Annotated in this window: 115 protein-coding genes and 4 tRNA genes (1 of these 119 cut by a window edge); 38 read left to right on the top strand and 81 right to left on the bottom strand. The window is 58.6% G+C overall.

Features of this window, described 5'->3' with window-relative positions:
- The 5 genes from B5D32_RS03690 to B5D32_RS03670 all read right to left on the bottom strand — a co-directional run.
- Window positions 1–110 carry the beginning of an ABC transporter substrate-binding protein gene (locus B5D32_RS03690; RefSeq protein WP_078783741.1) on the bottom strand. It extends 1132 nt beyond the left edge of the window, so only the first 110 of its 1242 coding nucleotides appear in the window; its start codon is at window positions 108–110; its stop codon lies beyond the left edge, outside the window.
- A 2-nt stretch (window positions 111–112) separates the two neighbouring features.
- A complete protein-coding gene (locus tag B5D32_RS03685) occupies window positions 113–964 on the bottom strand; it encodes an ABC transporter permease (protein ID WP_078783740.1) in 852 nt (283 codons plus the stop codon).
- 1 nt (window position 965) lies between these two features.
- Window positions 966–1787, bottom strand: a complete 822-nt coding sequence (locus tag B5D32_RS03680) for an ABC transporter permease (protein WP_078783739.1) — start codon at window positions 1785–1787, stop codon at window positions 966–968.
- Window positions 1788–1790: 3 nt separating this feature from the next.
- On the bottom strand, window positions 1791–2837 hold the full coding sequence (potA, locus tag B5D32_RS03675) for a spermidine/putrescine ABC transporter ATP-binding protein (RefSeq protein WP_078783738.1): 1047 nt from the start codon (window positions 2835–2837) through the stop codon (window positions 1791–1793).
- Window positions 2838–3121: 284 nt separating this feature from the next.
- On the bottom strand, window positions 3122–3346 hold the full coding sequence (locus B5D32_RS03670) for a hypothetical protein (protein ID WP_078783737.1): 225 nt from the start codon (window positions 3344–3346) through the stop codon (window positions 3122–3124).
- 197 nt (window positions 3347–3543) lie between these two features.
- Between B5D32_RS03670 and B5D32_RS03665 the strand changes: the two genes are divergently transcribed.
- On the top strand, window positions 3544–4392 hold the full coding sequence (locus B5D32_RS03665; RefSeq protein WP_078783736.1) for a patatin-like phospholipase family protein: 849 nt from the start codon (window positions 3544–3546) through the stop codon (window positions 4390–4392).
- 63 nt (window positions 4393–4455) lie between these two features.
- Here the strand turns inward: B5D32_RS03665 and B5D32_RS03660 are convergent, their stop codons facing one another.
- The 5 genes from B5D32_RS03660 to B5D32_RS03640 all read right to left on the bottom strand — a co-directional run bounded on the left by B5D32_RS03660 (window position 4456) and on the right by B5D32_RS03640 (window position 8672).
- Window positions 4456–5262 carry a hypothetical protein gene (locus tag B5D32_RS03660; RefSeq protein WP_078783735.1) on the bottom strand — a complete coding sequence of 269 codons (807 nt, stop codon included), beginning with the start codon at window positions 5260–5262 and terminating at the stop codon, window positions 4456–4458.
- Window positions 5256–5954, bottom strand: a complete 699-nt coding sequence (locus tag B5D32_RS03655) for an ABC transporter ATP-binding protein (RefSeq protein ID WP_078783734.1) — start codon at window positions 5952–5954, stop codon at window positions 5256–5258. Before B5D32_RS03655 ends, B5D32_RS03660 begins: the two co-directional genes overlap by 7 nt.
- A gap of 3 nt (window positions 5955–5957) precedes the next feature.
- Window positions 5958–6335 carry a GntR family transcriptional regulator gene (locus tag B5D32_RS03650; RefSeq protein WP_078783733.1) on the bottom strand — a complete coding sequence of 126 codons (378 nt, stop codon included), beginning with the start codon at window positions 6333–6335 and terminating at the stop codon, window positions 5958–5960.
- Between the two features lie 133 nt (window positions 6336–6468).
- Window positions 6469–7404, bottom strand: coding sequence for an alpha/beta fold hydrolase (locus B5D32_RS03645; RefSeq protein ID WP_078783732.1), 936 nt, complete (start codon window positions 7402–7404; stop codon window positions 6469–6471).
- Window positions 7405–7406: 2 nt separating this feature from the next.
- Entirely contained in the window at window positions 7407–8672 is a 1266-nt protein-coding gene (locus tag B5D32_RS03640; RefSeq protein WP_078783731.1) for a replication-associated recombination protein A, read from the bottom strand.
- Between the two features lie 121 nt (window positions 8673–8793).
- Here B5D32_RS03640 and B5D32_RS03635 point away from each other — a divergent pair, with 121 nt between their 5' ends.
- From B5D32_RS03635 to B5D32_RS03615, 5 genes are read left to right on the top strand one after another with little or no spacing between them, the layout of a single operon-like run.
- A complete protein-coding gene (locus B5D32_RS03635) occupies window positions 8794–9441 on the top strand; it encodes an endonuclease III domain-containing protein (protein WP_078783730.1) in 648 nt (215 codons plus the stop codon).
- Window positions 9434–10186 carry a GntR family transcriptional regulator gene (locus B5D32_RS03630; protein WP_159446973.1) on the top strand — a complete coding sequence of 251 codons (753 nt, stop codon included), beginning with the start codon at window positions 9434–9436 and terminating at the stop codon, window positions 10184–10186. The genes B5D32_RS03635 and B5D32_RS03630 overlap by 8 nt, the downstream gene beginning before the upstream one ends.
- Window positions 10187–10241: 55 nt before the next feature.
- Window positions 10242–11195, top strand: coding sequence for an aspartate carbamoyltransferase (pyrB, locus tag B5D32_RS03625; protein ID WP_078783728.1), 954 nt, complete (start codon window positions 10242–10244; stop codon window positions 11193–11195).
- A complete protein-coding gene (locus B5D32_RS03620; protein ID WP_078783727.1) occupies window positions 11182–11610 on the top strand; it encodes an aspartate carbamoyltransferase regulatory subunit in 429 nt (142 codons plus the stop codon). Before pyrB ends, B5D32_RS03620 begins: the two co-directional genes overlap by 14 nt.
- A 13-nt stretch (window positions 11611–11623) precedes the next feature.
- Complete coding sequence (locus B5D32_RS03615; RefSeq protein WP_078783726.1) at window positions 11624–11827, top strand: ferredoxin-thioredoxin reductase catalytic domain-containing protein; 204 nt, start codon at window positions 11624–11626, stop codon at window positions 11825–11827.
- Window positions 11828–12083: 256 nt separating this feature from the next.
- Here B5D32_RS03615 and B5D32_RS03610 read toward each other — a convergent pair whose 3' ends face one another.
- Window positions 12084–14357 carry an ATP-dependent Clp protease ATP-binding subunit gene (locus B5D32_RS03610; RefSeq protein WP_078783725.1) on the bottom strand — a complete coding sequence of 758 codons (2274 nt, stop codon included), beginning with the start codon at window positions 14355–14357 and terminating at the stop codon, window positions 12084–12086.
- Between the two features lie 152 nt (window positions 14358–14509).
- Between B5D32_RS03610 and B5D32_RS03605 the strand changes: the two genes are divergently transcribed.
- The 4 genes from B5D32_RS03605 (at window position 14510) to B5D32_RS03590 (ending at window position 19173) form a co-directional block, all read left to right on the top strand.
- A complete protein-coding gene (locus B5D32_RS03605; protein WP_078783724.1) occupies window positions 14510–16249 on the top strand; it encodes an ABC transporter ATP-binding protein in 1740 nt (579 codons plus the stop codon).
- Window positions 16246–18003 carry an ABC transporter ATP-binding protein gene (locus tag B5D32_RS03600; protein ID WP_078783723.1) on the top strand — a complete coding sequence of 586 codons (1758 nt, stop codon included), beginning with the start codon at window positions 16246–16248 and terminating at the stop codon, window positions 18001–18003. Before B5D32_RS03605 ends, B5D32_RS03600 begins: the two co-directional genes overlap by 4 nt.
- A gap of 35 nt (window positions 18004–18038) precedes the next feature.
- Window positions 18039–19052 carry an aspartate--ammonia ligase gene (asnA, locus tag B5D32_RS03595; protein WP_078783722.1) on the top strand — a complete coding sequence of 338 codons (1014 nt, stop codon included), beginning with the start codon at window positions 18039–18041 and terminating at the stop codon, window positions 19050–19052.
- A gap of 45 nt (window positions 19053–19097) precedes the next feature.
- Window positions 19098–19173, top strand: a tRNA-Thr gene (locus tag B5D32_RS03590).
- A gap of 123 nt (window positions 19174–19296) precedes the next feature.
- Here B5D32_RS03590 and B5D32_RS03585 read toward each other — a convergent pair.
- The gene (locus tag B5D32_RS03585) at window positions 19297–20724 is read right to left on the bottom strand and encodes a tyrosine-type recombinase/integrase (RefSeq protein ID WP_078783721.1); all 1428 of its coding nucleotides are present in this window, start codon (window positions 20722–20724) and stop codon (window positions 19297–19299) included.
- Between the two features lie 4 nt (window positions 20725–20728).
- Window positions 20729–21538 (bottom strand): hypothetical protein, encoded by an 810-nt coding sequence (locus B5D32_RS14820; RefSeq protein ID WP_143402667.1) that lies wholly within the window; start codon window positions 21536–21538, stop codon window positions 20729–20731.
- Between the two features lie 152 nt (window positions 21539–21690).
- Here B5D32_RS14820 and B5D32_RS03580 point away from each other — a divergent pair, with 152 nt between their 5' ends.
- From B5D32_RS03580 to B5D32_RS14815, 10 genes are all read left to right on the top strand, one after another.
- On the top strand, window positions 21691–21897 hold the full coding sequence (locus B5D32_RS03580) for a hypothetical protein (RefSeq protein ID WP_078783720.1): 207 nt from the start codon (window positions 21691–21693) through the stop codon (window positions 21895–21897).
- Window positions 21884–22099, top strand: coding sequence for a helix-turn-helix domain-containing protein (locus tag B5D32_RS03575; protein WP_078783719.1), 216 nt, complete (start codon window positions 21884–21886; stop codon window positions 22097–22099). The genes B5D32_RS03580 and B5D32_RS03575 overlap by 14 nt, the downstream gene beginning before the upstream one ends.
- Before the next feature lie 114 nt (window positions 22100–22213).
- The gene (locus tag B5D32_RS03570) at window positions 22214–22543 is read left to right on the top strand and encodes a hypothetical protein (protein WP_078783718.1); all 330 of its coding nucleotides are present in this window, start codon (window positions 22214–22216) and stop codon (window positions 22541–22543) included.
- Entirely contained in the window at window positions 22543–23265 is a 723-nt protein-coding gene (locus tag B5D32_RS15370) for a hypothetical protein (RefSeq protein ID WP_200805163.1), read from the top strand. The genes B5D32_RS03570 and B5D32_RS15370 overlap by 1 nt, the downstream gene beginning before the upstream one ends.
- Window positions 23262–23843 carry a hypothetical protein gene (locus B5D32_RS03560; protein WP_078783717.1) on the top strand — a complete coding sequence of 194 codons (582 nt, stop codon included), beginning with the start codon at window positions 23262–23264 and terminating at the stop codon, window positions 23841–23843. The genes B5D32_RS15370 and B5D32_RS03560 overlap by 4 nt, the downstream gene beginning before the upstream one ends.
- A gap of 59 nt (window positions 23844–23902) precedes the next feature.
- Window positions 23903–24769: a sigma-70 family RNA polymerase sigma factor gene (locus B5D32_RS03555; RefSeq protein WP_078783716.1), complete on the top strand. Its 867-nt coding sequence runs from the start codon at window positions 23903–23905 to the stop codon at window positions 24767–24769.
- A 36-nt stretch (window positions 24770–24805) separates the two neighbouring features.
- Window positions 24806–25129, top strand: a complete 324-nt coding sequence (locus B5D32_RS03550; protein WP_078783715.1) for a hypothetical protein — start codon at window positions 24806–24808, stop codon at window positions 25127–25129.
- On the top strand, window positions 25126–25332 hold the full coding sequence (locus B5D32_RS03545) for a hypothetical protein (RefSeq protein WP_078783714.1): 207 nt from the start codon (window positions 25126–25128) through the stop codon (window positions 25330–25332). Before B5D32_RS03550 ends, B5D32_RS03545 begins: the two co-directional genes overlap by 4 nt.
- A gap of 7 nt (window positions 25333–25339) precedes the next feature.
- Window positions 25340–25924, top strand: coding sequence for a hypothetical protein (locus B5D32_RS03540; protein WP_078783713.1), 585 nt, complete (start codon window positions 25340–25342; stop codon window positions 25922–25924).
- A gap of 68 nt (window positions 25925–25992) precedes the next feature.
- Window positions 25993–26319, top strand: a complete 327-nt coding sequence (locus B5D32_RS14815) for a hypothetical protein (RefSeq protein WP_143402666.1) — start codon at window positions 25993–25995, stop codon at window positions 26317–26319.
- Between the two features lie 41 nt (window positions 26320–26360).
- Here B5D32_RS14815 and B5D32_RS03535 read toward each other — a convergent pair whose 3' ends face one another.
- The 4 genes from B5D32_RS03535 to B5D32_RS03520 all read right to left on the bottom strand — a co-directional run bounded on the left by B5D32_RS03535 (window position 26361) and on the right by B5D32_RS03520 (window position 27384).
- Window positions 26361–26591 carry a hypothetical protein gene (locus B5D32_RS03535; RefSeq protein WP_078783712.1) on the bottom strand — a complete coding sequence of 77 codons (231 nt, stop codon included), beginning with the start codon at window positions 26589–26591 and terminating at the stop codon, window positions 26361–26363.
- Window positions 26592–26706: 115 nt separating this feature from the next.
- On the bottom strand, window positions 26707–26961 hold the full coding sequence (locus tag B5D32_RS03530) for a type II toxin-antitoxin system RelE family toxin (protein ID WP_078783711.1): 255 nt from the start codon (window positions 26959–26961) through the stop codon (window positions 26707–26709).
- Window positions 26958–27179, bottom strand: a complete 222-nt coding sequence (locus B5D32_RS03525) for a hypothetical protein (protein ID WP_078783710.1) — start codon at window positions 27177–27179, stop codon at window positions 26958–26960. The genes B5D32_RS03530 and B5D32_RS03525 overlap by 4 nt, the downstream gene beginning before the upstream one ends.
- A gap of 13 nt (window positions 27180–27192) precedes the next feature.
- A complete protein-coding gene (locus B5D32_RS03520; protein WP_078783709.1) occupies window positions 27193–27384 on the bottom strand; it encodes a hypothetical protein in 192 nt (63 codons plus the stop codon).
- A 377-nt stretch (window positions 27385–27761) separates the two neighbouring features.
- On the opposite strand from B5D32_RS03520, the gene B5D32_RS03515 reads away from it, so the two are divergent.
- Genes B5D32_RS03515 through B5D32_RS15365 form a run of 5 tightly spaced genes read left to right on the top strand, consistent with a single transcriptional unit; the run spans window position 27762 to window position 28864 of the window.
- Window positions 27762–28091, top strand: coding sequence for a hypothetical protein (locus tag B5D32_RS03515; protein WP_078783708.1), 330 nt, complete (start codon window positions 27762–27764; stop codon window positions 28089–28091).
- Between the two features lie 55 nt (window positions 28092–28146).
- The gene (locus B5D32_RS03510) at window positions 28147–28326 is read left to right on the top strand and encodes a hypothetical protein (protein WP_078783707.1); all 180 of its coding nucleotides are present in this window, start codon (window positions 28147–28149) and stop codon (window positions 28324–28326) included.
- Window positions 28319–28492: a hypothetical protein gene (locus B5D32_RS15165; RefSeq protein ID WP_159446972.1), complete on the top strand. Its 174-nt coding sequence runs from the start codon at window positions 28319–28321 to the stop codon at window positions 28490–28492. The genes B5D32_RS03510 and B5D32_RS15165 overlap by 8 nt, the downstream gene beginning before the upstream one ends.
- 47 nt (window positions 28493–28539) lie before the next feature.
- Window positions 28540–28746, top strand: a complete 207-nt coding sequence (locus B5D32_RS03505) for a hypothetical protein (protein ID WP_078783706.1) — start codon at window positions 28540–28542, stop codon at window positions 28744–28746.
- Window positions 28736–28864 (top strand): DUF397 domain-containing protein, encoded by a 129-nt coding sequence (locus tag B5D32_RS15365; protein WP_143402665.1) that lies wholly within the window; start codon window positions 28736–28738, stop codon window positions 28862–28864. The genes B5D32_RS03505 and B5D32_RS15365 overlap by 11 nt, the downstream gene beginning before the upstream one ends.
- Window positions 28865–29418: 554 nt before the next feature.
- On the opposite strand, the gene rsmA is transcribed toward B5D32_RS15365, so the two are convergent.
- The 15 genes from rsmA to gmd form a co-directional block, all read right to left on the bottom strand.
- A complete protein-coding gene (rsmA, locus tag B5D32_RS03500; protein ID WP_078783705.1) occupies window positions 29419–30282 on the bottom strand; it encodes a 16S rRNA (adenine(1518)-N(6)/adenine(1519)-N(6))-dimethyltransferase RsmA in 864 nt (287 codons plus the stop codon).
- A gap of 29 nt (window positions 30283–30311) precedes the next feature.
- Window positions 30312–31529: a S41 family peptidase gene (locus B5D32_RS03495; RefSeq protein WP_078783704.1), complete on the bottom strand. Its 1218-nt coding sequence runs from the start codon at window positions 31527–31529 to the stop codon at window positions 30312–30314.
- Window positions 31530–31688: 159 nt separating this feature from the next.
- Window positions 31689–32903, bottom strand: a complete 1215-nt coding sequence (locus B5D32_RS03490) for a murein hydrolase activator EnvC family protein (RefSeq protein WP_078783703.1) — start codon at window positions 32901–32903, stop codon at window positions 31689–31691.
- A 27-nt stretch (window positions 32904–32930) separates the two neighbouring features.
- Entirely contained in the window at window positions 32931–33851 is a 921-nt protein-coding gene (ftsX, locus tag B5D32_RS03485; protein WP_078783702.1) for a permease-like cell division protein FtsX, read from the bottom strand.
- Between the two features lie 22 nt (window positions 33852–33873).
- Window positions 33874–34632: a cell division ATP-binding protein FtsE gene (gene ftsE / locus B5D32_RS03480; RefSeq protein WP_078783701.1), complete on the bottom strand. Its 759-nt coding sequence runs from the start codon at window positions 34630–34632 to the stop codon at window positions 33874–33876.
- Between the two features lie 164 nt (window positions 34633–34796).
- A complete protein-coding gene (locus tag B5D32_RS03475; protein WP_078783700.1) occupies window positions 34797–35882 on the bottom strand; it encodes a PucR family transcriptional regulator in 1086 nt (361 codons plus the stop codon).
- 248 nt (window positions 35883–36130) lie between these two features.
- Window positions 36131–36757, bottom strand: a complete 627-nt coding sequence (locus B5D32_RS03470) for a sugar transferase (protein ID WP_078783699.1) — start codon at window positions 36755–36757, stop codon at window positions 36131–36133.
- 3 nt (window positions 36758–36760) lie between these two features.
- A complete protein-coding gene (locus B5D32_RS03465; RefSeq protein WP_078783698.1) occupies window positions 36761–38746 on the bottom strand; it encodes a polysaccharide biosynthesis protein in 1986 nt (661 codons plus the stop codon).
- Between the two features lie 179 nt (window positions 38747–38925).
- Window positions 38926–40767 (bottom strand): glutamine--fructose-6-phosphate transaminase (isomerizing), encoded by a 1842-nt coding sequence (glmS, locus tag B5D32_RS03460; RefSeq protein WP_078783697.1) that lies wholly within the window; start codon window positions 40765–40767, stop codon window positions 38926–38928.
- Window positions 40768–41125: 358 nt separating this feature from the next.
- Entirely contained in the window at window positions 41126–42061 is a 936-nt protein-coding gene (locus B5D32_RS03455; RefSeq protein WP_078783696.1) for a class B sortase, read from the bottom strand.
- Window positions 42062–42213: 152 nt separating this feature from the next.
- Entirely contained in the window at window positions 42214–44637 is a 2424-nt protein-coding gene (gene pheT / locus B5D32_RS03450; RefSeq protein ID WP_078783695.1) for a phenylalanine--tRNA ligase subunit beta, read from the bottom strand.
- A gap of 19 nt (window positions 44638–44656) precedes the next feature.
- The gene (gene pheS, locus B5D32_RS03445; protein ID WP_078783694.1) at window positions 44657–45679 is read right to left on the bottom strand and encodes a phenylalanine--tRNA ligase subunit alpha; all 1023 of its coding nucleotides are present in this window, start codon (window positions 45677–45679) and stop codon (window positions 44657–44659) included.
- 343 nt (window positions 45680–46022) lie between these two features.
- Complete coding sequence (locus B5D32_RS03440) at window positions 46023–47339, bottom strand: sugar phosphate nucleotidyltransferase (RefSeq protein ID WP_078783693.1); 1317 nt, start codon at window positions 47337–47339, stop codon at window positions 46023–46025.
- Window positions 47340–47350: 11 nt separating this feature from the next.
- The gene (locus B5D32_RS03435; RefSeq protein WP_078783692.1) at window positions 47351–48295 is read right to left on the bottom strand and encodes a GDP-L-fucose synthase family protein; all 945 of its coding nucleotides are present in this window, start codon (window positions 48293–48295) and stop codon (window positions 47351–47353) included.
- Between the two features lie 25 nt (window positions 48296–48320).
- Window positions 48321–49409, bottom strand: coding sequence for a GDP-mannose 4,6-dehydratase (gmd, locus tag B5D32_RS03430; RefSeq protein WP_078783691.1), 1089 nt, complete (start codon window positions 49407–49409; stop codon window positions 48321–48323).
- Between the two features lie 164 nt (window positions 49410–49573).
- On the opposite strand from gmd, the gene B5D32_RS03425 reads away from it, so the two are divergent.
- Window positions 49574–50434, top strand: a complete 861-nt coding sequence (locus tag B5D32_RS03425; protein ID WP_078783690.1) for an AraC family transcriptional regulator — start codon at window positions 49574–49576, stop codon at window positions 50432–50434.
- A 116-nt stretch (window positions 50435–50550) separates the two neighbouring features.
- Here B5D32_RS03425 and B5D32_RS03420 read toward each other — a convergent pair whose 3' ends face one another.
- From B5D32_RS03420 to B5D32_RS03395, 6 genes are all read right to left on the bottom strand, one after another.
- Window positions 50551–51456, bottom strand: coding sequence for a tRNA 2-thiocytidine biosynthesis TtcA family protein (locus tag B5D32_RS03420; protein ID WP_078783689.1), 906 nt, complete (start codon window positions 51454–51456; stop codon window positions 50551–50553).
- A gap of 3 nt (window positions 51457–51459) precedes the next feature.
- On the bottom strand, window positions 51460–52590 hold the full coding sequence (locus B5D32_RS03415; protein ID WP_078783688.1) for a cysteine desulfurase family protein: 1131 nt from the start codon (window positions 52588–52590) through the stop codon (window positions 51460–51462).
- A gap of 102 nt (window positions 52591–52692) precedes the next feature.
- Complete coding sequence (locus B5D32_RS03410) at window positions 52693–54201, bottom strand: DUF6056 family protein (RefSeq protein ID WP_078783687.1); 1509 nt, start codon at window positions 54199–54201, stop codon at window positions 52693–52695.
- Window positions 54202–54226: 25 nt separating this feature from the next.
- Window positions 54227–54988, bottom strand: coding sequence for an esterase family protein (locus B5D32_RS03405; protein WP_078783686.1), 762 nt, complete (start codon window positions 54986–54988; stop codon window positions 54227–54229).
- Window positions 54989–55000: 12 nt separating this feature from the next.
- On the bottom strand, window positions 55001–55837 hold the full coding sequence (locus B5D32_RS03400) for a YdcF family protein (RefSeq protein ID WP_143402664.1): 837 nt from the start codon (window positions 55835–55837) through the stop codon (window positions 55001–55003).
- A complete protein-coding gene (locus B5D32_RS03395) occupies window positions 55818–56993 on the bottom strand; it encodes a phosphopentomutase (RefSeq protein WP_078783684.1) in 1176 nt (391 codons plus the stop codon). The genes B5D32_RS03400 and B5D32_RS03395 overlap by 20 nt, the downstream gene beginning before the upstream one ends.
- Window positions 56994–57340: 347 nt before the next feature.
- Between B5D32_RS03395 and pyk the strand changes: the two genes are divergently transcribed.
- Together pyk and B5D32_RS03385 are read left to right on the top strand one after the other, a co-directional pair.
- Window positions 57341–59086: a pyruvate kinase gene (gene pyk / locus B5D32_RS03390; RefSeq protein ID WP_078783683.1), complete on the top strand. Its 1746-nt coding sequence runs from the start codon at window positions 57341–57343 to the stop codon at window positions 59084–59086.
- An 11-nt stretch (window positions 59087–59097) separates the two neighbouring features.
- Window positions 59098–59559 carry an S-ribosylhomocysteine lyase gene (locus tag B5D32_RS03385; RefSeq protein WP_078783682.1) on the top strand — a complete coding sequence of 154 codons (462 nt, stop codon included), beginning with the start codon at window positions 59098–59100 and terminating at the stop codon, window positions 59557–59559.
- A 223-nt stretch (window positions 59560–59782) separates the two neighbouring features.
- Here the strand turns inward: B5D32_RS03385 and pta are convergent, their stop codons facing one another.
- The 22 genes from pta to B5D32_RS03275 all read right to left on the bottom strand — a co-directional run bounded on the left by pta (window position 59783) and on the right by B5D32_RS03275 (window position 76920).
- Window positions 59783–60748, bottom strand: a complete 966-nt coding sequence (gene pta, locus B5D32_RS03380; protein WP_078783681.1) for a phosphate acetyltransferase — start codon at window positions 60746–60748, stop codon at window positions 59783–59785.
- 190 nt (window positions 60749–60938) lie between these two features.
- On the bottom strand, window positions 60939–61184 hold the full coding sequence (locus B5D32_RS03375; protein WP_078783680.1) for a hypothetical protein: 246 nt from the start codon (window positions 61182–61184) through the stop codon (window positions 60939–60941).
- A gap of 24 nt (window positions 61185–61208) precedes the next feature.
- Window positions 61209–61457, bottom strand: coding sequence for a DUF1294 domain-containing protein (locus tag B5D32_RS03370; protein WP_242943391.1), 249 nt, complete (start codon window positions 61455–61457; stop codon window positions 61209–61211).
- A 138-nt stretch (window positions 61458–61595) separates the two neighbouring features.
- Window positions 61596–62009, bottom strand: coding sequence for an ATP synthase F1 subunit epsilon (gene atpC / locus B5D32_RS03365; RefSeq protein WP_078783678.1), 414 nt, complete (start codon window positions 62007–62009; stop codon window positions 61596–61598).
- Window positions 62010–62021: 12 nt separating this feature from the next.
- Window positions 62022–63416, bottom strand: a complete 1395-nt coding sequence (gene atpD / locus B5D32_RS03360; protein WP_078783677.1) for a F0F1 ATP synthase subunit beta — start codon at window positions 63414–63416, stop codon at window positions 62022–62024.
- Window positions 63417–63621: 205 nt separating this feature from the next.
- The gene (atpG, locus tag B5D32_RS03355; protein WP_078783676.1) at window positions 63622–64476 is read right to left on the bottom strand and encodes an ATP synthase F1 subunit gamma; all 855 of its coding nucleotides are present in this window, start codon (window positions 64474–64476) and stop codon (window positions 63622–63624) included.
- Between the two features lie 21 nt (window positions 64477–64497).
- Window positions 64498–66018: a F0F1 ATP synthase subunit alpha gene (atpA, locus tag B5D32_RS03350; protein ID WP_078783675.1), complete on the bottom strand. Its 1521-nt coding sequence runs from the start codon at window positions 66016–66018 to the stop codon at window positions 64498–64500.
- A gap of 43 nt (window positions 66019–66061) precedes the next feature.
- Entirely contained in the window at window positions 66062–66598 is a 537-nt protein-coding gene (atpH, locus tag B5D32_RS03345) for an ATP synthase F1 subunit delta (protein WP_078783674.1), read from the bottom strand.
- Window positions 66595–67101: a F0F1 ATP synthase subunit B gene (gene atpF, locus B5D32_RS03340; protein ID WP_078783673.1), complete on the bottom strand. Its 507-nt coding sequence runs from the start codon at window positions 67099–67101 to the stop codon at window positions 66595–66597. Before atpF ends, atpH begins: the two co-directional genes overlap by 4 nt.
- 28 nt (window positions 67102–67129) lie before the next feature.
- Window positions 67130–67369, bottom strand: a complete 240-nt coding sequence (gene atpE, locus B5D32_RS03335; protein ID WP_078783672.1) for an ATP synthase F0 subunit C — start codon at window positions 67367–67369, stop codon at window positions 67130–67132.
- Between the two features lie 31 nt (window positions 67370–67400).
- Complete coding sequence (locus B5D32_RS03330) at window positions 67401–68264, bottom strand: FoF1 ATP synthase subunit A (RefSeq protein ID WP_078783671.1); 864 nt, start codon at window positions 68262–68264, stop codon at window positions 67401–67403.
- The gene (locus B5D32_RS03325) at window positions 68261–68695 is read right to left on the bottom strand and encodes an ATP synthase subunit I (protein WP_078783670.1); all 435 of its coding nucleotides are present in this window, start codon (window positions 68693–68695) and stop codon (window positions 68261–68263) included. Before B5D32_RS03325 ends, B5D32_RS03330 begins: the two co-directional genes overlap by 4 nt.
- 16 nt (window positions 68696–68711) lie before the next feature.
- Window positions 68712–68984, bottom strand: a complete 273-nt coding sequence (locus B5D32_RS03320; protein WP_078783669.1) for an AtpZ/AtpI family protein — start codon at window positions 68982–68984, stop codon at window positions 68712–68714.
- 104 nt (window positions 68985–69088) lie between these two features.
- Window positions 69089–69427, bottom strand: a complete 339-nt coding sequence (locus B5D32_RS03315) for a hypothetical protein (RefSeq protein ID WP_078783668.1) — start codon at window positions 69425–69427, stop codon at window positions 69089–69091.
- Window positions 69428–69523: 96 nt separating this feature from the next.
- Window positions 69524–70201 carry a glycerol-3-phosphate 1-O-acyltransferase PlsY gene (gene plsY, locus B5D32_RS03310; protein ID WP_078783667.1) on the bottom strand — a complete coding sequence of 226 codons (678 nt, stop codon included), beginning with the start codon at window positions 70199–70201 and terminating at the stop codon, window positions 69524–69526.
- A 3-nt stretch (window positions 70202–70204) separates the two neighbouring features.
- Entirely contained in the window at window positions 70205–71548 is a 1344-nt protein-coding gene (gene der, locus B5D32_RS03305; RefSeq protein ID WP_078783666.1) for a ribosome biogenesis GTPase Der, read from the bottom strand.
- Window positions 71549–71574: 26 nt separating this feature from the next.
- Complete coding sequence (locus B5D32_RS03300) at window positions 71575–72906, bottom strand: DUF512 domain-containing protein (protein WP_078783665.1); 1332 nt, start codon at window positions 72904–72906, stop codon at window positions 71575–71577.
- A gap of 71 nt (window positions 72907–72977) precedes the next feature.
- Entirely contained in the window at window positions 72978–73163 is a 186-nt protein-coding gene (rpmF, locus tag B5D32_RS03295) for a 50S ribosomal protein L32 (RefSeq protein WP_007046791.1), read from the bottom strand.
- Between the two features lie 24 nt (window positions 73164–73187).
- The gene (locus tag B5D32_RS03290; RefSeq protein ID WP_078783664.1) at window positions 73188–73688 is read right to left on the bottom strand and encodes a YceD family protein; all 501 of its coding nucleotides are present in this window, start codon (window positions 73686–73688) and stop codon (window positions 73188–73190) included.
- 159 nt (window positions 73689–73847) lie between these two features.
- The gene (locus tag B5D32_RS03285; protein WP_078783663.1) at window positions 73848–74252 is read right to left on the bottom strand and encodes a hypothetical protein; all 405 of its coding nucleotides are present in this window, start codon (window positions 74250–74252) and stop codon (window positions 73848–73850) included.
- 48 nt (window positions 74253–74300) lie between these two features.
- Window positions 74301–75635 carry a glucose-6-phosphate isomerase gene (locus B5D32_RS03280; RefSeq protein ID WP_078783662.1) on the bottom strand — a complete coding sequence of 445 codons (1335 nt, stop codon included), beginning with the start codon at window positions 75633–75635 and terminating at the stop codon, window positions 74301–74303.
- A 109-nt stretch (window positions 75636–75744) separates the two neighbouring features.
- On the bottom strand, window positions 75745–76920 hold the full coding sequence (locus tag B5D32_RS03275) for a D-alanyl-D-alanine carboxypeptidase family protein (protein ID WP_078783661.1): 1176 nt from the start codon (window positions 76918–76920) through the stop codon (window positions 75745–75747).
- Between the two features lie 139 nt (window positions 76921–77059).
- Here B5D32_RS03275 and mtaB point away from each other — a divergent pair, with 139 nt between their 5' ends.
- From mtaB to B5D32_RS03265, 3 genes are all read left to right on the top strand, one after another.
- The gene (gene mtaB / locus B5D32_RS03270) at window positions 77060–78358 is read left to right on the top strand and encodes a tRNA (N(6)-L-threonylcarbamoyladenosine(37)-C(2))-methylthiotransferase MtaB (protein WP_078783660.1); all 1299 of its coding nucleotides are present in this window, start codon (window positions 77060–77062) and stop codon (window positions 78356–78358) included.
- A gap of 6 nt (window positions 78359–78364) precedes the next feature.
- Window positions 78365–78577, top strand: a complete 213-nt coding sequence (locus tag B5D32_RS14805; protein ID WP_143402663.1) for a hypothetical protein — start codon at window positions 78365–78367, stop codon at window positions 78575–78577.
- Window positions 78578–78653: 76 nt separating this feature from the next.
- Window positions 78654–80177 (top strand): 4Fe-4S dicluster domain-containing protein, encoded by a 1524-nt coding sequence (locus B5D32_RS03265; protein ID WP_078783659.1) that lies wholly within the window; start codon window positions 78654–78656, stop codon window positions 80175–80177.
- Between the two features lie 192 nt (window positions 80178–80369).
- On the opposite strand, the gene rlmH is transcribed toward B5D32_RS03265, so the two are convergent.
- The 8 genes from rlmH to B5D32_RS03225 all read right to left on the bottom strand — a co-directional run bounded on the left by rlmH (window position 80370) and on the right by B5D32_RS03225 (window position 91917).
- The gene (rlmH, locus tag B5D32_RS03260; protein ID WP_078783658.1) at window positions 80370–80855 is read right to left on the bottom strand and encodes a 23S rRNA (pseudouridine(1915)-N(3))-methyltransferase RlmH; all 486 of its coding nucleotides are present in this window, start codon (window positions 80853–80855) and stop codon (window positions 80370–80372) included.
- 12 nt (window positions 80856–80867) lie between these two features.
- Window positions 80868–81656, bottom strand: a complete 789-nt coding sequence (locus tag B5D32_RS03255; protein WP_078783657.1) for an MBL fold metallo-hydrolase — start codon at window positions 81654–81656, stop codon at window positions 80868–80870.
- A 61-nt stretch (window positions 81657–81717) separates the two neighbouring features.
- Window positions 81718–83001, bottom strand: coding sequence for a UDP-N-acetylglucosamine 1-carboxyvinyltransferase (locus tag B5D32_RS03250; protein ID WP_200805162.1), 1284 nt, complete (start codon window positions 82999–83001; stop codon window positions 81718–81720).
- A 183-nt stretch (window positions 83002–83184) separates the two neighbouring features.
- Window positions 83185–85023, bottom strand: a complete 1839-nt coding sequence (locus B5D32_RS03245) for a peptidoglycan DD-metalloendopeptidase family protein (protein ID WP_078783656.1) — start codon at window positions 85021–85023, stop codon at window positions 83185–83187.
- Window positions 85024–85055: 32 nt separating this feature from the next.
- Window positions 85056–85979: an RluA family pseudouridine synthase gene (locus B5D32_RS03240; protein ID WP_242943390.1), complete on the bottom strand. Its 924-nt coding sequence runs from the start codon at window positions 85977–85979 to the stop codon at window positions 85056–85058.
- A 128-nt stretch (window positions 85980–86107) separates the two neighbouring features.
- Window positions 86108–88960, bottom strand: a complete 2853-nt coding sequence (gene uvrA / locus B5D32_RS03235) for an excinuclease ABC subunit UvrA (RefSeq protein ID WP_143402674.1) — start codon at window positions 88958–88960, stop codon at window positions 86108–86110.
- 47 nt (window positions 88961–89007) lie between these two features.
- The gene (gene uvrB, locus B5D32_RS03230; protein ID WP_078783655.1) at window positions 89008–91047 is read right to left on the bottom strand and encodes an excinuclease ABC subunit UvrB; all 2040 of its coding nucleotides are present in this window, start codon (window positions 91045–91047) and stop codon (window positions 89008–89010) included.
- A gap of 144 nt (window positions 91048–91191) precedes the next feature.
- Window positions 91192–91917 (bottom strand): JAB domain-containing protein, encoded by a 726-nt coding sequence (locus B5D32_RS03225; RefSeq protein ID WP_159446971.1) that lies wholly within the window; start codon window positions 91915–91917, stop codon window positions 91192–91194.
- Window positions 91918–92015: 98 nt separating this feature from the next.
- Between B5D32_RS03225 and B5D32_RS03220 the strand changes: the two genes are divergently transcribed.
- Window positions 92016–92984: an RluA family pseudouridine synthase gene (locus B5D32_RS03220; protein ID WP_078783653.1), complete on the top strand. Its 969-nt coding sequence runs from the start codon at window positions 92016–92018 to the stop codon at window positions 92982–92984.
- 154 nt (window positions 92985–93138) lie between these two features.
- On the opposite strand, the gene B5D32_RS03215 is transcribed toward B5D32_RS03220, so the two are convergent.
- The 8 genes from B5D32_RS03215 to B5D32_RS03180 form a co-directional block, all read right to left on the bottom strand.
- The gene (locus tag B5D32_RS03215; RefSeq protein ID WP_078783652.1) at window positions 93139–94278 is read right to left on the bottom strand and encodes a hypothetical protein; all 1140 of its coding nucleotides are present in this window, start codon (window positions 94276–94278) and stop codon (window positions 93139–93141) included.
- A 15-nt stretch (window positions 94279–94293) separates the two neighbouring features.
- Complete coding sequence (ftsH, locus tag B5D32_RS03210; RefSeq protein ID WP_078783928.1) at window positions 94294–96333, bottom strand: ATP-dependent zinc metalloprotease FtsH; 2040 nt, start codon at window positions 96331–96333, stop codon at window positions 94294–94296.
- Window positions 96334–96423: 90 nt separating this feature from the next.
- A complete protein-coding gene (hpt, locus tag B5D32_RS03205) occupies window positions 96424–96969 on the bottom strand; it encodes a hypoxanthine phosphoribosyltransferase (RefSeq protein ID WP_200805165.1) in 546 nt (181 codons plus the stop codon).
- 14 nt (window positions 96970–96983) lie between these two features.
- Window positions 96984–98342: a tRNA lysidine(34) synthetase TilS gene (tilS, locus tag B5D32_RS03200; protein WP_078783650.1), complete on the bottom strand. Its 1359-nt coding sequence runs from the start codon at window positions 98340–98342 to the stop codon at window positions 96984–96986.
- A gap of 22 nt (window positions 98343–98364) precedes the next feature.
- Window positions 98365–99768: a replicative DNA helicase gene (gene dnaB, locus B5D32_RS03195; protein WP_143402661.1), complete on the bottom strand. Its 1404-nt coding sequence runs from the start codon at window positions 99766–99768 to the stop codon at window positions 98365–98367.
- Between the two features lie 24 nt (window positions 99769–99792).
- Window positions 99793–100239, bottom strand: a complete 447-nt coding sequence (gene rplI, locus B5D32_RS03190; protein ID WP_078783648.1) for a 50S ribosomal protein L9 — start codon at window positions 100237–100239, stop codon at window positions 99793–99795.
- A 31-nt stretch (window positions 100240–100270) separates the two neighbouring features.
- Window positions 100271–102238, bottom strand: a complete 1968-nt coding sequence (locus B5D32_RS03185; protein WP_078783647.1) for a DHH family phosphoesterase — start codon at window positions 102236–102238, stop codon at window positions 100271–100273.
- Window positions 102239–102265: 27 nt separating this feature from the next.
- Window positions 102266–104266 (bottom strand): ribonuclease J, encoded by a 2001-nt coding sequence (locus tag B5D32_RS03180; RefSeq protein WP_078783646.1) that lies wholly within the window; start codon window positions 104264–104266, stop codon window positions 102266–102268.
- A gap of 287 nt (window positions 104267–104553) precedes the next feature.
- On the opposite strand from B5D32_RS03180, the gene rnhA reads away from it, so the two are divergent.
- Together rnhA and B5D32_RS03170 are read left to right on the top strand one after the other, a co-directional pair.
- Window positions 104554–105015, top strand: coding sequence for a ribonuclease HI (gene rnhA, locus B5D32_RS03175; RefSeq protein WP_078783645.1), 462 nt, complete (start codon window positions 104554–104556; stop codon window positions 105013–105015).
- Window positions 105016–105036: 21 nt separating this feature from the next.
- On the top strand, window positions 105037–105432 hold the full coding sequence (locus B5D32_RS03170) for an adenine nucleotide alpha hydrolase family protein (RefSeq protein ID WP_078783644.1): 396 nt from the start codon (window positions 105037–105039) through the stop codon (window positions 105430–105432).
- Between the two features lie 219 nt (window positions 105433–105651).
- Here the strand turns inward: B5D32_RS03170 and B5D32_RS03165 are convergent, their stop codons facing one another.
- The 5 genes from B5D32_RS03165 to B5D32_RS03145 form a co-directional block, all read right to left on the bottom strand.
- Entirely contained in the window at window positions 105652–105984 is a 333-nt protein-coding gene (locus tag B5D32_RS03165) for a hypothetical protein (protein WP_143402660.1), read from the bottom strand.
- 18 nt (window positions 105985–106002) lie between these two features.
- A complete protein-coding gene (locus B5D32_RS03160) occupies window positions 106003–107265 on the bottom strand; it encodes a diaminopimelate decarboxylase family protein (RefSeq protein WP_078783643.1) in 1263 nt (420 codons plus the stop codon).
- 233 nt (window positions 107266–107498) lie between these two features.
- Entirely contained in the window at window positions 107499–108884 is a 1386-nt protein-coding gene (locus B5D32_RS03155) for an MATE family efflux transporter (RefSeq protein ID WP_078783642.1), read from the bottom strand.
- A gap of 181 nt (window positions 108885–109065) precedes the next feature.
- A complete protein-coding gene (locus B5D32_RS03150; protein WP_078783641.1) occupies window positions 109066–111438 on the bottom strand; it encodes an ATP-dependent DNA helicase in 2373 nt (790 codons plus the stop codon).
- Window positions 111439–111471: 33 nt separating this feature from the next.
- Entirely contained in the window at window positions 111472–112038 is a 567-nt protein-coding gene (locus tag B5D32_RS03145; protein WP_078783640.1) for a uracil-DNA glycosylase, read from the bottom strand.
- A 72-nt stretch (window positions 112039–112110) separates the two neighbouring features.
- Between B5D32_RS03145 and B5D32_RS03140 the strand changes: the two genes are divergently transcribed.
- The 4 genes from B5D32_RS03140 (at window position 112111) to B5D32_RS03125 (ending at window position 113182) form a co-directional block, all read left to right on the top strand.
- A complete protein-coding gene (locus tag B5D32_RS03140) occupies window positions 112111–112716 on the top strand; it encodes a glycerol-3-phosphate acyltransferase (RefSeq protein WP_078783639.1) in 606 nt (201 codons plus the stop codon).
- A 186-nt stretch (window positions 112717–112902) separates the two neighbouring features.
- Window positions 112903–112979: transfer RNA gene (locus B5D32_RS03135), tRNA-Asp, on the top strand.
- 3 nt (window positions 112980–112982) lie between these two features.
- A tRNA-Thr gene (locus B5D32_RS03130) sits at window positions 112983–113058 on the top strand.
- Between the two features lie 48 nt (window positions 113059–113106).
- Window positions 113107–113182: transfer RNA gene (locus B5D32_RS03125), tRNA-Trp, on the top strand.
- The last annotated feature ends 36 nt before the right edge of the window (window positions 113183–113218 follow it).

Raw genomic sequence — 113218 nt, 5'->3', positions numbered from 1 at the left:
GAAATATCCTCGTTGACCTCGATGTCATCGGCGGCCAGCACCGGAGCAGCGCTCATCATGGTGACAGTCAGTGCAGCCAGCACCGCAGCGGAAAACTTTTTCAGCTTCATCTTCAGCGCCTCCCTTCGTCCAGCATGGCTTTGCGGATGGCCTTCTGGTTGCGGCGGTAGGCGCGGGAGTCTGCGGCGTTGGAAATCAGGATGATTGCCAGAATGACGCAGAACATGACTGCAGACAGCGCGTTGATCTCGGGGCTGACCTTCTTGCGGGTCATCGAGTAGATGGCGATAGGCAGCGTCTGCATCGTGCCGGAGTTGAAGTAGGAAATCATGAAGTCATCAATAGAGTAGGTCAGGCAGATGAGGAATGCCGACAAAATGGCCGGGGACAGCTGCGGCATGATGACTTTGGTGAAAGCCTGGCGCGGTGTGCAGCCCAGATCCAGCGCCGCATTGTACAGGCTGGGATCGAGCTGGCGCAGCTTGGGGCCTACATTAAAGATAACATACGGGATGTTGAAGGTGATGTGCGCAATCAGCAGTGTCGGCCAGCCGAAGACGCCGCTCTCGCCGCCGATGCCGAAGTTCTGCGCCATGACAAAAAGAAGCATCAGGGAGACGCCGGTGATGATCTCCGGGTTGACGACGGGCACATAGCTGATGTTATTGATGATGAGCTGGCTTTTGCGGGACATCGAGTTGATGCCAAGAGTCGCCAGCGTGCCCAGCACCGTGGCGATAATGCTGGACACCAGCGCCAGCACAAGGCTCAGACCCAGCGCGGACAAAATCATCTCGTTGTGGAACAGGCTTTTGTACCAGCCGAGGGTGAAGCCCGTAAAATTTGAGCGGGATTTGCTCTCATTGAAGCTGAACGCGATCATGACCGCGATGGGCAGATACATGAAGCAGAACACCAGAATGACGTAGGTGCGCATGAGCAATGCGGAATGTTTCTTTGCCATATCACATCACTCCTTCCATCTCGGACTCGTCAAAGCTCGAAGTGAAGCTCATGCAGAGCAGGACAATGACCATCAGCACGAGGCTCATGGCGGAGCCGAGGTTCAGGTTGTAGGAGTTGCCAAGGAACTGCAGCTCGATCAAATCACCGATCAGCAGGTTGGAGCCGCCGCCCAGCATACGGCTGATAATAAAGGTAGAGACTGCGGGCACGAACACTTGCGTGATGCCGGTGGCAATGCCGGGGCCTGTCAGCGGGACGAGCACCCGGAACAGAATATGCCAGACGTTGCAGCCCAGATCCTGTGCGGCCTCAATGATGGAATCATCGATTTTTGTCATGGCCGTGTAGATGGGCAAAATCATAAACGGCAGGTAGTTGTACACCATGCCCAGCACGACAGCACCCGAGGTGTTGATCATGTTGAAGGGGCCAAGGCCGAACAAGCCGAAGAACTTGTTGATAAGGCCGTTTTTCTCCAGCAGCGTCATCCAGGCGTAGGTGCGCAGCAGGAAGTTCATCCACATGGGCAGCATAATGAGCATCAGCATAATGTGCTGCTTGTTGGCGCGCAGGCGGGAGAGAAAATACCCCACCGGGAACGCCATGACCAGGCAGATCACGGTAGAGATCGCGGCCAAAATCAGGCTGCGGGCAAACACGCTGGAATACCGCCCGATCTGGGTGAGGTTGTCAAAGGTGAACTGGCCATCCGCGTTCGTCATGGCGTACCAGATGACGATGAAAAGCGGTACGACTGTGAAAATGGCCATCCAGACCAGATACGGCCCGGCCAGCCAGCGGGAGGATTTGGATTTGAGCATGGATCACACCTCCGAACGCTTCATGATATGAATTTCGTCCGGGCCGATGTTCATGCCGATAAGCTCGCCGGGCTGGCTGGCCTGGGTAGAATGGATGATCCACTCATAGCCTTCCACATCGACGTGCATTTCAAAGTGAACGCCCTTGAAGATGACCTCGCGCACAAGGCCGGTCAGCATACCGACAGAGGGCGGCACGATCTGCACGTCCTCCGGGCGGATGACGACCTGCACCGGCTCGTTGACTTTAAAGCCGCGGTCCACGCAGGTGAAATCATGACCGCCGAAGTTGACCAGAAAGTCCTTGAGCATGACGCCGTCGACAATGTTGGAATCACCGATAAAGCGGGCGACAAAGGCGTTCTTGGGTTCGTTGTAAATATCCTGCGGGGAGCCGATCTGCTGGATCTTGCCGCCGGACATAACGACGACGGTATCCGACATAGTCAGGGCTTCCTCCTGATCGTGGGTGACGTAGACGAAGGTGATGTTCATTTCACGCTGCAGGCGCTTCAGCTCCAACTGCATCTCCTTGCGCAGCTTGAGGTCGAGCGCGCCGAGCGGCTCGTCAAGCAGCAGGACGCGGGGCTGGTTGACCAGGCTGCGGGCAATGGCCACGCGCTGCTGCTGGCCGCCGGACAGCTGGTGGATGCTGCGGCGTTCAAAGCCTTTCAGGCCGACGATCTCGAGCATCTCGAGCACCTTCGGGCGGATCTCATCCTCGGTCATCTTTTTCAGGCGCAGACCGAAGGCGACATTCTCGAACACGTTCAGGTGCGGGAACAGCGCATACTTCTGGAACACCGTGTTCACAGGCCGCTTGTACGGCGGCATGTTGGCGATGTCCTTGCCATCAAAAAAGACATTGCCCGATTTCGGTGTTACAAAGCCGGCAATCACACGCAGGGTCGTCGTCTTGCCGCAGCCCGAGGGGCCCAGGAAGGTGACAAACTCCTTGTCGTGGATGTCCAGCGAAAGTCCGTCCAGGACCTTCTGCCCATCGAATTCGACAACAATGTCTTTCAGAGATACGATCAGATTTTCATTCATTTTTATTGCATCCCCCTTTGCGGAATTTCCCGTTACAGCACTCTCTTTACGTACCGTTTCTTCCTTAGGCCGGCACAGAGTCCTTAACGAGTCAGCGTCAATTATGCCGCCCCGCAAAGGTTTGTTACACGGCTCCCTGCTGAAGGAGCCGCTGCAAGCAGCACATACAACGCCAATGTGTCAGGGCAGAAAAGATTTGCCCTATAGATGCACACACAAGGTATATTATACGGCTTATGGAATGTTTGTCAATAAAAACCTTTCATATTATGGTAATGAAAATTTCATATTTCGGTAAAGCGGTGCGCAGTATCATTTTTTCGCTGCAAAACCGGCTGCCCCGGCCGCCACTTCCCCACCAGAATCGGGAAATACCTGTGCGCCAGCGTGCCGTAAATTTTGCCGCACACGACGAGATACAAGTGCAGTGACAGAGCAAAACGAAGTGCAGCGTTTGCAAGCGCAGCGGTGCATTGACAGAAAATCAGGCGGTAAAAACGAAAATTCATAAATGCCTCCTTTGCATTTGCAGACTAACGGTCTGTAAACGAGGTAAAAATCAGCAAAGCTCCTCCAACAGAGTGCATTGTTCCTCTGTCAGGAGGTCAAGGCCAATCCCCTGCGGGAAAAGTCAAGACATTTGCCGCAGATTGTACGGTGCGCGGTGGCGGGTGGTGTGTTATAATTATCCGCATAGAGAGGTGAAATGAATGTGGCAAAAATCGGCGTTATCGATGTGGGCGGCGGGCTGCGCGGCATTTACGCGGCGGGCGTGTTCGACTGGTGCTTGGAAAACGGCGTGAAATTTGATTACGGCATCGGCATTTCGGCGGGCAGCGCGAACCTTGCTTCCTATCTGAGCGGCCAGCGCGGGCGGAACTACCTGTTTTATGAGGAATACTCGATGCGCAGGCAGTACATGGGCGCGGGCAATATGTTGCGCAGCGGGTCGTTTTTGAATCTGCAATACATCTACGGCACATTGAGCAACGCGGGCTGCGAGAATCCGCTGGATTTTGAAAAAATGTCTGCCAATCCGATGGAGTGGTATATGATCGCCACCGATGCGACAACTGGCAAGCCAAAATACTTTACACGCAACGATATGCATCAGGATGACTACCGCGTGCTGATGGCTTCCTGCTGCATCCCGGTGGCCTGCAAGCCAATCGTCATTGACGGCATCCCCTATTACGACGGCGCGCTGGGTGATACGATCCCCTTGAAAAAGGCATTTGCGGACGGCTGTGACAAGGTCGTGCTGATTCTGACAAAGCCAGAAGGCACTGTGCGCGCTGACAGCACCGACCGTAAGCTGGCACGAGTCATCCGCCGCCGCTATCCTAAGGCGGCCGAGCAGTTGGCCTTGCGGGCGCAGCATTATAACGAGGGTATCGCGCTGGCGGAACAGCTGGCAGCCGAGGGCAAGGTGCTTATCATCGCACCAGACGATACCTGCGGCGTCAAGACGCTGACCCGCGACCAAGAGGCGCTGAAAAAGCTCTACTCCAAGGGCATCCGCGACGCACAAGCCATCGAGGCATTTATAAAATAAACGAAGCCCGCCGCTTTTCCGGGATACGGATAAAGCGGCGGGCTTTATGTTTTTCTAGTAAAATTACGCCAGATTCAGCCGCTTCGTCATGAGCCACTGGGTCAGTGCCCACAGCAGGGCATCGACAATGGCAATCAGCGCAAAGACGGCGAGCAGGGTGAGCACGATAACGCCCAAGGTGTTGTCGGGACCGAAAAACGACGCGGCGCTGAAGTTAGTATTGTTCAGGTACTTGTACCCGCGGAACGCGACAAAGACTGCCGTCACAAGGGCTGCCATCTGCCCGATAAAGCCGATGACAAAGTAGGCGGCGATGCTGATGAGCAGCCGCTGCTGGGTAAACTGCGCGGCAAAGGCACAGGCCAGATATGCGTGCAGCAGTGCGCCCGCGATAAGGGCCAGTATAATCAAAAGCATTGCAGACCAGATGGCGACATCCTCGGCAGTGACGCGGCTGAAATCCAATGCAAACCCGCTGCCACTGACCGTGTCGGTAGTCAGCATGCCGCAAAGTGTAAAAAATACCATGCCGAACAGCGTCCATACCGTGCCGCAAATGACCTTAGCAGCAATGTGCTGCCAAATGGGCACGGGCAGAGCCAGCATCAAGTACCCGCGCTCGCCCAACAGGCGGTAAAACTGCTGAATTTCAATAAAAAAGCAGATGGCGAGCACAACAAGAAGGCTTACGGCAGATGCCAGTGCCAGCAAGGCCATGGCGACCCCGGCCAGCGGCAGCCTGTCGGAGGTGTTCTGGACAAAATGGCTCAGAATATTAGTAAAAATGTTCAGCACAAGCACGCCCGCCGCAATGGGCAGAACAACACGGCCTGTGGATTTGAACTCATAATGTAAAAGATTCGTCAGCATTTGTAAACCTCCCGGAAGTAAGCGTCCACGCTCTCCCCTGTTTCCTCGCGCAGCTCGTCGACGGCGGTCTGGCGCAGGACCTTGCCGTCCTGTAAAAGAATGACCTCGTCCAGCACCTTTTCAATGTCGCCGATGAGGTGCGTGGACAGCATAAGCGCGGCATCCTCACTGTAGTTGTGCATGATGGTGCTTAAAATGTAGTCGCGGGCGGCGGGGTCCACGCCGCCCAGAGGCTCATCCAGCAGGTAGAGCCTGGCGGCACGGCTCATCGTCAGGCAGAGCTGCATCTTTTCCTGTGTGCCTTTGCTCATGGAATCGATTTTGTCCCGCCCGCCGATATGCAGGTCGGCCAGCATGGCGTTTGCCTTGACTTTGTCAAAATCGGTGAAGAAATCCGCGTACAGGCTTACGGCGTCATCGGCGGTGAACTCCGTCGGCAGGGCCATACGGTCCGGCAGATAGCTGGTGACAGCCTTGGTGAAAACGCCGACAGGAACTTTATCAATAATGACGCTGCCCGCCGTGGGCTGCAAAAGCCCGGCAGAGATTTTCATAAGCGTTGTTTTGCCGCTGCCGTTGGGGCCAAGCAGGCCAACAAGCTTGCCAGGCGTGACGGCAAAGTCCACGCCGTTCAGCGCAGCGGTGCGGCCATAGCGCTTGGTCAGGCCGTGTACCTCATAAATTGCATCCATGGTTTACTCCTTTTTTGGTGCCTTCTGTGCGGTCTCGCGCAGCAGGGTCTCGATTTCGGCTTCGGTCAGGCCGAGGGCCTGCATCTGGTGCAGAAACTCCGCCGCCAGCGTGCCGGCGCGCCGACGGCGCAAGGCCTGCAGGGCAGTGTCATCCGCTGTGACGGTGCGCCCGGCGGTGCGCTGCGCCTGCAAAAGGCCGCGGCTTTCCAGCTCCTGCAAAGCGCGCTGCATGGTGTTGGGGTTGACCCCGGCGTCAGCGGCCAACTCCCGCACGGGCGGAATGCGGCTGCCGGGCGGGAACTCCCCTGCGACGAGGGCAAGCTCCAACTGCTCGACCAGCTGCACATAGACCGGGCGGCCCGCAGTAATGTTCCAGTTCATGGTGTTTTATGCTCCTTTGTATTATTGTGTTAAGAGCTTAATACAATAATACACGCGGGATACAGCTTTGTCAATAGAAAAAATAAAAAAATCCCCCGCCGGGCTGGCGGAGGAAATATTGCATGATACAACGTCAGGAAATATGATCCTCGATCCATGTCAACACGTAGTCGAACACCTCGTCGCGGTTTGTTTCGTTGTGCAGCTCGTGGCGGCCTCCTTCAAAAATCTGGCAGGTCAGATCCCTGACACCGGCGTCACCCAGCATGGCCCAGACCTTGCGAACGCCGCTGCCGTAGTCGCCGACGGGGTCGCAGTCACCGGCAATCAGCAGCACGGGCAGATCCTTGTCAATAGCCTGTGCCCATGCCTTTGTGCTGACGTGGTTGAGCGTCGCGAGCATCTCGCGGTAGGTCGCAGCGGTAAACCGGAAGGTACACAGCCCGTCGGCGTCATAGGCTTTCACAACGCTTTTATCGCGGGAAAGCCAGGCGTTGGGCGACTGCGCGTTCTCGATTTTCCTGCAATAGCTGCCGAAGTTCAGCTTGACCATCAGCGGCGAGACATAGCGCGGTCCCTTGATGCGGGCAATCAGCCCGGCCAGACGCTGGCCGACGACATTCATAAAGCTTGGGCCTGCCGTGCCGGAAATGATCAGCGCCGTGATGCTTTCCGGCCACTTCTCGGCGTACCAGCGCGCGTAAAAGCTGCCCATGCTGTGGCCGTAGAGGATGATGGGCGTATCGGGAAAGCGCTCGTGCAGGATACGGTTCATCGTGTGCAGGTCGTTCAGGACGTGACAACGGCCATTCGGCTCACCGTAGTGGCCGTGCTCCCCTGCCTGGGCGGTGTCACCGTGGCCGAGGTGGTCGTTGCCCGCCAGCGCAATGCCGTGGGCAGCGTAGAACTCGGCCATCGGTGCATAGCGGCGCACATATTCGCACATGCCGTGGCTGAGCTGAAGGACAGCCCGCACAGGCTGGCCGGGTACAGTGTAGAGGAATGCGGAGGAGGTGTGCTTTCCGTCCGACGACGGGAAGGCAATGGCTTCGCAGTGGAGGTTGGGCATGATTACAGTTCTCCTTTGATTTTTTTCCAGTATTGTGCGAAAGCCTGCTCGTTTTTATTATCGCCGGGGACATAGTACTGCCGGTCCTTGATGGCGTCGGGCAGGTATTGCTGGGCGGTCCAGTGGTTGGGGTAGTCATGCGGGTAGAGGTAGTGCTGCCCCTTGACCTTGGCGTCTGCGCCGTCGTAGTGCTTGTTTTGCAGCTGGCGCGGGATGGGCCCGGTGCGCCCGGCCTGAATGTCCGCAATGGCGGCATTGATGCCGTCGTGGGCGGAGTTGGACTTGGGTGCGGTAGCCACCAGCACCACGGCATCCGCCAGCGGCAGACGGGCCTCCGGCAGACCGACGGCGTTGGCAATGTCAACAGCGGCCTTGACGATGGGGATGATCTGCGGCCAGGCCAGGCCGACATCCTCGCACGCGCAGACCATCAAACGGCGGCAGGCGCTGGGCAGGTCACCCGCTTCCAGTAGACGGCCCAGATAGTGCAGCGCTGCGTCTGGGTCGGAGCCGCGCATCGACTTCTGGTAGGCCGAGACGATGTCATAGTGGTCGTCGCCGAGCTTATCATACCGCATGGCCGTGCGCACGGCGACCTGCTGCACCATGTCCAGTGTGATCGTGCGGCAGCCGTTTTCTACGGGTGCAGCGGTGACGGCAAATTCCAGATTGCCCAGCGCCTTGCGCATATCGCCGCCCGCACTCTGGGCCAGGTATTCCAGCGCGTCGTCGGGAATGAGCACGGGAGACTTGTCCTCAGCCCCGAGGCGCGCAGCGGCGCTGCGCAGCCCGGTGCGGATGTCGTCGGTGGTCAGGGATTTGAACTCAAACACCGTGCAGCGGGACAGAAGCGCGTTATATACATAAAAGTAGGGATTCTCAGTGGTGGAGGCAATCAGGGTGACTGTACCCTGCTCCACACATTCCAGAAGGCTCTGCTGCTGTCGCTTGTTAAAATATTGTATCTCGTCAAGATATAAAAGAATGCCGCCCGACGCGCCGAGTGTGCCGATGTCCGCGAGCACCGACTTGATGTCGCTCGTCGAGGCCGTCGTGCCGTTGAGCTTGTGCAGCTGCATACCGCTGCCCGCTGCAATGATGCTGGCAACGGTGGTCTTGCCGACGCCGGACGGGCCGTAGAAGATCATGTTGGGAATCTTGCCGCTCTCGACAGTGCGGCGGAAAACCTGATTTTTGCCGAGTAGATGCTGCTGGCCGCAGACCTCATCCAGGGTGCGCGGGCGCAGACGCTGTGCCAATGGTTCCATTTTGCGTTCCTTTTTTTAGATAAGTTTGAGATAGTGTACTAAAACATCATACTTCTATACTTGATTATAACGGCTCGGCGTGGTAGAATCAAGAGAAAAGGATTGAAACGGAGAAAATGCTGTGACCAAACAAGAGCTGGCTGCGATCTGCATTGCGCGCCTGAAGGCAGAATATCCCGATTCCGACTGCACGCTGGATTATGACCATGCGTGGCAGCTGCTTGTGTCGGTGCGGCTGGCGGCCCAGTGCACCGATGCCCGCGTAAACGTGGTGGTGCAGGAGCTGTTTGCCAAGTACCCCGGCGTAAAAGAACTGGCTGCAGCGGATCCTGCGGATATTGAGGCCATCGTCAAGCCCTGCGGGCTGGGCCACAGCAAGGCACGGGATATTTCAGCCTGTATGCGGATGCTGCGCGACAGGTACGACTGCCGTGTACCGGATGATTTCAACGCGCTGCTTGCCCTGCCCGGCGTGGGCCGTAAGAGTGCGAATCTGATCATGGGGGACGTATTCGGCAAGCCTGCCATCGTGACGGACACCCACTGCATCCGGCTGTGCAACCGCATCGGGCTGGTGGACAACGTCAAGGAGCCGGCCAAGGTCGAGCGGGAGCTGTGGAAGATCATCCCGCCTGCGGAGGGCAACGGCTTCTGCCACCGGCTGGTGGACCATGGCCGCGCCGTGTGCACAGCCCGCACCAAGCCCTACTGCGACAAATGCTGCCTGGCGGACGTATGCCGGGCACGAAAGGAATTTTTGCATGAATAAAACGACGGAAAACCGCCTGGGCGGTGAGCTGCGCAGCCATCAGGCAGCCCGGCGCCTGCTGGAGGAGCTGCGCCGCGGACGCTATGCAGACGCCGCCCAGCTGCCCAGCGAGCTGGAGCTGGCCGATGTTCTGGGCGTGAGCCGCACCGTGGTGCGCGATGCCCTGAGCGATCTGGAGCGCGACGGCTATCTGGAGCGTGTGCGCGGCATCGGCACCCTTGTCAACCGCGATGTGGTCCGGGTCGAGAACCGCATGGACCAGAAGCTGGAATTCAACCGCATGATCCGCTCAATTGGCCGCGTGCCCCACAGCGATAACCTGATGGTCACGCGGGAGACTGCCATGCCGGAGCTGGCCGCAAAGCTCGGCCTTGACCCGGAGCGCGAGCACACACTTGTGTTTGTGCGCCGCCGGGTACTGGCCGATGAAACGCCGGTGCTCTACTCCACCGATATTCTGCCGCTGGCGCTGTTTGGCGGCAAGCGGCTGGATACGATCGATTTCAGCCGCCCGATCTTTGAGATCGTGGAGCAGCACTGCCATGTGGAGGTCACCGAGACGCTGACGACGCTGCACGCCGTGCAGGGGGTGCCCGGCATCCGCCGCCAGCTGGGGCTGCGCCCGGAGCAGGCGCTTTTGCAGCTGGATGAGATCTGCTATTCCCGCACCTGCAAGCCGGTGCTTTGCTGCCAGACCTGCTATACGGATTTCTTTGACTTTGCGATGGTACGCAAGCTGATTTGATTTTGAACGGCACAGCGCCGTTTGGAATAAATAGAGTAAACAAAGGGGATTGTGTATGAGACATTTGATCGACCCGGCGGATTTCACGCTGGAAGAAACGCTCAGCCTGATGGACCTTGCAGACCGTATCCATGATGACCCGGCTGCCTATAAAGATGTAGCTGCCCGTAAGCGGCTGGCAACACTGTTCTACGAACCGAGCACCCGTACCCGTCTTTCGTTTGAGGCGGCCATGCTGAACCTGGGCGGTCAGGTACTGGGCTTCCCCGATGCCGGTGTTTCCAGCGCCTCCAAGGGCGAGACCGTAGCCGATACCATCCGCGTGATCAGCTGTGTGGCAGACATTGCCGCCATGCGCCACCCCAAGGAGGGCGCACCGCTGCGCGCGTCCCGCTACAGCCGCATTCCGGTCATCAACGCCGGTGACGGCGGCCACAGCCATCCCACCCAGACGCTGCTGGACATGATGACGATCCGCCAGCGCAAGGGGCACCTGGATCATCTGACCATCGGCTTCTGCGGCGACCTCAAGTTTGGCCGCACGGTGCACAGCCTGATCAAGAGCCTGTCCCGTCTGCCGGGCATGAAGTTTGTGCTCATCTCACCCGAGGAGCTGCGCGTGCCGGATTACATCATCAGCGAGATCCTCGAGCCTAACAACATCCCCTATGTTGAGACACGCAGCATGGAGGAGGCTCTGCCCGATTTGGACGTCCTCTACATGACCCGCGTCCAGCGTGAGCGGTTCTTTAATGAAGAAGATTACATCCGCCTGAAAAACAGCTATGTCCTGACAAAGGAAAAGCTGGCCCTGGCCCCCGCGGATATGCCGGTGCTGCATCCCCTGCCCCGCGTGAATGAGATCACGCTGGACGTGGATGACGACCCGCGCGCAGCGTACTTTGACCAGGTGCAGAACGGTGTCTATATGCGCATGGCGCTGATCATGACTTTGCTGGGTCTCAAAGACCCCAAGACCGGGGAGGTAGCGTTCAATGTTGAAGGTTGATGAAATCCAGAACGGCGTGGTCATTGACCACATTACCGCAGGCACGGGTCTGGCGCTCTACCACATGATGGAGCTGGAAAAGCTGAACAATGCCAGCGTGGCACTTTTGCAGAACGTCCGCAGCCAAAAGGACGGAAAAAAGGACATAATAAAGATCGAGGGCGATGTCAGCGAGATGAGCTTTGACGTTCTCGCCTATGTCGACCCGAAAATCTCCATCACCTTTATCCGGGACGGCAGGGTGACGGAGAAGAAACACCCCGAGCAGCCCAAGCGGCTGGTCAACGTCATCAAATGCACGAACCCGCGCTGCATCACTTCTATCGAGGAGGGCTGTGACCACATCTTTGCCCTGACGCCGAGCGGACGCTATCGCTGCATCTACTGCGAGCAGGAGTTCCGCGTAAAACCGTAAACGAGGTAATACTATGGAAAAGCCGAAATTTCACCTGAACCCTAACGAGGAAATCGTCAAAACCATCCGCGAGGGCCTCAAGCGCACGGGCGGCTACTGCCCCTGCCGCTTGCAGCACATTCCGGAGAATATCTGCATCTGCAAGGAGTTCAAGGAGCAGCTGGCCGACCCGGACTACCACGGGGCGTGCCATTGCGGGCTGTATGTGAAGGATTGAGGTTTTTTCCCTTTTACAACAATTATAATAAGGGCAATACCGCATAATTCTAAGTGCCGATACGGCGAGCGAGGTGCGGCAGCTGCTAAGCCAAAAGCGCAGATAATACTTTGTGTATTATCGAGCATTTTGGCAACGCAGATGCCGTGCCGTAGCCGCCGGAGCGGTGCTTAAGCCGCAAGGCGGGAATTATGCGGTGTTGCCTAAACAAAACGAGGTATCTGCCACGGAAAGCAGGTACCTCGTTTTGCTTATGCTACACGCACGCCGCCAGTGTATCCTCGGTCAGGATAATGTGCCCGTCGGCGTCAACATCGGCGGTGTAAACGGTGCCGGGGTGGGCCGTACCGGCAGCGATGCGGTCCGCAAGGGCCTGCTCCACGGCACGGCTGACGGTGCGGCGCAGCTCCCGCGCACCGTAGGGCGGCACCTTGTCCCCGGCCAGCATCTTGGCTGCGGCGGGCGTGTGGTGCAGTGTGTAGCCCTGCCGGGCTGCGCGCTGCTCAAGCTCGACAAGCAGCCGGTCTGCGATCCCGGCCAGCTGCTCCGGGCCGAGCGGGTCAAAGAGGACGGTCTCATCCAGACGCCCCATCAGTTCGGGGCGGAAAAACTCCTTAGCCTCCTGGATGGCTTGCTGGCCGCGGCGCTGGGTCTCGGCAGCGGCGGCCCCAAAGCCCAGCGGCGACGTCTGCCCGGACAGACACCGCGCACCCAGATTAGAGGTGAGCAAAATAATCGTGTTGGAAAAATCCGCCCGGCGTCCCTGGGAGTCGGTCAGATTGCCGTCCTCCAAGATTTGCAGCAGCAGGTTCTGGATGTCGCTGTGCGCCTTTTCGATTTCATCAAATAAGACAACACTGTACGGGCGGCGGCGCACGGCCTCGGTCAGCTGGCCGCCCTCGTCGTGGCCGACATAGCCCGGCGGCGCGCCGAGCAGCCGCGCGACGGTATGCCGCTCCATATACTCCGACATGTCAAAGCGCAGCAGGGCTTTTTCGCTGCCGAACCAGCATTTTGCCAGCGTGCGTGCCAGCTGGGTCTTGCCGACGCCAGTCGGCCCGAGGAACAGCATAGCTCCTATGGGCCGCCCGCTCTCCCGCAGGCCGGTGCGGCTGCGTCGGATGGCAGATGCCACGGCGGCCACGGCCTGCGGCTGGCCGATGACCTCGGCGGCAAGGCGCTGTTCCAAATTAGCAAGCCGCTCCCTCTCGGCTTCGCCCACGCGCTCTGCGGGCACGCCGCTGGCCTTGCTGACGACCCTTGCAATATCGGCGGGGGTCAGTGCCCGGCGGTTCCCGCTGGCATCGGCAATGCGGCGGGCCGCGGCGGCTTCGTCCAGCAGGTCAATGGCCTTGTCGGGCAGATACCGCCCGGGCAGGTAACGCACGCTCAGCTCCACCGCGGCGTGGATGGCCTCGGGCGGGATGCTGACACCGTGGTAGCGCTCATACCGCGGCATCAGTCCGGCCAGAATCGTTTCTGCGGCAGCAGGGGTGGGCTCCTCGACCATGACCCTTCCAAAGCGGCGCTCGAGCGCGGAATCCTTCTGGATGGTTTTGCGGTATTCCTCAGGCGTGGTCGCGCCGATAAGCTGAATTTCGCCGCGTGCCAGCATCGGCTTTAAGATGCTGGCGGCGTCAATGGCTCCCTCCGCCGCCCCGGCCCCGGCAATGATGTGGATTTCATCGATAAACAAAATCGTTGAGCGGTCACGGTACAGTTCTTCCAACAGGTTCTTGAACCGCTCCTCAAAGTCGCCGCGGTATTTGGTGCCCGCGACCATCGACGCCATGTCCAGCGCCAGCACCCGCTTGCCGCGCAGTGCCGGGGTGATCTGCCCCGCAGCGATCCGCTGCGCCAGTGCCTCCGCCAGCGCAGACTTGCCGACACCCGGCTCACCCAGGAGGCAGGGATTGTTTTTCTGGCGGCGGCAGAGAATTTCAATCATGCGATCCAGCTCGGCATCACGGCAGAGCACCGGGTCGAGCCGACCCTCCTGTGCGAGGCGCGTCAGGTCGCGGCCGTATTTATCGCTGGGGCGGCCCGTGCGGGAGGCAGCCATCCGCGGCTGGGCGGGCAGCACAAGCTGACCAGAAAGCTGGCGGCATTCCCGCGCGGCCTGCGGCAGCTCGATGCCCAGAGCCGCCAGCCACCGGCTGGCCGTGCAGGACGAGTCCTCGAGGATGGCGCAGAGCAGGTGCTCGTTCTCCGCCTTGGCGGCACTGGCCGCGTGCGCACCCAGCACGGCAAATTCCATGGCCTTGCTCAGCTCGGGGGCAAGGTCCCGGCTGTGCAGGCGGCGCGGACGGCCCGCCGCGTGGGCGGCGGTATGCTCGGCCAGGGCGGTGGATGTCACCCGCTTGCGGCGCAGAAAATCCGCCGCTGTCCCCTGTGCTGTCTGCACCAACGCCAGCAGCAAATGGCCGGTATCCGCCTGGCTGCACCCCTGCTGCCCCGCCAGCACCAGCGCCGTGTGCACGGTGCGTGCCGCCGTGAAGGAAAAACCTTTATATCTGTAGACCCAGAACATCTGCAAATCCTCCTCTGAAAAGTACCCATTGAAAGTATAGACGCCGGGCCAATAAATAATCATCGAAATCTGGGGGATTCTGCAAGACAAATTGAGAAAACCGTGGTATAATAAACTGATTGTTTTTATTTTTACGTATGAGGTGGTTTTCAATGCACAAATTGATGCGCTACATCAAGGGCTATGAGAAGCAAGCCCTGTTAGCGCCGCTTTTCAAGATGCTGGAAGCCTGTTTTGAATTGTTTGTGCCGCTGGTCATTGCCAGCATCATCGACACGGGCATCAAAAACGAGGATGCAGCCTTCATCTGGACGCGCTGCGGCCTGCTGATCCTGCTGGCTGCTATCGGCTTGGCCAGCAGCCTGACGGCCCAGTGGTTCTCCGCAAAGGCGGCGCTGGGCTTTGGCACGGCATTGCGCAAGGACCTGTTCCGCCATATTGGCACGCTGAGCTACAGCGAGCTGGACGGCATCGGCACCCCGACGCTTGTCACCCGCATGACGAGCGACATCAATCAGGTACAGAACGGCGTCAACCTGACGCTGCGTCTGCTGCTGCGCTCGCCGTTCATCGTGATCGGCGCGCTTATTATGGCGTTCTCCATCAGCCCGAAGCTGACGATGCTTTTCATCGGCGTTACGATCATGGTGTCGCTTATTATATGGGCCATCATGCGCGTGACCGTTCCCATCTACCATGAGGCCCAGAACGGCTTGGACCGTGTGACGCTGCTGACGCGCGAAAACTACGTCGGCGCGCGCGTGGTGCGTGCCTTTGCCCGCCAGGCGGACGAGCTGGCCGCCTTTGTGGAGACAAATGACCATCTGAAAAAGCTGCAATTTGCGGCAGGCCGTATTTCGGCGCTGATGAACCCGTTGACCTATCTCGTCGTCAACCTGGCCGTTGTGGCGCTGCTGCTGCGCGGCGGTGTAGAGGTCGATGCCGGTAAGCTGACGCAGGGCGAGGTCATTGCCCTTATCAACTATATGAGCCAGATCCTGCTGAGCCTGCTGCGTCTGGCGGATCTGGTCGTTTCGGTCACCCGCGCACTGGCCAGCGGCATGCGCGTCAATGAGATTCTGAACACCCACACGACGATGCAGGATCCCGGCACTGCAGAGCTGGCTGTGAACGACGCTGCCGAGGCGGCTAAGTTTGAGCACGTCACCTTCACCTACAAGGATGCCGGCGCACCGAGCCTGACGGACATCACGTTCACGGCCAGGCCCGGTGAGACCATCGGCGTCATCGGCGGTACGGGCAGCGGCAAATCGACGCTGATCGACCTGGTCTGCCGCTTCTACGATGCCGACAGCGGCGGCGTTGCGCTGTTCGGCCATGATGTAAAGCAGTACAGCTTTGCACAGCTGCGCAGGCTGGTGGGCGTCGTGCCCCAGCAGGCCGTGCTGTTTACAGGTACGATCCGCGACAATATGCAGTGGGCCGCCCCCGGAGCTTCCGATGAGGAAATCTGGCAGGCGCTGGAGATAGCCCAGGCGGCGGAGTTTGTCCGCGGCAAACCCGGCATGCTGGATGCGCCGGTGGAGACCGCGGGCCGCAACTTCTCCGGCGGCCAGCGCCAGCGCCTGACGATTGCCCGCGCGTTGGTACCAAAGCCGAAGATCCTGATTCTGGATGACAGTGCCTCGGCGCTGGATTTTGCAACGGACGCAGCCCTGCGCAAGGCAATCAAAGAGGAAACGCACGGCATGACTGTGTTTATCGTCTCCCAGCGCGCGGCCAGCGTGCAGCGCGCCGACCACATTCTGGTGCTGGATGACGGCAAGCTGGTTGGCGACGCGCCCCATGCCGAACTGCTGCGCAGCTGCGAGGTCTATAAGGAAATCTGCCTGAGCCAGTTGAGCAAGGAGGAGGTGGCAAAGACGCTATGAGCAAGACAAAGCAAAAGCTGGACCAGAATACGATCCATCGCGTCCTGAAGCTAATCCGCCCCTACACCGGCATGGTCATCCTGACGCTGACCCTTGCGCTGATCACAGTGGTCACGACTCTGCTGGCCCCGGTACTGTCCGGCAAGGCCGTGGATATGATCCTGGGACCCGGTCAGGTTGATTTTGCAGGGCTTGGCAAAATTGCGATAGCGATGGCTGCCACGATTGCCTGCACAGCGCTGGCCCAGTGGCTGATGAATGTCGTCAATAACCGAATTACTTTTCAGGTCGTGCGTGATATGCGTGTCCGTGCGTTTGGCCAGCTGGAGATTCTGCCGCTCAAATATATGGACGCCCACCGCCCCGGCGATGCTATCAGCCGCATTACCACCGACGTGGAGCAGTTCAGCGACGGTCTGCTGATGGGCTTTACCCAGCTGTTCACCGGCATGCTGACGATTTTGGGCACGCTGGGAGTCATGCTGTTCATCGACTGGCGCATTGCGCTGGTCGTTGTGGCGTTGACGCCGCTGTCGATTTTCGTCGCGCGGTTTATTGCCACCCACACCTATTCTATGTTCAAGGTGCAGAGCGAGACCCGCGCCGAAATGACGAGTCTGGTCGAAGAACTGGTCGGCAACGAGCATCTTGTCCGTGCGTTCGGCTATGAGCGCCGCGCCGAGGAACGCTTCGATAAGATCAACCTCGATTTGCAGAAGTGCGGCGTCAAGGCGACGTTCTTCTCCTCTACCACGAACCCCTGCACCCGCTTTGTGAATGCGCTGGTCTACGCCGCCGTCGGCGTACTGGGTGCGTTCGTCGCCATTGCCGGCGGCATCACGGTGGGCCAGCTGTCGGTCTTTCTGAACTACGCAAACCAGTACACGAAGCCGTTCAATGACATTTCGGACGTTATGACCGAACTGCAGAACGCGCTGGCTTGTGCGCAGCGCGTGTTTGACCTGATTGACGAGACGCCCATCGTGCCCGATGGCCCGGATGCTGTTGCCCTGCCCCACGGCGCAGGCAGCGTGGAGTTTGACCACGTCAGGTTCCGCTATGTGGACGATGTGCCGCTGATCGAGGATATGAACCTGAAGGTTGCGCCGGGCCAGCGCATTGCACTGGTCGGCCCCACGGGCTGCGGCAAGACGACACTGGTCAATCTATTGATGCGGTTTTATGAGATCAACGGCGGTACACTGCGCGTCGACGGGTATTCCATCGACAATGTGACCCGCGACAGCCTGCGCGGCAACCTGGGCATGGTGCTGCAGGAGACCTGGTTGAAGGCCGGTACGATTGCGGAGAATATCGCCTACGGCAAGCCGGATGCGACCCGCGAGGAGATCATCGCCGCAGCCAAGAAGGCGCACGCCCATAGCTTTATCTGCCGCCTGCCCAACGGGTACGACACGCAGGTAGCCGAGGACGGCGGCAACATCAGCCAGGGCCAGCGGCAGCTGCTCTGCATTGCCCGTGTCATGCTGCGACGCCCGCCGATTTTGATTCTGGATGAGGCAACGTCCAGCATCGACACCCGTACCGAGGTGCTGGTGCAGGATGCCTTTGAGGAGCTGATGAAGGGCCGCACGAGCTTTATCGTGGCCCATCGCCTGTCTACCATCAAGAATGCTGACCAGATCCTGGTCATGAAGGCCGGCAACATCATTGAGCGCGGAACCCACGAAGAACTGCTGGCGCAGGGCGGCTTCTACAAGCAGCTGTACGAGAGCCAGTTCGCCAAGGCATAAAGCCATACACCAGGAAAGAAATAGGAGGAAGTATTATGAGTCACATTACCATTCCGGAAGGATACCAAAGCCTTCTGGGTTTGTATGACACCCAGAAGGCCATCGGCCTCATCAAGACGATCTTTCAGGAGAAGCTCTGCATGGCGCTGCACCTCAAGCGCGTCACGGCTCCCCTGTTTGTCATGCAGGGCAGCGGCCTGAACGACGACCTGAACGGCGTCGAGCGCCCTGTTTCGTTCGATGTGCCCAGCCTGAACGAGCAGGCAGAGGTCGTCCACAGTCTGGCTAAGTGGAAGCGCTACGCCCTGTACAAGTACGGCTTCCGCCCCGGTCAGGGCATTGTGACCGATATGAACGCCGTCCGCCGCGACGAGGAGCTGGACAACCTGCACAGCATCTACGTGGACCAGTGGGACTGGGAGCGCGTTATCACTGCCGACCAGCGCACGCTGGAATTTCTGCAGGAGACCGTGCGGGACATCGTGGACGCTGTCTGCGCAACGTCTGACGAGCTGCGCTGGAAGTTCCCCGAGCTGAAAAACAACATCCACCTGCGCCGCGAGGTGGCATTTATCACGACGCAGGAGCTCGAGGACAGGTACCCGGACTTCACGCCGAAGCAGCGCGAAAATGCCTTTGCCAAAGAGCATGGAACCGTCTGCATCATGCAGATCGGCGGCAGGCTCAAGAGTGGCCAGCCCCACGACGGGCGCGCACCCGACTATGATGACTGGACGCTGAACTGCGACATCCTGTTCTGGCACAAGCCGCTGGACTGCGCACTGGAGCTGTCCAGTATGGGTATACGCGTTGACGCCGACGCCCTGCGCCGCCAGCTGGACGCCGCAGGCTGCCCGCAGCGCGCGGAGCTGCCCTTCCACAAACTGCTGCTGGATGGCACCCTGCCCCTGACAATGGGCGGCGGCATCGGCCAGAGCCGCCTGTGCATGCTGCTGCTGGGCAAGGCCCATGTCGGCGAGGTACAGGTCAGCCTGTGGGATGACGCTACGGTACAGGCATGCAGGAATTCGGGCGTGGAGCTGCTGTAACCCTTGACAAACCCCTGCCGATTGTGATATTATATTAGAGTTCCCGCTAGTATAGCACAATTGGCAGTGCAGCTGATTTGTAATCAGCAGGTTGCAGGTTCGATTCCTGTTACTAGCTCCAAGAAAAAATCCCCGATACATCGTAGTAAACACGGTGCGTCGGGGATTTCTTTTTGTCTATATTCAAGCTGATTTTGACGCGAATGGTCATAATTTGGGCATAAATCTTTTCAAAACCCAGTTTTCAGCCGATTTCTTGCCGCTGTTTGATTCTGTCAAAGATGTTGCCCAGAGCGTCGGCCGCTGCTGCATCTGACGACCGAATCATAGCTGCATAAATGTTTGTCGTTGTCGAGACTTGTGCGTGACCCAAGCGCCCCGCAACCGTAGTTGCCGGAACGTGGGCAGCAATCAGCAAGGCCGCGTTTGAGTGGCGCAGACTATGGAAGCGGCACGGCGGGAGGCCGTGTTCTCTTAAGAATACGGGAAACCAGCTTGAAACAACGTTCGGGTCAATCGGCTTGCCATCCGGCTTTGTGAACAGCAAATCATTTTTCACGAGTTTGCCGCCCTCAATGGTAATAGTCCGTTGCCAGAACGTCCCCACTTTCAGTCGCTCCCGCATCTGCCACTGCTTATAATCTTTCAGTAGTGCTATACAGTCGTCGCTTAGCTTAATGCAGCGGCGGCTTTTTTTCGTTTTGGGATAATCAAAAATTGTTCCCTTGTGGGCAATATAAGACAGATTTCTATTGATTGCCATAACTCCGGCATCTAAATCAATGTCAGACCAGCGCAAACCGCAAATTTCGCCCCGCCGGGCACCCGTAAACAAAGCAAGCTGCGTAATAACTGACAGCTGCACAGGGGCATCAGGGAGCGCCGCAAGCAAGTCCGCAATACCGGTTTCATCCAGAAATTCAACGTCTTGTTCAACCAGCTTTGGAGGCGTGACACGTTCACACGGGTTTGCATCCATCAACTGCCACCGCACGGCAGTACTGAACATACTTGACAACATCAGATGATAATGCCGCTGACTGCTTGCGCTTAGTGTATCGGTGCTTGTACAACTGAAAGCCTTTGTAAATGCCCATCCAGCGGCAGCGGCTATCTTTTCGGCTGACTGTTTGGAAACGGTGCGCCCTTGCATAATAGCGGCCATTGTGCCTTGCGATAGCCCAGCAGCTTTTTGTAATTCAATGCGCGTTCCTTTGGGGAACGCTTCAATAAAGGCCGCTTTCGCCTTGTATTTTCCATCTTCACGAATGCCCGGCTGCGCAAGCTGTTTGTAAAATTCTTGAATATGGCCGGGTTGCAACTTTGACAGCTTAATGTGCCCGATTGCAGCGGAAACACGAGGCAGCAGCTTTTTGTAATCTTCGGTCGTGTGCGGTTTCAAATTCGGTTCGCAAAATTCTGTCAGCCACTTTTGGGCAAGGCCGTCAACGGTCAAATCCGTTTCAGCAAACAAACCCCTTTGAACTCTTTGCTCAAAGTCCCGCGCAAATTCCTGCACTGCCTTTTCCGTCTGCCGTGCTGTCAGCTTTGTCGGAGGCGTGAACGTGGCGGAGCGGTACACATACCGACCATCTGCGCCCAGCCCGGCGGATACCTTGACGCGGTATGACGTTGTTCCGTCTTTATTCGCTCTCCTCGTTACGTTCGCCATAGTCTTAACCTCCTAACCACTTTTTCTCTTTATTTATTCTTTTTAAAAAATTGTAATATAGAGTTAGATTATCAACGGTCGGTCTTTCTCTTGCGGCACATTCTAATTCCGTGTTTTCCTTTTCAAACTCTGGTAGGAATGTACTGTTGTGTAGCTGTGCAGAAACTGTACGGCTTGCTTTTGTCCGGATGGCGCCTCTAAGTCGTGTACAGTTCTGCATGATTTGCCGCACCGCTTGTTCGCAACTTTTATTTTCGCCCTTCAAAATCCCACCACAACACGGGCTAATCCGTTTGCAATACTGATTCTTTAGGCTCTTTGTAGCAAACCAGCATCCACAATGACGGCATTTCACAAGCTTAAGCCCATAGTAGGCATAGTAATAAAGCAATGCTACCATTACTTGTGTAACGTTTGTCAAATCGTCAAATTCCATGCTTGTTGTTTCATTGATGCTGACAGGCAGATAGTTTGACTTCATGCGGCTTGCTATGCGAATTTTGTCAACATCTTGCAATGAAAACACAACAGATTCCTTACCGTCAAAGTATTCATGGAAGAAAAGCAATGTATGCCCTCTTTCAACACGTCCAAGCAATTTGTAAGATGTTGCAGGATGAATATCTTTGCCAGTCATTGCGTTACGCATATAGTTGATACAGTTTGTAACTATGGCATCCTCATTAAAATTGGGTAAATGTCTTTCCAAAGAATTGTATATAAGACCAAAGCAGTTTTCGGTCTTTATTGTCCACTGGCATTGTGCATTGTCATTCCTGATAGTGGTAGTTTGTTCTGTGATACAAATATTCACCCGAGCTATGACCTCACTTTCTTATAAAAATGTTTCCTTTCAATTATATTTTACACCAACATTTTCATGCTGTCAACAACAACATTCTGATGTAAAATAAAGACATAACAAACGATGCACCGCATGTTATATCTTTATGGGAAGGTGATTTTATGAACCGGGCTAACGCCGATATTCGGAACGCTGTCGCAACAAACGGGTTCAGGCTGTGGGAGCTTGCTGCTGCACTCGGAATCAATGACGGAAACTTAAGCCGCAAGTTGCGTACAGAACTTCCGCCAAGCGAAAAACGCCATTTGTACGAGGTTATTGCAGCCATGAAAGCTCAAAGAGAGGGGCAGAACCATGTCAAAAATTGAATTTCCCCGTATGGCAACCATCTCGCAAGCTGCCGCTGAATCTGGCATCCCTGCCTACCGCATCCGACAGCTTTGCAAGATCGGTCAGGTGCGCAGCGTCAAGTGTGGGCGCAAGATACTTGTGAACCTGTCGAGCCTTGCAGCTTGGATGCAGGGAGACACAGAGCCACAGCAGCCCGGTATCCGCCGGGTTGGCTTATGAAAACAAAAAAGCCACCCAGCGTGTTACAGCACGCCAGACGGCCAAAGAGGCAGAGAAAAAATACAATTCTATCTTCTGCTCCCATTTTATCAAACCGAAGGGAGTTTTTCAAGTATGATTATCACTGAAATTTTAAAGCATGGCCGTGAAAACGCAACCCGCGCTGATGAACTGGCCGCCAAGTTAGAAACTACCCCGCGAGGTCTGCGCAGCCAGATTATGCGAGCCCGTGATGCTGGCGAGATTATCCTCTACGCTCCCGGCGGCTACGGCGGATATTTCTTGCCAAGCGATGACCCGGAGATTGCACAAAAGGAAATGTCTGCTTTCTATCACGTCCAAGCCGCCCGGTGCAAGCATGGACTAAAGGCAATCGCACCTGTTGCCCGCAAGCTGGGCATCCCATTAGGCCAGCTGGATTTTGAAAGTGAGGAAACGCTATAATGGCACGCCGTAGAATGTTCAGCCTTGACGTGGTCGATACAGACAGATTTCTTGATATGCCGAGTAGCACACAGGCTCTTTACTTCCACTTAGGTATGCGGGCCGATGATGACGGCTTTGTAGCATCTCCAAAGCGTACCACCGCGATGTGTGGATGCAGCGCCGACGACCTCAATCTGCTAGCGGCAAAGGGATTCGTAAGACCGTTTGAAAGTGGTGTACTGGTCATCGTGGACTGGAAGAAAAACAACCTACTTCGCCCAAACCGATACACCCCGACGCAGTTTCAAAAAGAAAAGGCACAGCTTGGTATACCGGCGGTAAACCAAAGTACATACCAGCGGGTTCCACAGGTTAGTATAGGTAAGGATAGTATAGATAAGGTTAGTGTAAAGAGAGAACGTAAGGCGGACAAGCCGCCCCGCCCACGCTTCACACCACCGTCTGAGGATGATGCTATTGCTTATTTTTGCGAACAAGGTTCGTCAGCGGTGGAAGCCCAGTCTTTTATTGACTACTTTGCCGCCAACGGCTGGAAGATTGGCGGTAGAGCCAGTATGAAGGACTGGCAAGCAGCTGCCCGCAACTGGATACGCCGTTCTGGGCAGTATAACCGCCCACAGACAAGGAACACAACGCAAGAATCGCCGTCTGATACATTGAGCCGCGTAGCGGATAGGCTCAAAGCAGGAGACTTTTCACTTTTGGAGGTAGGGAAATGACCGTTGATGAAGTTACAGCTTTGATGAGATGGAATGTGGCAATGTACGCTAACTGCGCCAAGCCGTTAAGTGAGGAGAACGCTGCTACTCAAATTACGATTTGGGCAGCAGAACTTGCTAACGTACCAGCTTATGCTGGGCAGAAAGCTATGCGCAAGGCTTTTACCGTCTGCAAGTTTCCCGTGACGTTGGCCGATTTATGCGACCAGCTGCGCAGCATCCAAGCAGAGTATGCGGTCCCTGTTGCTGATGCCTGGAAGAAAATTTTGTGGATGATCTCACGGGTTCATTATTGCGGAGAACCGCCGCTTGACTATCCTGCAATGTTTTCGAATCTTCCCGATGTGGCACGGGATTGGCTGGGAAGCTATCATGCAGCGCTTGCACTTAACAATATGAGCGATGAGGGGCGCATGTACAAGCGTAGTGAGTTTGAGAGATTCTACGAGAAATGGACGAAGACGGCGCCACTAAATCCGGTGTTACTTCCAGTCAACGAAGAAGTAGAAAAGCAGCTTGCAGCCGAAAGACAGAAACCTTTACTCCGCCCAAAGCGCGGATATGACGGCTGGTATTAAAATGACGGTTGTGCTATCTAGACCTCACCGGGCGTGTTCATTAAGTGGTGGAGGATAAAATGTCAGCAGCAGAACAGCAGGCCACATACGCAGCCCTTGCAACACTGGCGGCCGCTGGCAATAGCTACGCGCTGGGCCAGCTGCGGGAGACAAACAGGGGACTTATCCGCTCAATGTTCTGGAAATGGTATCCCCATCACAAAGACCTTGCAGATCAGCACGGTGTGACGGCAGATGACTTTGAACAGGAAGGCTTTTTCGCCGTCAAGTACGCCGCCCAGACCTACGACCCGGCGGCTGGCGCGTTCTCTACATGGCTTGCCCAGGCCATGCAGCGGCAGATACAGCTTGCCTTATCTAACGGCCACCGGCGAAAATTTGTTGATGAGGACGGCAAGACCCACACGACCAGCGCCGACCCGTTAAACCATTGTTTCAGCCTGGACTTGCCCATCGACAGCGAAAATGCAGACGGCCCCACGCTAGGCGAGGTTCAGCCAGACCCGGCAGCAGAACAGGCGTTTACAGCAGCAGAGGAGCGCATATCCAGCGCCCAAACCCGTGCCGTGCTTGTTGATGCCTTAGACCGTTGCGGCACCATAGAAAGCGCTGTAATGCGGCACAGGTTCTTTGATGGGCTGTCGATGGCGGCCACTGGCGAAAAGATGGGCATAACCCCGGCGCAAGTGCGCACTATAGAAACCCGCGCACTTCGAAAGCTGCGCAGCGACCCGAAACTACGCCGCTGGCATGACAGGGAACTTGAAAACCGTGCCTGGCATGGAGTCGGCTACCTGACATGGCGAGAGACCGGCAGCAGTGTGCAGGAGCGTGTCACTGAACGGCTGGAAACGATAGAACTGAATAAAATTGCCGCAAAGCGTGAAAAAACGCTCAAAAATGAACATTTAAGAGAGGGGGTGTGAAAGATTACACAGAGACAGCAAAAGGCCCTGGCAGCGTTGCTAACGTGCCCTACAGTAAAAGCAGCTGCCCGCGCTGCAGGGCTGGATGAGAGCACGATCCGCCGCTACAGGCAAGACCCCGCCTTTATTGCAGAGTACGAGCGGCGCTGCGCTGAAATGCTGGAAACGGCCACAGACAATGCAAAAGCGGCTATGCCGCCCGCCATTGACCGCCTGCGCGGCATTATAGACGATGACCAGCAGCAGCCGCAGCAGCATATTGCGGCGGCCCGCGCTGTGCTGGAATATGGTTTGCGGCTTGTAGAAGCCAACGACTTTGAACAGCGCTTGCGGGCGCTGGAAGAAAGGAGCAGAAAATGAAACGTGACTTCACAGCCAGATTGAAAGCGCTTGAAGATTCCCTGACAGCGCAAGACCCTGTTGCAATCGTTGAACCCGTGCCCGGCGGCTACCTGCTGAAAACCGGCACACAGAAAGGCGCGATTGTAACGATGAACGAATTACACCAGCGGTACGACGTAGTGATCATTGACGATGTGCCGCGAATTGAAGAAAGTGAGTAAAAAAATTATGAATTACGCAAAATCTTACATTGACAACTTCCGCGAATATGCCGCCGCCGTTGCAGCCGAAAAGGAAGCCCGTGCCGCACTCGAAGCCGAGTACAACGCCCGCAGCATTACAAAGGCTACATTTGACGCCAAACTTGCCGCCATTCTCGAAACTGCCCCGAAAGAGGCCGAGTTCCGCAAAAAGGCTGACAAAATCGTTGCAGACTTTGACGCGGCCTATTCTGCATGGATTGCGCCGGACGGCAGCAAGGTTGATGAAGCCGACCTGAAAGTGCTTAACCCCGTGTTTATCACGAGCGCAGCTGACTTGCAGCACATTGCCGACAGGCATCGCAAAAACCCGACCATGTGCAAACCCATCCGCAAATATGCCGCAGAAAAAGGCTTTAATATCCGCATCCTTGACGTGGATGCCCCGTTGCGTGCCATGAATACGCTGAAAATGTTTGCACAGAAAGCACTTAGCGATGTTAACGGCTATAGTGCCGCCTGCCTTGCAAACGACAAGTTTTGCCAGAAATTCATTGACATGATGGACGTTCTGGACGGCAAGGAACTGTTGACGGATACCATCGAAGAATAACGAGAGTGTCGTGTCATTAAACTAAAGCACCCCCGGCGGCTTGTAACCACCGGGGGCTTTTGCATACTTTGAGCATCGCAACGCCACAGCGCGAGGAACACGCCTGTTTTGGCGTTGCAGGTCTGTTTAATATAGTTTTTCCGTCTGGAATACAAAACGCGCCACAGAGCCTTGCAGGGGCTTTGCAGCGCATTGTCTTATTCTTTGCTATCATTCCCGGCGGGTACGCCTTGCAGCTTTTCCAAAAGCGCCGCCCGCTTGCTTTCCGTGTCTGGGTCTGTCTGACCTGCGCCGGGCAATTCTATAAAATTTTGTTTTTGTCAATACTTCGTTATTTTTTGGTTTCGGTCGAGGGGCGTATATATGTTTCATCGCCAGCCGGGTCGTTGCTATAAAAAAGAGGGGGAGCACCGAAGCGTTCCCCCTCTTTGCTGGACTATTCAAGCTGTGCAACGGATTCTTCATCCGAAATAAATTCTTCCACATCGTCAAGGTCTAAGTCGAATCGAGTCCCCCTGACAATGGCATTGTATTCAGTGTCGATTATTGCATAGCCACCGAAATTATCAATGCTGTCTCGTCTGCAGTTCATTTTCATCATGGTATAGCCCAGCTTATTCAATTTGCGGCGCAGTCGTACTGCACGGTTTCTTTCATCGTTTGTCATGGTAATATCTCCTTTTTGAAATAAAAATGATTTATTCCATGCCAAACCATACCACGCCTTGCCCTGCCGCACCTCACCTCGCCACACCTTGAACCACTAGTATTTGTGGGCAATATCAGTATCTGTTATAGATTTGCCCACGATTCCCGGCATCTACGACCCGCACAATTAACTGGCCGTTATCTACAGTGTAAATAATGCGGTAGTTGCCGACACGCAACCGAAAAAATCCAGGATGGCCTTTAAGCTGCTTTCTGTCTCCCTCATCTGGGAGCTTGGCAATTGCCTTTAAAACTCTGGTTTCGTCCGGGTGCGGCAGCTTTTTAAGGAATTTCTGAGCATCCTTTTCAATCTTGATTTGGTATTTCATAGCGCAATGCCTTCTTGCGCCGCGAACTCTTCTAGGCTGACGTTTTCGTGCTTGTCGGGCGAATCATCGTTTAGATAATCGTCAACCAGCTTTTCACAGAAACGATCATCTTCTAGTTCATCGTCAAACTCTACGCCGCGCAGGAACATCAAAATAGCCTGCATCTTGTAATCCGGCAAGGTATCAATAATCTGCTTTGCCTGCTCTCTCTCGCTCATAATAGCGCCCCCTTTACGGTTTCTCTTTGTTTAACTGTTGGCTAATTGCCGCCACAATATACGCATTCAGGCTAACTCCCTCTGCATCGGCAGCGGCTTGAACTTCATCCTTTGTCGGGCTGGTATCTTTTTTCAACACGAGGTTTACACGGTCATAGGCTTTAGCATTCCATTTGTTATTCGCCTTTGTTCTTGCTGTTCCCAATGGTTACACCTCCCCTTACATATTATAGCACGCAATCTGTACTTGCGCAAGTGTACAATTTGTACTTATGCAAGTGTATATCTTTGTGCAATTTGCATATTGAATGTACTTGCGCAATGGTATATAATAAAGATGTCGAAAGGAAAAAGGTCAAGGCGGACGTCAAGCGAAAGCCCACCAGAAACGCCAGATAAGACGCGGACAGGATTGCTAGAACCTCACAGAGCGCAGACAGCACCGAGCCACCGCGAACCTTAACCCCCAACGGCAAAAAGAAAAGCGCCCGGCATAGCTACCAACTACACACCGAGCGCACCCCACACAATAGGGCAAACCCATTATAGCACGGTTTGCCCCAAAATGTAAAGGAGCAAGCAATGAAGCAGTATGACCTTAGCGCGATTATGAGCCGTGCGTGGACGATTTTCCGCAAGGGCGGGATGGTATTTGCCGAAGCCCTGCACAGAGCTTGGCAGAGCGCCAAAGCCCGCCCACAGAACGCGGCAGCGATTGCAGCAGCCAAAGCAGCCGCCGGGATTGCAGAGGATTGCAAAACGTGGGCTGACTGGAAAGCGGCGGGCTTTGAAGTGGTTCACGGCAACAAGGCGCTTTTCCGCGCCGTCCTAATCTGGGCAAGTCACGGCGATGGCGCGAGGTACACGGCAAGTTTTTTCGGCGCAAGCCAAGTGCAGCCGATTAAAGCATAACAAACGAATAAACGCAGCTGCGCTAACGGCTTGACGGGCTTGCGAGGTATTGAAAATGGATGAAGCTACCGCCGAAATGATAGAACGTGCCATCGATCAGATGACCAAAGAGGAATTAAACGAGCTTACGAAACACGCTTACCGCCGATTAGTCGAACTCGGTACTAACGAAAGCAACCTTGCGGGAATCCGCGCCAAATATGGACTTAATGAAAAGGGTGGTTTATATGACTGAACATCAGAAAAAGGTACAGCAGGCCATTGATTTGATGATGCAGATCGATGCTATCGACACCGAAATTTTTATCGAAGCCGTGAAAAGCGGTTACTTCAAGCAAGACCACACCGAAACCGAATTACGGGCATACATAGAGAACGCCCGGCAGCAGCGCAAGGCATAACAAACACGGCTGTGCTATCTGGCTATACGGGCTTATGAGGTGATGAAATGAAAGACTACGAACAGCGAGAACGTGACTTAGCTAACATGGGACACAAAGACCTAATCCGCTTTATGCGCCATGCCTACAACTGGTTACTTGATGACGGCATGAGCGAAAGCGAACTTGAAGCAAGTCTTGCGAAATTCGGACTTTGCAAAGAGGATATTTTCGCCAAGCGGCAAAGAATGGGGGATGTTTGCAATGACGGCTGAAGCATCAGAAAACATTGAAAAACTTGTGTCCATATTGCTGACCTTTTCCCCTGAGCAAATGGCTGCGTTTGTGGCAGGTGCGCGGGAAATCATCGCCCAGTACACCCCGAAAAATTGACCCCGTGCGCCAACACCCCCGGCGGGAAGAGCCCATAACAGGCAGAGCGCCCTTAACGGGGCGCTTTCCCCATTTATGGGACTGCAAAAATGGTCATAATTTGGGCATAATTGCATTGAAAACTACTAAAAACAACTAAAAGGCACAACAAGCAGATATGCGAATTATCGCACAATATTGCACGTTATTTAACGATGCAACGCCAAGAATCATCAATTTGTAATCAGCAGGTTGCAGGTTCGATTCCTGTTACTAGCTCCAAACTTAAAAAAGCGCGTTACAAAGTAAATCTACTTTGCAACGCGCTTTTTTCTTGTTTTTGTATGTCTTTTTGCGTCCTAAACAGTAAAAAACAGGTCGTAAACGCAGTAGAATCGCATAACGCGGAGTCAGGGTTGAACTCAGGATATTGTAACAGATGCTGCTGTACATAAAGCTGATGGATTGTTCTTGAGGAATATTTAGAGAAGCTTTTCCTTATTGCACACTACTCTATATACTCCTAAAAAGCGCCCGGTAAGCGTGATGCTTACCGGGCGTTTTGCTTTGCTGTTTTAAGTGTTTGCCAGTGCCGTCTGCAGAGCGCAGTAATTCTCCAGTGTCAGCTGCTCGGGGCGGGAACGCTCATCAAGACCGGCGGCCTGCAGGGCGGAGATGACCTGCGCCTTGGGCAGGTGCAGGCCATTGGCGATGGCGTTGGCGGCGGTCTTGCGGCGCTGGGAGAAGGCGGCGCGAATCAGCGCGAAGAAGACGGCTTCGTCGCCGTTCGGCACGGTTACGGCGGGCTTCTCCCTCACATCCAGGCGGATGACGGCGCTTGTCACCTTGGGGGCGGGGTAAAAGCTGCCGGGTTGGACGCTGAACAACAGCTTCGGCTCGGCGTAATAGGCCACGGCGTAGCTGATTGCACCCGCATCCCGCGTGCCGGGGGCGGCGCAGAGGCGCTGTGCGGCCTCCTTCTGCACCATTACGGTGATGTTCCGGATAGGCAGCTTTTCCTCCAGCAGACGCATCAGAATCGGGCTGGTGATGTAGTACGGCAGGTTGGCACAGACGGCGACGGGCTTGCCGCCGAACTCCTCGGCCAGCAGAGCCTTCAAATCGACCTTCAGCACGTCGTTCAGGATGAGCTTGAAGTTGTCGTAGTCGGCCATCGTCTCTTCCAGCAGCGGCGGCAGACGCTTGTCGACCTCGATGGAGACGACATTGTCCGCACGCTTGCAAAGCTGTTCGGTCAACACGCCGATGCCGGGGCCGACCTCAAGTGCGCCCCAGCCGGGGCCGATACCGGAGGCCTCCGCAATGCGGGGGCAGATGCCGGGGTTGATGATGAAATTCTGGCCGAAGCCCTTGGACAGGGCAAAGTCATACCGTGCGCAGAGGTCACGGATGGTGGACAGGTCAGTCAATGTGGGCACGGTGGACGTCCTTTCCGAGTCAATAAAAATCAGTTCTGCCCGGCCAGTGCCGTGGCCGCGTTGACGGCCTTGCTGATCTGCGGGTCAGTATCAAGTGTGTAATCGTAGTAGGCGTTCTGCTCGTCGACGGAGAGCGCGGCGTCAATGTCGGGGCGCAGGCCCTCCTCATTCCAGGTCTGATCCTCGTTATCGAGCAGCAGGCCCACCGTGATGTAAGCGGCGGAGCCGTCGGAGAAGCTCTGGGCGTCGCTCAGAACGACGCCCTTACCCGCAGTTTTGGTGCCGACGAGCGTCGCACCGGCCATCTTGCGCAGGGCATTGGCGAACAGCTCGGCGCTGCCCGCGGTGGAGCCGTTGACAAGGCAGACAATCGGAACATTGATCTCGGTCTCATCGGACATGCGCAGCACGGTCACATTGCCGTCCCTGTCCTGCTGCTTGGCAATCTCACCGGAAGGCACACAGTAATCCGCGGCCACAAGGGCGGCGTTCAGGTTCTCGCCGGTGTTGTCGCGCAGGTCAAAGACAAGGCTGTTCGCTCCCTGCTGCAGCAACTCATCCACAGCAGCCTTGAACTCGCTGGCCGTGCCGGAGGTGAAGGCGTCAATGCGGATGTACCCGCAGGTGTCCGCGACCATCTGACGGGTGTAGATGGAGGGTGTTTTGTAGTTGGAGTGGACAAGATTCAGCTGCTGCTCCTGGCGGTCCGGCGTCAGGTAGGTGATCGTGGTGGTCGTACCCTCCTCACCCAGCAGCTTGGAGGTCAGGCGCGCGGTAGAGGTGATGTTGCGCGTCGACTCATCGTTGATAGCGGTGATGAAGCCGCCGACCTGCATCCCGGCCTCTGCGGCGGGCGAGTTGTCATACAGGCGGATGATGCGGGCGTAGCCGGAGGATGTGTCATTGACGACAGCGACGCCGATGCCGGTCAGTGTGCCCTTCTCCACAGACTGCTTCTCGCTGTATTCCTTGGCGGTGTAGTAGACGGCGTACTTGTCGTTGATGCCGTTCATGTAGCCCGCAGCCAAGCGGTCATTCAGGGTGTCCTCGTCGATGGTGAAATACTCCCCTGCGCGGACAAAACGATCAATTTCGGACAGCTTGTTGTACTGGCGCTCCTTGTTTTTGACGCTGGACACTGTGGTGTTGAACATCTTCATGGACACGACCATGGTCAGCGAGAAGGTGACGGCCATTGCAATGATGGCAATGGTGGCCGCCACGCCAAGACTGATTTTTTTGCTCATGGGTCTGATGGCTCCTTACTGTGTTTGCGTTATGCCCCGTAGGCTAGTGAGAAAAATACCGTAGAGAAAAGGCTGAGTATCATCAGAACGGCGACTACAAGGCAGAAAATACGCACGGAGGTTTTGTGCTTCTGCGGCTTCATACAGATTCCCCTTTCGTTATGAGAGGTAGTTCATGACATTGACCAGGACGTTGTTGACCTTCATTTCCAGGTGCAGATGGTTGCCTGTGGAGTTGCCGGTGGAGCCGACATAACCAAGGACCTTGCCCTTTTCCACGGGCTGGCCCACGCTGACAACGGGCGCGCTGTTCATGTGGGCGTACAGCGTCGAATAAGTATTGCCGTTGTCATCCTTGCCGTGGTAGACCTGCACGTAGTAGCCCCAGCTCCAGTGGTAGGCCGCAGCGGTGACGACACCGCCGGAGACGGCGTAGATTTCGGTGCCGCCCGGTGCGGCGTAATCGGTGCCGCGGTGGCCGTTGCCGCCGAAGTAGCAGGAGACGTACTTATAGGTGGCCAGCGGACGGCCAAAGTCCAGCGAGCACTGGATGGACGCATTGCCGTAAGCCTGGTTGGCGGCGTTCAGCGCGGCGTCCAGCTCGGCAGCAGCCTTATCCACGGCCTTGTTGGCTTCGATCAGGGCCGCCTTGTTGGCCTCGATCTCCGCATCCGCTGCGGAAATGTTGGCGTCGGTCTGGGAGATATTCTGGGCAAGCTCATTCGTCTTGCCGTCCAGCGCGGTCTTTTGGGTCTCCAGATCGGCCTGCGTGGCCTCCAGGTCCGCCTTGGCCTGCTCCAGCTCGGCGCGCTGCTGCTCCAGCTCGGCGTGCTCATTTTCAAGCTGTTGGCAGGTGTCCTCGTCCTTATTAACGATCTGATCCAATGTGGTGGCAAAGGTCAGCAGCTGGTACAGGTTGGTGGCACTGGACAACAGTGCGATGGAGCCGCCGTCATTCAGACGCTGCATCGCACGCATACGATCTTTAAAGTCCGCCCAGCGCTGGTCGTATTCGGCCTGCTTCTGGTCGACCTCCTGCTGCTTCCGGTCAATCTCGTCCTGCTTGTTGACGATTTCCTCATCCAAAGAACCGATCTGCTCGGACAGGTTGCTGATCTGGCTTAAAATCAGTGCCTTCTGCTGCTCAAGCTGCGTTTTGAGAGCCTCAGCGTCGGCCTTGTTGCTCTGCGCGTCCTTGAGCTGCTGGTTGACCTTTTCCTGCTCAGTCTGCAGTTCCTGCAGCTTCTGGCGCAGGTCGCTGACGCTGGAGGAGGCGGCCAGCGGCGTCATGACGGTGGAAAGCGTCATGCTCATGGCGACAGCCGCGCTCAGCAGAAGCGAAATCAGCTTTTTGCCGTGTTTTACATGCTTCATGGTCTTATACGTTCCCTTTATCCCCTGTTATACATTCAGATGCTTGCGGATGCTGGTGGCGGTGCCGAGGCCGCAGAGCAAGAAGCCCAGCAGCACAAAGCCGCCGACGATGTAGTACCAGACGCTTTCCAGCGGGACAAGCGTGCCGCCGAACATCTGCGAGAGGTTGGACGGATTCTCGGCATACCAGCGGCAGAGTGTATAGTACGCGCCGCAGACGATGCCGGACGCAATGCCAGCCGAAATCAGGCCGGAGGTGACGCCCTCGACAAAGAACGGAAAGCGGATGAAGCCGTTGGTCGCGCCGACGAGCTTCATAATGCCGATCTCCTTGCGGCGGTTAAAGACGGTGATTTTGATCGTGTTGTTGATGACGACGATGGAGACGATGGCCAGCACCGCGACCAGGCCGTAGCAGGCGTAGTTGATGACCTTCTGCAGGGACGTGAAGGTATCCGCCATAGCCAGCGGGGCCTTGACGCTGTAAACGCCGTCGATCTGCATGAGCTGGGCGGAGACTTCCTCAATGTTGTCGGGGTCGTCCACGGTCACGCGGTAGTTGGGAGTGAACGGGTTGTCATTGGCAAAGACCTGCTGCAGGTTTGTGTAATCCTTCAGCATATCGCTGTAGGTCGCCAGAACGTCCTCCGGCGACATATAGGTCACGCTCACAACGTGGGGCGTGCTGCGGATGGCCGCGTCGGCGGCGGCAATCTGCTCGTCGGTGGCGACCTCGCTCTCGCCGGTGCCGCCCATGTAGACGACGGTCTCGTTCTGGTTGCCGATGTATTCGACCATGTGGTCAATGTTGATGCCCAGCAGCGAGGCTGCGCCGATCAGCAGCATGCAGACGGTCAGCACGCCCATGGAGGCAAAGGTCATCAGCCGGTTGGCGCGCAGGTTGTGCAGGCCCTGGCCGACTAAGTAGATAAAACTGGAAAAACGCATGGTGTCCCCTCTTACTTACAAATCAGTCCTCGTCGTACTCGTAGTCGTCCTCTTCGCGCTCGGCCATGGCGGCAGCGTAGCGGCGCGCGGCAGCAGGGTCAGCGGTATCGGAGGCTACCATGCCGTTGGCCAGCGTGATGACGCGGTTGCCGTACTTGCGGGCCAGCTTGTGGACGAGCTCGTGCTCATGGGTGACGACGACGACGGTGATGTTGACCTTGTTGATGGCCTCAAAGAGCTGCATGATGTCCATCGACATTTCGGGGTCGATGTTGCCGGTGGGCTCGTCCGCGATGATGAGCTTGGGGCCGTGGGCCAGCGCGCGGGCAACGGCCACACGCTGCTGCTCGCCGCCGGAGAGCTCATCCGGCAGGCGGTCCATTTTGTCCTCCAGACCGACAAGGGAGAGTGCAAACGGTACGCGGTCCTTGATCTTTTTGGTCGAGATGTTCGTCACGCGCATAGCGAAGGCGACATTCTCATAGACGGTCATGGTGGGGATCAGGCGGAAGTCCTGGAACACAACGCCCATCTGACGGCGCAGGTAGGGCACCTTGCGGCGCTTGATGCGCGTTAAATCCTGCCCATTGATAAAGACCTTGCCCTCGGTGGGCTTCTCCTCCATCTGGATGAGCTTTAAAAACGTGGATTTGCCCGCGCCGGAATGGCCGAGGATAAAGACGAACTCGCCCTCGTCAATATGGATGTTGATGTCCTCCAGCGCGACGTTCTCATCGTTGTGGGTCTCGTAGGTTTTATATACATGTTCAAAATCGATCATTCGGGGTTCTCCTGCCGTGGTGTGGCTTTGCTGTTATGGTTACAGTCATACATATAATAGAATACCATGTCAGACCTCTGCGGTCAAGGTGCTTTGCGGCTATAAAAAGCAGGAAAATGGCGCTGCCTTGCGGTGCAGCGCCATTTGTGAAAGTTTTTTTAAAATCAATATTTGGCCGGGTTGGCGGACAGGTATTTCTTGACCATCAGCGCTACCTTAAAGACGATGGCATCATCGAAGTTGCGCAGGTCAAGGCCGGTCAGCTTGCGGATCTTCTCAAGGCGGTAGACCAGCGTGTTGCGGTGAACGAACAGACCGCGACTCGTCTCAGAGACGTTCAGGTTGTTCTCAAAGAAGCGCTGGATCGTGAACAGCGTCTCGGCATCGAGGGAGTCGATGCTCTCCTGCTTGAACACCTCGCGCAGGAATGCCTCGCAGAGCGTCGTAGGCAGCTGGTAGATCAGGCGCGCAATGCCCAGATGGTCATAGCTGATGACCTGACGCTCGGTGTCAAACACCTTGCCGACCTCCATGGCAATCTGGGCTTCCTTAAAGCTGGAGGCCAGGTCCTTGATGTTGCCGATGGGCGTACCGATGCCGACGACGGCCTTGATGTAATGGTCGCCCTGCAGCGTATCGACGATGGAGGCAGCCAGCTTTTCCATATCGCGGGTGTTGTTGTCGGGTTTGATCTCCTTGACCAGGACGGTGTCGGTCTCGCTGATGTTAAAGACGAAGTCCTTCTGTTTGTCCGGGAAAAGGCCGCTGACGACATCGTAGGCGGAAATATCATTGCCGGAGGTCACGCGGATCAGTAGTACGACGCGCTGCACGTCAGAGACAAAGTGCAGCTCCCGCGCCTTGGCGTAGATGTCGCCGGGCAGGATGTTGTCGAGCACGACGTTCTTGATGAAGTTCGTCTTGTCGAATTTTTCGTCGTGGTACTGCTTGATGCTCTGCAGGCTGATGGAGAGCATGGCGGCGAATTGCTCGGCGGTAGTGTCAGTGCCCTCGACAAAGACGGCGTAGTCATTGTGCTTGGCGTTGGAGAACTGATGGTAGGCATACCCATCGCGCACGAAAGCATCCCCGGCCGTCTGGCGGACTGCGGCCACGCCCTCGCGCACCTCACCGATCTGTCCCAGCTCAGAGCAGGAAATGACGGTGCCGGTCTCATCAATCACGCCGACGACACGATCCACTGCGTCCTTCATCTGGTAGACCACGTTCTGGAATACCCTGTTTGCCATAATATGTGACTCCCCTTTTAGCTGTTATTTAGACAGTCTGCACCGGTGTGCAGTGCGGGCTATGCGTGTTTGGCAAAATTGCCGTTTGGTAATCTGCCTGAAAACCAAAACATCATAATGTATATTTTACACAATCCGCTTGGCTTTTGCAACATATTTTCACGAAAATCGCAAGATTTTCTTGTACATTTTTTAAATCAGCACAAAAAATGTACCTGCCGGTGTTTTCCCGGCAGGTACAACGTCCGTCATTTTGACGATTTTTCCTCTTTTGTCTGGTTCATGGCACCGGTGCCGCCCTCGACGACGCCGCGGCGCTGGAACACATAGGTGATGCTGCGGAAGAAAATCTTTACATCATTCCAGAACGTCACATGGGCGGCGTACTCACCGTCGTAGCGGGCTTTGACGTCAATCGGCAGCTCGTCGCGTCCGTTGACCTGTGCTAAGCCGGTCAGGCCCGGGCGGATGTCGTTGGCGCGGACCTTGTCGCGCGCTTCGATCAGGTCGTACTGGTTGTACAGTGCGGGGCGCGGGCCGATGACGCTCATCTGCCCTGCCAGTATGTTGTAGATCTGCGGCAGCTCGTCCAGGCTCGTCTTGCGCAGGAAGGCACCGCTCCCGGTAATGTAGCTGTCCGCATCTTTCAAAAGGTGCGTGGGAACGTCGTGCGGGGTGTCGCCGCGCATCGTGCGGAACTTCAGGATGTTAAAGTGCGTTTTGCCTTTGCCGACGCGGCGCTGCTTGAAAAAGACCGGCCCCGGGGAGTCGAGCTTGATCCACAGCGCGACCAGCCCCATCGGAATTGCAAGAATGATCGTGGCTGCCAGCGAAAGGATAATGTCCAGCAGGCGCTTACCGTAACGCTCGTACATAAATCAGCCCTCCTCGGCGGGATGCTCTGTCTCCCGGAGCTTCTGCGCAATCTCCTCCCGGGAGAAAAGCGCGGTGTTGCCGGTGGCGGCCACAACGGTGTGGTCAGCGCGCACGCGGCGGTTGGGGTGGTAGGTCGGGACCATCTCCTGCAGAACGTCGACGACCTCGTCGCTGTTGTGCAGGGCAGAGTCCTTGAGCCGCTGCAGGTCGGTGTAGAATTTTTCCAGATCGATCTGCATGGGCGGCGCGATGAAGATTTTGTTGTGGGCGGTTTTGGCCATCTTGTCCTGCTCGGAGTCCATGAGCAGTTCCTCGTACAGCTTTTCGCCGGGGCGCAGACCGGTGACCTTGACCTGCATATTTACGCCCGGCTCGTAGCCGTAGAAGCGTATCAGGCGGTTGGCCAGATCCATGATCTTGACCGGCTCGCCCATGTCCAGCACGTAGATGCTGCCGCCCTTCGCCAGACCGCCGGCCTGCAGAACGAGCTGCGCAGCCTCGGTGATGGTCATAAAGTAGCGGACAATATCGGGATGCGTGATGGTCACAGGGCCGCCGCGCTTGATTTGCTCCTCAAACAGCGGGATGACGCTGCCGTGGCTGCCCAGCACGTTGCCGAAGCGCACCGCAACGCAGGTCATCGACGTGGCCCGGGAGAAGGTCTGGATCAGCATCTCGCACAGGCGCTTGGTGCAGCCCATGACGTTCGTCGGATTGACAGCCTTGTCTGTAGAGAGCTGGACGAACCGCTCCACGCCGTGCTCGGCGGCGGAGGTCAGCAGGTTCTTGGTGCCAAAGACGTTGTTCTTGACGGCCTCGGCGGGGCTGATCTCCATCAGCGGCACATGCTTGTGCGCCGCCGCGTGAAAGACGACGGACGGATGATAGGTGTCGAACACATCGTCCAGACGTGCTTTATCGCGGATGGAGCCGATGAGGGTGATAACAGGAGCCTCGGGGCCGTACTTGTTTTTCAGCTCGGTTTCCAGCTCATAGGCGCAGTTCTCGTAGATATCAAAAATCAGCAGACGGCGGGGCTGGTAGCGCATGATCTGACGGCAGAGCTCGCTGCCGATGGAGCCGCCGCCGCCCGTGACGAGAACAATCTTGTCATGCAGGTACTCGGAGATCTGGGCATTGTTCAGCTGGATCTCGTCGCGGGAGAGGAAGTCCGCCGTGTTCAGCTCACGGAAGCCCGCCGCCACAGGATTGCCGTTCTCGTCAACAGCCTGCGGGTCACTGATCATCCGCACGCGGCAGTGGGTGGAGTTGCAGAGGTTGATGATCTCGCTCAAACGGTCACCCTTGACCGTCGTGATGGCGATGACGATCTCGAGAATATGATATTTGCGCACCAGCTCCGGTATGTCGGAGATCGTGCCGCGCACCGGTACGCCCTGCACGCGCAGGCCCTTTTTGGTCAGGTCGTCGTCAACGATGCAGACCGGGTTACCGAAGCTCTGATTTTTCGTCTTGCAGAGGTTGACGGCCCACGCACCGGCGTTGCCGGCGCCGACAATGAGCAATGGCGTATTGTCCTCCGGCTTGTTGGCCTTGGCGTTGCGCATCGTCAGGACCAGCCGCCACAGGAACCGCACGCCCGCTATGGCCGCCGTGTTGAATACCGCGCCGAAGATCAGCACCGCGCCGGAGATCGGGCGGCTGTGGTAGATCAGATCGAACAGCATGATGATGCCCGTCGCCAGCCCGGAAAGGCAGGTCAGGCGTGCAAGGTCGCGCATACCGGCGTATTCCCACATGATCTCATACAGTCCGCCGAACCAGAACACGATCATATAAATGGGCAGGACGTATAAGAGCATCGGGGCCATGGCGCGCAGTATCTCCACGCGGCGGTAGGCGTCGCCGCTGTCAAAGCGCAGCATGACGGCCAGCCAGTAGCAAAGTACAATGAGCCCGCAGTCCAGCAGCATCAGTGCGATGCGGCGCGGAAGCCCTTTTATCAGTTGTTTTGAGACCTGTTGCATCGATTCCATCCTTACTATACGTTCTTCTATCTGAAAACGGGCGCAATACGGCCCGGCAAAATTGTCATATAGGCTATTATAACACAAAAAGGCCCCATTGTCCTACTTTTGGGCAGACAAATGGGGCTAATATTGTATAAAAATCGTGGTAAATTTTTGGTAAAACGGACGAAAGCAATTTACTCGACGGTCACGCTCTTGGCCAGATTGCGCGGCTTATCGACATCCAATCCCTTGGCGCAGCTGACGTAGTAGGCCAGCAGCTGCAGCGGAATGACAGACAGGCTCGTGGCAAAGTGCGGGTCGGTCTTGGGCACGTAGACCGTGAAGCCCGCAGTGTCCTCGATGCTGTAATTTCCGTAAGTGGTCAGGCCCATCAGGAAGGCACCGCGGCTCTTGACCTCGACCATGTTGGAAACGCTCTTTTCAAACAGGTCCGGCTGGGTCAGGATGCCGACGACCAGCGTTCCATTCTCGACCAGAGAAATCGGCCCGTGCTTCATCTCGCCCGCAGCGAACGCCTCGGAGTGGATGTAGCTGATCTCCTTAAATTTCAAACTGCCCTCGAGCGCGACGGCGTAGTCGAGGCCGCGGCCAATGAAGAAGGCATCCTTGGCGTTTGCGTATTTGCTGGCAAACCACTGGATACGCTCCTTGTCGGCCAGGGTCTTTTCGATCTTCTCGGGCAGAGCCTCCAGCTCGGTGACGAGGTGCTCATACTGGCCGTCCGCCAGCGTGCCGCGCACACGGGCAAACTCGGTAGCCAGCAGGTAGCAGGCCGCCAGCTGGGTGCTGTAGGCTTTGGTGGTGGCAACGGAGATTTCCGGGCCGGCCCAGGTGTACATTGTGGCGTCGGCCTCACGGGCAATGCTGGAGCCGACGACGTTCACAATGCCGATGGTGCGCACACCGCGCTCCTTGCACAGGCGCAGGGCGGCCAGCGTGTCGGCGGTCTCACCGCTCTGGCTGATGACCATAGCGAGTGCGTCCTTTTCGAGCACGGGATTGCGGTAACGGAACTCGCTGGCGACATCGACCTCGACGGGGAGGCGTGCCAGGCTCTCAAACACATAGCGCGCGGCCATGCCGACATGGTAGGCGGAGCCGCAGCCGATGATGTAGAGACGATGGACATTCCTGATGGCCTCCTCGTCAAGGGCCAACTCGGACAGGTCGATCTGGCCGTCCTTGAGGCGCGGGGAGATCGTATCGCGGACAGCGGCGGGCTGCTCGTAGATCTCCTTCATCATGAAGTGCTCGTAGCCACCCTTCTCCGCGGCCTCGGCGTCCCACTCAATGGTGGTGGACTCGCGGGTGATGGGCTCCTTGTCGATGTTGAAGAACTCGATGGAGTCGGGGGTCAGGCGGGCAATCTCGAGATTGTCAATGTAGTAGACCGTGCGGGTGTACTTGAGCAGCGCAGGAACGTCGGAGGCGATGATGGCACCGTCCTCGCACTTGCCGACGATGAGCGGGCTGTCCTTGCGCACTGCGTAGATGACGCCGGGCTCGTCGGCAAAGAGCACTCCCAGCGCGTAGGAGCCGCGGACATGCAGCATCATGCGGGTGATGGCGTCCAGTGCGTTGCCTGCGGACTCGCCCATGTAATAGTAGTCAAGCAGCTGGGCAACGACCTCAGTGTCGGTCTGGGAGACGAAGCTGAAGCCCTTGTTGATCAGACGCTCCTTGATCTCCTGATAGTTTTCAATGATTCCGTTGTGTACGACGGCAATCTTCTGGTCACGGGAATAATGCGGATGTGCGTTGACGACGGACGGCTCGCCATGGGTCGCCCAGCGGGTATGGCCGATGCCACAGCTGCCGGGCACGGCGCTGCCGCCGTCGGTCATCTCGCTCAGGACCTTTAGGCGGCCCTTGGCCTTGACGACCTCAATCTTGCCGGCGGCGTTCTGCACCGCCATACCGGCAGAGTCATAGCCGCGGTATTCCAGCTTGGCCAGGCCGTCCAGCAGAATGGGGGCGGCCTGTGCCGCGCCGGTAAAGCCTACGATTCCACACATAACAGGTATCCTCCCTTTGTTACAGCGTTGAAACTATACTTTCCATTTTATTGGATTAGAGCAAAATACTTTTACAGTATATGCCATTTGGGTACAAATGTCTATAGCTTTACGCAGATTTTGTACAGATGTACGTGGCGTAAAGACAAAGCGGGCAGCCGTCAAGGGCTACGGCTGCCCGCTGCGCGCATTCTCCCTTTCCGGTTTCTTACACCATATAAGAACGAATCAAAAGTTATCGCGCATTTATTAGCATAGCACATTCCCGGAAGAATAGCAAGTACAATCTGCAAGCAAGAGAACATTTTGCGCGTTTTGCAAAAGAATCTAAAGTGCGTGATGCAATTACTTTCGGAAATTAGTCACTGACCCGACGCGCTACGACGACATAGCGCCCGTTGGCGGACGAATACTCGCAGGTAGAGAGGGTAAGCAGCTGCTCACCGTAGGCAGGGCGGATGCCGCTGTCCACGTCGCTGCGGGAGATGACCTGGTCCACATAGCGGTTGTAGGCGTCCTCGTCCATGTCGATGTACTGGTTGTAGATAAACGAGGTGTCGTTGACGACATCAATGGTGAACGCACCAAACACCTCATACTTGGCGTCCCCGTAGACGGTGTCAAACTCAATGAAGGGGTGCTCCTGATAGTAGTCGGCCTTGCGGTACTCGGTCAGGCAGCCGAAGATCGTGCCGGTTTTCATATTGTGGCCGTAGATGATCAGGTTGTCGCTCTCGGCGTTGGCTCCGAGCGTCGTTTGCTCGTCCAGGTACGGTACACCGTAGACGCTGTAGGCTTTGTTGAAGTCATGACACAGATAGAAGTCCTTGTTGTCCGGTGCGTACATAACCGGAAAATCCAGATTGGTGCCGTCGATGGAGATCCAGCCGATAAAGTCGCTGTTCTTGTCGCGCAGGGCAGCAAACCTGGCACCGTTGGGGTTGACATTCTCCCCGGCGGGGGCCGGGGTCGCCGCGGTATCGATCATCGATTGCAGGTCGGCAAACTCGCTCTCGGTCTTGCGGTCATCGAGGAACCGCTTGACCAGCAGGCCGCCGCTGATGAGAAAGATCGCGGCGAAAACGATCATCACGAGGGTGTACAGCAGATTACCGCGCTTTTTTTTGCACTTCGCGGTCTCGCGCCGGCGATAGTCCTCGTCGTTGTCCTGGTCGTAGAAGGCAGCAGGTTCCTGCGGAGAAACCTTCGGCAGCTCGGTGACTGTATAGGATGCCTTTACCTGAACGGAAGGGGCCTGCGGCAGCGGTGCATCGCTGCGGTGAATCTTTGCCATGATGGATTCTCCTGTCACACAATATTATCTTTACTATACGACCTGCGCGGCAAAAAGGCAAGGAAAATATCACACAAAAATCTGTAGCCACAAAAATCTGTAAAAAATATCCGTCCCGCACCGTGCGGCGCAGGACGGACAGCAAAAACAGGTTACTCGCGGATCTCGATGCCGAGCTTGAACTTCAGGTTGCCGAGAATTTTCTTGACGAAACGGTCGATCTCATCGGGGGTCAGCGGCTTGTCAGCGGGCTGGAAGGACAGGCTGAACGCCATGCTCTTCTTGTCCGCGCCGAGCTTTTCGCCGCGGTAGATGTCGAACAGCTCGACCTTGGTCAACTGCTTGCAGGCGCGCTGCATCTCGGTGACGAGGGTGCCGCACTCCATGCTCTCGGGGGCAACGAGCGCCAGATCACGCTGGACGGGGGCAAACTCGGGGATGGGCTGGTAGTGGATGGCGGCGGGGACCAGCGCGTGGAACGCGACCCAGTCGATCTCGCCCAGATAGATGTTCAGGTTGGCGCGGCTGTCCTTGGGCAGCTTGAGCTCGCTTGTCACATCGTTAGCCAGCTTGCCAAAGACACCGACGCGCTCGCCCTTGCACAGGATATAAGCGGCAATACCGGGGTGCAGCCAGGCAACGTCCGTTGCGCGCTCGACGGTCAGCTCGACGCCGAACGCAGCGCCGAAGCTCTCGACAGCACCCTTGACTGCGAAGAAGTCCTCCTCACTGCCCCAGGCAGCAAAGCCCAGATGCAGACGCTCCTCGGGCAGTTCGGTGACGGGCAGCTGCTTCGGGATGTAGATGTTGGACATCTCGAACAGACGGCCCTCGGCGTTGCCCTTGCGCAGGTTGTCGACGACGACATTCAGCAGGGACGGTGCCAGCAGCGGGCGCATGATGGTCAGATGGGAGGAAATGGGGTTCAGGATACGGATGACCTTGCGCTCCGGCGCGTCAGCAGCAATGTGCAGCATGTCGAGGTCAGCGTCGGCGTAGAAGGCCAGCGTCTCGGCCTCGTAGAAGCCCTGGGCACACATGGTGCGCTTGGCCTTGGCCTGCGCTTTCTGCTCGGCGGTCAGGCCACCGGTGGTGACGGTGGCAGCCTTCAGGAAGGTGGGAACGATGTGTTCATAGCCGTACTCGCGGATGACCTCCTCGGCCAGGTCGGGTTCACCGACCTCGATGTCCTCACGCCAGCGGGGCGCGACGACCTGCATCGTATCGCCGTCGGCTTCGAGCTTAACCTCGAACTGCAGGCGGTTCAGGATGTCCAGAATCACATCGGTGGGCACAGTGATGCCGAGGATGGCATTGATGCCGCTGACCTTGGCCGTGAAACGCTTGCCCTCACGCGGGGCACCGGCAGAACAGTCAAAATGGGTGGAGGTGACCTCGCCGCAGCCCAGCTCCTGAATCAGGTGCAGGGCACGAGCCATGCCAAGCTCGGTGGTGTACTCGGAGATACCCTTCTCGTAATGGCTGGAGGCGTCGGTGTTCTGGCCGAGGCCGCGGGCCGTCTTGCGGATGTTGTCGCGGGCGAACTTGGCGCTCTCAAACAGCAGCTGGGTGGTGGTATCTTTAATTTCGCTGTTCAGGCCGCCCATGACACCCGCCAGCGCAACGGGCTTGGAGCCGTCGCAGATGACGAGGTTGTTGGGCGTCAGGGTGAACTCTTTTTCGTCCAGCGTTGTGATCTTCTCGCCGTCTTTGGCGCGGCGGACGAGGATCTGGCGGCTTTCCAGCGTGTCCATGTCGAAGGCGTGCATGGGCTGGCCAATCTCCAGCATGACATAGTTCGTGATGTCAACGACGTTGGAGATGCTGCGCAGACCGCACAGGGCCAGCTGACGGCGCATCCAGCGTGGGGACTCGCCCGGCGTGATGTTGCGGACATAATGGCCAATGTAGCGCGGGCAGAGATCCTCGGCCTCGACGCTGATGGACAGGCGCGGATCAACATAGTCGCTGACCGTGTAGTCGGTGGCGGGCATCTTGAGAGGCTTGTTCAGCGCTGCTGCAACCTCGCGCGCAATGCCGAGCACACTCTGGCAGTCGGCGCGGTTGGCCGTGATGGAAATATCAAAAATGTAGTCGTCAAGGCCGACGACCTGCTGAATGGGCGTGCCGGGGACAGTGTCCTTCGGCAAATCGAGCAGGCCGTAGACCTCGGCGCCGGGGTACAGATCCTCGTTCAGACCCAGCTCCTCACCGCTGCACAGCATACCGTTGGACTCGACGCCCATCAGGGGCTTTGCCTTGATTTTTACGCCGCCGGGCAGTGTGGAGCCGTCGAGTGCGGCGGCGGTGTGCATACCGGCGTAGACGTTGGGTGCGCCGGTGGAAATCTGGATGTCGTGGCCGTACTCGCCGCAGTCAACCTTGCAGATGTGCAGATGGGTGCCCTCCTGCGGGACGCACTCGGTCACAACACCGACAACGACCTTGGAGATCTCGCCGCCGAGGTCGATCAGTTCCTCGACCTCAAAGCCGCAGCCAAAGAGCTTGTCCTCAAGCTCCTGCGCGGTGACGTCGATGTCAACATATTGCTTCAACCAGCTGAATGGTACTTTCATACTCTGTACTCCTCCCCTGTCAATCCTCGAACTGCTTCAAGAAGCGCAGATCGTTTTCAAACATCAGACCGATGTTGTTGATGCCGTACTTCAGCATGGCGATACGCTCAATGCCGATACCGAATGCGAAGCCGGAGTAGACGTTGGGGTCAATGCCGCAGTTTTCCAGTACGCTGTGGTGGACGACACCGGCGCCGAGAACCTCGATCCAGCCGGTGTGCTTGCACAGCGGGCAGCCCTTGCCGCCGCACTCGAAGCAGGAAACGTCGACCTCGACGCTCGGCTCGGTGAACGGGAAGTAGGACGGACGCAGGCGGGTCTTGACGTCTGCACCGAACAGCGCCTGGACGAATTTGTCGAGCATTCCCTGCAGGTCGCAGAGCGTGATGCCCTTGTCAACGACGAGGCCTTCCATCTGGTGGAACATCGGAGAGTGGGTCGCGTCGGAGTCGGAACGGAACACGCGGCCCGGGGCCAGCACCTTGATGGGGGGCTTTTCCATGTCCATGACGCGGATCTGGCCGCCGCTGGTCTGGGTGCGCAGCACAATGTCGTCTGCGACGTAGAACGTATCCTGCATGTCGCGGGCGGGATGGTTCTTCGGCACATTCAGGCGGGTAAAGTTGTGGTCGTCGTCCTCGATCTCGGGGCCCTCGTAAATCTCAAAGCCCATACCGGCGAACACGTCGATGATCTCATTCTTGACGAGGGTAATCGGGTGCAGGCTGCCGGTTTGGCGAATCTTGGCGGGCATCGTGATGTCGACGGTCTCGGCGGCGTTGCGGGCCTCGAGCGCGGCCTTTTCGACCTGCTCGGACAGGGCCTGATACTGTGCCTCGGCCCACTGCTTGAACTCATTGATGGTCTTGCCGACGGCAGGACGGTCCTCCTTGGGGACATCGCGCAGACTCTTGGTCAGGCCCGCGACCTCGCCGTTCTTGCTCAGGTATTTCTGCCAGAAGTCAGAAAGCCGGGCTTTGTCGGTGACGTCTGCGCTGGCCTGCTCAATGGCGGCGCGCAGTTCCTTGATTTTTTCTTCCATAGTACACCTCTGCTTGAAGTAGGGCCGGAGCAAACAAAAAGACTCCGTCCCTGTGTTGAATCAGGGACGAAGCCTTGCAAAATACAATTCTCCGCGGTACCACCCGTGTTCCGCACTGTAAAGCGCGGCACTCTTTGCTGCCGGTAACGGTGCAGAGCCGTTGCGCACTACTCGGCCTTGGCCTTTCCCACGCACCACTCGGGAGCGAACTTCCGCATAAGCGCTTTACAGGCGGCTTGCAGCCGGTGACCGCCCTCTCTTGCCTAAAGCAGCTTGTGCGTACTTTCTCCGTCGCTGTGTTTTTGCGAATACTTATTTAGTATAGCGCGGTTTGCGCCGGCTGTCAAGCCTGCGGCAGCGGATACTTCTGCTTATCCTCCACGCTGATGGCCGGACCGAGCTGAACCTCGATGACTTTTAGCTCGCTGTCGGCAAAGACTGTGTGGCGGCAGCCGGCGGGCATCGTCAGGATATCCCCTGGCTTCACGTCGCGGCGCACGCCGTCCAAAATCGCATGGCCGGTACCGGAGATGACGGTCCAGACCTCGTCGCGGTTCTCATGGCTGTGGTAGTTCATGCCGTGGCCGGGGGTGAGCGTGATCTTGATGGTCATGCTCGCGTCCTCGACGTCGAGCACGCGGAAGGAACCCCAGGACTTTTCTGCAAACATGATCTGCTGATGGATGCTGTCCACATACGGCTTGATGTAGCTGGACTGCTCCTTGTCAGAGACCAAAATGCCCTCCGGGCTGGCCGAGACGACGACATCCTTCAGCCCCATGCAGAGCACGGGCACGTCCAGCTCGTTCAGTACATGGACGTTCTGGCAGGTGTCGTTCAGCATGGCCTTGCCGATGCTCGGCTCCTCCATGGCCTCGGTCAGGGTGTTCCAGGTGCCCATATCCTTCCACTGGCCCGCAAAGCGCATTACCTGAATTTGGGACTCATTCTCGACAACGGCGTAGTCGAAGCTGATTTTTTTCAGCGTCTCGTACTTATCGAACAGGTCCTTGTAATCGGTGAAATCGATCAGTTCGTGGGCCTTGTCCAGAACGTAGCGCAGTTTGTAGGCAAACACACCGCCGTTCCAGAGCGCACCCTGGGCAATGTACTTTTCGGCGGTGGCGGCGTCGGGCTTCTCTTTAAACGTTTTGACCGGGCTGACGGCGTCGGCACTCTGCGGGATAATGTAGCCGTACTTTTCGCTCGGGTAGGTCGGCTCAATGCCCATCAGGGAGAGGTTCGCGTTCCCCTGCCCGGCCAGCTCGGACAGCGTTTTCAGCGCGGCGAAATAGTCATTGTTTACATAGGGGTCTACCGGGCAGACGACGACAGCCTCATCAAGGCCGACGCCCTTGACGTCGTGCAGGTAGGCTGTCGCCAGTGCGATGGCCGGGAAGGTATCACGGCGGCACGGCTCGACGCAGACGCCCACCGAATTGCCCAGCTGGTTGTGAATGGACGATACCTGTGTCTTGCTGGTGGCAATCGTCACGCTGGCGTCGGCGTCGACCTCCTTGATCTGGCGGTAGACGCGCTGGACCATCGACTCGTACCCGTCGGCGGTCTTGAAGATTTTGATGAACTGCTTGGAACGAATGTCGTTCGACAGCGGCCACAGGCGCTTGCCGGAGCCGCCGGACAGCAGGATGATATTCATAGCGTTTCCTTTCAGCGCTCGGCGCGCATCGGGTTGTTCAGAAAGTCCTCATAGGACAGGCGCAGGCCGTCCTCCAGCTCGGTCTTGTAGGTCCAGCCGAGGTTCGTCGCCTTGGAGACGTCCAGCAGCTTGCGGGGCGTGCCGTTGGGTTTGGAGGCGTCCCACTCGATCTTGCCGGTGTAGCCGACGACCTTGGCAACGAGCTCGGTCAATTCTTTGATGGTCAGCTCCTTGCCGGTACCCGCGTTGACCGTCTCGTTGCCGGAGTAGTGGTTCATCAGGAACACGCAGAGGTTCGCGAGATCATCCACATACAAAAACTCGCGCAGCGGGCTGCCGTCGCCCCAGCAGGTGACGCTCTCGACGCCGTTGACCTTTGCCTCATGGAAACGGCGGATCAGTGCGGGAACCACATGGCTGTGGGTCGGGTGGTAGTTATCGTTGGGGCCGTACAGGTTCGTGGGCATGACCGAGATATAGTCCGTGCCGTACTGGCGGTTCAGGAACTCGCAGTATTTGAGGCCGCTGATTTTGGCGAGGGCGTAAGCCTCGTTCGTCTTTTCCAGTTCGGAAGTCAGCAGGCAGCTTTCCTTCATCGGCTGCGGAGCCATGCGCGGATAGATACAGGACGAGCCGAGGAACTCCAGCTTCTTGCAGCCGTTCTGCCAGGCAGAGTGGATGACGTTCATCTCGAGCGTCATGTTGAACCACATGAAATCGGCCAGCGCCTCCTGATTGGCGACGATGCCGCCGACCTTGGCAGCGGCAAGGAATACGTACTCGGGCTTTTCCTCGGCAAAGAACTTTTCGACATTTTCCTGACGGCAGAGGTCAAGCTCCTTGTGGGTGCGGGTGATGATATTGTTGTAGCCCTGGCGCTGCAGCTCACGCACGATGGCGCTGCCCACCATGCCGCGGTGCCCGGCAACGTAGATTTTTGCATTTTTGTCCATCATAATAAGTTACCCTCTTTTGAATAAATTATTTGATAACGCCCTTTTCAAGATACTCAGCCAGGTTCGTCTTGATGTGCTCCTCAGCGCGCTCGACGGCAACCTTCTTCATGTCGTGGTCGACCATGATCTTGACGAGCTGCTCAAACGTGGTCTTGGTCGGGTTCCAGCCCAGCTCGCGCTTTGCTTTGGACGGGTCGCCCCAGAGGTTGACGACGTCCGTCGGACGGTAGAAGTCGGGGCTGACCTCGATGACCGTCTTGCCCGTGGCCTTGTCGATGCCCTTCTCGTTCATGCCCTCGCCGACAAATTCCAGCTCGATGCCCACATCGTGGAAGGCCAGCTGGCAGAACTCGCGGACGGAGTGCTGCTCACCGGTGGCGATGACGAAGTCCTCGGGCTTGTCGTTCTGCAAAATCAGCCACATGCACTCGACGTAGTCCCTGGCATAGCCCCAGTCGCGCAGGCTGGACAGGTTGCCCAGATACAGCTTATCCTGCTTGCCCTGCGCAATGCGGGCGGCAGCCAGCGTGATCTTGCGGGTGACGAAGGTCTCGCCGCGGCGCTCGGACTCGTGGTTGAACAGGATGCCCGAGCAGCAGAACATGTTGTACGCCTCGCGGTACTCCTTCACGATCCAGAAGCCGTACTGCTTGGCGACGGCGTAGGGGCTGTAGGGGTGGAACGGTGTGTTCTCGTTCTGGGGAACCTCCTCGACCTTGCCGTACAGCTCGGATGTAGATGCCTGATAGATGCGGCAGGTGTCCTTGAGGCCGGACAGGCGCACAGCCTCCAGCACGCGCAGCACGCCGGTGGCATCGACGTCGGCGGTGAACTCCGGCACATCAAAGCTGACCTGCACATGGCTCTGGGCGGCGAGGTTGTAGATCTCGTCGGGCCGTACGGTGCTGACGACGGAGAGGATGCTCATGGAGTCGCTCAGATCGCCGTAGTGCAGGTGGAAGTGCGGGTGACCCTCCAGATGGGCGATGCGCTCGCGGTAATCGACGGAGGAACGGCGGATGACGCCGTGGACGTCGTAGCCCTTTTCCAGCAGGAACTCAGCCAGATAGCTGCCGTCCTGGCCGGTGATGCCGGTGATGAGTGCTTTTTTCATAGGTTACTACCCTTTCATCTGTATCTTGCGCAGCGTACTGCGCGGATTTTCGTATCTTGTTTGTTATTGTACCGCATTATTTTGTGCTTGGGCAGTGGGAATCTTGCAAAAGACTAGCATTATATTGACTTTTTTGGTATACTGGTTTCCGGGAGGTGACGCGGATGGATACCCCGCTGTTTGACGGTGAGCTTGTGCATGCCCGGCGCATGATCTACACGCCGTCGGCGTTTGCAAAATCGAACCTTGTGCATCTGCAGGAGGTCGGGCAGCTGCAGGCACGCAGCCCCCATGCCAGCACCCGGCAGGGGCTGGCCTCCTACCTGTTTTTTGTGGTTGAAAGCGGCAGCGGCACGCTGGAATATGAGGGCGAGACCCGCGTGCTATGCGCCGGGGACTGTGTGTTTCTCGACTGCCGCCGCCCCTATCGCCATTATACGGGCGACGACCTGTGGCAGCTGCGGTGGGCGCACTTTTACGGCCCGAATATGGCAGCCATCTACAAAAAATATCGTGAGCGCGGCGGCCAGCCGAGCTTTCACCCGGAAAATACCGCACCCTACACCCGCCGTCTCGAAGCACTGTACACGCTGGCGGCCTCTGACAATTACGTGCGGGATATGCAGATCTGCGAGGGGCTGTTTGCCCTGCTGACCCTTCTGATGCAGGAGAGCTGGCACCCCGAAATTGTGCGCACTGCGGGCACGAAGCGACAGAATGTGCAGGAAATCAAGGACTATCTTGACCTGCATTTTGCCGAGAAGATCACGCTGGACGCGCTGGCCGAGCGGTTTTACATCAACAAGTTTTACCTGACGCGGGTGTTCAAGGAGCAGTTCGGGCTTTCGGTGACGAGCTACCTGACGCAGCTGCGCATTACGCAGGCCAAGCGGCTGCTGCGGTTCACGGACAAAAGCGTGGAGAACGTTGCGCAGGAATGCGGGCTGAACGACGCAAATTATTTTTCCCGCTTATTTAAAAAAGTAGAGGGCACGACGCCGGGGGAATACCGGCGGCAGTGGTGAGGATAATAAAAAAGCCTTCCCCTGTGGGGGAAGGTGGACGAGCGCAGCGAGGCCGGATGAGGGGCAAGCTACCGAAGCTGCCCGGTAAACGGGCTGCCACAGCAGCTCCGCCCTCATCAGTCCGCTTCGCGGACAGCTTCCCCCTCGGGGGAAGCCTTTTTTGTTTTCAGTTCTTCCTCGACCCTGTCAAACCGCTCCAGGAACGAATGCTCCACACCCTCGGACTTGTAGCCGGGCATTGTGTCGAGCGATACAGCGTGGATGCTGCGGAAGATGCTGTTTTCGATGTTCGGGTTGTCGCGCATCAGGCGGCGCAGCAGGACCTTGACCTCCTGCCGCTTGGAGCCGCCTCCGCCATTGTCGCAGATCGTGCAGGCCTCGGTAAAACGGCAGGCGCACTGGATAAATTCCAGCTCATTGTAGCGGCGCCACGCGATGATGTCATCCTCGCGGATGCAGTACATCGGGCGGATCAGCGTCATGCCCGGAAAGTTCGTGCTGTGCAGCTTCGGCGGCATGGCCTGCAGCTGGGAGCCGTAGAACATGCTCATGACTGTCGTCTCGATGACATCATTAAAATGATGTCCCAGCGCGATTTTGTTGCAGCCAAGCTCCTGCGCTTTCTTGTACAGGTGGCCGCGGCGCATGCGGGCGCAGAGGTAGCAGGGCGACTTATCACTGTTGTTGGCAACATCAAAGATGTTCGTCTCAAATACTGTGATGGGAATGTGCAGCAGCGCGGCGTTGCTCTCGATCTTCTGGCGGTTGATTTCATTATAGCCGGGGTCCATGACGAGGTAGACGAGCTCAAACGGAACCTCGCTGTGGCGCTGCAATTCCTGCAGGAGCTTGGCCATAAGCATCGAATCCTTGCCGCCGGAGATGCAGACGGCGATCTTGTCCCCGGCCTGGATCAGCTCGTACCGCTTGACGGCCACGATGAAGGGCGTCCAAAGCTGCTTGCGGAATTTTTTGATAATGCTGCGCTCGATTTTTTGATAGGTCTCTAATTGGCGTTCCAAGGGTCAATTCTCCTTATTCGTCAGGGTTTTGTAGCAGGTGTCAAAGGCTTGCAGGAAGCCGTCGATCTCTGCGTCGGTGGTCAGGTGGCTGATGCTGATGCGCCAGCTGGACAGCGCGTTGCGGCGATCCCGGCTGACGGCGAACACGGCCTTGGACGGCAGACCATCCGACGAGCAGGCCGATTTGACCGACACGCAGACGCCCTGTTCGCTCAGCGCCTGCTGAAACCGCGTGCCCTTGACGCCGGTCACGCTGACATTGACGATATGCGGCACAGCATGCGCGGGGCTGTTGACGCGCACAAGGCTGTATTGCTGCAAGCCCGCCAGCAGGCGGTCATGCAGCCTTTGCACACGGGCGTTGCGGGCGTCCTGCCCGGCCAGTGCTTTGGTCAGTGCGGCATCCAGGCTGACGGCAAGACCCAGCGTCGGCGTGCCACTGCGGTAGATCGTGGTGCTGGCACCGCCGGAAATCTGCGGCTCAATGACGAGGCCGCGGCGCTTGTACAGCGCGCCGATGCCGTTGGGGCCGTAGAACTTGTGGGCGGTGAAGCTCATCGTATCGACGCCGTCAAGCCAGAGGTCGGTCTTGCCGACGGCTTGGGTGGCGTCCACGTGCAGGCGACAGCCGGGGTACGGCTTGACGATTCCGGCAATCTCCCGGATGGGCTGGATCGTGCCAAGCTCACTGTCCACAGCGCAGACGGCGACCAGGATCGTATCGTCGCGCATCAGCTCCCGCAGCTGGTCCAGGTCTACCCTGCCGTCGCGGCCAATGTCCAGCAGGTCGATCTCGTACCCCTGCTGCTGCAAAGCCGACAGCGACGCGCCCACCGAGGAGTGCTCCAGCTGGGTGGAGATGATGTGCTTGCCGATGTGCCGCGACGCATGGGCAATACCCTTGAGGGCAAGGTTGTTCGCCTCGCTCGCGCCCGAGGTGTAGATGATCTCGGCGGGCTGCACGCCAAGGCGCTGCGCAATGGATTGGGTCACCCGCTCCATCTCGGCGCGGGCCTCCTGCCCGGCAATGTGGGTAGAGTTGGGGTTGGCGATATAACGGCGCTCCGCCGCAAGGTATGCGTCCAGAACCTCGGGGTCTGCCGGGGTGTTGGCGGTATAGTCAAGATAGATCATGCGGAAGCCTCTTTATAGAATCAGTATGGCAGGTGCGGTTTCCTACCTGCTCAATAGGAATTGCATTCATGCAAAACCCCTGCGGCACGGCAGGGGTTTGTGTCATTCAAAATCCGAAATTGTGACAGACTGCTTGCCAAAGTACGGCGTTAGCCCCCACATATCGGGGCCGGGCGCGACATCGGTATAGAACAGCAGCCACGGGCGTTCGTCATCGTTCAGCGGGCGGATGGAAACATCCGGCTGGGCGGCGTCGTTCAGCAGTGCCTCCCGCGCGTCGAGGGCGTCGGCGTAGCGCCTGGCGCTGCCATTGGCCAACTCATAGGCGGCCTCGAGACTGGTGGCGAAGTAGTTGTCCTGGCCCTCCTTTACGGTGTGGCTGCCGATGCAGGCCATGCAGAGGAGCATAGCGGCGGCAAACAGCGGCAGACGGCGGGCTTGGCGGCGGCAGAACTGCTCTGCACCATGCAGAGAAACGCCGCGCACGCGCTCGAGCCAGCCGAGCAGTAAAAACTCGGTGGCAGCCAGACCCAGCACAAAGGTCATCCAGACAACGTTCAAAAGCCGCCCGGCACCGATGCCGCCCATTGTGTAGGACGGCAGAAAGATCATGGCCCACATCAGCACGAAGGTGACCGCCGCGCCGAGCCACGGATGGCGGAACACCCGGTCCGAAAGCACGGCGCTGCGGGTCAGATGCAAAAGCGGCAGTACAAGCAGTGCCAGCAGACAGAGCAGCGGCACATCCAGCCAGCGGATCCACTCCATGGCGGCGAGGATAAAGCTCTTGACGACAGCCTCCGCAAAGCCCGCACCGGCAAAGCCTGCAGTACGCACCTGCGTGCCGGGGGCCAACACATTCAAAAGCAGCCCCGCCATGGCCGCGGCCAGCGCGGGGACCTGCCAGAAATTACGGCGGCGCACAGCGCAGAGCGCCGCGGCCAACAGCAGGACCAGCACGTTCAGCAGCCCGGCCACCTGATGCCCGCCGCCGATGACAAGACTGCACACACAGCCCGCTGCCGCATAGAAAAATTTGCGGCGGGTCGGCAGCTTATCGGCAAAGCAGAGCGCAAACGCCAGCCCGGCGTTCAGCATGGCCAGCGAAAAGTACGGCAGGTAGTTCATGGCACCGTTGAACCAGTACAATCCCTCCACGGGGGCGGGCATGCCCTCGATAAAGGCGAAGGTCAGCAGCAGCGCCAGTGCCCAGGGCAGACGCCTTTGCGCCGCGTCCAGACGCAGCACCACGCACCGTGCCAGCCCATACAGGCAGAAAAACAGCGGCAGCAGCACGCAGACCAGCGTGGCACCATAATATCTGTTGCCGAAGATGGCGGGCTGAAACGCCAGCGTAAAGCCGGAAACGTAGAGTCCCTGCCAGTTCTCATAGTAGTAGGCGTTGGTGTCCCACGCGGCCCGCAGCAGACGCGGCAGGTCAAGACCGTACTGCTGCACCACGGCATGGGTGCGGGCGGCGTAGATGAAATCATCTGCCGAGGGGCGCGCAAAGACCGCCAGCACCAGCACGGGCAGCAGCAGCACGCCCGTCAGCAGCGCAAAGCGGCGCAGCCAGCGCTTTTGCGCCGCTGCATCGTGCCAAAAATCCATAGAATCGTGTTCCTTACTGTATTCGTTATGCGTCGCCCAGGGTCATCTGCAGGAAGTAGACCCACTGCTTCTCCCACCAGTACCAGTCGTGGGAGACGTCCTGGCCCCAGATGTCCACGATGGGATGGATGCCCTTGCTCTCGAGAATGGCCTGCAGCTCCTTCGTGGAGGCCAGCAGGTCAGCTTCCCACGCGCCCTGACCGCAGCACATAATGAACTTGTCGGCCTTCTCAAACAGCTTCATGTAGGGGTGAGTCGTCGGGAAGTTGCGCATATAATCGCAGGGAGAATTGCGGTAGACAAGGTCGTCCATGTAGCTGCCGAAGAACATGCCGGAGGAGTACAGGCCGCTCAGGGCAATCGTGCCGTTGAAGATGTCGGGGCGGCGCAGGTAGAAGTTGACGGCGTGGCCGCCGCCCATGCTGGCACCGCCGGTCAGAATGCAGCCTGTGTGGTCCTCGCCCTGCTCGCGGTTGATCTCCAGCAGACGGGGGACAAACTCCTCACAGATATAGTTGTACCAGCGCTCCTGCATCTCGATGCGCGGGCGTTCGGGGCCGTTATTGTCCCAGCTCTCGGGGTCGATGCTGTCGACGGTGAAGATCTGCAGCTTGCCGCTGTCGATCCAGGGGGCCGCCGCGTTGCACATATTACGGTCCTCCCAGTCGAAGAAGCGGCCACTCTGGCACGGGAAAATGACGATGGGACGTCCGGCATGGCCGTAGACCTTAAACTCCATAAAACGGTTCAGAAACCGGCTGTACTCCTTGTAATAGCGGATCTGCATGGCAGTCCCCTCCTATTTATAAAAGAAATTTTTATTCAGCTCCAGCAGGCCGACCATCGCATGCATCGGTCCGCTGGCGGACGTTTTGAATACCCAGTAGTAGAGCAGTGCCAGTGCCTCCCGCAGATAGCATGGCAGCACACTGCGCCACGGCGTTGCAGAGGGCAGCGCCGTGGCTTGGGTGAAGCCCGCCAGGGCGGCGTATTTTCCGGCGCGGTAGCAGTGGAACGCATTGGAAACGTAGACGATGGGCGTTGTCTCATCAAAGCCATGCTCCCGCAGGATGGTCAGTGAGAAGGCAAAGTTTTCCTCGGTGGAGGTCGAGCCGGATTCGGCAAGCACGCGATCCGCAGGCAGTCCTTTGGCAATCAGGTAGTCCCGCATGGCGTCGCCCTCGGGCCGCCATTCGTCGCGGCCCTGCCCGCCGCTGGTGATGACCAGTGTCTCCGGGTGGGCTGCGGCGTAGTCATACGCCTTATTCAGGCGGCATTGCAGGAGCTTGCTGGGCTTATCCTTATGCAGCCCGGCCCCCAGCACGATGATGACCCTTTCGTCCCCCGTGGGCGGGTTCATATAGCCGCTGACCGACACAAAGGCAATCAGCGCCAGATACACCCCGGCCAGAACGGCCAGCACCCAGAAAACGACCCGTCCTGCGCCCGCGGAAAACCACAGGCTGAGCGGGCGGCGGAACACGGCGTACCCGGCCACGCAGACCGTCAGCAGCCAGACCATCAGGTTGCCCATGTTGAAGTTGGACAGAAAAATCAGCGAAACCGAATAGAGGACCAGCACTGCGGCCAGCAGGTCCAGCACAAGAACGCCCACCTTAGCGGGCAATTTCATCATAAACACCGCAGCCCGCCGGGCAGTAGTCAACGCCCAGCGCCTTGCAGACAGTGTCGGCAATCGTGGCGAAGCTGTAGCGGGTGTGCAGGTTGACGCCGGGCTTGACCTCGTCGCCGTAAATCAGGAACGGCACGTGCTCACGGGTGTGGTCGGTGGTCTTGGTGTAGCTGGGGTCGCAGCCGTGATCCGCCGTGACCATCAGGATGTCACCCGGGCGCATTTTTGCCATAAAGCCGGGCAGCCAGTCGTTGAACTCGGCAGCGGCGGCGGCGTAGCCCGCAATGTCGCGGCGGTGGCCGTAGAGCATATCAAAGTCGACGAGGTTGACGAAGGCCAGACCCTCAAAATCGCGGTCCGCTAGCTCCAGCGTGACTTGCAGACCCTCGGTGTTGCCGGAGGTGCGGATGGTCTCGCCGATGCCCTTGCCCGCAAAGATGTCGTGGATCTTGCCGACACCGATGGTCTGCTTGCCTGCGGCCAGGATGGCATCGAGCATCGTGTCGTGCGGCGGGACCAGACTGTAGTCATGGCGGCGCGGTGTGCGGGTGAAGTTGGCGGCGCAGTCGCCCACGAACGGGCGGGCAATGACGCGGCCCACGCCGTATTTGCCGGTCAGCAGCTCCCGCGCCTGTGCGCAGATCTCGTACAGCTTTTCCACAGGGACAATGGCCTCGTTCGCAGCGATCTGGAACACACTGTCGGCGGAGGTGTAGACGATGAGTGCGCCGGTTTTCATGTGCTCCTCGCCGTAGTCGCGGATGACGTCGGTGCCGGAATAGGGCTTGTTGCACAGAACCTTATAGCCGGTTTTGGCGGTGAACGCATCCAGCAGCTCCTGCGGGAAACCGTCCGGGAAGGTGGGCAGCGGTTCGGCACTCAGCAGACCCGCGATTTCCCAGTGGCCGATGGTCGTATCCTTGCCGGCACTGGCCTCACGCAGGCGGGCATAGCTGCCGATGGGGGCGGCTGCGGGGGTGCCGCAGGTCACGCCGTCCAGATTGAACATGCCGAGCCTGGCAAGGTTATCACCCCTGAAATTGGGATGCCCTGCAATGGCCCCCAGTGTGTTGGTGCCGACATCGCCGAAAAGGGGCGCGTCCGGCTCTGCTCCGACGCCGAAGCTGTCGAGCACAATCAGAAATACACGTTTTGCCATGATGCTTCTCCTGTATAGTAAGTGGTAAAGGACTATTCATGGCTTTATTATACCGTAAACACCGCAAAAAGTAAACATGCAATCCATGCTTGCAAATCGGACCCGCCGGGCACAGAAGAACGCCGGTGGCCTGTAAGTCGGGCTGTACCCGGGCTGTGGCAGAATTTGCACGGAACGAGCTGAAATTGTGTAAAAATTAGCGGGCAGAAAGGAAACAATTTTTGTGCGGTTTTTTTCAGACGAAAGCCGTTTTCCTCTTGTCTCCCACGGCGGACTTGTAGTATAATACCGCTGAGGTTTGCTAAAGTATATAAATAGGTAGAAATGTAAAACGGAGGATAAGCTTTATGCGTAAAACCAAGATCGTCTGTACTATGGGTCCGTCCACCGATAAGCCGGGCATTCTGCGCCAGCTGATGGAGAACGGCATGAACGTCGCGCGTTTCAACTTTTCTCATGGCGACTACGAGGAGCACAAGGGCCGCTTTGACAAGGTACGCGCACTGTCCAAGGAGCTGGACCTGCCCATTGCCTGTATGCTGGACACCAAGGGTCCCGAGATTCGTCTGGGTGAGTTCAAGAACGGTGTAGAGAAGCTGACCACCGGCCAGAAGTTCACCCTGACCTCCCGCAGCGTAGAGGGCACGAACGAAATCAGCTCCGTCACTTACAAGGAGCTGCCCCACGACGTCAAGCCCGGTGGCCGGATCATGCTGGACGACGGTCTGATCGAGCTGCGCATTGACGAGGTCGGCGACACCGACATTGTCTGCACGGTCTGCAATGACGGCATCATCAAGACCAAGAAGGGCGTCAACGTCCCCGGCGTGCATCTGTCCATGCCGTATATGAGCCAGCGCGACACGAGCGATATTCTGTTTGGTGTCGAGCAGGGCTTTGACCTGATCTCCGCCAGCTTTGCCCGCAACGCGCAGGACATTATGGATATCCGCCACATCCTGGACGAGCACAACTCCAAGATCCGCATCATCGCGAAGATCGAAAACCAGGAGGGCATCGACAACATCGACGAGATCCTGACCGTGGCCGACGGCATCATGGTTGCCCGCGGCGATATGGGCGTTGAGATCGACTTTGCCGAGATCCCGGCCATCCAGAAGCACCTGATCGACCGCGCCATGAGCGCCGGTAAGATCTGCATTACCGCTACCCAGATGTTGGATTCCATGATCGTCAATCCCCGCCCGACCCGTGCCGAAATCACCGACGTGGCCAACGCCATCTACGACGGCACCGGCGCGGTCATGCTCTCCGGTGAAACCGCCGCGGGCAAGTACCCCGTCGAGGCGCTGAAGGCCATGGCTACGATTGCCGAGACCACCGAGGCAGACTCCAGCTTTGACAGTCTGGTCCACCACTCCGGTACGGACAACAGCCGCCTGAACATCAGCGCTGCCGTCGGCCATGCCGCCTGCACCACCGCTACAGACATCGGCGCTTCCGCCATCATCACGGCTTCCAAGAGCGGTGAGACCGCCCGCCTGTTGAGCCGCTTCCGTCCTGACACCCAAATTATCGCCTGTGTGCTGGATGAAACGACCCGCTGCCAGCTGAACGTCTACCGCGGCGTTACCCCGTTGCTGATGGACTACGCGACCTCCACGGATGAGCTCATCAGTATGTCGGTTGCGAAGGCCAAGAGCGCGGGCCTTGTGCAGGACGGCGACCTCGTCGTCGTCACCGCCGGTGTTCCCGTCGGCATCTCCGGCACCACCAACATGATCAAGGTCCACATGGTCGGCGATTCCCTGCTGGCCGGTGTCGGCATCGGCAGCCACAACGCCAAGGGTGAGGTCTGCGTGTGCCGCAACGCCACCGAGGCCGCCAAGAAGTTCAAACCCGGCCAGATTTTGGTCGTACCCTTTACCACCAACGACACGCTGCCTTTCATGCGTGAGGCTGCCGGTATCATCACCGAGGAGGCTGGTACGAACAGCCATTCCGCCATTGTCGGTCTGACGCTGGATAAGGCCGTTATCGTTGGTGCTACCAATGCCACCCGCACGCTGAAGGACGGCATGACGATTTCCATGGACTGCGCCCGCGGTGTTGTGCAGGCGATGGCGAAGTGAGGCGGACCACGATGGAACGTATCGCGAGCTTCTGTGTTGACCACACCAGGCTGCTGCCGGGTATGTACCTGTCCCGCCAGGATGGTGCTGACGGCGAGATTTTGACCTGGGACATCCGCATGAAGCAGCCCAACAAGGGCAGCTATCTTTCCCCCGCCGCGGCTCACACGCTGGAGCATCTGTTCGCAACCTATGCGCGCAACAGCAAGTACAGCAGGGGTGTTGTCTATGTCGGCCCCATGGGCTGTTTGACCGGCTTTTACCTGCTGACCACCGGCCTGACGCCCGCCGAGGCGCTTGACCTGACCCGCAGCGCCTTTGCCTGGATGGCGGAGTACGAGGGAGAGATTCCCGGCGCATCCGCCGTCGAGTGCGGCAACTACCTGATGATGGACCCCATTGCCGCCCGCGCCGAGGCCGCCGCCATGCTGCCCGTGCTGGAGGGGCTGGATGCGGAAAAGCTGCACTATTGATTGGTAGTTCATAAAAAATGTCCGCTGCGGTAAAAATTGCAGCGGACATTTTTTGTAGGGGCGGATGCAAGCATCGACCCCGACACGTAGAAAATTTAGTTATATCATAAGAAAATTGCAATTTCCGCAGGGGGGCATTCTATATGCGCCCCCTGCCACACAAAAACTGCCGCCCGTTTTCTATATCGCGGGCGGCGGTTGCTTTTTATGTAGGGATTTTAACTCAGATCAGCGCGGCGGTGATCAGGGCCATCTTGTAGACCTCCTCGGCATTGCAGCCGCGGGACAGGTCGTTGATGGGGGCGTTCAGGCCCTGGAGAATGGGGCCGTAGGCTTCAAAGCCGCCCAAGCGCTGGGCGATCTTGTAGCCGATGTTGCCGGCGTTGATGTTGGGGAAGATGAAGGTGTTGGCATAGCCGGCGACCTTGGAGCCGGGGGCCTTCAGCTGGCCGACCTCGGGAGCAACGGCAGCGTCAAACTGCAGCTCACCGTCGACCTTCAGCTCAGGGTGAGCCTCCTGAACGCGGGCGGTAGCGTTGCGCATCTTGTCGACGGTCTCGCCCTTGCCGGAACCCTTGGTGGAGTAGGACAGCAGTGCAACACGGGGGTCGATGCCGAAAATTTCTGCGGTGTGAGCGGTCTCGACGGTGGACTCGACGATTTCGTCCTCGGAGGGATCGATGTTGATGGCACAGTCGCCCATGGCGATGCTCTCCTCGCCGCGGGTCAGGATGAAGCAGGAGCTGACAGACTTGATGCCGGGCTTGCACTTGATCAGCTGCAGAGCCGGGCGGACGGTGTCAGCGGTGGAGTAGGTTGCGCCGCCCAGCAGGCAGTCAGCCTTGCCCTGCTTGACCAACATGGTGCCGAAGTAATTGCCCTTGGACAGAGCGGCACGGCACTGCTCATCGGTCATCTTGCCCTTGCGCAGCTCGACCATCTTGGCGACCATCTCATCAAAGCCCTCGTAGTTGGCAGGGTCGATGATCTCGGCACCGGTGATGTCAAAGCTGCCGTCAGCAGCGGCCTTCTTGACGGCTTCGACCTCGCCCAGCAGGATGACCTTCAGGGTCTTGCCTGCCAGCAGACGGCTTGCAGCGGACAGAATACGGGCGTCGGTACCCTCGGTAAAGACGATGGACTTCGGCTCAGCCTGCAGCTTCTTCTCAAAATTTTCGAAAATGGACATAGTCTGACACTCCTCCAGTATTTATGCAGCACATAGCTGCTTAGCACTTACACTGCTATTATAGCACCCATTTTGCGCTTTGCAAAGAAAACGTGCGAAATGGCAGAAATCTGTGCAATATATGTGCGAATAGAGAAGGCAAGGCAATATATTTCATAAAGTTAATAAAATATCAAGCGTAGTTTGTGGATTATTTATCAAATTTGCCTGCGTACACAAAGCCGTAGCTTTTGTAAAATGTCTCAATATCCGCACGGCTGCGCACGACAACGGCGTTCAGCAGATGACCGTCCGCTTTGCTGCGAAAGCCGATGACCGTCTCTCCGGTGCAGGTACTGCTTTCCAGCGCAATATCCGTCTCCCGCATGCCGTCAGGCGGCGTCAGCAGAGCGGCAGACTTTTTGTGCCCGGAGAACAGCGCGGTAAAAAATGACACGGCGGGACACCTCCCCTGCCTGGTTCAGCGCGTAAAATAAACAGCCAGCGCCAGCTGGGCCGCAAGGATCAGCGGTATGCCCACTACAAAATACCAGTGGCGCGTCTTGTGATGGAACACGTACATACCGGCCCACGCACCGGCACTGCCGCCCAGCAGAGCCGCGCCAAACAGGATCTTCTCCGGCACGCGCCACTGCCGTGTGCGGGCGCGATGCTTGTCCAGCCCCATCAGGCAGAAGCCGATGACATTCATAATAAGGATGTAAATCATTGCAGTATTCATATCTGTATTATACCGTGTGCGGGCGCAAAAGGCAAGCGCGGCGGGGCGTTTGAGACACTGACCACAGTGCTTTGCGGCGGGTTCGAAAAATAAAACGCCCCCGCCAAACGGCGAGGGCAGTCGGATTCAAATATCCTTGCGGGCGGCCACGCTGCTGCGCACCAAGGCACGCCTTAAGCGGGCCTCGGCAAGCTGCATGTCGCGCTTGTCCAGATTCTTCTGGGCCAGCAACACTTCGGCACGGGCCTTGCTGCGGGCGGCGCGCTCGGCATCAATGGCATCGGCCCATTCAAAGGTCGTTGCCAGCAGATGGCACTCGCCGCCAAGCATACTCAGCATACCGCCCATACAGGCTGCGCGGCGGACCGTGCCGTCCTCCAGCTTAATATGAGCCTCGCCCATGCCCAGCGCCGTGCAGATGTCGATATGCCGCGCCAGCAGCTGAAGCTGGCCGTTGATGGTTCGGCAGGATACCGACGTGACCGCGCCATCAAACGCAACGCCGTCCGGCGTCATGATCTTGAGCGGGAAAGTTGCCATACTCCCACCGCCTTACTGCTGCTTGGCCTTGGCCAGGACATCATCAATCGTACCGGCGAACAGGAAACAGCTCTCGGGGATGCTGTCGCACTCGCCGTTCAAAATCATCTTGAAGCCACGCAGGGTCTCCTTCAGCGGCACATACTGGCCGGGCATACCGGTGAACTGCTCCGCAACATGGAAGGACTGGGACAGGAAGCGCTGCACCTTGCGGGCCCGGGCCACCGTGATCTTGTCTTCCTCGGACAGCTCGTCCATACCCATGATGGCAATAATGTCCTGCAGCTCCTTGTAGCGCTGCAGCACCTGCTGCACGGCGCGGGCGACCTCGTAGTGCTCCTGGCCGACAACTTCGGGCGAGAGGATACGGGAGGTGGAGTCCAGCGGGTCGACAGCCGGATAAATGCCCTGGGAGGCGATGTCACGGCTCAGAACCGTGGTGGCGTCCAGGTGGGTGAAGGTCGTGGCGGGCGCGGGGTCGGTCAGGTCGTCCGCGGGCACATAGACGGCCTGCACCGACGTGATCGAGCCCTTGCGGGTGGAGGTAATACGCTCCTGCAGGGCGCCCATCTCGGTGGCCAGCGTGGGCTGGTAGCCGACGGCAGAGGGCATACGGCCCAGCAGCGCCGAAACCTCGGAACCGGCCTGGGTGAAGCGGAAGATATTGTCGATGAAGAGCAGCACGTCCTGGTGCTTGACGTCGCGGAAGTATTCCGCCATCGTCAAGCCGGACAGAGCGACGCGCATACGGGCTCCCGGCGGCTCGTTCATCTGGCCGTAGACCAACGCTGTCTTGTTCAGAACGCCGCTCTCGCGCATTTCACCGTACAGGTCGTTGCCCTCGCGGGTGCGCTCACCGACGCCGGTAAAGACGGAATAGCCGTTGTGGGCCGTGGCGATGTTATAAATCAGTTCCTGAATCAGAACGGTCTTGCCGACACCGGCACCGCCGAACAGACCGATCTTGCCGCCCTTGGCGTAGGGGCAGATCAGGTCAACGACCTTGATGCCGGTCTCGAGAATTTCCGTGGCGGACTCCTGCTCGTCAAAGGCAGGAGCCGGACGGTGGATGGGCCAGCGCTCGATGTTCTCCGGCGCGGGCTGCTCGTCGACGGGCTCGCCCAGCAGGTTGAACACGCGGCCCAGGCACTCGTCACCAACGGGCACCTTGATCGGTTCGCCGGTATCCACGGCATCCGTACCGCGGACAAGGCCGTCGGTGGCCGCCATGGCAATGCAGCGCACGACATTATCGCCAATGTGCTGGGCAACCTCAACGATCAGCTTTTTGCCGTTGTTTTCCAGTTCAACGGCGTTCAGAAGGGCGGGCAGTTCACCGTCCCTGAATCGGATGTCAAGTACAGGTCCCATGACCTGTACGACCTTTCCGATGTGTTTTTCTGGCATAGCACACACTCCTTTAGTGGGCTTTTTCTTTAAGGCAATACCGCGTAATTCTAAGTGCCGATACGGCGAGCGAGGTGCGGCAGCTGCTAAGCCAAAAGCGCAGATAATACTTTGTGTATTATCGAGCATTTTGGCAACGCAGATGCCGTGCCGCAGCCGCCGGAGCGGTGCTTAAGCCGTAAGGCGGGAATTATGCGGTGTTGCCTTAAGACTCCGCATCGGCACCGGCCACAATCTCGGTGATTTCCTGGGTGATAGCGGCCTGACGCGCACGGTTGTAGTACAGGTTCAGATGGTCGATCATCTCGCCTGCGTTCTTGGTGGCGGCGTCCATCGCCATACGGCGCGCGCCCTGCTCACTGGCAACGCTCTCGCACAGGGCACCGTAGACGACGCCCGCGAGATACTCGGGGATAATGGCGTCAAAGACGGTCTTTCCGTCCGGCTCATACATCATCAGGCTTTCGCGCTCGTGGCCCGGCTCGGGGCGCTGAGCGTCAAAGGGCAGGACCGGCAGCACGGTGGCCGTCTGGGTCAGCATAGAGACAAATTGCGTAAAACCAAGGCGGATCTCGTCAAACTCCCCTGCCAGGAATTTCTGGCAGACGAGGCGGGAAATCTCAAAGCAATCGCTGACAGACAAATCCCCTGCCTCCGCGAAGGCGGTGGTCAGGATGGCTGCCTTGCGGCGCTCAAAGTGCTCGACGGCCTTTTTGCCGATGGGCAGTACGCAATATTCCGCGCCCTCGGCGTCCGCCTCGATGGCCTTGAGGATATTGGAGTTGTAGCCGCCCGCCAGACCGCGGTCACCCGCGATAACGATATACAGGCGGCGGTTCGTATCCCGCCTGGCGAGATACGGGCTGTCGAACCCCGAGTCCGCGCTGACAATGTCATACAGCGTGCTGTACAGCGTCTCAAAATATGGGCGGCTGCCCTCGACGCGCTCCTTGGCACGGCGCAGCTTGCTGGATGCCACAAGCTCCATGGCCTTGGTGATCTGCATGGTGCTTTCGACGCTTCGGATACGCAGCTTGATTTCCTTCATGGAACCGGCCATCGGCGGCACCTCCTTTGCAGTTTATTTTTCTTTGAGGAATTGGGCTGTGAAGTCAGCCAGCACCTGCTTGAGCTGCTCCTCGGTTTCGGGCTTCAGATCGCCCGTCGTGCGGATGGTCTCCATCACGCCCGCGGCGGTGACGTTCTCGTCCAGGTACTCATACAGGCGGCGCTCATACTCTGCAATATCGGCAACGGCCACATCCTTCAGGTAGCTGTGAATGGTCGCGTACAGGATGGCAACCTGCTTTTCGACGGCGACAGGGCTGTTCCGGTCCTGCTTGAGCACCTCGACGATGCGCTCACCTTGGGCCAGACGGGACTTGGTGTCGGCGTCCAGGTCAGAGCCGAACTGGGCGAAGCCCTGCAGCTCACGATACTGAGAGTAAATCAGCTTCAGCGTACCGGCGACCTTTTTCATGGCCTTGATCTGGGCGTTGCCGCCGACACGGGAAACCGAGATGCCGGGGTTGACGGCGGGGCGGATGCCCGCGTGGAACAGCTCTGTCTCAAGGAAGATCTGACCGTCAGTAATGGAAATGACGTTCGTCGGGATATAGGCGGAAACGTCGCCCGCCTGCGTCTCGATGATGGGCAGTGCGGTCAGCGAGCCGCCGCCCTTGGCGTCACTCAGCTTGGCTGCGCGTTCCAGCAGGCGGCTGTGCAGGTAGAAAACGTCGCCGGGGTAAGCCTCGCGTCCCGGGGGACGGCGAATCAGCAGCGAGAGCGCACGGTACGCGACAGCGTGCTTGGACAGGTCATCGTAGATGATCAGGACGTGCTTGCCCTTGTTCATGAAGTATTCACCCATGGCGCAGCCTGCGTAGGGGGCGATATACTGCAAAGGCGACAGCTCGGACGCGGTGGCGCAGACGACGGTTGTGTACGCCATAGCGCCGTTTTTCTCGAGATTCTCGACCAGGGTTGCCACGGTAGAGCGCTTCTGACCGATGGCAACATAGATGCACAGAACGTCCTTGCCCTTCTGGTTGATGATGGTATCGGTGGCAATGACGGTCTTGCCGGTCTGGCGGTCACCGATGATAAGCTCACGCTGGCCGCGGCCAATCGGGATCATCGAGTCGATGGCCTTAATGCCGGTCTGCAAAGGCTGCTTGACGGGCTGACGGTCCAGGATGCCGGGTGCCGGGGATTCAATGGCGCGGTAGTCGGCAGCCTCGATGGGGCCCTTGCCGTCAATGGGCTGGCCCAGCGCGTTGACCACGCGGCCAATCATACCCTCGCCCACCGGCACGGAAACGACCTTGCCGGTGCGCTTGATGGTACTGCCCTCCTTGATGCCTTCATCATCACCAAGCAGGACGATGGAGACACTGTTTTCTTCCAGGTTCTGCGCCATGCCGTAGGTGCCGCTCTCAAACTGGACCAGTTCACCGGCCATACAGTTGTCAAGCCCCGCGGCGCGCGCAATACCGTCGCCCACCATCGTTACCGTTCCGGTCTCGGTCTGCTCAATGGCATTCTCGTAGTACTTGATTTGGGAACGGATGATGCGGGAAATCTGTTCGGGTTTCAGTTGCACTGTTTGGTTCACCACACAATCTATAGAATGGGTGCGATTTTACTTAAAGGACTGCACCGTCGATTTCTGTACGCAGGCGCTCCAGATGACGCTGCACGGTGCCGTCCAGGCGTGTGCCGTCCATGTCAAGCCGCAGACCGCCTAAAACGGCGGGGTCCACAGTCTCAGTCAGGACGATGTTTTTGCCTGTCATTTTCTGCAATTTTGCCAGTAACTTTTCGCGGCTGGGCGCGGTCAGCGCAATGGCCGATACTGCCGTGACCTCAAGGATATTGTGGTCAACATTGTAGCGGTCCTGATACGCGCGCAGACAGCCCGGCAGCTCGCCCAGCAGATCCTCCCCGCACAGCAGCTTGAGGAAGTTGACGAGGTAGGGATGGGCTCCCTCGAACGCCTTGTCCAGCAGGGCGCAGCGCTCCTTTTTGGGAACGCTGGGCGTCGAGAGCAGACGCAGGTACTGCGGCTCGGCTTCGATGCTGTTTACCGCGGTGCGCAGCTGCTGCAAAAGCTCGTCGGTCAGATTTTCCTCTGCCGCCAGCTCATACAGGCTGCCGCCGTAGCGCTTTGCAAGCTCGGTCATGAGGCATCCCCCACATTCCTGATAAACTCATCGATCAGGGCCTGATGGTCAGACTCGTTGATCTCGCGCTCCACGACCTTACCGGCAATTTCGACAGCCATGCCGCCGATCTCGTTTTTCAGGTCGTTGACAGCCTTCTTGCGTTCCTGGGCAATGTCTGCCTCCGCCGCAGCGCGGATGGACGCCGCCTCGGCCCTGGCCTCGCCGACGATCTCCTCCTCGCGCTTCTGGGCGCGGGCGGTTGCCTCGCGCAGCATGGCGTCGCGTTCATCCTTGATGCTCTGCAGGTGGTCGGCGTACTCCTTCTCGAGATCCGCAGCCTTCTGTTTGGCGGCATCCGCGTCGGCATACATCGTATCGATCTCCTGCTGGCGGTCATCGATCATCTTCTTCACAGGCTTGAAAAGGAACTTTTTCAGCACTGCAAAGGTGATGAGCATATTGCAGAAGGTAAACAGCGCAGTCCACGGGTTGACGCCTACAAAACTTTCAAAGCCCGTCATGAGCTATTCCTCCAATTCAGCAGTTTAATCAGAACACAAAGAGCAGCAGCAGCGCGATGACCAGCGAGTAAATACCGGTGGACTCGGTGATGGCGCAGCCCAGGATCATGTTGGTACGCAGGTCGTTGGCCATCTCCGGCTGGCGGGCCATGCCCTCCAGTGCCTTGCCGACGGCGTTACCTTCACCGACAGCCGGGCCGATGGCGCCAAAGCCCATTGCGATACCAGCGCCGATTGCGCAGGCAGCTTTTACGATTGCAGCTTCCATAGAAATATCCTCCTAAATAATAAATACGGATTCAGGCTTCCTCCGGGGGCGGGCAGGCATTGCCCACGTACACCATTGTCAACAGGCTGAAAACAAGGGCTTGTACGCCGCCGGAGAAAATATCGAAATACAGGCTCAGGATTCCGGGGACACCGACCTCCAGATACGGTACGCCTGTCAGCCCCAAAAGGGAGAGTGCGCCGGTCACGGCGAAAACGATGCCGAAGATCTTGCGCACCAGCTTTTTCGTCTTGACGCCGCTGTACAACAGCGCCGCGCCGACTGTCAGAACGAGAACTCCCACAATGACGCTCTTGCCGACCAGCCCCAGCACCGCCGCAGAAACGGTCGCCAGTGCCGAGTAGACAAGGCTTGTCAGAACGCTTCCGCCTGCAATGTTGCCGAAGTGACGGAAGGCCATCGAGATCGGCTGTGCGATCTCGGAAACAAGGTTCATTGGGGTCATGACAACGATTGGCTCGGTGAAACCCTTCAGCCAGCCGCCGACACCGTTGCGCTTGATGGAGCAGCCCCAGCAGATAAAGCTTGTCATCAGCGCCCAAGTCACCGTCGTGGACAGATCAGCCGTCGACGAGCGGAAGATGCCCGTCATGCCGATGAACGAACCGCAGATGGAACTGAGGAACAGCGCGCCGATGTAGGGTGTCCAATAACTGTTGTGCTTGCCCATCGTGCTTTCGACCATGTCATAGAGCATCGTCACGCCTTTTTCGACGAGCACCTGACGGCGGCTTGGCCGCTTTTGCAGGTTACTGCCCAGCACGACCGCCGCTATGCAAAGCAGCAGCATGACAACAAACGACGAGACCGTCGTCTGTGTGATGCCGATGCCGCCGAACAACGGGATGGTAAAGTAGATTTTCGGACCATTCATGGGGTGGAATCACCGTCCTTTGTCTTTTGTGCCGCCTGGGAATCCGGGCGGAAAAAGTCGATGAGCTTGATGCAGATCTGCGCAAAGAGCAGCGGCAGGATGGCTGCCAGCGGGTCACACAAATCTGCACGAAACAGCAGGATATAAATGATGACCAGAATGACCGGGCGGACGACGCTCGACGTCTGAATCTCCAGCTGCGCCTTCTGCGGGTTGCCGCCGTTGGCGGCACGATTCATGGCGTTGGAGACTGTGATGCTCAGCGAGAGGAAGTTCCCCATCGCCATCACAAAGCCAATCAGAGCGCCGAGAAGCACAGCGTTGGTAAAGTGCCCGGTCAGCGCATAGACCGCCAGCATAGCGGCAATGCAGAGCGCCACGGCCACAGCCAGGCGGCTTGCCTGCTGCAATACATCACGATGCTTTTGCAAGGGTGGACTCCCCTTTCTAATGTTGGTCAAAGGATATAGGAGATGTTTTTTCGCCGTCTTTTTTGGCGGGGCGGCCCTGCCGGTCCAGCGCCTGCAGTGAGCAGCGCAGGCAGCTTGCCGCGGCCAGCACCCCGACCACAACGCCGACAGCTACGACCCAGCCGCCCAATGTGAACCGATGCCGCAGCCAGACCGAACCGGCAATGCAGAGCGTCGGCGGTACGACCACCGACAGGCCAAACTGCGTCAGCCATACAAGATGACGTGCCACATCGTAAAGACCCTTCATCGGTGCCTGACCTCCATTATCTGCCTTAATGCTACCAGTATACAACAGTTTGCAGAGTATTTCAACAGTTATTTTTCACGTATGGGGTGTATTTTGTACAGATTTCATACCTTGTTCACAATTGCGGCATCGGTAAATTCTTCCTGCCCCGGCAGGGCCGGTCTTTCCAGAACGTCCAGCGCCAACAGCACCGGGTAAAGGTAGCTGGCCCCGTAGCAGCCGATTTTCTTGGGACCGGTGATGACCTCCCCTGCGGCCTCGAGCAGTGTAATTTTTTCCAGCGCACGTCGAACCGTGGAGACAGTGATCGACTTCCGGCGGCGGTTCACGAAAAGTTCGCCGCCGCGGATCGAATAGGTGAACGGCAGACCCTTGGCGGTGTGGAAGGTCTCGCCCTGGTGCTGCTGCAAAAGCTGCCAGATGGCTTCTATGGTTTTTGTCATGTCACATCACGCCTTCAGTATAACAGATTTTTATTATTGCACACCATGTACAAAAAACACCGCATGACCAAAATCATGCGGTGCCATTAGGACAGTTTATTTCTTTTGCCCAAAGCGGTACTCGGTGCCGTTTTTCAGGCGCTCAATGTTGGAGCGGTGCAGCCAGATGACCATAGCGGCCATGATCACGCAGCAAATCGTGCTGAAAAGAATGGTAGGCAGGTTCGCACCGCGGGCAATCAGGTTGATGAGAGTGCCCACCGGGTACAGTGCAGCAATGATGATGCTGCCCAGAGAGACAATGCGGGTGACAGCGACCTCAATCAGGAAGATGGCCAGCAGCACGGCGCAGACGAGGGGCTCGGTGGCGAGAGCCGCGCCCGCGCCGACCAACACACCCTTGCCGCCCTTAAAGCCGAAGAAAATCGGGCGGCTGTGGCCGATCATGCAGAAGATGGCGGCCAGATACGCACCGCAGACGGGATCCAGCGGGTTCTGCCAAGCCGCACCCGTGCCGGAGAGCATCGCATCAAAGATGAAGCGGCCCAGGTTGACAGCAGCCACGCTCTTGCCCACGTCGCCAATGGTAGTGAACACGGCGGGCAGCTTGCCGTAGGTACGCAGAACATTCGTCATGCCGGCGTTGCCGCTGCCATGGTTGCGCACATCGTCATTGTACATGACTTTAGAAATCAGCACGCCGAACAGGATGCTGCCCAGCAGGTAACCGCCTGCTGCGGTCAGCACGCAGGCCAGAAGGATATTTTTCACCATGGGTTACACCTTTCCTGCTTTGACCGCGCCGTCGCCGTGCTCGCGGGTAATCATCTTGATGGGGGTGCCGGTCAGGCCGAACGTCTCACGGATCTGGTTTTCCAGATAGCGCTGGTACGAGAAATGGAACAGTGCTTTCTGGTTGACGAAGCAGACGAACGTCGGCGGGCGGGTCGAAATCTGGGTGATATAGAACACCTTCAGGCGCTTGCCCTTGTCAGACGGCGGCTGGACCTTGGCGGTGGCACGGGCCAGCATCTCGTTCAGTGCGCCGGTGGGCACGCGGGTACCATTCTGGACATCCACAAAGTGGATGGTCTCAAACAGTTTGTCGACGCGCTGACCGGTCTTGGCGCTGATAAAGACGATGGGGGCATAGGACATGAAGCTGAAGTCCTCCTCCAGCTTTTTGCGCATGGCGTCCATCGTGTAGCTGTCCTTCTCGACGGCGTCCCACTTGTTGACGGCGATGATGCAGGCCTTGCCCTGCTCATGCGCGTAGCCGGCGACCTTGGAGTCCTGTTCGGTAAAGCCTACCGTCGCGTCGATCATAATGACGCAGACACGGCTACGCTCGACAGCAGCCAGACTGCGCAGGACGCTGTAGCGCTCAACGCCGCTCTCGACCTTGCCGCGCTTGCGCAGGCCGGCGGTATCGGTAAAAATGAACTTGCCGTACTTGTTCTCCACCATCGTGTCGATGGCATCGCGGGTCGTACCGGCTTCGTTGGCGACGATCAGACGGTTCTCGCCCAGAATATGGTTGATGAGGCTGGATTTGCCGACGTTGGGGCGGCCAATGACGGCAACCGTGATGCGGTCATCCGTGTCTTCCTCGTCCTCCTCAAAGTTGAGGTGGGCGCAGACCGCGTCCAGCAGGTCGCCGGTGCCGTGGCCGTGCACGCCGGAAACCGGAATCAGCTCGCCGAGGCCGAGGCTGTAGAAGTCGTACAGCTCCATCGGGGGTTCGCCGACCTTATCGCACTTGTTGACAGCTAGCACAACGGGCTTGCCGCTGCGCATAAGCATTCCGGCAACGTCCTGATCCTGCGGTGTGACGCCCGCGGACAGCTCGGTCACCATGACGATGCAGTCTGCGGAATCAATGGCCAGCTGTGCCTGTTCGCGCATGTGGGCCAGCAGGCCGTCGTCAATGCGCGGCTCGATGCCGCCGGTGTCCACCAGCAGGAACTTGTGGCCGGACCACTCGCAGTCGCAGAAGATGCGGTCACGGGTGACGCCGGGGGTGTCCTCGACAATGGCGAGGCGCTGACCGGTCAGCTTATTAAAAATGGTGGACTTGCCCACGTTGGGGCGGCCCACAATGGCTACAATCGGTTTTGCCATGTCTGCCTTCCTCCCTCTCTACTCTCTTATCGTTTGAATTTTATCGTTTTGCGCTTGTGGGTGTTCAGCATTGCCTTGCAGCATCCGCCGCCGTCGGTGGGGATACTGACGGCGCGGCAGCCCAGCGCCCTTCCAAGCTCCTCCAGCGTGATGTCGTCAAGGAACTGGCCCTTCTCGTCGCGGATCATGACCTCGGGCACGGCCAGCAGGTCACTGTGCAGTTTGCCGCTGCACTGCTTGATGATGTCGGTGCCCGTGACAAGACCCGCCACGCTGACGTTGCCGCCGAAATACTCATTTTTGATTTCGTGCACGGTGATCTTTACCTGCGGATACTTCTGCATCAGCGCATCGGCGCATTCCCGGATCAGCGGCCCGGCCAGCGTGCCGGTAACCACATCCATACTGTGGGGCAGCACCAGACACGTGTAATTTTCCAGTTCTTCCAAAAAGGTGTCGTGGTAGAGCCGCCACATGCCGACGCCGTCCTCCAACTGCGCGAACGCATCGTAGAACTCTGCCGGAGGCAGCGGGCGCTCGGCGGTCAGATACCACTCATCGCTGGGGTAGACGACGCTGCGGCCATACTCGGCGCGGCATTTCTGTGCAAATTCTTCCAGAATATCCAGCGTGGCGGCGGCGGTTTCCTTATCGTAGGGCGTCAGCTTGTACAGACCCTTGCGGTAATCGGTCACACCGGCTGGCACGGCGGCGATGCTGCCGACCTGCGGGCGCAGGGCCAACAGGTCGGTCAGGGTGCGGCGCAGCTCGTCGCCGTCATTGACGCCGCGGCAGAGCACGAGCTGACAGTTCAACTCGATGCCGCCCGCCGCCAGCCTGGGCAGATAGTCGAGCACCTCGCCGCCGCGCTTGTTGGCCAGCATCCGTACCCGCAGTGCGGGGTTTGTCGTGTGGACCGAGACGAAGATCGGGCTGATATGCATCTGGATGATACGGTCAATTTCGTGGTCGGTCAGGTTTGTCAGCGTGATATAGTTGCCGAACAGGAAGGAGAGCCGCTCGTCGTCATCCTTAAAATAGAGCGGCTCCCGCATACCGGGCGGCAGCTGGTCAATAAAGCAGAACATACAGTGATTGGCGCAGCTGTGCTTTTCGTCGCCCAGATAGGTCTTGAAGTTGCAGCCCAGCGGCTCATACTCCGCCTTGGTGATCTGTACGGTGCGGTGCTGCTCGTTCTCACACACTTCCAGGGAGAACGAGGTGGGCGTTGTATAAAACTGGTAGTCCAGTGCATCGTTCAGGGGATGACCGTCGATGGCCAGCAGCGCACAGCCTACGGTAAGGCCGAAGCGCTCCGCGGGGGAATTTTCATCTACCGCTGTCACATACAGGGCCATGGTGTCACACTCCTTTGCGATGGTTGTTCAATAAAAAATGGGGAAGGCATCGCCCTCCCCACGCAAGAGACTTACGCCTCTTTCTTGATGACTTCCTGGCCTTTGTAGTAGCCACACTTGCCGCAAACCTTATGGGGAACCTTCAGTTCGCCACACTGCGGGCACTTCACCAGCGTAGGCGCCTCCAGTTTCCAGACATTAGAGCGACGTTTATCGCGGCGGGCTTGAGAATGCTTTCTCTTGGGTACGATAGCCATAATCGGACACCTCCTTGGTGAAATTCAACTTAATAGTTGTTTTAATATGCTAAGCCTTGCATCTGCAGGGGCAGCATTGTCTGCCGGTTGGCAGGAACACCCTGCCGCCTTCTTCTTGCCGCAGATGGGGCATAGACCTTGACAATCAGCACTGCACAGCAGCACTGCGGGCACCTCAAAAATCAGCTCTTGATAGGCGAGCTCCTCGAGGTCGAGACAACCGTTCTCATTGCACGGCAGTTCAAAATCCGAATCCTCCAAATCACGATCCCGCACGAAGTATTCGCGTGTAAAATCGTAATCCCGGGTCAGCGGTTCCAGGCAACGCGCGCACTCGGCATCAATATGAGCCCTTACACACAAGAGCAACTCTGCGCCGTCTTCGGTCAGCGTCGCCGTAAAGTCACATACTGCCGGGGTGCTTACGCTGTAACCCCCGAAATCCGCCTTGGAGAAATCAGCCTCAAAATGCGCCTCAAACGGCTTGCGGCCACTCTCCAGAAAAGAACGAATATCAAATTGCATAGTACACCTCAAAAGGTTGCTTAAATAGTATACACAAGCGAAAGGGTCTTGTCAACCTGTAAAACACAAAAAGTTGAGATTTTTTTGGATTTTCCGCAGAAAATCGGGGCGGGAAGCACTTTCCCGCCCCGAAATCTCAATTTTTGCGGTTCAGAAGGTTCAGATGACGAACTTCTTCAGGTCCTCCGGCAGGTCAGCCGCATCGGCAGAAACCGTGACGACGACCTCGATGTTGGAGGTGATCTTGTCGATGGCGTTCAGGACCTTGGCGGCAGCGGCCATATCGTGGTCGGTGATGCGCAGGATGCCGTCGAGGAACAGCTCGGTAATATCGTAGTTGCCTGCCAGCACGCCTGCCACAAAGCCGTACAGCATATCAGCACCGGCAACGCCGTACTCGTCAACGTCTACCAGACGGGCGGAGTGGTTGATCTCGGTGGTGAGCTTCATGCACTTTTCAATGACAACAATGTTGCCGGAGGTGGTCTTGACGGCCTTGTCGATCATATCGATCATGGTCTTGGTCTTACCGGAGCCTTTGGTTCCAACAATCAGTTTCAGCATAGGGGGTTACCTCCTTATATTCGTCAGCGCGCAGTGCGCGTAGTTCCTTTACTCTTTCAGCGCGGCCTCCAGCTCAGCCTTGCGGTCCTCATAGCCGGGCTTGCCCAGCAGCGCGAACATATTCTTCTTGTAGCTCTCAACACCGGGCTGGTCGAACGGATTGACACTCAGCAGATAGCCGGAGACGGCACAGGCACGCCAGAAGAAGTAGATCAGCTCACCGACATCGTGGGCGGACAGGCTGTCGACCTCGATCAGGCCCAGCGGCACGCCGCCGTCGGTGTGGGCGAGAATCGTGCCCTCCATCGCCTTGCGGTTGACAACGCTCATATTCTGGTTGGCCAGGAAGTTCAGGCCGTCAAAGTTGCCCTCAAGCTCCTCAATATAGAAGTCGTTGCGGGTGTGCTTGACGTCGACGTAGGTCTCGAACATGATGCGTGCGCCGTCCTGCAGGAACTGGCCCATGGAGTGCAGGTCGGTGGAGAAGATGCAGGAGGTCGGCATCAGGCCCTTCTGGTCCTTGCCCTCGCTCTCGCCGAACAGCTGCTTGTACCACTCGTTCATCATCGTGAAGTCAGGCTCGAAGCAGGCCAGCGTCTCAACGCTCTTGCCCTTGCGGTACAGGATGTTGCGGGTCATGGCGTAGCGGTAGGCGTCGTTGTCCGGGGACAGCTTGCCGAACTTCTCGCGGCCATCGGCAGCGCCCTGCATGAGCTCGTCGATGTCGATACCGGCGCAGGCAATGGGCAGCAGGCCGACAGCAGTCAGGACGGAGTAGCGTCCGCCGACGTCGTCGGGAACGACGAAGGTCGGCCAGCCCTGCTCGGTTGCAAGCTGCTTCAGCGTGCCTTTGGCGCGGTCCGTCGTGGCGTAGATGCGCTTGTTGGCCTCCTCGGCGCCGACAGAATCCTCAAGCAGCTTGCGCAGCACGCGGAACGCGAGCGCGGTCTCGGTGGTGGTGCCGGACTTGGAGATGACGTTGATCGAGAAGCGCTTGCCCTTCGTCAGCTTGATGATGTCGTTCAGGGCCGTGGGGCTGATGGTGTTGCCGCAGAAATAAATCTTCAGGCCATCGTCAGCCTCATTGTGGTACAGGCCCTTGACGGCCTCGACCACAGCGCGTGCGCCCAGATAAGAACCGCCGATACCGGCGACGAGCAGCACATCGGAATCCGAGCGGATCTTCTGCGCAGCCTCCTTGATGCGGGCAAACTCTTCCTTGTCATAAGTAACAGGCAGGTCCAGCCAGCCCAGAAAATCATTGCCGGCACCCGTTTTGGATTCCAGCTGATTGTGGGCCAACTCGACCTGCGGATAGATTGCCTCATATTCTTCAGGACGGATGAATTTTGCAAGATGCTTGCCGTTAAAAGAAACAGCCATCTTTAGCTCCTCCTTTATGATTTTATATCCCCATGATACCGTTTTACGTCGGTATTGTCAAGCAAAAGTAGGGGTCTTTTTTCGGCTTTTTCATGAAATTTGCACAAATTCAATTCCGGAGAAGCAGGCTTTGGGCAAGAAGGAGGAGGCAATAGCGGAAACTTAACGCATCAACGTTCTGTGCTGCTGTGATGGGATAGCTGCACATTTCCGTGCCCTGATGCAGTATCTTAATGCGGCCCACCTGTTCCCCCGCCGCGACGGGCGCAGACAGCGACGCGGGCAGCTCGACGACGGCTTCCAGGGTGCCGCCCTCGCCCTTGGGCATCAGGCAGTGTCCGGGGCTTTCGTAGTTCAGCGGGACTGTCGCCGCCGTGCCGTGCTCCACGGGCAGCGTCTGCGGTGCGTCGCCGGGCAGCGCGGCGGCTGCGCTCTCATAGTGGGCAAAGCCGTAATCCAGCAGCGTACTGGCTGCCTGGAAGCGTTCCTTGCCCGACGCAGAGCCCAGCACAACAGCAATCAGCCGCAGGCCGTCGCGCTCGGCGCTGGCGGAGATACAGACGCCCGCCTTGCCGGTGGTGCCGGTTTTCAGCCCCGTGATGCCGCGGTAGCTTTTGAGCAGCTTGTTGGTGTTGACGAGCTGGGTCGCGCCGCCGCGCAGTGTGTCCATCCAGATTGAGCAGTAGTCCCGCACCTCGGTGTGGTGCAGAAGCATTTCCCGGCTCATCAGGGCGACATCCCGCGCGGTGGAAAGGTGCCCTGCCTCGTCCAGCCCGCAGGCGTTGACAAAGTGGGTATTCGTCATGCCAAGCTCATACGCGCGGACGTTCATCATCTCCGCAAAAGCGGTTTCGCTGCCGCCGACATACTCAGCCACGGCCACCGCGGCGTCGTTGGCGCTGGAAATGCAGATGGCCTTGAGCATATCGTCCAGCGTCATCTGCTCGCCGGGCTCTAGCCAGATCTGACTGCCGCCCATGTGGTAGGCGTGCTCACTGACCGGGACAAAATCGTCAAGGTGTATCTTGCCCGCCTCGAGGGCCTCAAACGCCAGCAGCAGTGTCATGACCTTGGTGATGGAGGCAATCGGGCGCCGGGCATCGGCGTTTTTCTCATAGAGCACCGTGCCTGAGTCCTCGTCAATCAGGATGGCCGCCGCGCAGGGCACGTCAAAGTCGGCGTTGGTCGCCGGGATGATGCCCGCAGCGGACGCGGCAAACCCGCGCAGCAGCGAAAGCACCACCAGCACCAGGCAGAGCAGCAGGGTCACGGCACGTTTTTTCATGGCAGCACACCTCCGGCGGAAATCGCTTTGGTACTACGATATGCTGCTCTGTGCGGAATTAGTATTGCGCTTTCGGCCGGATTCTATTATAATGAATCATATATGTTTACTATTTATAAAAGCAAAGGAATCGTACACCATGCGGGTAACTTTTTACACCTTGGGCTGCAAGGTAAACCAGAATGAAACGGGCGCGCTGGCCCAGTTGTTTGAGGAAAACGGCTACACCGTTGTCTCCAATGAAGAAGGTGCGGATGTCTACATCGTCAACAGCTGCACCGTGACGAACTTCGGCGACCAGAAGAGCCGCAAATGGCTGCGCCGTGCCAAGCGAGAGAACCCCGGCGCTGTGACCGTGCTGACAGGGTGCTACCCGCAGGCCTTCCCGGACGAGGCCGCCGAGATTGCCGAGGCGGACGTTGTGACCGGCTCCGGCAACCGTCACGCGATTCTGACCGACGTACAGAAGGTGCTGAACGGTGAGGAAGAGCGCGTCGTCGACATCCGCCCCCACGAGAAGGGCGAGCGCTTTGAAGAACTGCCCATGGATAAGTTTGCCGAGCACACCCGCGCCTTTGTCAAGGTCGAGGACGGCTGCAACCGCCGCTGCGCCTACTGCGTTATTCCGCGCGCCCGCGGTCCGGTGCGCAGCCGCGATGAGGCGAGCGTGCTGGAGGAGCTGCGCCGCCTGGCCGACGCCGGGTATAAGGAAGTCGTGCTGACGGCCATCAGCCTGCCGAGCTACGGCACCGACAGCGGCACGAGCCTGGTGGAGCTGATCGAAAAAGCCGCCGAGGTGCCCGGCATTGAGCGCATCCGGCTGGGCAGCCTTGACCCCGACATGCTGCACGATGACGACATACGCCGCATGGCCGCCGTAAAGAAGCTCTGCCCGCAGTTCCATTTAAGCCTGCAGAGCGGCTGTGACAAGACGCTGCGCGCCATGCGCCGCCCCTACACGACGGCCCAGTACGCCGATATTGCAGCCAAGCTGCGCGCGGCATTCGGTGCAGACAACGTCAGCTTTACCACAGATGTCATCGTAGGCTTCCCCGGCGAGACGGAGGATGACTTTGAAGCCAGCATGGCCTTTGTGACGGGAATGAGGTTTTTGAAGGTGCATGTGTTCCCCTACTCCCGCCGTGAAGGAACGGCAGCCTACGACTTTGCTGACCAGCTGCCCGAGCATGAGAAGGAGGCACGCAGCCGCCGCATGACCGCCGCTGTGGAGGAGGTACGCGCTGCCGAAGCAGCCGCTATGCAGGGCCGCAAAGCCAGCGTGCTGCTGGAAACGCCGCTGTCCGCCACAATGTTCACCGGCTACACGAAGCAGTACCTGCCTGTGCTGGTCAGCGCACCCGGGCACAAGACCGGCGACATTGTGGAGGTCACGCTGGGTGCCTGGGACGGGAAACGGTGCAGGGCGGAGATCGTTTGATTTGTATTGATTGTTGCAACGCCGTTATTCATGCTCGATGTAGGAGGCAATGCTTGCATCGACCCGCGGGCGGATGCCTGCATCCGCCCCTGCGAGCCGGAGATGCCGCCGCGCCGCAAGAGATATTGCATCCATTCTGCAGGGAAATCTCTGGATTTTACAGAGATTTTCCTGTTTTTTGTTGCCTGCCCTCTTGCAAAAAGTATGGATTTTTGGTAAAATTTTAACAGGAGCGGGTGTACCCGCTGATACGTCACTTTTGGAGCAAACAGAGCAAAACAAAGGAGCAATTACAATGAGAGGCATTTACACCCCCGTAACGGATATCCGTCGCAAGGTGTTCACTGAGGTTGCCCGCATGGCCTATGAGGTCAACGAGCTTTCCGACTACGAAAAGCTGATGCGTGAGCTGCCCTTCAAGATCATTCCCGGTGAGGAAAAATCTCTGCGCAGCAGCATCTTCCTGGAGAGAGCCATCATCTCCGAGCGCGTCCGTCTGGCCATGGGCATGTCCCTGCGTCCGCTGGATGAGAGCGTGCCCGCCAGCGAGGGTCTGGAGCACAGCGTCATTGCAGACAAGTACTACGAGCCGCCGCTGATCAATGTCATCAAATTTGCCTGCAACGCCTGCCCGGAGAAGGTCATCAAGGTCACGGCCATGTGCCAGGGCTGCCTGGCGCACCCCTGCCAGGAGGTCTGCCCGAAGCACGCCATCAGCTTCCGCAACGGCAAGAGCCACATTGACCAGAGCCTCTGCGTCAAGTGCGGCCGCTGCGTCAACAGCTGCCCTTACAGCGCCATCGTCAAGACCGAGCGCCCCTGCGCCGCGGCCTGCGGCATGGGTGCCATCCACTCCGACGAGCATGGCCGTGCCGAGATCGATTACGATAAGTGCGTTTCCTGCGGCATGTGCCTGGTCAACTGCCCGTTCGGCGCTATCGTTGACAAGGGCCAGATCTTCCAGCTGATCCAGTCCATCAAGCGCGGTGATGAGGTCGTTGCCATCGTGGCCCCCGCCTTCATCAACCAGTTCCCCGGCATGACCCCCTCCAAGCTGAAGGAGGCCATGCGTCTGCTGGGCTTTGCCGATGTGGCCGAGGTCGCCATCGGTGCCGACCTGTGCACCATCGACGAGGCGAAGGACTTCATGGAAGAGGTTCCCGCCAAGATCCCGTTCATGGGTACGTCCTGCTGCCCTGCGTGGAGCGTGATGGCTAAGAAGCTGTTCCCCCAGCAGGCCGAGTGCATCAGCATGGCCATGACCCCCATGGTCCTGACCGCCCGCCTCATCAAGAAGGAAAAGCCCAACGCCCGTATCTGCTTTATCGGCCCCTGCGCCGCCAAAAAGCTGGAGGCCAGCCGCCGTTCCGTCCGCAGTGAGGTCGACTTCGTCCTGACCTTCGAGGAGCTGATGGGTCTGTTTGAGGCCAAGGCCGTCAACTTTGCCGACCTGCCGGACAACCCGGAGGATTCCTTCAACAGCGCCAGCGCCGACGCCCGCGGCTTTGCTGCCTCCGGCGGTGTCGCCCAGGCGGTTGTCAACGCCATCAAGAAGATGGACCCGGACCGCGAGGTCAAGGTCATGAGCGCCCAGGGTCTGGCCGACTGCAAGAAGATGATGATGATGGCCAAGGCCGGCAAGTACAACGGCTACCTGCTGGAAGGCATGGCCTGCCCGGGCGGCTGCATTGCTGGTGCCGGTACGCTGGCTGACCCCGCCAAGAGTGTGGCTATGCTGAACAAGTACAAGAACGAGGCCGCCATGAAGGTTGCCACCGAGACCCCGTATCAGGATTCTCTGGATCTGCTGCACTACTAATTTATAAATGCTTTATAAATGAAAACGCCCCGCATGGAGATGCAAACTCCATGCGGGGCATTTTTTGTTGGCGGTGATTTGCGGGCCGATGCGAGCATCGGCCCCTACAGGGGTGAAATTTTCCGCTTGCAGCGGCGAAAACGTCCGCAGGTGGATATGGAATCCGCCCCTACCTATTCGGCAAAGCGTTTCTTACTTGTGGTACTTCATTCCCGCGTTGATCGTGCAGGCGCGGTAGAGCTGTTCGGTCAAAACAAGACGCGCCAGCTGGTGCGGCAGCGTGATGCGTCCCAGGCTGATGCGGGCCTGTGCGGTGCGCTTGACGCTGTCGTCCAGCCCGTGGGAGGAGCCGATGACAAAGGCCATATCCCCTGCGCCGCTCATGGCGCGGTCTGCAATCATAGCCGCCAGATCCTCACTGGATACCTGCTTGCCCTCGACACAAAGCGCAACGAGGTACGCACCCTTGCGCACGCTGGCCAGGATGGCCTCCCCCTCCTTTTGCAGCGCCTTGGCAATCTGCCTGTCGCTGGCGTTCTTGTCGGCAATCTGCGCCTCGGGCAATTCGATAATGCGGAAATTGCAGAAGCCGCCGAGGCGCTTCTGGTATTCGGCCACGCCCTGCGCAAAGTAGGCGGCGTTCATCTTGCCAATGGCAATCAAATCAATATTCTGCATAGACTCCCTCGCTCAAAATTCAATGTACGGGCTGACCTCGCTGCGGGACTGGGTCTGGATCAGCACGTCCCGCCCGGGCTGGATGCCCGCGGCCAGCAGCACGTTATAGACGGTGGTCATGACCAGCTCCGGCGAGTTGTTTGTCTGGCTCAGATGGCAGAGCGCAAACTTTTTGCAGCCGTCCTGGATCAGGTCCAGAATCTCCGCCGCGCAGGCCTTGTTGTCCAGATGGCCGCGGTCACTGGCAATGCGCACCTTCAAATAATACGGGTACGGCCCGCCGTGCAGGCTGAATGCGTCATAGTTGGCCTCCAGCGCGACGAGATCGCAGCCCATCAGGTTGTCCTGTACAACGGGCGTCAGGTAGCCGAGGTCGGTGGCGAACGCCATGACGCGGCCTTCCGGTGTGCGAATGCGGTAGCCGCAGCAGGGCACATCATGGCTGGTGGGAAAGCTCGTCACCGTGAAGCTGCCGATTTCCAGCGTCTGCCCGTCCACGGGGATTGCCTCCACCGCGGGCGGGATCGTGCCGCGGGAGGCCAGCGTATCCAGTGTATCGGCGCAGCCGTACAGCGGGACGGGGTGCTTTTTCAAAAAGGTGTCCAGTCCCGAGACGTGGTCGGAGTGCTCGTGCGTGATGAGGATGCCAACGCAGTCGCTGACCGCCAGGCCCAGGGATTTCAGCGCGGTCAAAGTTGTGCGGCAGCTCTTGCCCATGTCGATCAGCAGATACTTGTCCTCGCTGCGGATCAGCGCGCAGTTGCCGGAGGAGCCGGAATACAGGGTGGTAAAATAGGCCATTCGTTTATCCTAACGCTTTCCATAAAAATTGGGCCGCCCGGTCAGCGGCCCAAGGGTCCTTTTAGATTGCCCGGCTCACTGCATTGGCCGGAATCTCGACGCGGCGGATGTCCGCGCCCAGGGCCTGCAGCTTTTCTACGATGTTCTCGTAGCCGCGCTCAATGTGGATGGTCTCGTCGACCTCGCTCACGCCGTTGGCGGCCAGAGCAGCCATGACCATGGCGGCACCGGCGCGCAGGTCGGTAGCGCGCAGCGGCGCGGGGTGCAGCACCTTCACGCCTTCAATGACAGCGACCTGGCCGTCGACCTGGATGTTTGCGCCCATGTGGATCAGCTCGTCCACATAGCGGAAACGGTTTTCCCAGATGCCCTCGGTCACGATGGAGGTTCCCTTCGCCAGCGTCAGCAGCGCAGTCATCAGCGGCTGCATATCCGTGGGAAAGCCGGGGTGCGGCATCGTCTTGAGCTTGAGCGGTTTCAGCTCGCCGGTGCGCCGGATGCGCAGTGCGTCGTCGAATTCCTCCACCTCGCAGCCAGCCGCGCGCAGCTTGGCGGTGATGGGCTCCATGTGCTTCGGGATGACGTTGTGCAGCGTGATGTCGCCCTTCGTGATAGCGGCGGCCACCATATAGCTGCCGGCCTCGATCTGGTCGGGAATGATGGAGTAGTTGCAGCCGTGCATCTCCTTGACGCCGTGGATCTTGATGACGTCGGTACCGGCGCCGTGTACGTCTGCGCCCATCATATTCAGGAAATTGGCCAGATCGACAATGTGCGGCTCACGGGCTACATTTTCAAGAATCGTCGTGCCCTCGGCCAGGACGGCGGCCAGCATGGCGTTCATCGTGGCACCGACGGAGACCGTGTCAAAAAAGACATGCCCGCCGACCAGATGCTCCGACCTGACGTGGATCTGACCGTACTCCACGGAATCCTCCGCACCAAAGGCGGTGAAGGCTTTCAGGTGCTGGTCAATCGGGCGCGGGCCCAGATTGCAGCCGCCCGGCATGGCGACCTGACCGGAACCAAAGCGGCCCAGCAATGCGCCGAGGAAGTAGTAGCTTGCGCGCATCTGGCGGGACAGCTCATTGGATACCTCTGTGCTGTCCAGATGCGACGTGTCAATTTCATAGGTGCTGCGGCTGACCATGCGGATGCTCGCACCCAGCTCGCTCAAGATCTGCAGCGACGCCATGACGTCACTGATACAGGGCAGGTTTTCAATCAGGCACTTCCCACCGGCCAGGATCGTGGCCGGGAGTATGGCAACCGCGGCGTTCTTTGCGCCGCCAATGTTGACATCGCCAACAAGCGGCTTCCCTCCGCGAATAACGTATTTTTCCAAGTGTAGCTCTCCTTTGTGCGGTAATCGGCTCGTATACCCTCTGTACAGGGCCGACCTATAGTACACACTTTCTAAGATTATACAACATTTTGCGTTAATTGAAAAGGCCTGTCCCCTGCAATTGCAAAATTTTTGTGAAACAGCACAAGATATGTTGACCATGCACCGTAATTTCGCCGGAAATCACATACCCGAGAACAGCGAATAGGCGCTGAACAGCGCGCCGTTATAGGACATCTCAAAGTGGCAGTGGTTGCCGGTGGAGTTGCCCGTGGAGCCGACATAGCCGATGACCTGCCCCTGTGTGACGGCCTGTCCCTGAGAAACAGCGATGCTGGACATGTGACCGTACAGCGTCTTGTAGCCGTTGCCGTGGTCGATCTCCACATAGTTGCCGTAGGAATAATGCCAGCCTGCGGCAATGATCGTGCCGGAGTCGGAGGCCAGAATCGGCGTGCCGTAGGCGGCGCAGATGTCCGCGCCGCGGTGGCCGTTGCCCATCCAGCGGCTGACGTACTTGTAATTCGGCACAGGCCAGATGAAGGAGCCGGAGCCGACCTTGGCAATCATGCCGTTCTTCAGCTTTGTGCCGGTGACGGTGATTTCCGGGGTCGGGGCCTGCAGCACATTGTAGGCCACGGCCTGGCGGTCCGTGACCGCGCCGTCGATCATCGTCGTCTCGTAGGTGATCTCCTCGGAGCCGTCTGCACCCTCCTGCAGGGTCACGACCTTGCCGAAGTCATACTGGTCGGACTCGGTGTTCTGGGTGTCGAACGGGATGGCGACAGTTTCGGTGTCGCGGCGGACGACCTTGACCTTGATGAGCTCTGCCGAGGATGCACCGGTGGTGATGACCGTGCCCGCAGGGACCTCCTGGTCGAGCGTCAGCAGTTCGGGGTTCATCTGCGCCAGAGAGTCAAACGAAACGCCAGTGGTGTTGACGACGCTCTCGACGGTGTCGCCGTCTACGGCTGTGTAGGTGTGGATGCCGCCGCCCTCGGTCAGGGCGTTGATGACGTCCGCATAGGAGCTGACAGACTCCTGCAGATAGACGCCGTCCACGAGGCGGATGTTGTGGGCAAACGCCGTGTAGACGCTGCTGTCCATCGCATTTTCAAACGGTGCCTTGATGTTTTCCAGATAGCTGCGCAGGTGGTCGCCCTCGGTGGTGACGTAGAGCAACTGATCGTCTACGTAGACAGCCGTGCCGTTGATGATCTCATCACTGGCAGTGCGCAGGATGGCGTTGGCGATCTCGCTCTCGGTCATCGTCTGGTTGCCGATGGAAAGCGAGTAGGTCGGGTAGACATCCCAGCTTGTGTCCTCCACCGCAGAGCCGGAGGCCTGCAGCATACGCTTGGCCGTGTTGATACGGGACTGCACGTCCTCACGGGCATTTTCAAACACCTGCTCGCTCTCCACGTAACCGACGTTCTCGCCGTTCACCTGCACATTCAGCACAAAGCGCAGCCCCAGCCCGCTGCGCACCAGGACCACAAGCCCCGCTGCGGCAACTGCCGGGAGTATGTAAGTGATAGCGTTCCAGACAACGATGGAGTATTTTCGGATGCCGCTGGCAAGGTATTTTTTCTTGGCACGGCGCACATCTCCATCCTCGCTCTCCACGAGGGTATCGGGGATGTCGCGGATATGACGGATGCCCGAGGCCATCCGCACGAACGGGCTGGTCAGGTCCTCAATCAGCGTGATAATACCGATCAGAATCGGGCGCAGGACAATGAGCAGCAGATTCAGCACGGTATCACCGATGCCGCGCACAACAGCCCCCACTCTGCGGCCTACGCAGACAAAAACATACTCGACCCAGAAGCCGACCATGTACAGCATATCGCCGACAGTGTTGCGGCGGTGCAGATCCTGCATGTAACGGGCTGCCTTGCGGCGGTTATCGCTGCGCTTTTTTTCCTGCGATGAGTGAGAAAAGCGCGTTACAGGGGTCATCTCCGGGGGGTCGGTGATGCTATCGTTTTTCGGATTGGGATCAGTTTGGATGGGATTCAAAATACGGAAGCTCCTTTCCGTGTGAAGCAAATTTACGTGAGGTCTGCACCGCAGGGCAGACTGTGCAGCTGCCAGCCCGTCAGTAGCTTTTCCTGCCGGGCCAGGGCGGCCATATCCTCGGGCAGCGGACACTCCACACGGAGGGGCTCCCCTGTCAGCGGGTGTGCAAACGCAAGGATGCCGCAGTGCAGTGCGTGACGGCGCAGAAGGATGTCCGACCCGCCGTACAGCGTATCCCCCGCCAGCGGATGGCCGATATAGGACATGTGTACGCGAATCTGATGGGTGCGCCCGGTGCGCGGCCAGCAGGCCAGCAGACTGTGGCCCGGCCCCGCGGCCAGCACCGCGTACTCGGTCAGGCTGTACTTGCCGTCCGCGCACACGTAGCGGCCAATGATGGAGTCACCACGCCGCGCGATAGGCGCTTCGACCCGGCCCGGCCCCAGCGGCATTGTCCCCTGCACAATCGCAAGGTAGCACTTGTGGGCAGACCCGGCCAGCAGCGGTGCGGCAAAGGCGTTTTTCGCGCACAGCACCAGGCCGCTTGTGTTTTTGTCAATGCGGTTTACCGGGCGGAAGATGCCGCTTTTCCCCCGTTGCTGCAGGTAGTACAGCCAGCCGTTGGCCAGTGTACCGTCAGGGTAGTTCAGCGTGGGGTGCACGGCAATGCCCGCGGGCTTGTTGAGCACCGCGGCAAAATCGTCCTCATAGGCGATGGAAAACGGCACGGGCTGCGGGGTCACACTCGTCTCCTGCTCGGGCGGGAGCGCAAAGCGGATGCACTGCCCGGCGTGCACAGGTTCATTCGTGCGGATGGGCTGATCGTCGGCGTAAAAGCCGTCACCGTCATATTTGACGGACTTGATCAGTCCTGCCGTAACACCCTGCAGGCGCAGGAACAGCCCCAGCTTGCAGCCCTCGTTTTCTGGCGGCACGGTATAACGCAAAACGGTCACAGTACCGCCCTCCTTAAAGCCTATATGAGGGTATTATACCACAAAACGCCCTGTGATGCAAACCCCAATGTCTGGCAGAAAGGTACGATGCAACAGCAAACGGCCCTCCCGGAGGAGAGCCGTTTGTGTTATTTCTGTGATTGCAGCTCCGCGGCGCGCTCCAGCACGGGCCGGAGATACTGTCCCGTGAAGGAGTGCGGGTTCTGCGCGACCTCCTCCGGGGTGCCGGTGGCGACGATGGTGCCGCCGCCGCTGCCGCCCTCGGGGCCGAGGTCGATGATATAGTCGGCGCGTTTGATGACGTCGAGATTGTGCTCAATGACGATGACCGTATTGCCCGCATCAACGAGCTTATCCAGCACCTTGACCAGACGGTGGACATCGGCCACATGCAGGCCGGTGGTAGGCTCGTCGAGGATATAGACGGTCTGCCCGGTATCGCGGCGGGCCAACTCATTGGCCAGCTTGACGCGCTGCGCTTCACCGCCCGAAAGCGTCGTGGCTGCCTGACCCAGCTGGATGTAGCCAAGGCCGACCTCCTGCAGCGTTTGCAGCTTGCGCGCGATCTTCGGAATGTTGGCGAAAAATACGCAGGCCTCCTCCACCGTCATGTCCAGCACGTCGGAGATGGTCTTGTCCTTGTACTTGACCTCGAGCGTTTCACGGTTGTAGCGCTTGCCCTTGCAGACGTCACAGGGCACGTAAATATCCGGCAGAAAGTGCATTTCAATCGTCAGGATGCCGCCGCCTTCGCAGGCCTCGCAGCGTCCGCCCTTGACATTGAAGCTGAACCGCCCGGGGCCGTAGCCGCGCATTTTGGCATCCTGCGTGTTGGAAAACAACGTGCGGATGTCGCCAAACACGCCTGTGTAGGTGGCCGGGTTGGAGCGCGGCGTGCGGCCAATCGGCGACTGGTCGATGCCGATGACCTTATCGACCCACTCCATGCCCTCGACCACCTCACACTGGCCGGGGCGGCTGCGCGCACCGTTCAGGGCGGCAGCCAGCGTTTTGTACAGAATTTCGTTGACAAGCGTCGACTTGCCGGAGCCGGACACGCCGGTAACGCAGATCAGCTTGCCGAGCGGGAAGTCTACGGTAATGTCCTGCAGATTGTTCTCATGGGCCTTGACGACGCGCAGCGCCTTGCCGTTTCCCTCGCGGCGTGTCTCGGGGACCTCTACGAATTTGCGGCCAGACAGATACGCGCCAGTGATGCTGCGCTTGACCTTGCAGATGTCCGCGACGCTGCCTGCGGCGACGATCTCGCCGCCGTGGACGCCCGCACCGGGGCCGACATCGACAATATAGTCGGCCTGCCGCATCGTGTCCTCATCGTGTTCAACGACGATCAGCGTGTTGCCAAGATCACGCAGCCGCTTCATCGTTGCAATTAGCTTATCGTTGTCACGCTGGTGCAGGCCGATGCTCGGCTCGTCGAGCACGTAGAGCACGCCGGTCAGCGCACTGCCGATCTGGGTCGCCAGACGGATGCGCTGGCTCTCGCCGCCGGACAACGAAGCCGCACCGCGGGAGAGCGTCAGATAGCCAAGTCCGACGCTCTTTAAAAAGCCCAGACGTTCTTTTACCTCTTTAAAAATAGGCGCACCGATCATCTCGTCCCGGGTGCTGACCTTGGCCGTGTTGATAAAGTCCAGCTCCTCGTTGACGCTCTTGTCACAGAAATCGGCAATGTTGATGCCGCCTACAGTCACGGCCAGGCTTGTCGGCTTTAAGCGGCGGCCATGGCAGGCGGGGCATTCCTCGCTGGACATGACAAGGGCGATTTCCTCCTTGACCCACTCGCTGCTCGTCTCGCGGAAACGGCGCTCCAGATTCGGGATGATGCCTTCGAACTGGTTAAAGTAGGTGCCGGAGCCAAACATGCTCTCGCGCTGCATCTCAATACGCTCGTCACCCGTACCGTACAGCAAGGCGTGCAGGGCCTCCTTGCTGAAGTCCTTAACGGGGGTATCGAGTGTAAAGCCGTAGCGCTTGCCCAGCGCCTTATAGGTCATTTCGGAGATGGAGCCCTCGGCGTAATACCAGCCGCTGGCCTTGATGGCACTTTCCCGGATGGACTTGCGCTTGTCAGGGATGACACGCGCCGGATCGACCTTCATGAAGGTGCCGAGACCCGTACACTTCTCGCAGGCACCGAAGGGATTGTTGAAGCTGAACATCCGCGGGGTCAGCTCCTCGACAGAGATGCCATGCTCGGGGCAGGCGTAGCTCTGGCTGAACATCATCGGTTCACCGCCAATGACGTCGATGACGACAAGCCCGTTTGCCTGCGCCAGCGCGGTTTCTATGGAATCGGCCAGACGCCCGCGGACCGTGTCGTTGATGACCAGACGGTCCACGACGATCTCAACGGTGTGCTTGATGTTCTTTTCGAGGTTGATCTCCTCGCTCAGATCGTACATATTGCCGTCGACGCGCACGCGGGCAAAACCGGCTCGGCGGGCGGCATCCAACTCCTTGGCCTGGGTGCCCTTGCGGGCACGCACAACGGGGGCCAGCACCTGAAAGCGGGTGCGCTCCGGCAGCTTCATGACTTCGTCGACCATCTCGTCCACGGTCTGCTGGGTAATCTCCCGCCCGCAGATCGGGCAGTGGGGCACGCCGATGCGGGCGTACATCAGACGCAGATAGTCGTAAATCTCCGTTACCGTTCCCACCGTGGAACGCGGGTTGTGGCTTGTTGTTTTCTGGTCGATGGAGATGGCCGGGGACAGGCCGGTGATCTCGTCGACATCGGGCTTTTCCATCTGGCCCAGGAACTGGCGGGCATAGCTGGAAAGGCTTTCCATATAGCGGCGTTGGCCGTCGGCGTAGATCGTGTCAAACGCCAGGCTCGACTTGCCGGAGCCGGACAGGCCTGTCATGACGATCAGCTTATCTCTTGGCAGCTCCAAATCGACGTTTTTCAGGTTATGCTCCCGCGCACCCTTGATGACAATGCGGTTGTTCGGGTCGATTTTGATTTTGGAGCTGCGCTTTGCAGGTTTTTTTTCGGGTGTTGTACTCAATTTTTATATTTCCTCCTGCCCTTGCGTGTTTTGGCAGCGGCCTTGCGTTCACTGGTGTCGGCGGCGGTGGGATCCTCTCCGCGTTCCAGCCGCTGAATTTCGTCGCGCAGCTGCGCGGCCAGCTCAAATTGCAGCAGCCGCGCGGCCTCCTTCATCTCCTTGGTCAGCCGTTCAATTGTCTGCTGGCGCTCGGCGCGGCTCATGCGGTGCTGGCGCATCCGCTTGTTTTCCTCGCTCATGCTGATTTCGAGCCCGTCGCCGATGGCCTTGACGATGGTTTTGGGCGTGATGCCGTGTTCTTTATTGTAGGCGTCCTGAATGGTACGGCGGCGCTCGGTCTCCATGATGGCACGCTCCATGCTGGGCGTGACCTCATCTGCGTACATGAGCACAACGCCGTTGGCGTTGCGGGCCGCGCGGCCGATCGTCTGAATCAGGCTTGTCTCGCTGCGCAGGAAGCCTTCCTTATCGGCATCCAGAATCGCAATCAGCGACACCTCCGGCAGGTCCAGACCCTCACGCAGCAGGTTGATGCCAACAATAACATCAATTGCGCCGACGCGCAGGTCCTTGATGATCTCCATGCGCTCAAACGTGTCGACCTCGTGGTGCATATACTTGGTCTTGACGCCGTGTTCCTCCAGATAATCCGTCAGGTCCTCGGCCATCTTGACGGTCAGCGTTGTGACGAGTGCGCGCTCGCCACGGTCAATGCGGGTGCGGATCTCGCCAAGCAGGTCCTCAATCTGGCCCTCCACCGGGCGCACCATGATAAGCGGGTCCAGCAGGCCGGTGGGGCGGATAACCTGCTCCGCTACGCGGCTGGAATGCTGGCGTTCATATTCATCGGGGGTTGCAGAAACAAAAATCTTCTGATGGATTTTGGCTTCAAATTCTTCAAATTTCAACGGGCGGTTGTCAAACGCCGACGGCAGACGGAAGCCGTATTCGACCAGCGTTTTCTTGCGGCTGTAGTCGCCGCCGAACATACCGCGCACCTGCGGCAGCATGACGTGGCTCTCGTCGACCATCAGCAGGAAATCATCCGGGAAATAATCCAGCAGCGTTGTGGGCGTGGAGCCGGGCGCACGGCCTGACAGGACAGCGGAGTAGTTCTCGATGCCCTTGCACATGCCGACCTCCTGCAGCATCTCCATGTCGTAGTTGGTGCGCTGCTGGATGCGCTGGGCCTCCAAGAGCTTGCCCTCCTCGGTGAATTTTTTGACCTGCTCCTCCATCTCGGCCTGAATCTTTTTCAGGCCCTCCTGCATCTTTTCGGGGCCGACGATATAGTGGCTGGCCGGGAAGATGGCAACATGACGCACCACGTTCTTGTGCTCGCCGGTCAGCGGGTCAAACTCCACAATGCGGTCGATCTCGTCGCCGAAGAACTCGACCCGAATCGCAAATTCGTCGTTGTAGGCCAGGTGGATGTCCACCGTGTCCCCTTTTACGCGGAACTTGTTGCGGATGAAGTTCATGTCGTTGCGCTCATATTGCAGCTTGACCAGGCGGCTGCAAAGCTCGTCGCGCTCCATCTGCATACCGGGGCGCAGGCTGATGACCATGCTGCGGTAGTCGATGGGGTCGCCCAGCGAGTAGATGCAGGACACCGACGCCACAATGATGACGTTGCGCCGCTCTGACAGCGCCGCCGTGGCCGAGTGGCGCAGACGGTCAATCTCGTCGTTGATGGCACTGTCCTTCTCAATATAGGTGTCTGTGGACGGGATATACGCCTCGGGCTGGTAGTAGTCGTAGTAGGAGACGAAATATTCTACCGCATCATCGGGGAAAAAGCCGCGCATCTCAGTACAGATCTGACTGGCCAGCGTCTTATTCGGCTCCAAAATCAGCGTCGGGCGATTGCACCGGGCGATGATGTTCGCCATCGTAAACGTCTTGCCGGAGCCGGTGACGCCCAGCAACGTCTGGGCGTCGTCACCCTCCTGGATGCCCTGCATCAGCGCTTCTATCGCCTGCGGCTGGTCGCCGGTGGGCTGAAACGGTGCCTTTAAGTGAAAGACTTCGTCCATAGTCGTTCCTTTCGTGTACAACGATTAGTTGTATAATGATTATAACACGACAAATTTTTAATGTAAATAGGTTTGCCGATATTTTGTACCCAAACCGCAGAAAAATGCGCCCTGCCGGGACACGGCAAGGCGCATGGGCGGCGTTCAGCGGCTGGCGGCCTGCAGCACGCCGCTGTTTACGCGGTATTCCGGCAGGCTGCCGCGGTTCAGCATCGAACAGCCATCCTCTCCCGCTATGATGATATGATCCATGATCGTAAAGCCGAGCTGGCCGGTGACCTCCATAATATGGTAGGTCGTCAGGCGGTCCGCCTCGGACGGAATGGCCAGCCCGGTGGGATGGTTGTGTGCCAGAATGCCGCAGGTCGAGTTGGTGCGGGCCACGGCGCGCAGCAGCTTGCGGGTGTCCACGGCCACGCGGTTGGGAACGCCCTCGGCAATGCGCAGGTCCTGCACAGGGCGGCATGCGTCGTCCAATAAAATCAGGTAGAGCTGCTCATTCTGCACACCGCGGAACAGCGGCTTTACGTAGGCGATGGCCGTCTCTGCCGAGTTCAGCGACAGGCGGGTCTTGCGCTTTTTCAGCTCATAATAGCGGCTGCACGCCATGACGGTAGAAATCAGCCGCGCACTTTTGGGGCCGACGCCCTCGACCTGCATCAGCTCCTCGGGCTCGGCCTCCAGCACCTTGCAGAAATCGCCGAAGTGCTGAATGAGCCTGTGCGCCAGCGCGTTTGTGTCTGCCCGCGGGATGGAGAGAAACAGCAGATATTCCAGTGCCTCGTGTTCGGCCAGGCTGTCCAGTCCATCTCGCTCGACGCGCTCCTGCATGCGTGCGCGGTGCTTCGCGTGGAGATTTTCGTCTGCCATTTTTTCACATCCCATCTTTACGTTCTGCTGGTTTTATTATATACTGTAAAAAGACTTTTGCCAACCGTTTTTACTGATGAATTTTTAAAGAGGACACGATGAAAAGTTTTACCGCAGGACCCAATGAAAACGGCGTGCGCCTGAGCCGCTTTGTGGAGGGCGTGACCAAGGATATGCCCCGCAGCATGATGTACAAGGCGTTCCGCAACAAGCGCATCAAGGTCAACGGCAAGCGCGCCGAGCCGGATACCCGCCTGAGCGCAGGCGATTTGATCGAACTGTACATCAACGACGAGTTCTTCCCCGTGGGCAAGCCCGCTGCCAAGACTGCCAAGCCGCCGCGCAGGCAGCCGCCTGTGACCGTGGTGTATGAGGATGAAAATTTTGCGGTGCTCTACAAGCCCGCGCACCTGCTCTGCCACAGTGACCGCACCGGCGACGCCAATCTGGTGGACGCCTTTGCGGCCTATCTGGAGGCCAAGGGCGAGTATGATCCCCACGCAGAAAAGCGATTTGCCCCGGCGCTGTGCAACCGGCTGGACCGCGGCACCGAGGGTCTGGTGCTGGCCGCCAAGAGTTACGCCGCGCTGCGCGACCTGAACGCCATCATCCGCGACGACATGATGAAAAAGGAGTATCTGACCATCACGGTGGGTGCACCGCCGCAGGGGCGGTTCGTCGCATGGCTGCAGCACAGCGAGAAAAATAACAAGGTGCGCATCCACGCCCGTGAGAGCGAGGGTTACAAGCAGATCATCACCGAGGTGACGGTCATCCGGCAGGCAGGGCCGTTTGCGCTCTGCCGCATTGGGCTGATCACGGGCCGCACCCACCAGATCCGTGCGCATCTGGCGTATCTGGGCCATCCGGTACTGGGCGACATCAAGTACGGCAACCACAAGATGAACGAGCGCACCGGGCTGAAAACACAGGCTCTCTGCGCCCAGCGACTGACGTTTGGCAGAATCCCCGAGGAAAACACGCTGCAGTATCTTTCCGGCAGGGTCATCAAGCTGAATGACCCGGAAATTGTAAAGACGTACGAACGACTGACGGCAGAAAAGTAAGCTCTGCCACGGCTGGCAGCTGGAAGCATCCGCCCCTGCAAGCGACGATGTTGTTATCCGTAGGGGTGCATTCCATATCTACCCGCGGGATATTGCCGAAAGATCAAAAATACCGGGCCGCTCCCCACATTCGGGAAACGGCCCGGCAATTTTTTTACGCCAGAACGAAGTGATAGACCAGAGACAGTGCCACGATCAAGGCGCAGGCAATGGCCGTGATGGGCGGGGCCAGGTGGATGATGCGCTCGGCCATGACGTCGTCCTCACTGGTTTCGTCGTCATCGGCGTAGCGGCCGCGTTTTTTGGACTTCTTGTCGTAACCGTCGTCCTCATCATCGTAGTCGAGGTCATCGGTATCGTACATCTGGGTGCCCTCATCGTCGTCCTCATCATCGTCGAACAGGCGGCCCTTGGGAGCGTAGCGGCGGACGCGCTCGGCCTCGGCATCCTCGTCGTCATCGGCGTAGCTGCTGCCTTGGGGCTCAAACGCGGCGGTTGCCTGCTCGGGCTCATAGGCGCTCTGCGGCGGGATGTCCTGCTGACCGGTGATGGCTGCCTGCACGGCGTTGGCCATGGCGCGCGGGTCGCTGGCAGCCGGGGCAGGCTGTGCCTGCGGCTGCGGTGCGGGAGCGGGCGCCGGGGCCACACTGCTGGCGACGGCGTTGACCTCCTGCTGCTGGCGCTCGGCGGCCTGGCGGGCCTCCTCCAGAATAGCGGTCAGCGTTGCCTTGATACCGGCGCGGTCACCGCCGCACTCGGAGCAGACGGTGGTGTTTTCCTCATTGGGATGGAACGCACCGCAGGCGCAAAACCAGCCGTACTCGGTGTCCTGGGGCACGCAGGTCAGTTGGACATTGCCGGTGCGCTGCTGCAGCGTCTTGGCGATAGAGCCGGGCAGTACGCGGGGCATGTTCAGACGCACGCGCTTGTAATTGCGCAGGTCGACGCCGCGGCCATTGAGGAACGCGCGATCCTGCTCGACCTCCACGCTGGAAACCGGCGTGTCGCTGACATAGACAGCGTCATCGCTGCCGAACACGGCACCGGGCTGGGCGTTGAGCTGCTCATAGTAGAAGTCATCCTCGCACAGGACCTGACCGGCGGCATCCTTACATTTGAAGTGGACGACCAGGCCGGTCAGCGGCTCGGTGCCGACATTCTTGAAGGTCAGGCAGACGGCGACCTCACCGGTCGTGTCACCCTTCAGCAGTTCGACACGCACGAACTGCACCGGACTTCCGGCGGTATAGTAGTTGGCGCGGGACTGCGCCATCAGGGAAAAATTCTGATCCATAGTTACACCTACTCTTTACTCTTGCGTGTCGGGCTGGGGGTTGGCCGGCTCGGCAGGCTGCTGGGTTTCGGGCTGTTCGGCAGGCTGCACAGGTGCGGCAGAATCCGGCGCAGGTGCTTCAGGCTGGGCGGTCTCGCCCCTGCCCAGGTCATAAGGCGGCAGGGTCCCGCCTTCCATCAATGTTTTGAATTCCTCACCGCTGATCTTTTCGCGCTCCATAAGAACGCCTGCTACCTTGTGCAGCTCGTTCATGTGCTCGGTCAGGGTGCGGCGGGCGGTCTCATAGGCCTCATCCACAATGTCGCGGATCTCGTTGTCGATCTCGGATGCGATAGCCTCCGAGTAGCCCTTGCCCTGGCCGAAGTCACGTCCCAGGAAGGTCTCGCCGGGGTCGCTGCCGTAGACGACAGGCCCCATCCGCTCGGAGAAGCCGTAGCGGGTGACCATGGCGCGGGCCGTATCGGTGGCGCGCTGCAGGTCGCTGGACGCACCGGTGGAGATGTCCTCCAGCACAAGCTGCTCGGCCACACGGCCTCCCAGCAGGGTGACGATGTTCTCAAACATCGCGGTCTTGGTGACGTAGCTGGGGTCCTTCTCGGGCAGGTACATTGTGTAGCCGCCCGCACCGCCGCGGGAGATAATGCTGATCTGGTGCACAGGATCATGGTGCTTGCTGAAGTAGCCTGTGATAGCGTGGCCTGTCTCATGGTAGGCAGTCAAGCGGCGCTCCTCGTCGGTGACGACGTGGCTCTTCTTCTCAGGGCCCATCATGACTTTGACGGAGGCTTCCTCGATCTCCTTTTCGGTGATGGCCTTCTTGCCCTGACGGGCGGCCAGCAGCGCAGCCTCGTTCACGAGGTTCTCCAGATCAGCGCCGGAGAAGCCAGCCGTGGAGCGGGCAATCGTTTTCAGGCTCACATCGGGGCCGAGAGGCTTATTCTTTGTATGGACGCGCAGAATCTCCTCGCGGCCCTTGACGTCAGGCAGACCGACGTAGACCTGACGGTCAAAGCGGCCCGGGCGCAGCAGCGCCTTGTCCAGAATGTCCGCGCGGTTCGTGGCAGCCATGACGATGACGCCGTCGTTGGCGTCGAAGCCGTCCATCTCGACTAACAGCTGGTTCAGGGTCTGCTCGCGCTCATCGTGACCGCCGCCGAGACCTGCGCCGCGCTGACGGCCCACCGCGTCGATCTCATCGATGAAGATGATGGAAGGCATCGTCTTTTTGGCCTTTTCAAACAGGTCGCGCACACGGGAGGCACCGACGCCGACGTACATCTCGACGAAATCGGAACCGGAAATCGCATAGAACGGCACACCGGCCTCACCGGCACAGGCACGGGCCAGCAGCGTTTTGCCGGTACCCGGAGGGCCGACAAGCAGCACGCCGTGCGGAATGCGTGCGCCGAGGGAGTTGAACTTGTTCGGGGCCTTCAGAAACTCAACGACCTCCTGGAGCTCGGCCTTTTCCTCATCGGCACCGGCCACATCGGCAAAGGTTGCCTTGCGCTGGTTCTCCTGCTGATCCTTGACCTTGGCGCGGCCCACATTCATGATGCCGCCGCCCGCGCCGCCGCGGTACATCGACATGAACAGCATACCGATGCTGCCGATCATTGCGACGTAGAAGATGATCTCCAGCCAGGGAATGCTCGTCTTGGCGGCGACGTAGTCAAACACCATCGGCGCATCCGGGTTGGCCGCATTGTACTCGTCAACAAAATCGGAGATCTTGCCGGTGTTGAAGTCGCCGCCGTAGGGCAGCTTGTAGGTCATATAGACGGTGCCGCCGTTGGCGGGCAGGGCGTTATCGTCCGAGCTGTACACGCCGGTCAGCAGACCGCCGGTGGGCAGGCTGGCTGCAGCGTTGGACTCCGGCAGAGCAGCCTTACCCTCCTTGAGCCACAGCTCCAGGCTGCCGGTGCCAAGGTCCAGACGGAACGATGTCACCTGCTGATTTTCAAAGTAATAGTAAATCTCGGAGTAGGTCGTGTCCTTGCTGCCGGACGCTGCCAGCAGCGGCGAAAGGCTGACGATGAACAGGACCAACACCATCAGGACGGCTACCACGAGGATGCCGCTGAATTTCGGTTGTTTTTGCTTCAAGAAATCAACTCCTATCCGGTGTGCACACCGGGCATTTTATCATTCGCCGGAATACACTTCCGGCTTAAGAACACCCACATAGGGCAGGTTGCGGTACTTTTCGTCGTAATCCAGACCATAGCCGACCACGAACTCATCCGGCACTTCAAAGCCGCAGTAGTCCGGCTCGATGTCGGCCATGCGGCGGCTGGGCTTGCTGAGGATGGTGCAGATCTTCACGCTGCCGGGGTTGCGCATTTTCAGCACCGGAACCAGCTTGGACAGCGTGATGCCGGTGTCCAGAATATCCTCAACGATCAGCACGTCCCTGCCGGTCAGGTCGGCATCCAGGTCCTTGATGATCTTGACAAGGCCCGTGGAGGACGTGTTTGCACCGCCGTAGCTGGAAACGACCATAAAGTCGATGGCGCAGGGAATCTGAACCGCGCGCATCAGGTCCGCCATAAAGACGACGGAACCCTTCAGGATCGAGACCAGAAGCAGGTCTTTGCCCGCGTAATCGCGGCTGATCTGTGCGCCTAGCTCGTTGACCTTGGCTTTCAGCGCATCTTCCGATACAAGAATGTGGTCAATATCATTGTCCATGCTGTACATCAGAGTTATGCCTCCCCTGTTTTTTCTGTCCGCACCGTCAGTACCTCGTGGGTGTACTCATCGGGGGCACATCCCTCGGCAAAGCCGCAGCCCCACAGCCACAGCACCTCACTGCCGTCAGCCAGCAGCGGCAGCAGCGGCCTTTCGGCCTGCGGTATGCCAAGTTCATTATAATATTTTTTGAGTGTTTTTCGCAGATGGCGTCCTGCCGGGCGGAAGAAGTCCCCCGGCTGCCGTGTGCGCAGAATAACATTCCCCTGTATTTTAGCACAATCTGCGCAACAGTTTAAGTCTTTTTTGAAAATTGGTTGATTTTTTAGAAAATCTTCATACTTTACGACCTGAAATTTCACAAAATAACCACCCGGAAGGTAAAAATCACCCGGTTCAAAGGGCTGCGGCGGCGCGGGAAGGGTCTGAGAACCCTCCCGCGTCAGGCAGACGAGCAGGCCGTCCTGTATTTTATAGTTTACGTCCGGGGTCAGCTGAACAGCACCCTCCCCCTTTAAAACAAGGAAGTGCAGCAGGCTGATATACTTTTCCTCGGCGTCGCGCACGGGGCTGACCAGCGCGTGCAGCGCGGCGTCCAGCACAGGTCCCTCGGCGCGGCGCAAGACCGTGACATCATAGCCGCCCGGCACAGTGGCCGCCTGCAGAAGGGCGGCGGCCTCGCCGGTCAGCCAGTCGTCCAGCGCGCGCATCTGGCGGCAGAGCCGCGCAATGCTGCGCTCGGCGGCGGGGTTGGCGTATTGCAGCGCCGGGATGGCATCATGCCGGATGCGGTTGCGCGCATAGACGTCCTGGTCGTTCGTCTCATCCCGGATATAGTGTTGCCCCAGCGCGGCACAGTATGCCTCGGTGTCGGCGCGGGTCAGGCAGAGGCAGGGCCGCACATAGCAGCCGCGGCGCGGCGGGATGCCGGTCAGCCCGTGCAGACCCGTGCCGCGCGCCATGCGGAAAAGCACCGTCTCAGCCTGGTCGGACATCGTGTGGGCCGTGGCAATGACGGCCTCCTCCCGCGCGGCCAGCTCATCGAACCAGCCGTAGCGCAGACCGCGGGCCCAATCCTCGCTCGGGCGGGGCGGCACCTCTATGCCTTCCTGCACGGCGTCATACAGGAACAGCTCCACGCCGTTCCGGCGGCAGAAGTCCGCCACAAAGTCGGCATCGCGGCGGGCGGTCTCGCCCCGGATGCCGTGGTTGACGTGGGTCGCCAGTACCTCGATCTCCAGCGTGCGGCGATGGCGCAGTAAAAAAAGCAACAAAGCCATCGAGTCTGCCCCACCGGAGCAGGCCGCAATGACTCTGTCGCCAGACTTGAATAGACCCTGTCGGCGGCAGTTGTCCAACAGAGCCTCATCCATACGCTGTACAGTTTTTTCCGCGTCAGAACTCATGGGTCACATCCAGATTGCTGAAGCGCGTGTGCGCGCCGTCCCAGCCCAGACGGACAACGCTCGTCTCGCCGTGGCGGTTTTTGGCTACGATGCACTCGGCCTCATTCTCATTGGCCTGATTTTCCTCGCCGTTCTGGGCATTGTAGTAGGCCGCGCGGTAGAGGAACAGCACGATGTCGGCATCCTGCTCGATAGAGCCGGAGTCGCGCAGGTCGGAAAGCTGGGGCCGGTGATCCGAGCGGCCCGTCGTCTTTTCCGCTGCACGGGACAGCTGGGAAAGCGCGATGACCGGTACGTTCAGCTCTTTGGCCATGATCTTGAGATTCCGGGTAATGTCACTGATCTCCTGCACGCGGCTCTCGGTGCGCTTGGCACTCTGCATCAGCTGCAGGTAGTCAATGATAACGAGCCCGATTTTTTCCTTCTTGGGATCCTGGTTGATCGTGCGGATCTTTGCCTTGATCTCCGGCACCGAGATACCGGAGGAATCGTCCATGTAAATCGGAGCGTTGTAGAGCAGCGACGTGGCCTGGGCAAAATCGTTCCAGTCGGAGTTGTTCAGACGGCCCGTGCGGAATGCCTGGCTGTCGATGTTCGCCGTGCTGGAAAGAATGCGGTCCGTCAGCTGCTCGCAGGTCATTTCCAGACTGAAAATGATCGTCGGCACCTTCTGCTGGCGGGCAACGTTTGTTGCAATGTTCAGTGCAAACGAGGTCTTGCCCATACCGGGGCGGGCGGCCAGAATAATCAGGTCCGAGCGGCCCAGCCCGGTCAGGACCGTGTCCAGATAGTTGAAGCCCGTGGGGATACCAGCGAACTTGTCGCGGTCCGCGCCGCTCAGCTTCTGCATCGTGTCGATGACCTCGAGAATGGACTCGCGGATCGTCTTGACGCCCGACTTGTCGCGCCCGGAGCGGATGTCGTAGATCTTCTGCTCCGCGCTTTCGAGCAGAAGATCGGCGTCCTCACCGGAGGCGGTCTCGTTCAGGATGGACCGGGCGGCGTCGATCAGGCGGCGGCCCTGGTACTTCTCCTTGACGATCTTAAAATAGGAATCAACATTCGAGACCGAGGGCAGCGTCTCGGCGATGCGGGCCAGATAGACCTTGGCGTCGTCGGCGCTGGCAAACGTCTTGTTGCTGGCAAGCGCATTGACAAGCGTGACAATGTCAACGGCCTCACTCTCGGTGTAGAGCGAGCGCATCGTCTCATAGATGGCGCGATTCTGGTCCGAGTAGAACATCTCGGGCTCCATGTCGGTGATGAGGCGGTTCAGCACCGTTTCATCCACCAGCGCCGCGCCCAGCACGCTCTGCTCGGCCTGCATACTGTAGGGCATCTGGATGCCCAGGCTGGCAAGGCTTACTTCTTCATTTTTCGGCATAGCGGACATCCTCCTTCCCTGCCAGACGACAAATTACAGCTCCTCGACCTTCAGCTTGAAGGGTGCGACGATACCGGCGTACAGGCGCACGGAGGCGTCATAGCTGCCGAACTCCTTGATGGCGGAAGGCAGCTCGACCTTCTTCTTGTCGATTTCGGTGCCGGTCAGGGCGGTCAGCAGCTCGGCGACCTCCTTGCCAGTGACCTTGCCGTACAGTTTGCCGGATGCACCGCCCTTGACCTTGGCGGTCACGACCTGGCCCTTGATCTTAGCGGCCAGCTCCTCTGCGGCGCCGCGTGCTTCGGCCTCGTGGTGGGCCTTGGCCTCGCTCTTGGTGCGGGCCTGGTTCAGCGCTGCGGCATCCGCGGGGGCTGCCAGGTTGCGCGGGAACAGGAAGTTGCGGGCGTAGCCGTCCGAAACCTCGTGGATCTCGTCTTTTTTGCCGATGGTCTTGACGTCCTGTTTGAGAATGATCTTCATAAGGGTTTCCCTCCCGAAATTTTTATCACAATTACCGTGCAGTATTTTCCTTTTGCGCCGCGCGGTAAAGGTCGATTTGTTCACGGATGCGGCGCTCCGCATCCTGCAGCGTGCAGTTCTGGAGCTGAGCACCCGCCATCATCAGATGGCCGCCGCCGCCCAGCGGCTCCAGAATGACCTGCACGTTCAGCGCGCCCATGCTGCGCGCCGAGATATTGACGCCGTCATTTTTGGCGACTGCCACAAAGCTGGCATCGACGCCGTTGATGGTCAGCAGATCGTTGGCTGCCATCGGCAGCACAACGTTCATGCCGGCCTCAAGCTCGTCCGACAGGGCAATGGCACAGCCCTTGTATATGTAGGCCGCCTCCACAATGTGGGCGCGGGCCTCGTACTCCTCTTTTGAGGTGTTGAACAGCAGCTTGGTGTCAGCCGTCTGGGCACCGCGGCTGCGCAGCCAGGCGGCAGCCTCAAAGGTGCGCACGCCGACATGCAGTGCAAAGCTGCGGGTGTCCAGCATGATGCCGGCCAAAAGTGCCTGGGCCTCCAGCGGGGTGATGTTGTTTTCCTTCGGCATGAACTGCAGAAGCTCACACACCAGCTCGCTGGCGCTGGACGCATAGGGCTCATGGTAGATCAGCGTTGGGTTGTCGATGTGGCCCACCGCCATGCGGTGATGGTCGATGACGACGACGCGCTTGCACTTTTCGTAGATCTGCTGGCTTTCCAGCAGGCGCTTCTGGTAGGTATCGACGACGATCAGCAGCGTGTTCGGCGTGATGACGTCGAGCGTCTGATCGGGTGCGATAAAGTCGTGGCCCTCGCCTGCATCAAGAAAAGTCTTGAGCAGCGGCCCGGCGAGCGTAGCCTCGCTGTTGATGGCGATGACCGCGGGCACATCACACATTTTGCAGATGCGCAGCACGCCGATGGCGGAGCCGACGGCGTCGAGGTCACTCATGCGGTGCCCCATGATGATAACGCTGTCGCTGCGCTTGATGAGGTCGCACAGCGCGTTGGCAATAATGCGGCTGCGGACGTGGCTGCGCTTCTCGACGCCGTGGGAGATACCGCCGTAGAACTCAAAGCCGTCAACGGTCTTAACGGCGGCCTGGTCGCCGCCGCGGCCCAAGGCAATGTCGATGCTCTCGCGTGCCATCTGGTGGCATTCCTGCAGGGTCTTTCCGCCGTGGCCGACGCCGATGGACAGCGTGGTCAGCCCGCCGGGATGCAGCGCACGGACCTTATCGAGGATGTCAAAGCGCTCCGCCAGCATCCAGCGGACGTCACGTTCCTCCACCACTGCGATGTAGCGGCTGTTCGTGACCTTGCGCAAAAAGCCGGTGCTGCGCCCGATATACTCTTCCAGCAAGCTGTTGATAGCCTCCAGCTCCTTGGCCTGCTCACTGTCCTTCATATCGTCAAACAGCTCGTCATAGCTGTCGATGACGATGATGAGACAGGCCGGACGGCTTTCGTTGTACTCGTCGAGCGTTTCTTTATAAAGCGTATCATTGATGAGATACACAAGGCTGGCCCCGCGGCTGCCCTTGGCTGAGCCTGCATAGGCCGTAAAACGGCGTTCCCCCACTTTCAGGTCCTGCCCGTGCGGGCGGGAGCAGACAGCCAGATCCAACTCCGGCAGAACGCGATTCACCGGGCGAGTCACCGCGTCGTAATCGTCCAGCACATCCTGCCTGAAATACTGGTTGTACCACAAAATGCGCCCGTCGTTGACAAGCACCGTGGGGATGGGCAGATTTGCCAGGCTGTACTGGATACGGCTGTTCTCAAAATCGGTGCTGCAAAGCTGCCTGGCCAGAAACGCGCGCAGGCGGCGGCGCTGGTAGAGCACTACACAGAGCGCGATCAGTACCAGCACCGCAGGCACGGCCAGCAGGGCAGGCTGCGTCAGGGCCACCGGCACGACCATCGCGGCGACGGCGACCAGCAGCAAAAGCAGCAGAGCGGCAATATCCAATCCATCCTTGTGTTTCATCGTACACTCCCCTGTTCAGGAAAACAATTACACTTCCAGCAGAATTGGCAGGATCATGGGGCTGCGCTTGGTGCGGCGGTAGATATAGCTCGACAGCGCCTCGCGCACGCGGGCTTTGACGCTGGCCCAGTCGTGCAGGTTGTCGGCCAGGCTGCGGTCTAGGGCCATCTCCACCTGGGTGCGGGCTCCCTCCATCAGCTCCTCGCTCTCACGCACGTAGACAAAGCCGCGGCTGACGAGATCGGGACCGGAGAGAACCTGTCCGTTGCTGCCGTCGATGGCGGCGGTCACAATGATGATGCCGTCCTCCGACAGGTGGTGGCGGTCCCGCAGGACCACATTGCCTACATCGCCGACGCCGTAGCCATCGACCATCACAGCGCCCGCCGTAACAGTGTTCTCAACGGTCATGCCATCCGCGGAAAGGCGGATGTTCTGGCCGTTCTCGGCGATATAGATATTCTGCTTCGGGATATAGCCCAGATGCTCCGCGGTCTCGGCGTGGCGCTTGAGCTGCTTGAACTCACCGTGCACGGGCAGGAAGAACTGCGGGTGGGCCAGCGTCAGCATGAGCTTCTGCTCCTCCTGGCAGGCATGACCGGACACGTGGGTGTCGTACATATTTTCGTAGATGACCTCGGCCCCGAGAGTCAGCAGGCCGTTGACGACCTTGGTGACGGTCTTTTCATTGCCGGGGATCGGGCGGGCCGAGATGATGATGAAGTCATTGGGGCCGACGCGCACCTGACGGTGGCTGGCCTGCGCCATGCGGGACAGCGCGCTCAGCGGCTCGCCCTGGCTGCCGGTGGTGATGAGCACGACCTTCTCCGGCGGGTACTTGTTGATTTCGTCAATCGTGATAAGCACATTATCCGGCGCGTGCAGGTAACCCAGCTCGCGGGCCATCTCGGTGTTGGAGACCATGCTGCGCCCGCTGACGGCGACCTTGCGGCCCGACTCAATCGCCAGGTCGATGATCTGCTGCACGCGGTAGATGTTGGAGGCGAACGTTGCCACGATGATGCGGCGCTTACCGGCCTTGGCGAACAGGCGGCGCACGCCTTCGGCGACGGTCTGTTCAGTGGCGGTGAAGCCCGGGCGCTCTGCGTTGGTGGAATCTGCCAGCAGCGCCAGCACACCCTTGCGGCCATACTCGGCAATCGTGGGCAGGTCGGTCACGGCGTCGCCGGACAGCGGCGTGTAGTCGACCTTGAAGTCGCCGGTGTGGATGACCACGCCCGCCGGGCAGTCGATGGCGAAGGCCAGCGAGTCCGGGATGGAGTGGTTGACGTGGATCGGCTCAACGGTGAAGCAGCCGAGCGTGACCTTCTGGCGCGGGCGGATCTCATGGAAGATCGCGCTGGACGCAAGGCCGTGCTCCTCGAGCTTGTTCTTGATAAGACCAATCGTCAGCTTGGCGGCGTAGATCGGCACATTGAATTTTTTGAGCAGGTACGGCAGACTGCCGATGTGGTCCTCGTGACCGTGGGTGATGAACAGGCCCTTGATGCGGTCCCTGTTCTCGAGCACGTAGGTGAAGTCCGGGATGACCAGATCGACGCCGAACATATCGGCATCCGGGAACACAAGGCCGCAGTCAACGAGGATCATGTCGCCCTGGCACTCATACAGCGTAATGTTCTTGCCGACCTCGCCGAGGCCGCCCAGCGGGCAGATGTGCATCGGGATGGCCGGGGTCATCTCAAGATGCTCCGGGTTCTTAGGACGGCGTCCGCGGCGCTGGCCCTGGGGGCGCGGTGCGGTAGCCTGACCGTTCTGGGGTGCAGCGCTGTTCTGATTCTGGCGCGGGCGGCGCGGACGCGGAGCCGGGATGCTCTGCGCGGCGGCGTTCTGCTCGGCAGTGGCCGGGGCCGCGGGGCGCGGGCGGCGGGGGCGGGGCTTGTGCTGCGCGTTGGCAGCGTTCTCACCCTGGGGCTTGGGTGTGCGCGGCTTGCGGGTATGGGGCGCACTCTGGCCGTTCTGGGCAGGCTGTGCGGTATTTTTACGTTTTGGCTTGAACTCTTCCATCGAAAAACCTCCGAATCGTCGTATTTCCGGGCTGGTGCCTGCCATCTGCAGGTACCGGATCCCCTCAAAAGCGGTTGCGATCTATGTATTTTAAGAGCGGATGCTCCTATGCCTAATGGAATGGGCGCGGAAAGCCCGCCTGAAAAGACGCGGCCAGGCCCGATAAAACACACAATGCAATTACACTCTATTATAATCGGAAATGGCGTCTATGTCAAATATCTTGCCTTATGAAGCCCGGCTTGCTATAATAGTAGTATTATAGACCAGAATACGGAGTACAACGCATGAAGCATATTGAAATTTATACCGATGGTGCCTGCAGCGGCAACCCCGGCCCGGGCGGCTGGGGCGCGATCCTGCGGTTCCGCACGGCGCAGAAGGTGTACGAGAAGGAGCTTTCCGGCGGCGAGGCCAACACGACCAACAACCGCATGGAGATGACCGCCCTGCTGGAGGCGCTGCGCCAGCTCAAGGAGCCCTGCGCCATTGATCTGTACAGCGACAGCAAGTACGTCATTGACAGCCTGCAAAAGGGCTGGGCCAGGGGTTGGCGCGCCCGCGGCTGGAAGAAAGCAGACAAATCCCCCGCCCTGAACCCGGATCTGTGGGCCCCGCTGCTGGCCGAGAGCGAGAAGCATGAAATCACCTACCACTGGCTGAAGGGCCACGCCGGCCATCCCGAAAACGAACGCTGTGACCGCATGGCTGTGGAGCAAAGCAAGAAATACGGCGGGCGTCAGGCCTGACCTTGGCATAAGGAGAGAAGCATGGACGGTTTTAACACATTTGAAAAGCAGGATAAGGTCCTGCTGGGACTGAACAGCGGCAGTGACGCCGCAGCAGCCATGCGCATTTTGCAGCAGCAGGGCTTTGCAGTGCAGACATTCACGGCTGAGCACGAAGTCACGCCAGCCGGGCTTTTGCAGCTGCTGGCCGACAAAGCCGCCGAGTTGGACTGCGCGTTCATTGCCACCGGGCACTATGCCCGCATCGAGGTGGACGGCGAGGGGCTTTCTCATCTGCTGCCCGCCGCGGACACCGAGGCAGACCAGAGTGCCGCGCTGGCAGGTCTGCCGCAGGAAGTGCTAGCTAAGCTGGTGCTGCCGCTGGGCGAGTTTACCAAGGCAGAAGTGGCGGAGATGCTGGCGGATACGGCGGAATAAATCTTACGACAGCAAAAATGCCTGTGCAGGTTTGAAGCCTGCACAGGCATTTTTGTTTGCGTTGCCTTCCCCCACGGGGGAAGCTGTCAGTGGCTCCGACCACTGACTGATGAGGGCAAAACTTGTGGCAATGACCCGTTTTTGAGTAGTCAGATACACCTTGCCCTCATCCGGCCCTGCGGGGCCACCTTCCCCCGAGGGGGAAGGCTTTTGAGAGTTTCACTTTTTCTTTTTATGCTTCGGCCAGGGCCACCATTTACCCTCTTTTTCGTGCATCCAATGGGCGAGCGGATAGAAGATCATGGCCAGACCGCCCAGCAGGATCAGGATGTACAGCCAGCCCGCAAAGTCAAAAATCACATCCAGTGCGGCCAGCGCAGCCAGAAAGAACCCGGCGTACATCATGAACTGGCCGTTGTGCACCACATAGCCGTTCCAGTTTTCTGGTTTGATCTCGTCGCGGCCTTGGTCGCCCCAGACATTGGGGTTCTTCATTGCGGAGTAGCCGTAAAACGCCAGCACGATGCCGATAACAAAAAGGAATTCAAACAATGGGGTGTCCTCCCGGAATTATTTTTTGAAGAAGGGGCTGAAATCAAACGTTGCAAAGTAGTCCTCCGGCGTCTCGGCGCGGCGGATGAGCTGGTGGGAGCCGTCCTCCTTCAGCAGGACCTCGGCACTGCGCAGCTTGCCGTTGTAGTTGTAGCCCATCGAGAAGCCGTGTGCGCCGGTGTCATGGATGTAGACGATGTCGCCGATGTCGATTTCCGGCAGCATACGGTCAATGGCGAACTTGTCATTGTTCTCACACAGACCGCCGGTGACGTCGTACTTGTGGTCGCAGGGGGTGTCCTCCTTGCCCAGCACCGTGATGTGATGGTAGGAGCCGTACATGGCAGGGCGCATCAGGTTGGCCGCGCAGGCGTCAACGCCGATGTACTCCTTGTAAATATGCTTCTGGTGCAGCACAGTGGTGACAAGTGCGCCGTAGGGTGCCAGCATGAAGCGGCCCATCTCGGTGAAGATAGCGACATCACCCATGCCGGCGGGCACCAGAATCTCCTCAAACTTCTTGCGCACGCCCTCGCCGATGGCGGCAATGTCGTTGCTGCGCTGGTCGGGGCGGTAGGCAATGCCGACGCCGCCCGAAAGGTTGATGAACTTGATTTTTGCGCCGGTGCGCTTGTGCAGGCGAACGGCCAGCTCAAACAGGATACCGGCCAGCTTCGGGTAATAGTCGTCAGTCACGGTGTTGCTGGCCAGGAAGGAGTGGATGCCGAACTGCTCGGCACCGGCAGCCATCAGCCTGGTGTAAGCCTCGGCCATCTGATCCTCGCTCATGCCGTACTTGGCGTCGCCGGGGTTGTCCATGATACCGTTGCCCAGCTCGAACACACCGCCCGGGTTGAAGCGGCAGCAGACGGTCTTGGGCACGCCCGCGACCTTTTCAAGGAACGCAACGTGGGTCAGGTCGTCCAGATTGATGTACGCGCCGAGGTCGTAGGCTTTCTTCATGTCCTGCGCGGGCGTGTCGTTGGAGGAAAACATGATGTCGCTGCCCTTGAAGCCGCAGGCCTCGCTCATGAGCAACTCAGTATAGCTGGAGCAGTCAACGCCGCAGCCCTCCTCCTGCAGAATCTTCAGCAGGTAGGGGTTGGGCGTGGCCTTTACGGCGAAATATTCTTTAAAGCCCTTGTTCCAACTGAACGCAGCGTTGACCCTGCGGGCGTTCTCGCGGATTCCCTTTTCATCGTAGAGGTGGAACGGGGTGGGAATATCGGCGGCGATCTCCTTCGCCTGGGCAAGGGTGATAAACGGCTTTTTCTGCGGCATGATGGTCTTTCCTTTCCCTTTATATACTTCGTATAGGCTTATTATATACGGTTTGTAAGGCGACGGCAAGAGACTTTGGGAAAAATAGCGCTGTAGGGGCCGGACATGTCCGGCCCGCGGCTGTATGGCAAGCATATGCTACTGGGAAGGCTGCGGGCGGGGCATGCCCCGCCCCTACTGCGCAGCCACAATGAAAAAGACCGTTCCAGCACCGGAACGGTCTTTTATCCTATTTACAGCACAGTCTCCGCGTGGTCGCCCTGAATGTGGAGTCTGGCGGTCAGCAGGCGGTTGTCCAGTTGACGGCAGGTCCAGCGGTACGCAGGGTACAGGAACAGGCAGGCCGCGATCCATGCGGCGGGATTGGACAGCTCCGCGCCGAAGTATCCCAGAACCGGGACCAGTACAATTGCCACCGCCGTGCGGGCGACCATCTCGGCCACACCGGCCAGCATAGCGAGTGACGAGAAGCCGAGTCCCTGAATGGTGTAGCGCCAGACGATCAATGCCCCCAGCGGCACAAAGAACACGCTGTTCCAGAACAGATACTCGCGGCCCATGGCAACGATGTCGACCTCCTTGGCTGTGTCAAGGAACAGCGACATGATCTGCACGTCGGTAAAATGCAGAACGAAAGCCGATGCCACACCGTAAATCAAAATAATGAGCATTGCGCTGTTGACGCCCTGTCGCACACGATCCATCCGGGATGCGCCGAGGTTTTGCCCGGCGTAGGTTGCCATGGCCGTGCCGACGCTCTCCATCGGAACGGTCAGCAGCCCCTGGGTCTTGCCTGCTGCGGTGACGGCGGCAACGGCGGTGCTGCCCAGCACATTGACCGCCCACTGCATGATGACGCTGCCAATGGCCGTGATGCTGCACTGCAGACCCATGGGTATACCGATGCCCAGCAGACGTGCGCAGGCCTTTTTGCTGTAGGCAAAGTCAGATTTCTGCATCTTCAGCACATCAAATTTACGGCTCAGATAGATAAAGCTCAGCACACCGGAAATGACCTGCGAGATGTCAGTGGCCAGCGCCGCCCCCAGAACACCCATCTGAAACGGGATGATGAACAAAAGGTCGAGCCCGATGTTGAGCGCACTGGTCAGGATCAGAAAGTACAGCGGCGTCTTGCTGTCGCCCAGTGCGCGCATGATGGCCGCCACCATATTGTACAGAAAGATGAACGGGATGCCTGCAAAAATCCAGCCAATGTAGATGACCGCGCCGTCAATGATGTCGTCGGGCGTCTGCATCAGCTGCATCATCGGACGGGTCAGCGCAACGGTGCTGATGGTCAGCACCACACTGGCTGCAATGCAGAGCCAGGCGGCGTTGGCCACATGGCGGCGCAGATCACTGTAATCCCGCGCGCCGAACAGCTGCGCGATTGGGATCGCAAAGCCGTTGCAGACGCCGATGACGAAACCCAAGATCAGATAGTTGACCGAGCCGGTAGCGCCGACAGAGGCCAGCGCACTGACACCGCAGAACCGGCCAACGATGATGGTGTCCGCCAGCGCATAGAACTGCTGGAACAGGTTGCCCAGCACCAGCGGCAAGCTGAACAGGAGAATAACTTTGAGCGGACTGCCGCTCGTAAGGTCTTTTGTCATGATTTTTCATACCCTATTATATACGTGCATAATTTCGTGCGGATTGTATTATAGCACGCACAGATACAAATGCAAGAGGGCTGACCACACAAATTTTGCGTTCTTTTCGGCAAAACAGCACCGGATGGCAAAAGCGTATTTTCTTGCGCAGCGGCGGCAGATTTCAGGCGCCTGACAGGTGTTATTTCCAGAATGCGGCCAGCTCCGCTGTCAGCGCCTGCGCCGAGTCCACGGTTTTCAGCTGCTCCCAGTGCGGCGGCATCAGGCGGCTGGTGTCGGGGGCCAGGAACCGGTCATCAATAAGCAGGACAACACCGCGGTCCTCCGGCGTGCGGATGACCCGGCCTGCCGCCTGCAAAACCTTGTTCATGCCGGGGAAACGGTAGGCATAGTCAAAGCCGGAGCCGCGCGTCTGCTCAAAGTAATCGCGCAGCTGCTCCTGCCTCGGGCCGACCTGCGGCAGGCCCGGGCTGACGATGGCTGCACCGATGAGGCTCTCCCCCGTCAGATCGACGCCCTCGCCAAAAACGCCGCCCAGCACCGCAAAGCCCAACAGCGGTCTGCCGTCGGATTTCTGAAACTGTGCCAGAAACTCCGCGCGTTTTCCCTCGTCCATAGCGCTTTCCTGACAGAGGGTCGGCTGGTCCGGGTAGCGGGCGGTGAAATCCTCCCACACCTGCTGTAAATAGCTGTAGCTCGGGAAAAACGCCAGATAGTGCCCGGCCCTCGCCCCGGACATCACGGCCAGCAGGTCAGCGACCTTGGCAATGCTGTCCGCGCGGTCCTTGTAGCGGGTGCTGACGTGGCGGGCGCACCACAGGCCCAGATGCTCCGTATCAAACGGGCTGCGCAGCGCTACAGCGCGGGCATCGGGCAGACCGCACAGATCTCTGTAATAGCCTGCCGGAGCCAGCGTCGCGCTGAACAGCACCGCCGCGCGGCCCTTGGCAAAGTCCGCCGCCAGAAAGTCACTCGGGTCCAGGCAGAGCATTGCGGCACGGACCTCATTGCCGTGGGCAGAGATTTGCAGTACAAAGTGATCGTCGAACGTGTCCGCCACGCGCAGCCAGGCGCGGATGTCAAAGTATAATTGCAGCAGTGCCTCGTGGGTCTCGTCGGGGTCGCGGTGCTCGTCAAGCCAGATCTCCAGCGGCTCGCAGAGCCTTGTCAGCGCGCGGTCAAGCTCATCGGCGCGGGACTTTTCAAAGAACGTGCGGCCAAAGCGGCTGTCGCCGGGCGCTTCCTCGCAGCGGTGCCGCCACTCGATGAAGATGTCGTTGACCTTTGTCAGCGCGTTTTTCAGGCTGCTTTTGCCCTTGCCCAGCCGCTTTTTGGCGTCGTAGAAGGCGCTTTTGGCAAGGACGGCACTGTGCATGCTCCTGGCGCGGTCCGGAAGATTATGTGCCTCATCGAGCAGAAACAGATAGTCCCCCGCTGTGTCAAAAAAGCGTTCCAAATGCACGACGGGGTCAAACAGGTAGTTGTAGTCCCCGATGACTACATCACACCACAGGCTTAGATCCAGCCCCAGCTCAAACGGACAGACCTTATGTCTGCGAGCCAGCATCTGTAGGGCGTCAGCGGTCAGAGCGTGGGTGTCCAGCGCATCCCACAGCGCCGTCCTGACGCGATCATAGTAGCCTTTGGCATAGGGGCATGCCTCGGGCGTACACTCGCGCCGATCCTGCATACAGATTTTGTCTTTGGCCGTCAGCGTTACGCTGCGCAGCTTTAAATCGGCGTCGGACGCCCGCAGCAACGCCAGCGCGTTCTCCGCTGCCGCACGGGTCGTGCCGCGGGCTGTCAGGTAAAAGACGGGGCCGCCCTGCCCCACAGCCTTTAACGCCGGGAACAGCACGCTCATCGTCTTGCCGATGCCGGTGGGTGCCTGGCAGAGCAGCTGCCCGCCCTCGGTGCAAATTTTGTACACCGCGCCGATCATGGCCCGCTGGCCCGGACGATAGCCGGGAAACGGAAATTGCAGCGCCGCCAGTGACGTGCGGCTGATGCGCTGCCACTCGGCAGCACGCTTGGCCCACGGCGCGTACTGCGTCAGCAGGTCGGTCACAACGGCGTCCAGCGCGTCGGCGGTGTAGTCATGGCTGAAACGAAATTCCAGTTCTTCATCGACCTGAAAGTAGGTCAGCCGCACCCGCATAGCGGGCAGGCCGTTCTGGCGCGCGTAGATGGCCGCATAGATCTGCGCCTGTGCCCAGTGCTCCGGGCTTTGCTCACCGGTGATGAGCTCGGGCGGCAGAGTTGTGGTTTTGATCTCATCAATAGTCGGCATGCCGTCAGTATCGGTAAAAATACCGTCGGCACGGCCCTCCAGCGTGTAGGTGATTTGGGCACAGGCGTAGTCCTGCTTCAACGCCGCCTCGGCCTGGTAGTCCGGGTACTCTTTTACGGCGGCACGCTGCAATTTGCGGTGCAGGCGTGCACCCTCCAGCGCGCGGTCAAAGCCGGTAAAGCGGCTGTCAATGCTGCCGGTGCGCAACAAAAACTCCACCAGACGCCGTATGGGCAGCGTCAGTGCCAACGTTTCAGGCTCCATGCCGCTTCCCTCCTTGCATCCGGTGGTATCTTTTTAATAGGTATGTTCGCAGACCTCTGTGATTTTCTGCCGCAGGGCCACAAAGTCGCCAAAGACAGCGGGCTTGTTGTCTGGGTAGCGCAGCAGCGCTGCGGGGTGGTAGGTTGCCATGAACAGTGTGCCCTGTTTGTCGAAAAATTTACCGTGGTCGCGGGAAATCGAGAAGCCCGGGTCGAGCATCCGCTGCGCGGCCACGCGGCCCAGACAGACAACGATTTTGGGACGGATCAGCTGAAATTGCTGGCGCAGCCAAGGCATGCACGCGGCGGATTCTTCCGGCAGCGGGTCGCGGTTCTGCGGCGGGCGGCATTTGACGATATTGGCAATATAGACGTTTTTGTCACGGCTCAAGTCGACGGCCTCCAGATAGTGGTCCAGCAGCTGGCCGCTCTTGCCCACAAAGGGAAGACCCTGCTCGTCCTCGTTGGCACCGGGGCCCTCGCCTACGAGCATGACCTCGGCGTGTGCGGCACCCTGGCCAAAGACGACGCTGTGGCGCGTCTCGCACAGGCCGCAGCGGCGGCAGGCCAGGCATTCCTGTTGCAATGCTTGCAGTTCCATAATATACTTCCTCTGACATGGTTAAATCGGGCGCGGCGCACCCATACTGTAAGGAAAAGGAGGGGCAGGCGTATGGCACTATTTTTGCGGGGACTCTGCCTGCTGGCGGGGTATCTGTTCGGCGGTTTTTTGACAGCGGAGGTCGTGGCGCGGTGCACGGCGGGCGTCAGTGCGCGGGATATTGGCACCGGCAACCCCGGCATGGCGAATATCGCGACACATCTTGGTAAAAAGGCCGGGCTGCTGGTTCTGGCGGGCGACGTCATCAAGACTGCGGCGGCCTGCTGGTTCTGCCACCAGCTTGCGCCGGAGCTGGGGCTTACCGCTTTGCTGTACGGCGGGCTTGGCGCGGTGCTCGGGCACAACTGGCCGATTTGGTACAAGGGCCGGGGCGGCAAGGGCGTGGCCGTCACCTGCGCGTGGCTCATGCTGTACCTGCCCGTCACCGGTGTGCTGTGCTGTCTGGCGGGCGGCGTGGCTGTGCTGCTGACCGGATATCTGCCGGTAGGCGCGGTGCTGATTGCCGCGCTGGCTGTGCCGGTGGGCTGGCTGCAATACGGCACCGAGGCCGGTGCTGTACTGGCCCTGAATGCAGTTATCATGGTCACGCGGCACTGGGCCGGTCTGCAGCGGATACATCGCGGCGAGGAGCTGCAGTTCTTCCGCCCGAAACTCTGATATAATCTATCATACCACGCCCTGCCCCGGAATGCAATGTTCTTTAGGTTTTTACGCAACTGCGCTGTATTTTATCAAAGCTGAAAAAATCGGCAAAAAATATCAAAAAAAGTGTTGACATTTTGCGTGTCAGCCGCTATAATTAACAACGTTGCAGCTGCCACGGCAGCGCACAAAGCTGGGTATGGCCCGGTAGTTCAGTTGGTTAGAACGCTAGCCTGTCACGCTAGAGGTCGTCAGTTCGAGCCTGATTCGGGTCGCCATACGCTGCTATAGCTCAGTTGGTAGAGCGCATCCTTGGTAAGGATGAGGTCAGCAGTTCAAATCTGCTTAGCAGCTCCAGCGCTGATGCCCACAGTGCAAGATACGCATTGTGGGCATCATTAGTATAGGGGCATAGCTCAGTTGGTAGAGCAGCGGTCTCCAAAACCGCGTGCCGAGGGTTCGAATCCTTCTACCCCTGCCAAAAGCCGCTTATCTCGTTTGAGGTAAGCGGCTTTTT

Source organism: Gemmiger formicilis, assembly GCF_900167555.1.
Classification (GTDB): Bacteria; Bacillota; Clostridia; order Oscillospirales; family Ruminococcaceae; genus Gemmiger; species Gemmiger formicilis.
This window is presented reverse-complemented; position numbering and strand designations above follow the sequence as displayed.

Bases quoted from the DNA above. Each gene is read 5' to 3' on its own strand.
- B5D32_RS03685 (WP_078783740.1), bottom strand. From the start codon at position 964: ATGGCAAAGAAACATTCCGCATTGCTCATGCGCACCTACGTCATTCTG.
- B5D32_RS03680 (WP_078783739.1), bottom strand. From the start codon at position 1,787: ATGCTCAAATCCAAATCCTCCCGCTGGCTGGCCGGGCCGTATCTGGTC.
- potA (WP_078783738.1), bottom strand. From the start codon at position 2,837: ATGAATGAAAATCTGATCGTATCTCTGAAAGACATTGTTGTCGAATTC.
- B5D32_RS03670 (WP_078783737.1), bottom strand. From the start codon at position 3,346: ATGAATTTTCGTTTTTACCGCCTGATTTTCTGTCAATGCACCGCTGCG.
- B5D32_RS03665 (WP_078783736.1), top strand. From the start codon at position 3,544: ATGAATGTGGCAAAAATCGGCGTTATCGATGTGGGCGGCGGGCTGCGC.
- B5D32_RS03660 (WP_078783735.1), bottom strand. From the start codon at position 5,262: ATGCTGACGAATCTTTTACATTATGAGTTCAAATCCACAGGCCGTGTT.
- B5D32_RS03655 (WP_078783734.1), bottom strand. From the start codon at position 5,954: ATGGATGCAATTTATGAGGTACACGGCCTGACCAAGCGCTATGGCCGC.
- B5D32_RS03650 (WP_078783733.1), bottom strand. From the start codon at position 6,335: ATGAACTGGAACATTACTGCGGGCCGCCCGGTCTATGTGCAGCTGGTC.
- B5D32_RS03645 (WP_078783732.1), bottom strand. From the start codon at position 7,404: ATGCCCAACCTCCACTGCGAAGCCATTGCCTTCCCGTCGTCGGACGGA.
- B5D32_RS03640 (WP_078783731.1), bottom strand. From the start codon at position 8,672: ATGGAACCATTGGCACAGCGTCTGCGCCCGCGCACCCTGGATGAGGTC.
- B5D32_RS03630 (WP_159446973.1), top strand. From the start codon at position 9,434: ATGAATAAAACGACGGAAAACCGCCTGGGCGGTGAGCTGCGCAGCCAT.
- pyrB (WP_078783728.1), top strand. From the start codon at position 10,242: ATGAGACATTTGATCGACCCGGCGGATTTCACGCTGGAAGAAACGCTC.
- B5D32_RS03620 (WP_078783727.1), top strand. From the start codon at position 11,182: ATGTTGAAGGTTGATGAAATCCAGAACGGCGTGGTCATTGACCACATT.
- B5D32_RS03615 (WP_078783726.1), top strand. From the start codon at position 11,624: ATGGAAAAGCCGAAATTTCACCTGAACCCTAACGAGGAAATCGTCAAA.
- B5D32_RS03610 (WP_078783725.1), bottom strand. From the start codon at position 14,357: ATGTTCTGGGTCTACAGATATAAAGGTTTTTCCTTCACGGCGGCACGC.
- B5D32_RS03605 (WP_078783724.1), top strand. From the start codon at position 14,510: ATGCACAAATTGATGCGCTACATCAAGGGCTATGAGAAGCAAGCCCTG.
- B5D32_RS03600 (WP_078783723.1), top strand. From the start codon at position 16,246: ATGAGCAAGACAAAGCAAAAGCTGGACCAGAATACGATCCATCGCGTC.
- asnA (WP_078783722.1), top strand. From the start codon at position 18,039: ATGAGTCACATTACCATTCCGGAAGGATACCAAAGCCTTCTGGGTTTG.
- B5D32_RS03585 (WP_078783721.1), bottom strand. From the start codon at position 20,724: ATGGCGAACGTAACGAGGAGAGCGAATAAAGACGGAACAACGTCATAC.
- B5D32_RS03580 (WP_078783720.1), top strand. From the start codon at position 21,691: ATGAACCGGGCTAACGCCGATATTCGGAACGCTGTCGCAACAAACGGG.
- B5D32_RS03575 (WP_078783719.1), top strand. From the start codon at position 21,884: ATGTCAAAAATTGAATTTCCCCGTATGGCAACCATCTCGCAAGCTGCC.
- B5D32_RS03570 (WP_078783718.1), top strand. From the start codon at position 22,214: ATGATTATCACTGAAATTTTAAAGCATGGCCGTGAAAACGCAACCCGC.
- B5D32_RS15370 (WP_200805163.1), top strand. From the start codon at position 22,543: ATGGCACGCCGTAGAATGTTCAGCCTTGACGTGGTCGATACAGACAGA.
- B5D32_RS03560 (WP_078783717.1), top strand. From the start codon at position 23,262: ATGACCGTTGATGAAGTTACAGCTTTGATGAGATGGAATGTGGCAATG.
- B5D32_RS03555 (WP_078783716.1), top strand. From the start codon at position 23,903: ATGTCAGCAGCAGAACAGCAGGCCACATACGCAGCCCTTGCAACACTG.
- B5D32_RS03545 (WP_078783714.1), top strand. From the start codon at position 25,126: ATGAAACGTGACTTCACAGCCAGATTGAAAGCGCTTGAAGATTCCCTG.
- B5D32_RS03540 (WP_078783713.1), top strand. From the start codon at position 25,340: ATGAATTACGCAAAATCTTACATTGACAACTTCCGCGAATATGCCGCC.
- B5D32_RS03535 (WP_078783712.1), bottom strand. From the start codon at position 26,591: ATGACAAACGATGAAAGAAACCGTGCAGTACGACTGCGCCGCAAATTG.
- B5D32_RS03530 (WP_078783711.1), bottom strand. From the start codon at position 26,961: ATGAAATACCAAATCAAGATTGAAAAGGATGCTCAGAAATTCCTTAAA.
- B5D32_RS03525 (WP_078783710.1), bottom strand. From the start codon at position 27,179: ATGAGCGAGAGAGAGCAGGCAAAGCAGATTATTGATACCTTGCCGGAT.
- B5D32_RS03515 (WP_078783708.1), top strand. From the start codon at position 27,762: ATGAAGCAGTATGACCTTAGCGCGATTATGAGCCGTGCGTGGACGATT.
- B5D32_RS03510 (WP_078783707.1), top strand. From the start codon at position 28,147: ATGGATGAAGCTACCGCCGAAATGATAGAACGTGCCATCGATCAGATG.
- B5D32_RS15165 (WP_159446972.1), top strand. From the start codon at position 28,319: ATGACTGAACATCAGAAAAAGGTACAGCAGGCCATTGATTTGATGATG.
- B5D32_RS03505 (WP_078783706.1), top strand. From the start codon at position 28,540: ATGAAAGACTACGAACAGCGAGAACGTGACTTAGCTAACATGGGACAC.
- B5D32_RS15365 (WP_143402665.1), top strand. From the start codon at position 28,736: ATGACGGCTGAAGCATCAGAAAACATTGAAAAACTTGTGTCCATATTG.
- B5D32_RS03495 (WP_078783704.1), bottom strand. From the start codon at position 31,529: ATGAGCAAAAAAATCAGTCTTGGCGTGGCGGCCACCATTGCCATCATT.
- B5D32_RS03490 (WP_078783703.1), bottom strand. From the start codon at position 32,903: ATGAAGCATGTAAAACACGGCAAAAAGCTGATTTCGCTTCTGCTGAGC.
- ftsX (WP_078783702.1), bottom strand. From the start codon at position 33,851: ATGCGTTTTTCCAGTTTTATCTACTTAGTCGGCCAGGGCCTGCACAAC.
- ftsE (WP_078783701.1), bottom strand. From the start codon at position 34,632: ATGATCGATTTTGAACATGTATATAAAACCTACGAGACCCACAACGAT.
- B5D32_RS03475 (WP_078783700.1), bottom strand. From the start codon at position 35,882: ATGGCAAACAGGGTATTCCAGAACGTGGTCTACCAGATGAAGGACGCA.
- B5D32_RS03470 (WP_078783699.1), bottom strand. From the start codon at position 36,757: ATGTACGAGCGTTACGGTAAGCGCCTGCTGGACATTATCCTTTCGCTG.
- B5D32_RS03465 (WP_078783698.1), bottom strand. From the start codon at position 38,746: ATGCAACAGGTCTCAAAACAACTGATAAAAGGGCTTCCGCGCCGCATC.
- glmS (WP_078783697.1), bottom strand. From the start codon at position 40,767: ATGTGTGGAATCGTAGGCTTTACCGGCGCGGCACAGGCCGCCCCCATT.
- B5D32_RS03455 (WP_078783696.1), bottom strand. From the start codon at position 42,061: ATGGCAAAGATTCACCGCAGCGATGCACCGCTGCCGCAGGCCCCTTCC.
- pheT (WP_078783695.1), bottom strand. From the start codon at position 44,637: ATGAAAGTACCATTCAGCTGGTTGAAGCAATATGTTGACATCGACGTC.
- pheS (WP_078783694.1), bottom strand. From the start codon at position 45,679: ATGGAAGAAAAAATCAAGGAACTGCGCGCCGCCATTGAGCAGGCCAGC.
- B5D32_RS03440 (WP_078783693.1), bottom strand. From the start codon at position 47,339: ATGAATATCATCCTGCTGTCCGGCGGCTCCGGCAAGCGCCTGTGGCCG.
- B5D32_RS03435 (WP_078783692.1), bottom strand. From the start codon at position 48,295: ATGATGGACAAAAATGCAAAAATCTACGTTGCCGGGCACCGCGGCATG.
- gmd (WP_078783691.1), bottom strand. From the start codon at position 49,409: ATGAAAAAAGCACTCATCACCGGCATCACCGGCCAGGACGGCAGCTAT.
- B5D32_RS03425 (WP_078783690.1), top strand. From the start codon at position 49,574: ATGGATACCCCGCTGTTTGACGGTGAGCTTGTGCATGCCCGGCGCATG.
- B5D32_RS03415 (WP_078783688.1), bottom strand. From the start codon at position 52,590: ATGATCTATCTTGACTATACCGCCAACACCCCGGCAGACCCCGAGGTT.
- B5D32_RS03410 (WP_078783687.1), bottom strand. From the start codon at position 54,201: ATGGATTTTTGGCACGATGCAGCGGCGCAAAAGCGCTGGCTGCGCCGC.
- B5D32_RS03405 (WP_078783686.1), bottom strand. From the start codon at position 54,988: ATGCAGATCCGCTATTACAAGGAGTACAGCCGGTTTCTGAACCGTTTT.
- B5D32_RS03400 (WP_143402664.1), bottom strand. From the start codon at position 55,837: ATGATGAAATTGCCCGCTAAGGTGGGCGTTCTTGTGCTGGACCTGCTG.
- B5D32_RS03395 (WP_078783684.1), bottom strand. From the start codon at position 56,993: ATGGCAAAACGTGTATTTCTGATTGTGCTCGACAGCTTCGGCGTCGGA.
- pyk (WP_078783683.1), top strand. From the start codon at position 57,341: ATGCGTAAAACCAAGATCGTCTGTACTATGGGTCCGTCCACCGATAAG.
- B5D32_RS03385 (WP_078783682.1), top strand. From the start codon at position 59,098: ATGGAACGTATCGCGAGCTTCTGTGTTGACCACACCAGGCTGCTGCCG.
- pta (WP_078783681.1), bottom strand. From the start codon at position 60,748: ATGTCCATTTTCGAAAATTTTGAGAAGAAGCTGCAGGCTGAGCCGAAG.
- B5D32_RS03370 (WP_242943391.1), bottom strand. From the start codon at position 61,457: ATGATTTACATCCTTATTATGAATGTCATCGGCTTCTGCCTGATGGGG.
- atpC (WP_078783678.1), bottom strand. From the start codon at position 62,009: ATGGCAACTTTCCCGCTCAAGATCATGACGCCGGACGGCGTTGCGTTT.
- atpD (WP_078783677.1), bottom strand. From the start codon at position 63,416: ATGCCAGAAAAACACATCGGAAAGGTCGTACAGGTCATGGGACCTGTA.
- atpG (WP_078783676.1), bottom strand. From the start codon at position 64,476: ATGGCCGGTTCCATGAAGGAAATCAAGCTGCGTATCCGAAGCGTCGAA.
- atpH (WP_078783674.1), bottom strand. From the start codon at position 66,598: ATGACCGAGCTTGCAAAGCGCTACGGCGGCAGCCTGTATGAGCTGGCG.
- atpF (WP_078783673.1), bottom strand. From the start codon at position 67,101: ATGACGGGCTTTGAAAGTTTTGTAGGCGTCAACCCGTGGACTGCGCTG.
- atpE (WP_078783672.1), bottom strand. From the start codon at position 67,369: ATGGAAGCTGCAATCGTAAAAGCTGCCTGCGCAATCGGCGCTGGTATC.
- B5D32_RS03330 (WP_078783671.1), bottom strand. From the start codon at position 68,264: ATGAATGGTCCGAAAATCTACTTTACCATCCCGTTGTTCGGCGGCATC.
- B5D32_RS03320 (WP_078783669.1), bottom strand. From the start codon at position 68,984: ATGAAGGGTCTTTACGATGTGGCACGTCATCTTGTATGGCTGACGCAG.
- B5D32_RS03315 (WP_078783668.1), bottom strand. From the start codon at position 69,427: ATGACAAAAACCATAGAAGCCATCTGGCAGCTTTTGCAGCAGCACCAG.
- plsY (WP_078783667.1), bottom strand. From the start codon at position 70,201: ATGGTGAAAAATATCCTTCTGGCCTGCGTGCTGACCGCAGCAGGCGGT.
- der (WP_078783666.1), bottom strand. From the start codon at position 71,548: ATGGCAAAACCGATTGTAGCCATTGTGGGCCGCCCCAACGTGGGCAAG.
- B5D32_RS03300 (WP_078783665.1), bottom strand. From the start codon at position 72,906: ATGGCCCTGTATGTGACAGCGGTAGATGAAAATTCCCCCGCGGAGCGC.
- rpmF (WP_007046791.1), bottom strand. From the start codon at position 73,163: ATGGCTATCGTACCCAAGAGAAAGCATTCTCAAGCCCGCCGCGATAAA.
- B5D32_RS03290 (WP_078783664.1), bottom strand. From the start codon at position 73,688: ATGCAATTTGATATTCGTTCTTTTCTGGAGAGTGGCCGCAAGCCGTTT.
- B5D32_RS03285 (WP_078783663.1), bottom strand. From the start codon at position 74,252: ATGCTGAAACTGATTGTTGGAACCAAAGGCTCCGGTAAGACCAAGACC.
- B5D32_RS03280 (WP_078783662.1), bottom strand. From the start codon at position 75,635: ATGGCTGTTTCTTTTAACGGCAAGCATCTTGCAAAATTCATCCGTCCT.
- B5D32_RS03275 (WP_078783661.1), bottom strand. From the start codon at position 76,920: ATGAAAAAACGTGCCGTGACCCTGCTGCTCTGCCTGGTGCTGGTGGTG.
- mtaB (WP_078783660.1), top strand. From the start codon at position 77,060: ATGCGGGTAACTTTTTACACCTTGGGCTGCAAGGTAAACCAGAATGAA.
- B5D32_RS03265 (WP_078783659.1), top strand. From the start codon at position 78,654: ATGAGAGGCATTTACACCCCCGTAACGGATATCCGTCGCAAGGTGTTC.
- rlmH (WP_078783658.1), bottom strand. From the start codon at position 80,855: ATGCAGAATATTGATTTGATTGCCATTGGCAAGATGAACGCCGCCTAC.
- B5D32_RS03255 (WP_078783657.1), bottom strand. From the start codon at position 81,656: ATGGCCTATTTTACCACCCTGTATTCCGGCTCCTCCGGCAACTGCGCG.
- uvrB (WP_078783655.1), bottom strand. From the start codon at position 91,047: ATGGACGAAGTCTTTCACTTAAAGGCACCGTTTCAGCCCACCGGCGAC.
- B5D32_RS03225 (WP_159446971.1), bottom strand. From the start codon at position 91,917: ATGGCAGACGAAAATCTCCACGCGAAGCACCGCGCACGCATGCAGGAG.
- B5D32_RS03220 (WP_078783653.1), top strand. From the start codon at position 92,016: ATGAAAAGTTTTACCGCAGGACCCAATGAAAACGGCGTGCGCCTGAGC.
- B5D32_RS03215 (WP_078783652.1), bottom strand. From the start codon at position 94,278: ATGGATCAGAATTTTTCCCTGATGGCGCAGTCCCGCGCCAACTACTAT.
- ftsH (WP_078783928.1), bottom strand. From the start codon at position 96,333: ATGGTGTTGGTCCTGTTCATCGTCAGCCTTTCGCCGCTGCTGGCAGCG.
- hpt (WP_200805165.1), bottom strand. From the start codon at position 96,969: ATGGACAATGATATTGACCACATTCTTGTATCGGAAGATGCGCTGAAA.
- tilS (WP_078783650.1), bottom strand. From the start codon at position 98,342: ATGGATGAGGCTCTGTTGGACAACTGCCGCCGACAGGGTCTATTCAAG.
- dnaB (WP_143402661.1), bottom strand. From the start codon at position 99,768: ATGTCCGCTATGCCGAAAAATGAAGAAGTAAGCCTTGCCAGCCTGGGC.
- rplI (WP_078783648.1), bottom strand. From the start codon at position 100,239: ATGAAGATCATTCTCAAACAGGACGTCAAGACCATCGGCAAAAAAGAC.
- B5D32_RS03185 (WP_078783647.1), bottom strand. From the start codon at position 102,238: ATGAAACACAAGGATGGATTGGATATTGCCGCTCTGCTGCTTTTGCTG.
- B5D32_RS03180 (WP_078783646.1), bottom strand. From the start codon at position 104,266: ATGGAAGAGTTCAAGCCAAAACGTAAAAATACCGCACAGCCTGCCCAG.
- rnhA (WP_078783645.1), top strand. From the start codon at position 104,554: ATGAAGCATATTGAAATTTATACCGATGGTGCCTGCAGCGGCAACCCC.
- B5D32_RS03170 (WP_078783644.1), top strand. From the start codon at position 105,037: ATGGACGGTTTTAACACATTTGAAAAGCAGGATAAGGTCCTGCTGGGA.
- B5D32_RS03160 (WP_078783643.1), bottom strand. From the start codon at position 107,265: ATGCCGCAGAAAAAGCCGTTTATCACCCTTGCCCAGGCGAAGGAGATC.
- B5D32_RS03155 (WP_078783642.1), bottom strand. From the start codon at position 108,884: ATGACAAAAGACCTTACGAGCGGCAGTCCGCTCAAAGTTATTCTCCTG.
- B5D32_RS03150 (WP_078783641.1), bottom strand. From the start codon at position 111,438: ATGGAGCCTGAAACGTTGGCACTGACGCTGCCCATACGGCGTCTGGTG.
- B5D32_RS03145 (WP_078783640.1), bottom strand. From the start codon at position 112,038: ATGGAACTGCAAGCATTGCAACAGGAATGCCTGGCCTGCCGCCGCTGC.
- B5D32_RS03140 (WP_078783639.1), top strand. From the start codon at position 112,111: ATGGCACTATTTTTGCGGGGACTCTGCCTGCTGGCGGGGTATCTGTTC.